112 protein-coding genes, 8 tRNA genes and 3 pseudogenes (2 of these 123 only partly in view) are annotated in these 113578 nt (G+C 56.6%); 76 read left to right on the top strand and 47 right to left on the bottom strand.

Going from position 1 to position 113578, the window contains the following annotated elements:
- Both ybtX and ybtS read left to right on the top strand, forming a co-directional pair.
- Positions 1–1212, top strand: partial view of a yersiniabactin-associated zinc MFS transporter YbtX gene (ybtX, locus tag KB892_RS07795; protein ID WP_001286280.1) — the 3' portion only. It extends 69 nt beyond the left edge of the window; 1212 of the gene's 1281 nt are visible here — the last part of the coding sequence; the start codon falls outside the window, past its left edge; it ends in the stop codon at positions 1210–1212.
- Positions 1213–1239: 27 nt separating this feature from the next.
- Positions 1240–2544 carry a yersiniabactin biosynthesis salicylate synthase Irp9/YbtS gene (ybtS, locus tag KB892_RS07800; protein WP_000703040.1) on the top strand — a complete coding sequence of 435 codons (1305 nt, stop codon included), beginning with the start codon at positions 1240–1242 and terminating at the stop codon, positions 2542–2544.
- A 193-nt stretch (positions 2545–2737) separates the two neighbouring features.
- On the opposite strand, the gene KB892_RS07805 is transcribed toward ybtS, so the two are convergent.
- Positions 2738–4000 carry a tyrosine-type recombinase/integrase gene (locus KB892_RS07805; protein WP_000059623.1) on the bottom strand — a complete coding sequence of 421 codons (1263 nt, stop codon included), beginning with the start codon at positions 3998–4000 and terminating at the stop codon, positions 2738–2740.
- 161 nt (positions 4001–4161) lie between these two features.
- Positions 4162–4237 (bottom strand) — tRNA-Asn (locus tag KB892_RS07810).
- Positions 4238–4242: 5 nt separating this feature from the next.
- Here KB892_RS07810 and KB892_RS31650 point away from each other — a divergent pair.
- From KB892_RS31650 to KB892_RS07820, 3 genes are all read left to right on the top strand, one after another.
- On the top strand, positions 4243–4395 hold the full coding sequence (locus KB892_RS31650) for a DUF5951 family protein (protein WP_004225945.1): 153 nt from the start codon (positions 4243–4245) through the stop codon (positions 4393–4395).
- A gap of 34 nt (positions 4396–4429) precedes the next feature.
- The gene (locus tag KB892_RS07815; RefSeq protein WP_004151469.1) at positions 4430–5866 is read left to right on the top strand and encodes an EmmdR/YeeO family multidrug/toxin efflux MATE transporter; all 1437 of its coding nucleotides are present in this window, start codon (positions 4430–4432) and stop codon (positions 5864–5866) included.
- A 128-nt stretch (positions 5867–5994) separates the two neighbouring features.
- Positions 5995–6070, top strand: a tRNA-Asn gene (locus tag KB892_RS07820).
- 161 nt (positions 6071–6231) lie between these two features.
- Here the strand turns inward: KB892_RS07820 and KB892_RS07825 are convergent.
- Together KB892_RS07825 and pmrD are read right to left on the bottom strand one after the other, a co-directional pair.
- A complete protein-coding gene (locus KB892_RS07825; protein WP_004148975.1) occupies positions 6232–7686 on the bottom strand; it encodes an AMP nucleosidase in 1455 nt (484 codons plus the stop codon).
- A 129-nt stretch (positions 7687–7815) separates the two neighbouring features.
- Positions 7816–8061 carry a signal transduction protein PmrD gene (gene pmrD / locus KB892_RS07830; protein WP_004141189.1) on the bottom strand — a complete coding sequence of 82 codons (246 nt, stop codon included), beginning with the start codon at positions 8059–8061 and terminating at the stop codon, positions 7816–7818.
- Positions 8062–8333: 272 nt separating this feature from the next.
- Here pmrD and KB892_RS07835 point away from each other — a divergent pair, with 272 nt between their 5' ends.
- A complete protein-coding gene (locus KB892_RS07835; RefSeq protein WP_023278836.1) occupies positions 8334–9956 on the top strand; it encodes an alpha/beta hydrolase in 1623 nt (540 codons plus the stop codon).
- On the opposite strand, the gene KB892_RS07840 is transcribed toward KB892_RS07835, so the two are convergent.
- The 3 genes and pseudogenes from KB892_RS07840 to KB892_RS07850 form a co-directional block, all read right to left on the bottom strand.
- The gene (locus tag KB892_RS07840) at positions 9867–10799 is read right to left on the bottom strand and encodes a nucleoside recognition domain-containing protein (RefSeq protein ID WP_020723560.1); all 933 of its coding nucleotides are present in this window, start codon (positions 10797–10799) and stop codon (positions 9867–9869) included. The genes KB892_RS07835 and KB892_RS07840 overlap by 90 nt on opposite strands.
- Before the next feature lie 120 nt (positions 10800–10919).
- Positions 10920–11897 carry an acrylyl-CoA reductase (NADPH) gene (locus KB892_RS07845; RefSeq protein ID WP_004151466.1) on the bottom strand — a complete coding sequence of 326 codons (978 nt, stop codon included), beginning with the start codon at positions 11895–11897 and terminating at the stop codon, positions 10920–10922.
- Positions 11812–12598 (bottom strand): annotated as a pseudogene (locus KB892_RS07850) (TetR/AcrR family transcriptional regulator). The gene KB892_RS07845 and the pseudogene KB892_RS07850 overlap by 86 nt, the downstream one beginning before the upstream one ends.
- A 591-nt stretch (positions 12599–13189) precedes the next feature.
- Between KB892_RS07850 and KB892_RS07855 the strand changes: the two are divergent.
- The gene (locus KB892_RS07855) at positions 13190–14824 is read left to right on the top strand and encodes a Na+/H+ antiporter (RefSeq protein WP_004148971.1); all 1635 of its coding nucleotides are present in this window, start codon (positions 13190–13192) and stop codon (positions 14822–14824) included.
- A 94-nt stretch (positions 14825–14918) separates the two neighbouring features.
- Here KB892_RS07855 and KB892_RS07860 read toward each other — a convergent pair.
- Positions 14919–14994 (bottom strand) — tRNA-Asn (locus tag KB892_RS07860).
- Between the two features lie 330 nt (positions 14995–15324).
- On the opposite strand from KB892_RS07860, the gene nac reads away from it, so the two are divergent.
- From nac to ldtA, 3 genes are all read left to right on the top strand, one after another.
- Positions 15325–16242, top strand: a complete 918-nt coding sequence (gene nac, locus KB892_RS07865) for a nitrogen assimilation transcriptional regulator NAC (RefSeq protein WP_002911729.1) — start codon at positions 15325–15327, stop codon at positions 16240–16242.
- Between the two features lie 106 nt (positions 16243–16348).
- On the top strand, positions 16349–17299 hold the full coding sequence (gene cbl, locus KB892_RS07870; RefSeq protein ID WP_004175385.1) for an HTH-type transcriptional regulator Cbl: 951 nt from the start codon (positions 16349–16351) through the stop codon (positions 17297–17299).
- A gap of 78 nt (positions 17300–17377) precedes the next feature.
- Positions 17378–18319: a L,D-transpeptidase gene (gene ldtA / locus KB892_RS07875; protein WP_004227147.1), complete on the top strand. Its 942-nt coding sequence runs from the start codon at positions 17378–17380 to the stop codon at positions 18317–18319.
- Between the two features lie 378 nt (positions 18320–18697).
- Here ldtA and KB892_RS07880 read toward each other — a convergent pair whose 3' ends face one another.
- The 3 genes from KB892_RS07880 to mtfA form a co-directional block, all read right to left on the bottom strand.
- Positions 18698–19450: a LysR substrate-binding domain-containing protein gene (locus tag KB892_RS07880; RefSeq protein WP_223174602.1), complete on the bottom strand. Its 753-nt coding sequence runs from the start codon at positions 19448–19450 to the stop codon at positions 18698–18700.
- A 352-nt stretch (positions 19451–19802) separates the two neighbouring features.
- Positions 19803–19878: transfer RNA gene (locus tag KB892_RS07885), tRNA-Asn, on the bottom strand.
- Between the two features lie 100 nt (positions 19879–19978).
- Complete coding sequence (gene mtfA, locus KB892_RS07890) at positions 19979–20779, bottom strand: DgsA anti-repressor MtfA (protein ID WP_004227143.1); 801 nt, start codon at positions 20777–20779, stop codon at positions 19979–19981.
- A 90-nt stretch (positions 20780–20869) separates the two neighbouring features.
- Between mtfA and KB892_RS07895 the strand changes: the two genes are divergently transcribed.
- Positions 20870–20959: transfer RNA gene (locus KB892_RS07895), tRNA-Ser, on the top strand.
- 272 nt (positions 20960–21231) lie between these two features.
- Here the strand turns inward: KB892_RS07895 and ompC are convergent.
- Complete coding sequence (ompC, locus tag KB892_RS07900; RefSeq protein WP_002911596.1) at positions 21232–22377, bottom strand: porin OmpC; 1146 nt, start codon at positions 22375–22377, stop codon at positions 21232–21234.
- A 538-nt stretch (positions 22378–22915) separates the two neighbouring features.
- On the opposite strand from ompC, the gene drpB reads away from it, so the two are divergent.
- The 4 genes from drpB to KB892_RS07920 all read left to right on the top strand — a co-directional run bounded on the left by drpB (position 22916) and on the right by KB892_RS07920 (position 25899).
- Positions 22916–23197 carry a cell division protein DrpB gene (gene drpB, locus KB892_RS07905; protein WP_004151461.1) on the top strand — a complete coding sequence of 94 codons (282 nt, stop codon included), beginning with the start codon at positions 22916–22918 and terminating at the stop codon, positions 23195–23197.
- A gap of 42 nt (positions 23198–23239) precedes the next feature.
- Positions 23240–23947 (top strand): phosphohydrolase, encoded by a 708-nt coding sequence (locus tag KB892_RS07910; RefSeq protein WP_002911594.1) that lies wholly within the window; start codon positions 23240–23242, stop codon positions 23945–23947.
- 76 nt (positions 23948–24023) lie between these two features.
- Complete coding sequence (locus tag KB892_RS07915; RefSeq protein WP_072353978.1) at positions 24024–25424, top strand: DNA cytosine methyltransferase; 1401 nt, start codon at positions 24024–24026, stop codon at positions 25422–25424.
- Entirely contained in the window at positions 25405–25899 is a 495-nt protein-coding gene (locus KB892_RS07920; RefSeq protein WP_004200342.1) for a very short patch repair endonuclease, read from the top strand. The genes KB892_RS07915 and KB892_RS07920 overlap by 20 nt, the downstream gene beginning before the upstream one ends.
- On the opposite strand, the gene yedA is transcribed toward KB892_RS07920, so the two are convergent.
- Entirely contained in the window at positions 25874–26785 is a 912-nt protein-coding gene (gene yedA / locus KB892_RS07925) for a drug/metabolite exporter YedA (RefSeq protein ID WP_016529443.1), read from the bottom strand. The genes KB892_RS07920 and yedA overlap by 26 nt on opposite strands.
- A gap of 183 nt (positions 26786–26968) precedes the next feature.
- Between yedA and KB892_RS07930 the strand changes: the two genes are divergently transcribed.
- The 3 genes from KB892_RS07930 to KB892_RS07940 all read left to right on the top strand — a co-directional run bounded on the left by KB892_RS07930 (position 26969) and on the right by KB892_RS07940 (position 30961).
- The gene (locus tag KB892_RS07930; RefSeq protein WP_002911591.1) at positions 26969–27880 is read left to right on the top strand and encodes a DUF808 domain-containing protein; all 912 of its coding nucleotides are present in this window, start codon (positions 26969–26971) and stop codon (positions 27878–27880) included.
- A gap of 115 nt (positions 27881–27995) precedes the next feature.
- The gene (gene dgcQ, locus KB892_RS07935) at positions 27996–29675 is read left to right on the top strand and encodes a cellulose biosynthesis regulator diguanylate cyclase DgcQ (RefSeq protein ID WP_024622768.1); all 1680 of its coding nucleotides are present in this window, start codon (positions 27996–27998) and stop codon (positions 29673–29675) included.
- 227 nt (positions 29676–29902) lie between these two features.
- Positions 29903–30961, top strand: coding sequence for an IS481-like element ISKpn28 family transposase (locus KB892_RS07940; protein WP_143922954.1), 1059 nt, complete (start codon positions 29903–29905; stop codon positions 30959–30961).
- Between the two features lie 114 nt (positions 30962–31075).
- Here KB892_RS07940 and KB892_RS07945 read toward each other — a convergent pair whose 3' ends face one another.
- Positions 31076–31297, bottom strand: coding sequence for a YodD family protein (locus KB892_RS07945; RefSeq protein WP_002911589.1), 222 nt, complete (start codon positions 31295–31297; stop codon positions 31076–31078).
- Between the two features lie 133 nt (positions 31298–31430).
- Between KB892_RS07945 and dsrB the strand changes: the two genes are divergently transcribed.
- On the top strand, positions 31431–31622 hold the full coding sequence (gene dsrB, locus KB892_RS07950; RefSeq protein WP_002911586.1) for a protein DsrB: 192 nt from the start codon (positions 31431–31433) through the stop codon (positions 31620–31622).
- Positions 31623–31654: 32 nt separating this feature from the next.
- On the opposite strand, the gene rcsA is transcribed toward dsrB, so the two are convergent.
- Positions 31655–32278, bottom strand: a complete 624-nt coding sequence (gene rcsA, locus KB892_RS07955; RefSeq protein ID WP_004180447.1) for a transcriptional regulator RcsA — start codon at positions 32276–32278, stop codon at positions 31655–31657.
- Between the two features lie 372 nt (positions 32279–32650).
- Here rcsA and yedD point away from each other — a divergent pair, with 372 nt between their 5' ends.
- Positions 32651–33085 carry a lipoprotein YedD gene (gene yedD, locus KB892_RS07960; RefSeq protein WP_004189223.1) on the top strand — a complete coding sequence of 145 codons (435 nt, stop codon included), beginning with the start codon at positions 32651–32653 and terminating at the stop codon, positions 33083–33085.
- 41 nt (positions 33086–33126) lie between these two features.
- Here yedD and amyA read toward each other — a convergent pair whose 3' ends face one another.
- The gene (gene amyA / locus KB892_RS07965) at positions 33127–34614 is read right to left on the bottom strand and encodes an alpha-amylase (protein WP_004899206.1); all 1488 of its coding nucleotides are present in this window, start codon (positions 34612–34614) and stop codon (positions 33127–33129) included.
- 200 nt (positions 34615–34814) lie between these two features.
- Between amyA and tcyJ the strand changes: the two genes are divergently transcribed.
- The 5 genes from tcyJ (at position 34815) to sdiA (ending at position 39170) form a co-directional block, all read left to right on the top strand.
- Positions 34815–35615: a cystine ABC transporter substrate-binding protein gene (gene tcyJ / locus KB892_RS07970; RefSeq protein WP_004141135.1), complete on the top strand. Its 801-nt coding sequence runs from the start codon at positions 34815–34817 to the stop codon at positions 35613–35615.
- Positions 35616–35710: 95 nt separating this feature from the next.
- A complete protein-coding gene (dcyD, locus tag KB892_RS07975) occupies positions 35711–36697 on the top strand; it encodes a D-cysteine desulfhydrase (protein WP_021313403.1) in 987 nt (328 codons plus the stop codon).
- Positions 36698–36712: 15 nt separating this feature from the next.
- Positions 36713–37381, top strand: a complete 669-nt coding sequence (tcyL, locus tag KB892_RS07980) for a cystine ABC transporter permease (protein ID WP_002911547.1) — start codon at positions 36713–36715, stop codon at positions 37379–37381.
- Positions 37378–38130: an L-cystine ABC transporter ATP-binding protein TcyN gene (tcyN, locus tag KB892_RS07985; RefSeq protein WP_004151455.1), complete on the top strand. Its 753-nt coding sequence runs from the start codon at positions 37378–37380 to the stop codon at positions 38128–38130. Before tcyL ends, tcyN begins: the two co-directional genes overlap by 4 nt.
- 317 nt (positions 38131–38447) lie before the next feature.
- Positions 38448–39170, top strand: coding sequence for a transcriptional regulator SdiA (gene sdiA / locus KB892_RS07990; protein WP_002911542.1), 723 nt, complete (start codon positions 38448–38450; stop codon positions 39168–39170).
- Positions 39171–39237: 67 nt separating this feature from the next.
- On the opposite strand, the gene KB892_RS07995 is transcribed toward sdiA, so the two are convergent.
- On the bottom strand, positions 39238–39462 hold the full coding sequence (locus tag KB892_RS07995; RefSeq protein ID WP_019705174.1) for a DUF2594 family protein: 225 nt from the start codon (positions 39460–39462) through the stop codon (positions 39238–39240).
- A 461-nt stretch (positions 39463–39923) separates the two neighbouring features.
- Between KB892_RS07995 and uvrY the strand changes: the two genes are divergently transcribed.
- The 8 genes from uvrY (at position 39924) to KB892_RS08035 (ending at position 45331) form a co-directional block, all read left to right on the top strand.
- Positions 39924–40580, top strand: a complete 657-nt coding sequence (gene uvrY / locus KB892_RS08000) for a UvrY/SirA/GacA family response regulator transcription factor (RefSeq protein ID WP_002911539.1) — start codon at positions 39924–39926, stop codon at positions 40578–40580.
- The gene (uvrC, locus tag KB892_RS08005) at positions 40577–42409 is read left to right on the top strand and encodes an excinuclease ABC subunit UvrC (RefSeq protein WP_004214380.1); all 1833 of its coding nucleotides are present in this window, start codon (positions 40577–40579) and stop codon (positions 42407–42409) included. The genes uvrY and uvrC overlap by 4 nt, the downstream gene beginning before the upstream one ends.
- A 57-nt stretch (positions 42410–42466) precedes the next feature.
- Positions 42467–43015, top strand: coding sequence for a CDP-diacylglycerol--glycerol-3-phosphate 3-phosphatidyltransferase (gene pgsA / locus KB892_RS08010; protein WP_004141115.1), 549 nt, complete (start codon positions 42467–42469; stop codon positions 43013–43015).
- A 150-nt stretch (positions 43016–43165) separates the two neighbouring features.
- A tRNA-Gly gene (locus KB892_RS08015) sits at positions 43166–43241 on the top strand.
- Between the two features lie 40 nt (positions 43242–43281).
- Positions 43282–43355, top strand: a tRNA-Cys gene (locus tag KB892_RS08020).
- A gap of 13 nt (positions 43356–43368) precedes the next feature.
- A tRNA-Leu gene (locus KB892_RS08025) sits at positions 43369–43455 on the top strand.
- A 227-nt stretch (positions 43456–43682) separates the two neighbouring features.
- The gene (locus tag KB892_RS08030; protein WP_004180444.1) at positions 43683–44564 is read left to right on the top strand and encodes a dihydrodipicolinate synthase family protein; all 882 of its coding nucleotides are present in this window, start codon (positions 43683–43685) and stop codon (positions 44562–44564) included.
- Positions 44565–44662: 98 nt separating this feature from the next.
- On the top strand, positions 44663–45331 hold the full coding sequence (locus tag KB892_RS08035) for a YecA/YgfB family protein (RefSeq protein WP_004141106.1): 669 nt from the start codon (positions 44663–44665) through the stop codon (positions 45329–45331).
- A gap of 24 nt (positions 45332–45355) precedes the next feature.
- Here KB892_RS08035 and tyrP read toward each other — a convergent pair whose 3' ends face one another.
- Positions 45356–46567 (bottom strand): tyrosine transporter TyrP, encoded by a 1212-nt coding sequence (gene tyrP, locus KB892_RS08040; RefSeq protein ID WP_004891013.1) that lies wholly within the window; start codon positions 46565–46567, stop codon positions 45356–45358.
- Between the two features lie 191 nt (positions 46568–46758).
- Between tyrP and KB892_RS08045 the strand changes: the two genes are divergently transcribed.
- Positions 46759–46998: a YecH family metal-binding protein gene (locus KB892_RS08045; protein WP_004175410.1), complete on the top strand. Its 240-nt coding sequence runs from the start codon at positions 46759–46761 to the stop codon at positions 46996–46998.
- A gap of 35 nt (positions 46999–47033) precedes the next feature.
- Here the strand turns inward: KB892_RS08045 and ftnA are convergent, their stop codons facing one another.
- Both ftnA and KB892_RS08055 read right to left on the bottom strand, forming a co-directional pair.
- Positions 47034–47531: a non-heme ferritin gene (ftnA, locus tag KB892_RS08050; RefSeq protein WP_004141101.1), complete on the bottom strand. Its 498-nt coding sequence runs from the start codon at positions 47529–47531 to the stop codon at positions 47034–47036.
- Positions 47532–47588: 57 nt separating this feature from the next.
- Entirely contained in the window at positions 47589–47768 is a 180-nt protein-coding gene (locus KB892_RS08055) for a hypothetical protein (RefSeq protein ID WP_020801895.1), read from the bottom strand.
- Between the two features lie 170 nt (positions 47769–47938).
- Here KB892_RS08055 and KB892_RS08060 point away from each other — a divergent pair, with 170 nt between their 5' ends.
- On the top strand, positions 47939–48577 hold the full coding sequence (locus KB892_RS08060; protein ID WP_002911528.1) for an RpiB/LacA/LacB family sugar-phosphate isomerase: 639 nt from the start codon (positions 47939–47941) through the stop codon (positions 48575–48577).
- A gap of 49 nt (positions 48578–48626) precedes the next feature.
- Here the strand turns inward: KB892_RS08060 and KB892_RS08065 are convergent, their stop codons facing one another.
- On the bottom strand, positions 48627–50048 hold the full coding sequence (locus KB892_RS08065; protein WP_004148871.1) for an MFS transporter: 1422 nt from the start codon (positions 50046–50048) through the stop codon (positions 48627–48629).
- 150 nt (positions 50049–50198) lie between these two features.
- On the opposite strand from KB892_RS08065, the gene KB892_RS08070 reads away from it, so the two are divergent.
- Positions 50199–50450, top strand: coding sequence for a DUF2766 family protein (locus tag KB892_RS08070; RefSeq protein ID WP_002911524.1), 252 nt, complete (start codon positions 50199–50201; stop codon positions 50448–50450).
- Positions 50451–50487: 37 nt separating this feature from the next.
- Here the strand turns inward: KB892_RS08070 and KB892_RS08075 are convergent, their stop codons facing one another.
- Entirely contained in the window at positions 50488–51999 is a 1512-nt protein-coding gene (locus KB892_RS08075; protein ID WP_002911522.1) for an MFS transporter, read from the bottom strand.
- Between the two features lie 65 nt (positions 52000–52064).
- On the opposite strand from KB892_RS08075, the gene KB892_RS08080 reads away from it, so the two are divergent.
- Positions 52065–52223: a hypothetical protein gene (locus KB892_RS08080; protein WP_009484442.1), complete on the top strand. Its 159-nt coding sequence runs from the start codon at positions 52065–52067 to the stop codon at positions 52221–52223.
- A gap of 70 nt (positions 52224–52293) precedes the next feature.
- Here KB892_RS08080 and KB892_RS08085 read toward each other — a convergent pair whose 3' ends face one another.
- Entirely contained in the window at positions 52294–52803 is a 510-nt protein-coding gene (locus KB892_RS08085; protein ID WP_004175413.1) for a non-heme ferritin-like protein, read from the bottom strand.
- 386 nt (positions 52804–53189) lie between these two features.
- A complete protein-coding gene (locus KB892_RS08090) occupies positions 53190–53333 on the bottom strand; it encodes a hypothetical protein (RefSeq protein ID WP_020956669.1) in 144 nt (47 codons plus the stop codon).
- 361 nt (positions 53334–53694) lie between these two features.
- Here KB892_RS08090 and KB892_RS08095 point away from each other — a divergent pair, with 361 nt between their 5' ends.
- From KB892_RS08095 to otsA, 5 genes are all read left to right on the top strand, one after another.
- Positions 53695–54675, top strand: coding sequence for an arabinose ABC transporter substrate-binding protein (locus KB892_RS08095; RefSeq protein WP_002911518.1), 981 nt, complete (start codon positions 53695–53697; stop codon positions 54673–54675).
- 62 nt (positions 54676–54737) lie between these two features.
- Positions 54738–56252, top strand: a complete 1515-nt coding sequence (gene araG / locus KB892_RS08100) for an L-arabinose ABC transporter ATP-binding protein AraG (RefSeq protein ID WP_002911516.1) — start codon at positions 54738–54740, stop codon at positions 56250–56252.
- A gap of 14 nt (positions 56253–56266) precedes the next feature.
- Positions 56267–57247 (top strand): L-arabinose ABC transporter permease AraH, encoded by a 981-nt coding sequence (gene araH / locus KB892_RS08105; RefSeq protein WP_002911507.1) that lies wholly within the window; start codon positions 56267–56269, stop codon positions 57245–57247.
- Between the two features lie 161 nt (positions 57248–57408).
- Complete coding sequence (otsB, locus tag KB892_RS08110) at positions 57409–58197, top strand: trehalose-phosphatase (protein WP_002911505.1); 789 nt, start codon at positions 57409–57411, stop codon at positions 58195–58197.
- A complete protein-coding gene (gene otsA / locus KB892_RS08115) occupies positions 58172–59596 on the top strand; it encodes an alpha,alpha-trehalose-phosphate synthase (protein ID WP_004175414.1) in 1425 nt (474 codons plus the stop codon). The genes otsB and otsA overlap by 26 nt, the downstream gene beginning before the upstream one ends.
- A gap of 23 nt (positions 59597–59619) precedes the next feature.
- Here otsA and uspC read toward each other — a convergent pair whose 3' ends face one another.
- The gene (uspC, locus tag KB892_RS08120) at positions 59620–60048 is read right to left on the bottom strand and encodes a universal stress protein UspC (protein WP_002911500.1); all 429 of its coding nucleotides are present in this window, start codon (positions 60046–60048) and stop codon (positions 59620–59622) included.
- Between the two features lie 353 nt (positions 60049–60401).
- On the opposite strand from uspC, the gene KB892_RS08125 reads away from it, so the two are divergent.
- Positions 60402–61985 (top strand): MFS transporter, encoded by a 1584-nt coding sequence (locus KB892_RS08125; RefSeq protein WP_002911499.1) that lies wholly within the window; start codon positions 60402–60404, stop codon positions 61983–61985.
- Positions 61986–61989: 4 nt separating this feature from the next.
- Positions 61990–63129 carry a beta-galactosidase BglB gene (locus tag KB892_RS08130; protein ID WP_040026743.1) on the top strand — a complete coding sequence of 380 codons (1140 nt, stop codon included), beginning with the start codon at positions 61990–61992 and terminating at the stop codon, positions 63127–63129.
- Between the two features lie 61 nt (positions 63130–63190).
- Here KB892_RS08130 and argS read toward each other — a convergent pair whose 3' ends face one another.
- Complete coding sequence (gene argS / locus KB892_RS08135) at positions 63191–64924, bottom strand: arginine--tRNA ligase (protein ID WP_004151452.1); 1734 nt, start codon at positions 64922–64924, stop codon at positions 63191–63193.
- 235 nt (positions 64925–65159) lie between these two features.
- Between argS and KB892_RS08140 the strand changes: the two genes are divergently transcribed.
- Positions 65160–65729: a VOC family protein gene (locus tag KB892_RS08140; RefSeq protein WP_002911491.1), complete on the top strand. Its 570-nt coding sequence runs from the start codon at positions 65160–65162 to the stop codon at positions 65727–65729.
- A 76-nt stretch (positions 65730–65805) separates the two neighbouring features.
- Complete coding sequence (gene cutC / locus KB892_RS08145) at positions 65806–66549, top strand: copper homeostasis protein CutC (RefSeq protein WP_032438218.1); 744 nt, start codon at positions 65806–65808, stop codon at positions 66547–66549.
- An 81-nt stretch (positions 66550–66630) separates the two neighbouring features.
- Here the strand turns inward: cutC and cmoB are convergent, their stop codons facing one another.
- Genes cmoB through KB892_RS08170 form a run of 5 tightly spaced genes read right to left on the bottom strand, consistent with a single transcriptional unit; the run spans position 66631 to position 70244 of the window.
- Complete coding sequence (gene cmoB, locus KB892_RS08150; protein ID WP_004151451.1) at positions 66631–67635, bottom strand: tRNA 5-methoxyuridine(34)/uridine 5-oxyacetic acid(34) synthase CmoB; 1005 nt, start codon at positions 67633–67635, stop codon at positions 66631–66633.
- Entirely contained in the window at positions 67632–68375 is a 744-nt protein-coding gene (gene cmoA, locus KB892_RS08155; protein ID WP_002911486.1) for a carboxy-S-adenosyl-L-methionine synthase CmoA, read from the bottom strand. Before cmoA ends, cmoB begins: the two co-directional genes overlap by 4 nt.
- Positions 68376–68414: 39 nt before the next feature.
- Positions 68415–68810 carry an MAPEG family protein gene (locus tag KB892_RS08160; protein WP_002911484.1) on the bottom strand — a complete coding sequence of 132 codons (396 nt, stop codon included), beginning with the start codon at positions 68808–68810 and terminating at the stop codon, positions 68415–68417.
- Between the two features lie 52 nt (positions 68811–68862).
- Positions 68863–69681 (bottom strand): DUF72 domain-containing protein, encoded by an 819-nt coding sequence (locus KB892_RS08165; protein WP_002911483.1) that lies wholly within the window; start codon positions 69679–69681, stop codon positions 68863–68865.
- Complete coding sequence (locus KB892_RS08170; protein ID WP_004145564.1) at positions 69678–70244, bottom strand: hydrolase; 567 nt, start codon at positions 70242–70244, stop codon at positions 69678–69680. Before KB892_RS08170 ends, KB892_RS08165 begins: the two co-directional genes overlap by 4 nt.
- Before the next feature lie 267 nt (positions 70245–70511).
- Here KB892_RS08170 and aspS point away from each other — a divergent pair, with 267 nt between their 5' ends.
- The 6 genes from aspS (at position 70512) to ruvB (ending at position 75778) form a co-directional block, all read left to right on the top strand.
- Complete coding sequence (aspS, locus tag KB892_RS08175) at positions 70512–72299, top strand: aspartate--tRNA ligase (RefSeq protein ID WP_002911479.1); 1788 nt, start codon at positions 70512–70514, stop codon at positions 72297–72299.
- Between the two features lies 1 nt (position 72300).
- Positions 72301–72744: a dihydroneopterin triphosphate diphosphatase gene (gene nudB / locus KB892_RS08180; protein ID WP_002911477.1), complete on the top strand. Its 444-nt coding sequence runs from the start codon at positions 72301–72303 to the stop codon at positions 72742–72744.
- 27 nt (positions 72745–72771) lie between these two features.
- Positions 72772–73512, top strand: a complete 741-nt coding sequence (locus tag KB892_RS08185; RefSeq protein WP_002911459.1) for a YebC/PmpR family DNA-binding transcriptional regulator — start codon at positions 72772–72774, stop codon at positions 73510–73512.
- A gap of 34 nt (positions 73513–73546) precedes the next feature.
- Positions 73547–74068 carry a crossover junction endodeoxyribonuclease RuvC gene (ruvC, locus tag KB892_RS08190; protein ID WP_002911456.1) on the top strand — a complete coding sequence of 174 codons (522 nt, stop codon included), beginning with the start codon at positions 73547–73549 and terminating at the stop codon, positions 74066–74068.
- A gap of 79 nt (positions 74069–74147) precedes the next feature.
- Positions 74148–74759, top strand: a complete 612-nt coding sequence (ruvA, locus tag KB892_RS08195; protein WP_002911454.1) for a Holliday junction branch migration protein RuvA — start codon at positions 74148–74150, stop codon at positions 74757–74759.
- Positions 74760–74767: 8 nt separating this feature from the next.
- A complete protein-coding gene (ruvB, locus tag KB892_RS08200) occupies positions 74768–75778 on the top strand; it encodes a Holliday junction branch migration DNA helicase RuvB (protein WP_004148860.1) in 1011 nt (336 codons plus the stop codon).
- 63 nt (positions 75779–75841) lie between these two features.
- On the opposite strand, the gene znuB is transcribed toward ruvB, so the two are convergent.
- Entirely contained in the window at positions 75842–76627 is a 786-nt protein-coding gene (gene znuB, locus KB892_RS08205; RefSeq protein ID WP_004212745.1) for a zinc ABC transporter permease subunit ZnuB, read from the bottom strand.
- On the bottom strand, positions 76627–77346 hold the full coding sequence (gene znuC, locus KB892_RS08210) for a zinc ABC transporter ATP-binding protein ZnuC (RefSeq protein WP_004197828.1): 720 nt from the start codon (positions 77344–77346) through the stop codon (positions 76627–76629). Before znuC ends, znuB begins: the two co-directional genes overlap by 1 nt.
- A 111-nt stretch (positions 77347–77457) precedes the next feature.
- Between znuC and znuA the strand changes: the two genes are divergently transcribed.
- From znuA to lpxM, 3 genes are all read left to right on the top strand, one after another.
- Positions 77458–78402, top strand: a complete 945-nt coding sequence (gene znuA, locus KB892_RS08215; protein WP_004180437.1) for a zinc ABC transporter substrate-binding protein ZnuA — start codon at positions 77458–77460, stop codon at positions 78400–78402.
- A gap of 15 nt (positions 78403–78417) precedes the next feature.
- On the top strand, positions 78418–79737 hold the full coding sequence (gene mepM, locus KB892_RS08220; protein WP_062955024.1) for a murein DD-endopeptidase MepM: 1320 nt from the start codon (positions 78418–78420) through the stop codon (positions 79735–79737).
- 117 nt (positions 79738–79854) lie between these two features.
- Positions 79855–80829, top strand: a complete 975-nt coding sequence (gene lpxM, locus KB892_RS08225) for a lauroyl-Kdo(2)-lipid IV(A) myristoyltransferase (RefSeq protein ID WP_072353980.1) — start codon at positions 79855–79857, stop codon at positions 80827–80829.
- 40 nt (positions 80830–80869) lie between these two features.
- Here the strand turns inward: lpxM and pyk are convergent, their stop codons facing one another.
- The gene (gene pyk / locus KB892_RS08230; RefSeq protein ID WP_002911440.1) at positions 80870–82312 is read right to left on the bottom strand and encodes a pyruvate kinase; all 1443 of its coding nucleotides are present in this window, start codon (positions 82310–82312) and stop codon (positions 80870–80872) included.
- Positions 82313–82437: 125 nt separating this feature from the next.
- On the bottom strand, positions 82438–83343 hold the full coding sequence (locus KB892_RS08235; RefSeq protein ID WP_004145555.1) for a MurR/RpiR family transcriptional regulator: 906 nt from the start codon (positions 83341–83343) through the stop codon (positions 82438–82440).
- 159 nt (positions 83344–83502) lie between these two features.
- Between KB892_RS08235 and KB892_RS08240 the strand changes: the two genes are divergently transcribed.
- The 4 genes from KB892_RS08240 to KB892_RS08255 all read left to right on the top strand — a co-directional run bounded on the left by KB892_RS08240 (position 83503) and on the right by KB892_RS08255 (position 87852).
- Positions 83503–83652 carry a hypothetical protein gene (locus tag KB892_RS08240; protein WP_004145554.1) on the top strand — a complete coding sequence of 50 codons (150 nt, stop codon included), beginning with the start codon at positions 83503–83505 and terminating at the stop codon, positions 83650–83652.
- Between the two features lie 10 nt (positions 83653–83662).
- A complete protein-coding gene (gene zwf / locus KB892_RS08245) occupies positions 83663–85138 on the top strand; it encodes a glucose-6-phosphate dehydrogenase (protein ID WP_002911427.1) in 1476 nt (491 codons plus the stop codon).
- Between the two features lie 222 nt (positions 85139–85360).
- Positions 85361–87172, top strand: coding sequence for a phosphogluconate dehydratase (gene edd, locus KB892_RS08250; protein ID WP_062955022.1), 1812 nt, complete (start codon positions 85361–85363; stop codon positions 87170–87172).
- 38 nt (positions 87173–87210) lie between these two features.
- The gene (locus KB892_RS08255; RefSeq protein WP_002911423.1) at positions 87211–87852 is read left to right on the top strand and encodes a bifunctional 4-hydroxy-2-oxoglutarate aldolase/2-dehydro-3-deoxy-phosphogluconate aldolase; all 642 of its coding nucleotides are present in this window, start codon (positions 87211–87213) and stop codon (positions 87850–87852) included.
- Positions 87853–87909: 57 nt separating this feature from the next.
- On the opposite strand, the gene purT is transcribed toward KB892_RS08255, so the two are convergent.
- On the bottom strand, positions 87910–89088 hold the full coding sequence (gene purT / locus KB892_RS08260) for a formate-dependent phosphoribosylglycinamide formyltransferase (RefSeq protein WP_062955021.1): 1179 nt from the start codon (positions 89086–89088) through the stop codon (positions 87910–87912).
- A gap of 144 nt (positions 89089–89232) precedes the next feature.
- Between purT and KB892_RS08265 the strand changes: the two genes are divergently transcribed.
- From KB892_RS08265 to ptrB, 3 genes are all read left to right on the top strand, one after another.
- Positions 89233–89580 carry a YebG family protein gene (locus tag KB892_RS08265; RefSeq protein ID WP_062955020.1) on the top strand — a complete coding sequence of 116 codons (348 nt, stop codon included), beginning with the start codon at positions 89233–89235 and terminating at the stop codon, positions 89578–89580.
- A 139-nt stretch (positions 89581–89719) separates the two neighbouring features.
- Positions 89720–90379, top strand: a complete 660-nt coding sequence (locus KB892_RS08270; protein ID WP_048978169.1) for a tellurite resistance TerB family protein — start codon at positions 89720–89722, stop codon at positions 90377–90379.
- Positions 90380–90499: 120 nt separating this feature from the next.
- A complete protein-coding gene (ptrB, locus tag KB892_RS08275; protein ID WP_004151449.1) occupies positions 90500–92560 on the top strand; it encodes an oligopeptidase B in 2061 nt (686 codons plus the stop codon).
- Between the two features lie 3 nt (positions 92561–92563).
- Here the strand turns inward: ptrB and exoX are convergent, their stop codons facing one another.
- Together exoX and KB892_RS08285 are read right to left on the bottom strand one after the other, a co-directional pair.
- Positions 92564–93223 carry an exodeoxyribonuclease X gene (gene exoX, locus KB892_RS08280; protein WP_002911407.1) on the bottom strand — a complete coding sequence of 220 codons (660 nt, stop codon included), beginning with the start codon at positions 93221–93223 and terminating at the stop codon, positions 92564–92566.
- A gap of 78 nt (positions 93224–93301) precedes the next feature.
- The gene (locus KB892_RS08285; protein ID WP_002911406.1) at positions 93302–93532 is read right to left on the bottom strand and encodes a DNA polymerase III subunit theta; all 231 of its coding nucleotides are present in this window, start codon (positions 93530–93532) and stop codon (positions 93302–93304) included.
- A 112-nt stretch (positions 93533–93644) separates the two neighbouring features.
- On the opposite strand from KB892_RS08285, the gene yobA reads away from it, so the two are divergent.
- The 3 genes from yobA to KB892_RS08300 are packed head-to-tail and all read left to right on the top strand — an operon-like array spanning position 93645 to position 95247.
- Positions 93645–94019: a CopC domain-containing protein YobA gene (gene yobA, locus KB892_RS08290; RefSeq protein ID WP_004151448.1), complete on the top strand. Its 375-nt coding sequence runs from the start codon at positions 93645–93647 to the stop codon at positions 94017–94019.
- A 3-nt stretch (positions 94020–94022) separates the two neighbouring features.
- Positions 94023–94892 (top strand): copper homeostasis membrane protein CopD, encoded by an 870-nt coding sequence (gene copD, locus KB892_RS08295; RefSeq protein WP_062955019.1) that lies wholly within the window; start codon positions 94023–94025, stop codon positions 94890–94892.
- A gap of 16 nt (positions 94893–94908) precedes the next feature.
- A complete protein-coding gene (locus KB892_RS08300) occupies positions 94909–95247 on the top strand; it encodes a YebY family protein (protein WP_002911404.1) in 339 nt (112 codons plus the stop codon).
- A 635-nt stretch (positions 95248–95882) separates the two neighbouring features.
- Here KB892_RS08300 and KB892_RS08305 read toward each other — a convergent pair.
- Positions 95883–96026: an Ecr family regulatory small membrane protein gene (locus tag KB892_RS08305; protein WP_002911398.1), complete on the bottom strand. Its 144-nt coding sequence runs from the start codon at positions 96024–96026 to the stop codon at positions 95883–95885.
- Positions 96027–96130: 104 nt separating this feature from the next.
- A complete protein-coding gene (locus KB892_RS08310) occupies positions 96131–97099 on the bottom strand; it encodes a VirK/YbjX family protein (protein WP_004151446.1) in 969 nt (322 codons plus the stop codon).
- A 156-nt stretch (positions 97100–97255) separates the two neighbouring features.
- Between KB892_RS08310 and pphA the strand changes: the two genes are divergently transcribed.
- Positions 97256–97909 carry a protein-serine/threonine phosphatase gene (gene pphA / locus KB892_RS08315; RefSeq protein ID WP_004180432.1) on the top strand — a complete coding sequence of 218 codons (654 nt, stop codon included), beginning with the start codon at positions 97256–97258 and terminating at the stop codon, positions 97907–97909.
- Here the strand turns inward: pphA and KB892_RS08320 are convergent.
- The 5 genes from KB892_RS08320 to yebS all read right to left on the bottom strand — a co-directional run bounded on the left by KB892_RS08320 (position 97906) and on the right by yebS (position 103992).
- On the bottom strand, positions 97906–98097 hold the full coding sequence (locus KB892_RS08320; protein ID WP_002911395.1) for a YdfD/YebW family protein: 192 nt from the start codon (positions 98095–98097) through the stop codon (positions 97906–97908). The genes pphA and KB892_RS08320 overlap by 4 nt on opposite strands.
- Before the next feature lie 97 nt (positions 98098–98194).
- Complete coding sequence (locus KB892_RS08325; protein ID WP_002911393.1) at positions 98195–98434, bottom strand: YebV family protein; 240 nt, start codon at positions 98432–98434, stop codon at positions 98195–98197.
- Positions 98435–98549: 115 nt separating this feature from the next.
- On the bottom strand, positions 98550–99983 hold the full coding sequence (rsmF, locus tag KB892_RS08330) for a 16S rRNA (cytosine(1407)-C(5))-methyltransferase RsmF (RefSeq protein WP_004148845.1): 1434 nt from the start codon (positions 99981–99983) through the stop codon (positions 98550–98552).
- A gap of 123 nt (positions 99984–100106) precedes the next feature.
- Entirely contained in the window at positions 100107–102740 is a 2634-nt protein-coding gene (locus KB892_RS08335) for a PqiB family protein (protein WP_002911388.1), read from the bottom strand.
- Complete coding sequence (gene yebS / locus KB892_RS08340; RefSeq protein WP_002911387.1) at positions 102709–103992, bottom strand: membrane integrity lipid transport subunit YebS; 1284 nt, start codon at positions 103990–103992, stop codon at positions 102709–102711. Before yebS ends, KB892_RS08335 begins: the two co-directional genes overlap by 32 nt.
- Before the next feature lie 132 nt (positions 103993–104124).
- On the opposite strand from yebS, the pseudogene KB892_RS08345 reads away from it, so the two are divergent.
- From KB892_RS08345 to htpX, 4 genes and pseudogenes are all read left to right on the top strand, one after another.
- Positions 104125–104638 (top strand): annotated as a pseudogene (locus KB892_RS08345) (GAF domain-containing protein).
- Positions 104639–104719: 81 nt separating this feature from the next.
- Positions 104720–105397, top strand: a complete 678-nt coding sequence (proQ, locus tag KB892_RS08350; protein WP_002911385.1) for an RNA chaperone ProQ — start codon at positions 104720–104722, stop codon at positions 105395–105397.
- Positions 105398–105416: 19 nt separating this feature from the next.
- The gene (gene prc, locus KB892_RS08355; protein WP_004145536.1) at positions 105417–107465 is read left to right on the top strand and encodes a carboxy terminal-processing peptidase; all 2049 of its coding nucleotides are present in this window, start codon (positions 105417–105419) and stop codon (positions 107463–107465) included.
- 235 nt (positions 107466–107700) lie between these two features.
- Positions 107701–108585, top strand: coding sequence for a protease HtpX (htpX, locus tag KB892_RS08360; RefSeq protein WP_002911381.1), 885 nt, complete (start codon positions 107701–107703; stop codon positions 108583–108585).
- A 65-nt stretch (positions 108586–108650) separates the two neighbouring features.
- Here htpX and KB892_RS08365 read toward each other — a convergent pair whose 3' ends face one another.
- Positions 108651–110021: an MFS transporter gene (locus KB892_RS08365; protein WP_002911379.1), complete on the bottom strand. Its 1371-nt coding sequence runs from the start codon at positions 110019–110021 to the stop codon at positions 108651–108653.
- A gap of 177 nt (positions 110022–110198) precedes the next feature.
- On the opposite strand from KB892_RS08365, the gene kdgR reads away from it, so the two are divergent.
- On the top strand, positions 110199–110990 hold the full coding sequence (kdgR, locus tag KB892_RS08370) for a DNA-binding transcriptional regulator KdgR (protein ID WP_002911378.1): 792 nt from the start codon (positions 110199–110201) through the stop codon (positions 110988–110990).
- Between the two features lie 56 nt (positions 110991–111046).
- On the opposite strand, the gene KB892_RS08375 is transcribed toward kdgR, so the two are convergent.
- Positions 111047–111286 (bottom strand): YobH family protein, encoded by a 240-nt coding sequence (locus KB892_RS08375; RefSeq protein ID WP_004145533.1) that lies wholly within the window; start codon positions 111284–111286, stop codon positions 111047–111049.
- A gap of 159 nt (positions 111287–111445) precedes the next feature.
- Between KB892_RS08375 and mgrB the strand changes: the two genes are divergently transcribed.
- From mgrB to ftsI, 5 genes and pseudogenes are all read left to right on the top strand, one after another.
- The gene (mgrB, locus tag KB892_RS08380; protein WP_002911375.1) at positions 111446–111589 is read left to right on the top strand and encodes a PhoP/PhoQ regulatory lipoprotein MgrB; all 144 of its coding nucleotides are present in this window, start codon (positions 111446–111448) and stop codon (positions 111587–111589) included.
- 74 nt (positions 111590–111663) lie between these two features.
- A complete protein-coding gene (locus KB892_RS08385; protein ID WP_002911374.1) occupies positions 111664–111954 on the top strand; it encodes a YebO family protein in 291 nt (96 codons plus the stop codon).
- Positions 111955–112544: 590 nt separating this feature from the next.
- Positions 112545–112616 (top strand): annotated as a pseudogene (locus KB892_RS08390) (DUF2627 domain-containing protein); the annotation flags it as partial.
- 85 nt (positions 112617–112701) lie between these two features.
- A complete protein-coding gene (cspE, locus tag KB892_RS08395; RefSeq protein ID WP_001062678.1) occupies positions 112702–112911 on the top strand; it encodes a transcription antiterminator/RNA stability regulator CspE in 210 nt (69 codons plus the stop codon).
- Between the two features lie 187 nt (positions 112912–113098).
- A protein-coding gene (ftsI, locus tag KB892_RS08400; RefSeq protein WP_002910924.1) for a peptidoglycan glycosyltransferase FtsI crosses the window boundary here: on the top strand, positions 113099–113578 show its beginning. The gene runs 1269 nt beyond the window's last position; the window shows 480 of its 1749 coding nt (coding positions 1–480); it begins with the start codon at positions 113099–113101; its stop codon lies off the right edge, out of view.

The raw sequence follows: 113578 nt of genomic DNA on the forward strand, positions 1-113578 counted from the left end.
GGCGTCTATGTGACGCAGAGTCTGGTATCGGCGCTGTCTATGCAGTCCTTACCCGCGCTGGTGCGCGCTGCTGGCGGTTCGCTGGCGCTTGCCGGTGCGACAACCCTGTTTATGCTGCCCTGGGCGCTGAAGTTTATTTGGGCGCCATGGATCGAGCGCTGGCGGCTTCCGCCCGGTAGCCAGGAACGCCGTTCCCGCATGTTAATCCTGCGTGGTCAGGTCGCGCTAGCGGCGATCCTGACTATTGCCGCAGCGATTGGCTGGTTTGGGCGAGAAGGGGGATTCCCCGATACGCAAATCGTCGCGTTATTTGTTCTGTTTATGGTGGCAGGCACGGTCGCCTCCACCATTGATATCGCCAGCGACGGCTTTTGCGTCGATCAACTGACCCGCACGGGTTACGGCTGGGGAAACAGCGTGCAGGTCGGCGGCAGCTATCTGGGAATGATGTGCGGCGGCGGGGTGTTCCTGATGCTGTCGGCGGCATCCGGCTGGCCTGTCGCCATGCTGATGATGGCGGTGCTGATTATGGCGCTGTCACTCCCGCTGTGGCGCATTACGGAGCCGACGCGAACAGCGACTATCCCGCATGTTCCGGCGTTAGGTTATGCGCTAAGGAGGAAGCAGGCGCGCCTGGGCTTACTGCTGGTATTGATGCTGAATTCAGGCATGCGGTTTGTGCTGCCTCTTCTGGCACCGCTGTTGTTGGATCATGGGTTGAGCATGTCCGCATTGGGCGCGCTGTTCAGCGGCGGCAATATTGCAGCGGGCATAGCAGGAACGCTGGCCGGCGGATTGCTGATGAAATACACCTCACCCGGCAGAGCGCTGTTGACGGCTTATGGCGTCCAGGGGATCGCGCTGCTGGCGGTGGTGATGACGCTCATGATGGCGCCGGGTCATCTGCTGCTGCCGATTCTCCAGTGTCTGGTCATTGTCCAGTCCATTTCGCTGGCCTGCGCGCTGGTCTGTCTTTACGCCACGCTGATGTCGCTTTCATCGCCTTTGCAGGCCGGTGTCGACTTCACCCTCTTTCAATGTACTGACGCGGCAATCGCCATTCTGGCAGGCGTTATCGGTGGCGTTGTTGCTCAACATTTTGGCTATGCGGCCTGCTTCCTGTTTGCCGGGGCATTCACGTTGCTGGCGGCGTGGGTTGCTTATATCCGGCTGCATTCGGCAAGAGAACTGATGACAAGCGCAATTGATTGATCCGGGAATAACACAGAGAGGTAAGGGATGAAAATCAGTGAATTTCTACATCTGGCGTTACCAGAGGAACAATGGCTACCGACGATTTCTGGCGTTTTACGCCAGTTCGCAGAAGAAGAGTGTTATGTCTATGAGCGTCAACCCTGTTGGTATTTAGGCAAAGGGTGCCAGGCACGGCTGCACATTAATGCCGACGGAACGCAGGCGACATTTATTGATGATGCCGGGGAGCAAAAATGGGCGGTGGATTCCATTGCCGACTGCGCGCGTCGTTTTATGGCGCATCCTCAGGTGAAAGGACGTCGGGTATATGGACAGGTTGGGTTCAACTTTGCGGCGCATGCGCGGGGGATTGCCTTTAACGCCGGGGAGTGGCCGCTGCTGACGTTAACCGTTCCCCGTGAAGAACTTATTTTTGAAAAGGGAAATGTCACCGTTTATGCGGACTCCGCCGACGGGTGCCGACGTTTGTGCGAGTGGGTAAAAGAGGCCGGTACAACGACGCAGAACGCACCACTGGCGGTGGATACCGCCCTCAATGGTGAGGCATATAAACAACAGGTTGCGCGCGCCGTTGCGGAGATCCGCCGTGGCGAGTATGTCAAAGTGATTGTCTCGCGCGCCATTCCCCTGCCATCGCGGATTGATATGCCCGCCACGCTGTTATACGGGCGGCAGGCAAACACACCTGTGCGCTCGTTTATGTTCCGTCAGGAAGGACGCGAAGCGCTGGGCTTTAGCCCGGAACTGGTGATGTCAGTGACGGGCAATAAAGTGGTCACTGAACCGCTTGCGGGCACCCGCGATCGCATGGGAAACCCGGAGCATAATAAGGCGAAAGAGGCAGAACTGCTGCACGACAGTAAAGAGGTGCTTGAGCATATCCTTTCTGTCAAAGAAGCTATTGCTGAACTGGAGGCCGTTTGCCAGCCGGGCAGCGTAGTGGTTGAAGATTTAATGTCGGTTCGCCAGCGCGGCAGCGTTCAGCATCTGGGGTCTGGCGTGAGCGGTCAGCTTGCGGAAAACAAGGATGCCTGGGATGCGTTTACCGTGCTGTTTCCGTCGATTACCGCCTCAGGTATCCCTAAAAATGCTGCTCTGAACGCGATTATGCAAATTGAGAAGACGCCGCGAGAGCTTTATTCCGGCGCAATCCTGCTGCTGGACGATACGCGCTTTGATGCAGCGCTAGTTCTGCGTTCCGTATTTCAGGATAGCCAGCGCTGCTGGATACAGGCGGGGGCGGGAATCATCGCGCAATCTACGCCGGAACGCGAACTGACAGAAACCCGGGAGAAATTAGCGAGCATTGCGCCCTATTTAATGGTGTAGGAGTAACTGTTTTCTAACCTCACAACCAGACTGTCCAAAGACAATTGAGTCGCTCTTTGATTCCTCTGTGACTCTATTGTCTTCTTTTGGGATAAAATAGGTGTTTTTCGTCATGAAGTTGATAAAAGTCTATATAGAACCACCTCCTGTGGAGGTGGTGGTAATTTGCCAGAGTGTGGGATTCGTTAGTATATTATGGGATAAACTTATTTTTACCAATTGTATAAGGCGGTGCATAAGATTCTCGGCATGCTTCCAGATAATCCGACCACCACTGCATCATCGCTTTGCGGGCTTCTAGGTGCTCTGCCTTATGAATATAAGCCATGCGCACGGTATTGCGCTCCTGATGACTCATCTGGCGTTCTACTGCGTCCTTTGCCCATAAACCCGATTCCATCAGCGCACTGCATGCCATTGCCCGGAAGCCGTGACCGCAGATATCCTTTTTCGTGTCGTAACCCATCACCCGCAGTGCCTTATTGACCGTGTTTTCAGACATTGGCTTATACGGGTTATGGTCGCCGGGGAAGATCAGTTCATTATTACCGGTGATATCCTTAATCTGTTTCAGAATGGCGATGGACTGTTCTGAGAGGGGGACGATATGCGGCATTCGCATTTTTGCCCCGCGGCCGGAATAACGCACGCCAATAATGGGTTCTCGCGTCGCGGGTATCGTCCAGACTCGGTTTGTGAAATCAATCTCTGACCAGCGGGCGAAACGCAGTTCACTGGAGCGAATGAACACATGCAGCATCAGCAGAACGGCATGCCGGGTCAGTTCACGGCCCTGATGATATGCCCCAATACGTTCAAGCAGTTCAGGCAGCCGCTCCAGCGGCAGGGCAGGATAGTGCCGTCTGACAGGAGGTGTGGTCACGCCGCCAAGGTTTGCTGCAGGGTTCGTATCGATTAACTCCTGATGGACCGCATGGCGCATTATGTTACTCAGGTGCTGCCGTGTGCGGGACGCAACCTCCAGCAGACCTTTTTCCTCGATCCCTTTCAGCAGGTCAATGAAATGACGGGGTTTAAGTTCTGATACAGGTAGGTTCCCGATGACCGGAAAGATGTGATTGTTCAGGCTGGCAAGCAGACGGTCGGCGGTGTTCTGCGACCATTTCCTGTTACTTTTATGCCACGCCAGCGCCACGTTTTTAAAAACTTTCTCCGGTGTTCGTGAGCCACGTTCAGCAGCCCGCTGCTGTACCGGGTTGATATTCAGCGCCAGCATTTTACGGATACCTTCACGTTGCTGTCGCGCATCAGACAGGGAGATGGCTGGATAGGCACCCAGCGCAATGCGGGATTCTTTACCGCTAATACGGTATTTGAGATACCAGTGGCGGGAGCCACCCGGCTTAACCAGCAGATACAGACCGTGAGAATCGGAGACTTTAAAGGGTTTATCAGAAGGCTTGAGGGTGCGGATTTTTGCGTCGGTAAGGGACATATGGGGGTCACTCCATTATCGAACTAACCTGACCCCAGATTTGACCACCAATTTTTCCCGATGCGTAGGGTAAAATCAAAATGCACCGAGAAGAGTTTTCACACTAACCTGTTGAATCAACATCAGATAAAGATTCGCAAGGATGCATGAAAACAGAAAATTGGCTCCTCTGACTGGACTCGAACCAGTGACATACGGATTAACAGTCCGCCGTTCTACCGACTGAACTACAGAGGAATCGTGTGGAGTCGTATCTTAGCGGCGAAAAAACTTTTGTCAAACATCAATTCGCCTGTTCAGGTGCAACTGCCGCTTCCATCGACAATTTGTTGTCATTTCCGACAATTATTACGGAAAATACTTTGCAGGATATCCATTTCTCAATCATCATTTGAAATGTTGTTTCAACATTTCTCACTAAGGTCTCTCTTGAACGTCACCTCCGCCGTACGCCAGGCCGTCGAACGGACATCCTGGTTTAAAAAACGTCAGCGTTATCGTGTGCTGTACTGGCGCGAAATCAGCCCTCTCGCTGTGCCCATTCTGCTGGAAAATGCCTGTGTGCTGCTGATGGGGGTGTTGAGCACCTTCCTTGTCAGCTGGCTGGGAAAAGAGGCCATGGCCGGGGTGGGGCTGGCCGATAGCTTTAACATGGTCATCATGTCCTTCTTTGCCGCCATCGATTTGGGCACCACGGTGGTGGTGGCCTTTAGCCTCGGCAAGCGCGATCGGCGGCGGGCGAGGGCGGCCGCGCGCCAGTCGCTGGCCATTATGACCCTGTTTTCCATTTTGCTGGCGGGGGTGATCCATGCCTTTGGCCAGGAGATTATTGATTTTGTCGCCGGCGATGCCACCGCCCAGGTCAAGGACCTGGCGCTGACCTATCTGGAACTGACGGCGCTGAGCTACCCGGCAGCGGCGATTGCGCTGATCGGCAGCGGGGCGCTGCGCGGCGCCGGCACCACCAAAATCCCGCTGCTGATCAACGGCGGGATGAATATCCTCAATATCTTAATCAGCAGCGTGCTCATCTACGGCATCTTCTCCTGGCCGGGGCTGGGGTTTGTCGGCGCCGGGCTTGGGCTGACCATTGCCCGCTATATTGGCGCGATAGCCACGATCTGGGTGCTGATGGTGGGCCTCAATCCGGCGCTGCGGCTGTCGCTGAAGGGTTACTTCAAACCCTTTAACTTCGCCATTATCTGGGAGGTGATGGGGATCGGCATCCCGGCCAGTATCGAATCTGTCCTCTTCAATGGCGGCAAGCTGCTGACCCAGATGTTTGTCGCCGGGATGGGCACCAACGTTATCGCCGGCAACTTTATCGCCTTTTCGGTGGCCTCGCTAATTAACCTGCCGGGCAACGCCCTCGGCTCCGCCTCGACGATCATTACCGGCAAGCGGCTGGGAAAAGGGCAGATTGGTCAGGCTGAATTCCAGGCCTGGCACGTATTTTGGCTGTCGACGATTATTCTGACGCTGATCGCCTGGGGCAGCGCCCCCTTCGCCGGCTTTATCGCCTCGTTCTACACCCATGAAGAAGATGTAAAAGAAGTGGTTAAACAGCTGCTGTGGCTCAACGCCCTGTTTATGCCGATCTGGTCGCTGTCGTGGACTTTACCCTGCGCTTTTAAAGGCGCCCGTGACGTACGCTACACCATGTGGGTGTCGATGCTCGGCATGTGGGGCTGCCGGGTGGTGGCGGGCTATACCCTGGGCATCGTGCTGGGGATGGGGGTGATTGGCGTCTGGTTAGGGATGGTGCTCGACTGGGCGGTGCGCGGCGTGCTGTTTTATTTCCGCATGGTGAGCGGCCGCTGGCTGTGGAAATATCCGCGCGTGAAGGCTTCATCGGAGGAAAGCTGAGCCGTTTGCGAGGCTAATCGCCATTTTTTGCGCAAAGTGAAGAATAATTCGGCAAACGATTCATTTTATTGAAAACAGGCTTTGACAGCGCCGGGCGTCATCGATAATATGCGCCCCGTTCACACGATTCCTCTGTAGTTCAGTCGGTAGAACGGCGGACTGTTAATCCGTATGTCACTGGTTCGAGTCCAGTCAGAGGAGCCAAATTTAAGAAGCCTGCTTTCGAGCAGGCTTTTTGCTTTTCTGTCTACCGCCTTTCTTCCGTGGACAAACACCGCCGGGTCGTTTGTTTCGCTTATCCGGACGCTGACGCTCCCTGGCGGGTAACGTCAGCGTTTATCTCACGATTCCCACGTCATCGACGATTAACGGAACGGCGGCTCGTTGAAGGTGCGCAGCTTACGCGAGTGCATGTGATCTCCCTCGGCGCGCAGCAGGTCAATCGCCCGGATGCCTATCTGCAGATGCTCGGAGATAGCGCCCTCGTAAAAGCGGTTAGCCTGGCCGGGGAGCTTGATTTCACCGTGCAGCGGCTTGTCCGAGACGCAGAGCAGCGTGCCGTAGGGGACGCGGAAGCGATAGCCCTGGGCGGCGATGGTCGCGCTCTCCATATCGATAGCTACCGCCCGGCTGAGATTAAAGCGCAGCGCCGAAGCGGAATAGCGCAACTCCCAGTTACGGTCGTCGGTGGTGACCACCGTCCCGGTACGCAGCCGCTGCTTAACCTCTTCGCCGGGCATCCCGCTCACCTGCTTGGTGGCGTCGTAGAGGGCGCGCTGCACTTCGGCAATGCTGGGGATCGGAATATCTGGCGGCAGCACCGCATCCAGTACATGATCGTCACGCAGATAGGCGTGGGCCAGCACATAGTCGCCGATGGCCTGGCTTTCGCGCAGGCCGCCGCAGTGGCCGATCATTAACCAGACGTCCGGCCGCAGTACCGCGAGATGATCGCAGATGGTTTTGGCGTTGGCCGGGCCGACGCCAATGTTAATCAGGGTGATCCCTTTGCCGTCGTGGGTGATCAGATGCCAGGCCGGCATCTGGTGCTTCTTCCACGCCAGATCGGAAATGGCCTGTTCCGGCGCTTCGGTCTCGGCGGTGATCCAGATCCCGCCGGCGCAGGAGAGAGCGATATAGGGGCTGTCGGGATCGAGGATCTGGCTGCAGCCCCAGCTGACGAACTCATCCACGTAGCGGGTATAGTTGGTGAACAGCACGTAGGGCTGGAAGTGTTCCGCCGGCGTGCCGGTGTAGTGTCGCAGACGCGCCAGCGAAAAATCGACGCGGCGGGCGTCAAAGTGCGACAGCGGATAGAACTCGGTGGGATGGAACAGGCCATCCGCGGTCTCATCGCCAATTTGTGACAGCTCGGTGGTAGGGAAATAGCGCGTCAGACCGGCGCTCATCGAGCGGTCGAGTGTCAGGGTGGAACCATCTATCACGTAAGGATAGGGGATCTCATGCTGCGACAGCTCGACGCTGATATGCGCGCCATAGTCCTGATACAGCAGGGTCAGCTGTTCCAGCAAATAGTTGCGGAACAGTTTCGGATTCGTAATGGTGGTGGTATAGCAACCGGCATGGGTGAAACGTCCCCAGGCGCGCGTTTTGAGGGCTTTATGATCGGCGCCGTCCCAGGAGACCGACAGCTGCGGATAGACAAAAAGACCTTCCGCGCGGGCTTCGGTATCGGGGAGCGTATTATGGTCGATATAGTCGCCGATGGCTTTGCGTAACGCCGTGACCGAGGCTTCATAGCGTGCTTCCAGCTCGGCAAGCGCTTGTTCCGGGGTCAGACTGGCGGCCTTGATATTCATGATTCGCTCCTTGTTTCAGGTCTGCTGACATTCCCGATAGTATGTCACAGCGGGAAAAGGGCGAAGGAGAATTTATCTGTCAAATGCGACGATACTCAGACCATAACCAGTAAAGGGAGCGGGCTCGTGTTATTTGCCGGCGTTTGTCCAACGCTCGCTGCTATAATGAGTGGCGTTGCGGATCTTCAAAGTTTGCGTCGGATTATTATTCAGACAATAGCGCGCATCGGCCAGCGGAGTGAGTTTATCCCCTTCCCGCAGGCGGAGGCGACAGGCTTCAATCTCTGCGATCATCTCTAGCGCACCGCTCTGAAGCACGACGCGGCAGAGGCTGGCCGAAGCGTTGTCCTGTACTTTTTTTACCCACCACTCCATCTGTTTTTTATCCTCTCATAGCGACATGTGCGTCGATAATTCATGTTTCTTAAAAATCTGACAATAAGATTATCCCCTTGGTTTATGCAGTGTTTAAAAATACGCAACCGATTGTTGATCTGTGCGCTAGGTTTTTTTATGCCGGGGGGCAATGATCTGCCGGGTTTAATTTGCAGGAAGCGATGACTATGCTGAAAAGCAGACCGTGAGAATAGCCTGTCAGGAAGAGGGCTGATAAGTCCGGCTACGCAATAAATATAAGAGAGAGCGTCATGAAGCATCTATTTCGACACTGGCGAACGTCCGGCGCCGTTATCGGCTCACTGCTGAAAAAAGGGAGCATTGCGGTACTGGCGCTGCTGGTGGTCTTTCTCGCCGGGCGGATCTATGAGTCCCAACGCGGCCCGTCCCTGCATCGCTGGCATACCTGGAGTGGCAACGAGATGTCGGCCGAAGAGATCGACCAGGCGACCTTTGCCCAGTATCTGGCGCGGGAGAAGACGATTTTCGCCGATCTCCAGCGTGAGGTGACAGAGGCTTTGCCGGAGGAAGATAAAACCCCGGTCAACCGCTTTTATCGTCACAGCCGGGTCTGGCCGGGGCAGTTTAAGCAGGACTGGAACCGTTCTTTTGTGCTGATGCCGCTGGGCAAGCCGCGCGGCGGCGTGGTGCTCCTCCATGGCCTGACCGATTCGCCCTACAGCGTGCGCTATCTGGCGCAACTCTGGCAGCAGCGGGGTTATGTGGCGGTGGCGCCGCGTTTGCCGGGACACGGCACCGCGCCGGGGGCGTTAACGGCGGTTGACTGGGAGACCTGGCTGGCGGCGACGCGTCTGGCGGTACGCGAAGCGACCCGCCTTGCCGGGGCGGACGTGCCGCTGCATCTGGTCGGCTACTCTAACGGCGGCGCGCTGGCGCTCAAGTATGCCCTCGATAGCCTGGAAGACAATCACTTGCGCCAGCCGCAGCAGATCATTCTGCTGTCGCCGATGATCGGCGTGACCGCGTTTGCCCGTTTCGCCGGCCTCGCCGGGCTACCGTCCGTCTTCCCGGCGTTCGCCCGCGCGGCCTGGCTGAACGTGGCGCCTGAGTTTAATCCGTTCAAGTACAACTCCTTTCCGGTCAAGGCGGCGAGACAATCGTGGTTATTGAGCCAGGCGCTGCAGCAGCAGATTATCCGTGCGGCCCGGCAGGGCGAGCTGAAAGCGCTGCCGCCGATCCTCACCTTTCAGTCGGTGATGGATTCCACGGTCAGCACCCGCGCGGTGGTGGAGTCCCTGTATCGTTATCTGCCGGATAACGGCAGCGAGCTGGTGGTGTTCGATATTAACCAGGCGGCGGATCTCCGGGTCCTGTTTCGCCCTGCGCTCTATGCGGCGGTGAATACGCTGCTGCCCCCGGCGCCGCGGGCCTATACCACCACGGTGGTGACCAACGCGACGGCACACACGCTGCAGACCGTCGCCCGGACCACGCTGGCCCAGGATCGGGAAGAGCATCGTTATCCTTTACATCTGGCCTGGCCGGTGGATATGTACTCTTTGTCGCATGTGGCGGTGCCGTTTCCCCTGAGCGACTCGCTGTATGGTCGCGAGCCGGACGAGAAGAACCGCTACGGCATTAGCCTGGGCACCATTTCACTGCGCGGAGAGACCGGGACGCTGAGCGTGGGGCTGGAGACGTTAATGCGCGTCACCTCCAATCCATTCTTTCCATGGATGATGACGCGCGTCGATGAGCGCATCGCCTGCGGCGAACAGGCGGCGGTGGCGGCCTGCCTGAAAGCGCAGGCCAGAGCAGAGGCGTTAAAACAGGATCAGGTGCAGAACGGTACGCAGCAGGATACCGACGATCGCCGCGGGAGCCACGAAGCGGAACAGGCGGACAAACCGTGAGCTGATGCCAAGAAAAATGCCGATACCGGGAAGATCAAAGGTCTGGATCAGTAGACCTGCCGAGGCGTTGACCTGGCCCACGGTGACTTTGCCCTGCTGGATCAGCTCGGAAATGACGCCAAAGTAGGCGGTGCCCCCGGCAACGCACTTCACCAGCGCCGGTAGCACAAAGTTCTGGGGGATGTGCAGCCAGCTGAGAAGCGGCTTCAGCAGCTGCTGCAGCAGGTCGATAGCCCCGGCGCCCTGCAGCAGCCCGACGATGGTTAACGACAGGATCAGCATTGGCACCGCGCCGAGCGCCAGGCGGATGGCGTCGGAGCCGGCGCTGTTAATCACGGCCAGAATTCCCTGGCTGTTCTGCTCGGCGTTCGGCAGCGCTTCCGCGCGGGGGTTCTCGGCGACCGATAAGCGCCGTCCGGTGACGTGCCAGGCGACGGCGGCCGCGCACAGGCCGCCGACCACCGAGATAACGATCGAGGCCAGCCAGTGCAGACCAAAAGGGGTAAGAGGATAGAAGACGTTGCCTTGCCCCATGGCGAACACCATGGCCAGCGTGGCGGCCATTTGTCGGTCCGAGACGCCGCGTTTATCCATAATCGACAGCGTGGCGAGCGGGGCGGCAAAGCTGACAAAATTAATCTGGATCAGGGCGAAGGCGCTCATCCCGGTTAAGCCGAAGGGCTTCAGCAGCGGGGCCACCCAGCGAACAATCACATCGAGGATACCGCGGACCTCAAGGTATTTCATGATGATCAGCATGATCACCATGATCGGCAACAGCGTATACAGCGCGACGTCAACGGACGACTTGCCCGCCGCCATAATGATGCTTATGACATCCATTTACTTTTTTTACCACTCGCAGAGCTATTCGTTCGCGTCATCATAATCCCGTGGGGAAGGAAATGATATGCCTTGATCCCTCTCGGGATCCGGCGCCGCACGGGCGCCGGGAGAAGAGGATTACTGACCGATATTGACCAGCGTCCGACCATGAATATTATTGCTGAGGAAATCTGCGGCATACGCTGGCGCCTGCTCCAGCGTGATTTCAGTGGCCGCCTGCTGGTAGTAGCTCTCCGGCAGAAGCTGGGCCAGACGCTGCCAGACAGCGTCGCGTTCAGCGGTCGGCACCATCACCGAATCCACCCCCTGCAGACGCACATTGCGCAGAATAAACGGCATCACGGTGGTCGGCAGATCGAAACCCCCGGCCAGACCGCAGGCGGCGACGCAGCCGCGATATTGCGTTTGCGCCAGCACTTTGGCCAACACCGGGCCGCCAACGGTATCCACCGCGCCCGCCCACAGCTGTTTCTCCAGCGGACGGGTCTCCGCGAAGTCGCTGCGCGGCAGGATCGTATCGGCGCCCAGCTGGCGAAGGTAATCGTGTGTCGATTCCCGGCCCGATACGGCCGTCACCCGGTAGCCAAGGGCTTTCAGCAACACCACGGCGGTGCTGCCGACCCCGCCGCTGGCGCCGGTGACCAGGATATCCCCGCTATCAGGGGTGACACCCGCACTAACGAGAGCATCAACGCATAGCATCGCGGTAAAGCCGGCGGTGCCGATGATCATTGCCTGGCGCGCGCTGAGCGTCTCCGGCAGAGCAACCAGCCAGTCGCCTTTAACGCAGGCTTCGGTGGCCAGACCACCCCAGTGGTTTTCGCCCACGCCCCAGCCGGTGAGGATCACGGCCTGGCCGGGAACAAAGCGCGGATCGCGGCTTTCTTTCACCTGACCGGCAAAATCAATGCCCGGCACCATCGGAAACTGACGGATAATTTTGCCTTTGCCGGTGATCGCCAGGGCGTCTTTATAATTGAGACTCGACCAGTCGATGGCGACCCGGACGTCACCTTCGGCAAGAGCGGGCAGGTCGATATCTTTGACGGTGGCGACGGTGCGGTTGTCGATCTGGTCCAGAACTAATGCTTTCATGACAGAGTATTCCTCGTCGGAAGGGGGTTATCGGCGCTAGCGCCGTCCTGTGCAGGTGTTTTTGTTGTCATACTGTGCGCAAAAAAATCCCAGTACTGGTTAAGCGGTGCGGCAGACTGGACCAGCCTGGCGCGCATCACCGCGCCTTCCCAGCCGATCCAGAACACCTGGGCCAGCGCCTGCGGTGAGGCGTCGCTGGCGATGGCCCCGGCTGCCTGCGCTTCGCGCAGGCAGCGCGCCACGCGCGACTCCCATGCCGCCAGGATAGCCATCAACCGTTGGGGAAACGTCTCGGGTAACAACGGGGCTTCCTGCAGCAGGTTGCCCACCAGGCAGCCGCGGCGAAACTGGAATTTCTCCATTCCCTGACCGGCATGACGCACAAAGGCCGCCATTCGTTCCAGCGGCGGCACGGCGTCGTCCAGCAGGAATTTATCTAATTTATGCGCAAAGAAGTCGCCATAGGCGGCAAGCACGGCGAGGCCAAAAGCCTCTTTGCTTTTAAAGCAATGATAAAACGACCCCTTTGGCACGGCGATATTCTTGATCACCGCATCAATACCCGCCGCGAGATAGCCCGTTTCGGTCAGCACTTCAAGGCCTGAGCGAATCAGCGCCTGACGCGTATCGTCAAACTGGCGATCGACCTTGGGTGGACGGCCGCGGCGGGGCTTCAGGACGGTGGAGGTATTGGGATTCATGATTTAGACCGTGTGGTTTAATTGTTTGTCAGGGTACGCCCAATTCAGGGGGAGGGCAAGCATTGCGCGTAGCGTAAGGCTGGCTGTCCAATCATCCTGAAATGGGGGGGCGTTAAGAATTATTTATCGCAAATACGTGGTTCGCACTGCCAGCGGGGGCACGAAATATAACTCTGCCGGGTATATTAGACTGGTCATTAATATCCATATTCACAATGCATAATACGAATTAATAATATTGGGAATATATAAACAGCGGAGGGCTGGAGCGGTTGAGTGGTTTTGTCCATGTGAAGAGGCTAATTTGCGAAGTCCCCGATCGACAGTCCTGTGAGGACTTCTCCCCGGAATGCCGGCCGGCGATGATTTGCAGACGATAGCGGATTGACAAACGCGGCTTGATAAAAGACATTGTCACCCCTGAACCGGCACCGGTTGCCACCTCAGTTTAAATATTATCGCCGGCAGACAATGACGTCTGTCTTAAATTATCGGTGACTGGGTAAATAATCTGTTACCGAAACAACACCTGCGAAAAAGGATTAACAGCCTGATGTACAGAATGAATATTGCCGTCAGAGGAGGGGATGAATGTCGCTAATTGCTATCGTGCTGGTCTTTATCATGGCCATCGTGGTGACCGTGTTCCTGTCCCATCTTCTGCCCGTTAAAGTGCCGCTACCGCTGATCCAAATCGCCGCGGGCGCCGCGCTGGCCGCCAGTGGCTTTCAGGTCGATTTTGACCCGCATATTTTTTTACTGCTGTTTATCCCGCCGCTGCTGTTCCTCGATGGCTGGCGCATCCCCAAAGACGCTTTTTTCCGCGATATGAAGCCGATTTTATCGCTGGCGATAGGCCTGGTGATGGTGACTATTCTCGGTATTGGCCTGTTTATTCACTGGCTGATCCCGGCTATCACCGTGGCGGCAGGGTTCGCCCTCGCGGCTATTCTGTCGCCTACCGATCCGGTGGCGGTATCGGCAATGACCGCCAGCTCGCCGCTTCCCTCAAGGATGGCGCATATTCTCGAAGGGGAGTCGTTGTTAAACGATGCTTCAGGGCTCGTTGCCTTTAACTTCGCCATCGCCGCGGTGCTGACCGGCAGCTTCTCCCCGGGAGACGCGGTGGTGAAATTTTTCCTGATGGCCTTCGGGGGCATCCTCAGTGGCCTCGTGGTGGTGTGGGTCACCGGCAAATGTAATAACTTTCTGGTTCGGCGCACCCGCGAGGAGCCAGCCATCCAGATCCTGATCAGCCTGCTTATCCCTTTCGCCGCCTACCTGCTGGCCGAGGCGTTCCATGTCTCGGGCATTCTTGCCGCCGTCGCCGCCGGCATTGCGATGCATTATGAGCAGCTGTCGGGGCCCCGGCTTCCGGCGACGCGCATGAAAAGCAGCGCGGTATGGTCCATGCTGCAGACCACCCTCAACGGGATGATCTTTCTGATGCTGGGCGAGCAGCTGCCGCGCATGCTCAGGACGCTGCCGGCGGTAGCCAGCCAGGCCGGCGTCTCTTCGCCCTGGTATCTGCTGCTGTACGCCGTGGCCATCACCCTGGCGCTCGGTCTGATGCGCTTCGCCTGGGTATGGCTGTCGATGAAGCTGACAATTTTTCGCCGCAAACGTCGAGGCAAGGCCATCACCGTCCGTCCACGCTTCAGTATCCTCGCCGTCATGGCGCTGGCGGGAGTGAAGGGCTCTGTGACCCTCGCCGGTATTCTGACGCTGCCGGTGGTGCTGGCAGATGGTTCGCCGTTCCCGGGCCGTGAACTACTGATCTTTCTTTCGATGGCGGTGATCCTGATGTCGCTGGTGGTGGCGGCTATCGGTTTGCCGTTTATGACTCGTTATCTTGCCGATGATCTACCGCATGACACCGGTAAGGACGACATTGGCGCCGTGATGACCGAGGTGGCCATTAACCGTCTTAACGCGCTACTGGACGAGCCGGTGGAGGATCCCAGTGAGCAGGCCCTGCGGGCCGATGCCGGCAATATGCTGCTCGAAACCTATCAGCGGCGGCTTCACTATAACGACAATGACGAGGGGCAGGATGTCGGGCTGGAGCTGGCTAAGCGCGCCAGGCTGGAGAAATATATGCAACGAGAGGTCATTATCGCCCAGCGTCAGGAACTGTTCCGGCTGCGCCGCGCCCATAACATCAGCGATATCACTTTTTATGAGGTGCTGCGGGAGATAGATCTGAAGGAAGAGAGTTTACGCTAAAGCCGCAACCGCCGGAGGGTGGCCATTCGCCTTCCGGCAGAAGTACCGGCGCTGAAAAGCAAAAAGCCTGCTCGAAAGCAGGCTTTTTTAAATTTGGCTCCTCTGACTGGACTCGAACCAGTGACATACGGATTAACAGTCCGCCGTTCTACCGACTGAACTACAGAGGAATCGTGTGAACGGGGCGCATATTAACGATGCCATCCGGCCTTGTCAAAGCCTGATTCAAAGAATTGCGTTCGACTGCTGACAATTTCAGCAATCGCCACCCACGCGCTGTTTTTTTCACCATGTTGCACCGTTGTAGTGCGAATGTACCCCTAATGGGGCATACCACAATCTGCTTACCGGGCAAATAAAAACCGAATTGCTATCACTATCCCTTATAACACTGCCTGCGGCGGGCGACAGCCGAGGAAATGCAAAGCTGGCAAGCAAATTGCAAAAGCCAGTGCATCATACTCCCAGCGTTGACGCTGGCGTTCCTTACAGGAGGCAAAATGAACTTAAGACGACTGAAATATTTTGTGAAAATCGTCGATATCGGCAGTCTGACCCAGGCCGCTGAAGTCTTGCATATCGCCCAACCGGCCCTCAGCCAACAGGTCGCGACCCTGGAAGGTGAAATGGACCAGCAGTTGCTGATACGCACCAAGCGAGGGGTCACGCCAACGGAAGCCGGTAAAATTCTCTACACCCATGCGCGCACTATCCTGCGCCAGTGCGAGCAGGCGCAGCTGGCGGTCAATAACGTCGGCCAGACGCTGCGTGGTCAGGTGTCGATCGGCCTGGCGCCAGGCACCGCGGCCTCCGCCATTACCATGCCGTTGCTGCAAACGGTGCGCAATGAGTTGCCTGAGGTGATGGTCTATCTGCAGGAGAGCAGCGGCACAGCGCTGAATGACAAGCTGCTGGCGGGCCAGCTGGATATGGCGGTGCTCTATGAGCGTTCGCCGGTGGCAGGCATCGTCAGCCAGCCGCTGCTGAAAGAAGACCTTTACCTGGTCGGCACCCGCGACTGCCCGGGGCAGAGCGTGGATCTCACGGCGGTGGCGGAGATGAACCTGTTCCTGCCGCGCGATTACAGCGCAGTGCGGGCGCGGGTCACTGAGGCATTCACCCTGCGTCGTCTATCGGCGAAAATTATCGGCGAGATCGAATCCATTACCACCCTGACCGCGGCCATCGCCAGCGGCATGGGGGCGACGGTGTTACCGGAATCCGCTGCCCGTTCCCTGTGCGGGGCGGCGAACGGCTGGATGGCGCGGATCAGCACGCCTTCAATGAGCCTGTCGCTGTCGCTGAACATGTCGGCTCGCGGCAGTCTGTCGCCGCAGGCGCAGGCGGTGAAAGAGATCCTGCTGTCTCTGGTGAGCCGCCCATCGCTGGAAAACCGTGAACTGCAGCTGGTCAGTTAGGGTATATTCTCTTAAGGAATAAGTTGCTGGTTTTTATTATTTGTTACCTGGGACAACAGACTTTAACAATAGCAGATACGTTAAGTCCATTGGCCCGGAGGAAAGGGTGAACTTCCAGCAGCTGAAAATTATCCGTGAGGCGGCCCGTCAGGATTACAACCTGACGGAAGTCGCGAATATGCTCTATACCTCGCAGTCAGGCGTCAGTCGCCATATCCGGGAACTGGAAGAGGAGCTGGGGATTGAGATCTTTATCCGCCGCGGCAAACGCCTGTTAGGCATGACCGAGCCGGGTAAAGCGCTGTTATCGATTGCCGAGCGGATCCTCAATGAAGCCAGTAACGTTCGGCGGCTGGCGGATCTCTTCACTAACGATGCGTCAGGCGTCTTAACTATCGCCACCACCCATACTCAGGCGCGCTACAGCCTGCCGCCGGTCATTAAAGCTTTCCGCGAGCTGTTCTCAGATGTTCGCGTCGAGCTGGTGCAGGGTACCCCGCAGGAAATCGAAGCGCTGCTGCATAACGGCGGAGCGGATATCGGCATCGCCAGCGAGCGCCTGAGCAACGATCCGACGCTGGCGGCTTTCCCCTGGTTCCGCTGGCATCACAGCCTGCTGGTGCCGAAGGATCATCCTTTGACGCAGGTTTCTCCCCTGACGCTGGAGGCGATCGCCCGCTGGCCGTTAATCACCTACCGCCAGGGGATCACTGGCCGTTCGCGCATTGATGAGGCGTTCAACCGCAAGGGGTTGATGCCGGATATCGTGCTGAGCGCGCAGGATTCCGATGTGATCAAGACCTACGTGGAGCTGGGGCTGGGCGTCGGGCTGGTCGCCGAGCAGTCCGGTGATGCCCGGGAAGCGGACACCTTTACGCGTCTTGATACCCGCCATCTGTTCGATGCCAATACCGTGTGGTTGGGACTGAAGCGGGGCCAGCTGCAGCGGAATTACGTTTGGCGCTTTATCGAATTGTGCAATGCCGGACTGTCGCTGGATGAGATTAAGCGTCAGGCGATGGAGCCGGAAGAGGTCGCAATCGACTATCAGATTTAAGGAAATGCTGGCCAGCGGGTCGGGGAGTGGAAATAACGCTATAATTCACACACGTGAGTCGCGACTGAGGAAGGGAAAATGACGATGCGGCGTGTGAAATTACTCTGTACGGCGCTGATGCTGCTTGCCAGCCACGGCGCGCTGGCCGTCAGCTATCCGCTGCCGCCGGAGGGGAGCCGTTTGGTGGGCAGCGCATTTACCATTGCCGTTCCGGACAATAACACCCAGCCGCTGGAAAGTTTTGCCGCCCAGTACGGCCAGGGGTTAAGCAATATGCTGGAAGCCAACCCCGGGGTCGATGTCTATTTGCCACGCTCCGGTTCGACGCTGACTATTCCGCAACAGCTGATCCTGCCCGATACCGTGCGCGAAGGGATCGTGATCAACGTTGCCGAAATGCGTCTCTATTATTACCCGCCGCTGGGCAATAGCGTCGAAGTCCTGCCAATCGGCATTGGTCAGGCCGGACGCGAAACCCCGCGTAACTGGGTGACGGCAGTAGAGCGTAAGCAGGAAGGCCCCACCTGGGTGCCAACCGCCAATACCCGCCGCGAGTATGCGAAAGAGGGCAAAACCCTGCCGGCGCTGGTGCCCCCCGGGCCCGATAATCCGATGGGGCTGTATGCGATCTACATCGGCAGGCTCTACGCCATCCACGGCACCAATGCCAACTTTGGTATCGGGCTGCGCGTCAGCCAGGGATGCATCCGCCTGCGCAATGACGATATTAAATTCCTGTTTGATAACGTGCCGGTTGGGACGCGGGTTCAGCTGATCGATCAGCCGGTGAAGTACAGCGTGGAGCCGGACGGCAGTCACTGGCTGGAGGTGCACGAGCCGCTGTCGCGCAACCGCGCGGAGTTTGAATCCGACAGAAAAGTCCCCTTGCCGATGACCTCGGCGCTGCGCGACTTTACCCAGGGGCCGGGAGTGAGCCCTGCCCAGGTCGAGCAGACCCTGCAGCGCCGCTCCGGCATGCCGGTGAATATCAGCGCCACAGCGGCGCAGGGAAGTTTGTAGCGGGTCGTTTAGTCTGATTAACGGCTATTGTCAGAAGGCTCTTTTGCTGTCGATGCATTCAACGTTGTTGGGAATAAGGATCGGGAAACCGATCCTTAACTTATCAGCAGTGGCGGTGATGGCGTTTTAATGAGGGCGCCAGGAGATGCTCAGGAGGGGATGATAAAGTCTGCAAATATGCCTATGGACTTAATCTTGTTACTGAGGATTTTTTTTTGGGCTGCCATTGTCCATGAAAGCGAAGATACCGCTTATGATAGCCAATATCCAGAATATAATACTAATGAATTTTGCAGAATCCATATTATCAAAACACTCCTGACCACAGCCACTACCGCTGACCCCCATCGCCGCTGATAAGCGAATCAGGGGATGGCGTCACTGATTGTTGGCAATGGGGACATGCTGCAGCATCACTTCAACGATCCAGTCAATAAAAACGCGCAGCTTGGCGTTGACATGGCGGTTCGGTGGAAACGCCAGGTACAGAGGCATTGGGCTAATCCGCCATTGTGTAAATAATGGAATCAAAGCGCCAACGGCCTGATGCGCTGCCGCCATATAGTTGGGCAGCGCAATCACGCCTAAGCCAACTAACCCAGCTTCGAGGTAAGCATTGCCATCATCCACGGCAAGTACGTAGTTGCCCGTGATTTCAATACGTTCATTCTCACTGCACAGTACCAAAGGATCAATCTTACTGGTGCGTGAGGACAAGAATCCCACTATGCAATGGTCAGTATTTTGCAGCTCGCGCGGGTGTGCGGGAGCGCCAAGGCGTTCCACATAGCTGGGGGCGACGTAGACGCCGATTTGCAAATCGCCGACATGGCGTGCGATTAGGGACTGGTCGGTGATTTGACCTCCGCGCAGAACGCAATCCACGTTGTCGCCGATCAGATCCACTACCCGGTCGCTCACACCCATGTCGATCTGGATATCAGGGTAGCGGGCGTGGAAAGCCGGTAGCGCCGGCACCAGAATAAGGCGGGCCAGCGGACTCGGTACATCCACCCGTAGCCGTCCCCTGGGCGTCATCGCCGCACTGGACAGGCTGTTTTCAGCATCCTCCATGTCTGCTACGCAGCGGCAGACCCAGCGGTTACCGCCGGATCGAAAGTCTGTAGCCATAAGGTTGGGAGCAGCATCGCTGATTTTCACCTGCGGGGATCACATACGGAACCTTGGACGGTACCTACGGTACGATGCTGCTTATACCCGCTGGCGGAGAGATATCAGAAGCGGCGGTGTTGCCAATCTTTTTTGGAACCGCGCATTATCGCCTTACACCCAGGTATGGTCCGGCACGGTTAAACCGCCTTTATTTAAGCCTTTGCGGGAGCGTGGGGCTCACGGCCGTTCAGCTTGCCTCATAGCAAGAAAATAGCACCTACACCAGGATAAGATTGCATGCTTGGGGAGCGGAGAGGATCACGGAAAGCAAAAATCCCGCTCAGGTTTCCCTGAGCGGGATTTTTAAATTTGGCTCCTCTGACTGGACTCGAACCAGTGACATACGGATTAACAGTCCGCCGTTCTACCGACTGAACTACAGAGGAATCGTGTGAACGAGGCGCATACTACTGGCCTCGCATTTTTGTGTCAACACTAAAATTAACCTGCTGATTCAAATGGCTAAATTTAGCTCAACACGTTGTTTTAGTGAACAATGCGCCGATCGCCTTCGTCCTGCAGGCCATTCTCACGTCTACGCGCCAGCGGATCCTGGCGGTAAAAGTGGCAAAAACGCTGCCACAGGGCCGGGAAGCGAGGCGCGAACAGTTCAGGCGCACTGAAAAAATATTCCGAGAGGACAGCAAAGCACTCTGCGGGATCGGTGGCGGCATAGGCGTCAATACTGGCGGCGCTTTCGCCGACCAGATCTATCTCATCCTGAATGTTGTTCATCGCGGCGTGGAGATCATGCTCCCAGCCGGCAACTTCACGCAACGGGATAAGCGGCACGCCGCTGGCCCGGTCGCCGTTCCGCGTATCAAGCTTATGCGCCACTTCATGCACCACAAGGTTAAAGCCTGACGCATCAAAAGAGTCTTGAATATCCAGCCAGTTCAGCACTACAGGACCCTGTTGCCAGCTTTGTCCCGACTGTACCACCCGCTGGTTGTGGACCAGACCAATATCATCCTCCCATTCATCATCGACGATGAAAGGGGCAGGGTAGATCAGCACTTCATGGAAGCCATCCAGCCACTCAATGCCCAGCTCAAGCACCGGCAGACAAAAGAGCATAGCAATGCGCGCCTGATGCAGCGGGGTCAGCTCCAGCCCCTGCAATGCCACCAGCCGCTTTTGCTGTAAAAAACGGGCAGCCATCTGCGTGAGCTTGTGCTGCTCAGTGGACGAAAGATGGGCTAAAACCGGAATGGCAAGCGCTTGCTCCCAGGGCATCTCTGCGTTGCCGGACTCATCATCTGCTTTCCAGGGCCATTTAAACATCATATTGCTCGCAAAGTCGTCACTTGAACACAATTACCGAAACGGGAGCTATTAAAATGCCAAAGATCCTGGCATTATAGCAACCATCACAGCGGAGAGATGCCGGAGCGGCTGAACGGACCGGTCTCGAAAACCGGAGTAGGGGCAACTCTACCGGGGGTTCAAATCCCCCTCTCTCCGCCACTTTTCTTGCTCTAACCTTCCCTTCAATAACACCGTTAGCTTCAGGTATAACGCCTGCGCTGGGGTATCACCATCATCATCGTCCTGGTTTCAGCGTAGAGTCGCGGTAGCGCGCTTTATCCTTTTGGCACCTTATCGCCGCTTTTAGCCCGAACGAGCTTAAACGCATCATAAAGAGGGAAGGTACGCCTGGAAAGCGGCAATGTCGAAAAGAGTGATCTCAACGGAGCGGGAACATAAAAAAGCCCGCTGAACGCGGGCTTTGACGGGGATCAGAACTGATAGACCAGGCCGAGGGCGACGATATCATCGGTCGCGATACCGCTGTTTTTGTAGAAGCGGTCGTCTTCATCCAGCAGGTTGATTTTATAATCCACATAGGTGGACATATTTTTGTTGAAGTAGTAGGTCATGCCCACGTCGACATACTTGACCAGATCCTTGTCGCCGTAGCGAGAATAGGCGTAGAGATCTTTACCCTTCGACTGCAGATAGGCCACCGACGGACGCAGCGGTAAATTAAAGTCGTCGAACTGATACTGCGCGACCACTTCGAAGTTCTGCGTTTTGTTGGCAATTCCGCCAAAACTATCGTTGCCATAGAAGGTCATGTTGCGGGTCTCAGCATACATGGCGGCCAGATAGATGTTATTGGCGTCATATTTCGCGCCGACGGTCCAGGCATCGGCTTTATCGCCGTTGGCATAACGCTGGCTGCTACGCGCGGCCGCCAGCTGGTTATGGGTACGGTCAGAAGACGAATACGCTGCCCCGAAGCTGATGCCCATATCGAGATCGTAGTAGCTGGAGATACCAAAACCGTCGCCATTTTCCCGCGCCAGCTTACGTTTCCCACCGTTATTAGTGCCTTCGCCAGAACCGGCGTTTTCATTATTACCCTGATACTGCAGGGCGAAATGCAGGCCGTCGACGAGGCCGAAGAAATCGCTGTTACGGTAGGTGGCCACGCCGTTAGTACGACCGGTCATGTAAACGTCGGTCTGGGTGTAGGTATCGCCGCCGAATTCCGGCAGCATATCGGTCCAGGATTCAATGTCGTAGACCACGCCGTAGTTACGGCCATAGTCCAGCGACCCGCAGTCGGCAAACTTCAGGCCGGCAAAGCCGAGACGGGTCCAGGAATTCGCGCCTTCTTTTTCGCTGGTGTTCGCCTGAATGTTGTATTCCCACTGACCGTAGCCGGTTAACTCGGAAGTAATCTGCGTTTCGCCTTTCAGACCAAAGCGAACATAGGTCTGGTCGCCGTCCTCTGAAGCGTCGTCAGAGAAGTAATGCAGGCCGTCAACTTTCCCGTAGAGGTCCAGTTTATTACCGTTTTTGTTATAGATTTCGGCGGCATTAGCGGCGCTAGCCATTAATAATGCCGGAACCATGAGTGCCAGTACTTTTCTTTTCATTATATATTCCCTTTTAATAATAATTTCTATGAATTATGACAATCCCTCCGGAATGACTATCCGATACTAACGACTAAGTTCATCTTTATTTAAAATAAAATATGTAAATAAATAATGTTAAACATTTCAAAATATTTCTAAGTGGTTCTTTATATTAAATTTTGATGCTTGTGTAAAATCCATTATTTTCTTATATAGCAATGCTTTATTATGTCTTTGGTTGGTTGTTGTTAATTTTATGAAATAAATTGCACAAATAACAATCAAGCTCATTATTCATTATGGAAATTTATTTTGTGTGAATGTAAATATCCAGGGAATTATCAACCCAGCTTGCGATAATTAAGGAATGAATAGCTTTAAGCGTACGGGAGATAATAAGGACATCTCTTCAGCCTGTGCGCATTGGCAGCATAAGTCGCGAGAAGGCGCAGAAGACGAAGATGAAACTGCTGCCTGTGACGCAGGTTAGCGGTATAATGTGATGCGTATCACGTTTTGAGTGACAATAGTCTGTTGTGTCACGGAGAGGAATGAGATGGAAGAGCAGGCAAAACGCAGCCCGGGAGGGAAACTTGCGCTCTGGGCGTTGTATGCTTTTTGCGGATATTGTGTCTGGGTCATTGTGCGTTACTGGTGGGTAGTGGGAAAAATTCACAGCGTTCCCGGCGCCAGCGTGGAGGGTGATTTTGGAACAACGGCCGGGAAATGGCTTGGCGCCCTGTTGGGCATGCTGGTCCTCGGCGGCATTGGCTCTATTCTCGGCGCGGTCGTCTGGTATACGCGTCCATCCCGCGGCGAGCAGGATCATCAGCGCTAAAATTGCTATGCTCGAGGCTGACCCTCAGATAAAGGAAAGCCTATGGACCTGGTTGACTGGCAGCAACGATTTGAGCGCTGGATACTGACGCACCATGCGCAGGATGACGCCGCACACGATCTGTCCCATTTTCGTCGCGTCTGGGCGACCGCCACTCAGCTGGCCGCGGGGGAGGAAGTCGACCGGCTGGTACTCCTCACGGCCTGCTATTTTCATGACATCGTCAGCTTGCCAAAAAATCATCCGGAGCGAAGTCGATCCTCGATGATGGCCGCCGAGAAAACCCTCGCCATTCTGCAGTCGGCCTTTGCTGATTTTCCTGCGGATCGTTACCCGGCGGTCAGCCATGCCATCGAGGCGCACAGCTTCAGCGCGGCGATCCCACCGCGCACGCTGGAGGCGAAAATAGTTCAGGATGCCGATCGACTCGAGTCGCTGGGAGCCATTGGTCTGGCGAGGGTCTTCGCTGTCGCCGGCGCCCTGAATACCATCTTGTTTGATGCCGAAGATCCTTTTGCTGATCGGCGGGCGCTGGATGACCGCAAATATGCCCTCGACCATTTCCAGTGCAAACTTCTGCGCCTGCCGGAAACCATGCAAACTGACAAGGGGAAAGCGATGGCGCAGCATAATGCCCGTTTTCTCGTCGAATTTATGGCTAAGCTCAGCGCGGAGCTGCAGGGGGAGCCGCTGGCGCTGGATGAAGCGGTTTTGCGCCGCTTTGCACCGCAGGCGTCAACCGACCGGTGATTTATGGTACTCTCTGCCAAAATCGTCCGCGTTGGTTGAGGATATGCCGCAAAAGTTAAGCAAGGAACACAGGTCGTTGTCGTTGGCTGAACAGGCCGGGGAAGACGCTGAGGCGCTGCTGCGTCAGCTGATGACGATCTACGATGTAAAAACGCTGGTTGCCGAACTGGTGAGCGTCGGCGAACAGCACTGGAGCGCGGCGATCCTCAAGCGCGTGGCGGCGCTTGGCCGCGCGGCGGAGCGTTTGCGCCCGCAGGAAGTTGCTCATCTGGCGACGCTCCTGCCTTCGCCGCCGGCCCATCATCCGCACTATGGGTTCCGTTTTATCGATCTGTTTGCCGGTATTGGTGGGATCCGCAGTGGTTTTGAAGCCATCGGCGGACAGTGCGTTTTCACCAGCGAGTGGAACAAGCACGCGGTACGCACCTATAAGGCCAACTGGTACTGTGATCCGCAGCAGCACCGTTTTAATGAAGATATCCGCGATATTACCCTCAGCCAACGCTCTGACGTTAGCGACGAGGAGGCGGCGCGGCATATTCGTGAATCTATCCCTCAGCATGATGTGCTGCTGGCTGGCTTCCCCTGCCAGCCTTTCTCGCTTGCCGGCGTCTCTAAGAAAAATGCGATGGGCCGTGCGCATGGCTTTGCCTGCGAAACCCAGGGAACGCTGTTTTTTGACGTGGTGAGAATTATCGCGGCTCGTCAGCCAGCGATTTTTGTGCTGGAGAATGTCAAAAACCTCAAAAGCCACGATCAGGGGCGCACCTTCCGTATCATCATGCAGACGCTGGATGAGCTGGGATATAAAGTAGCTGACGCGGGGCATACCGGGCCGGATGACCCGAAGGTGATTGACGGGCGCCATTTCTTGCCTCAACACCGGGAGCGCATCGTGCTGGTGGGTTTCCGTCGCGATCTGCAGCTGCATGCTGGATTTACGCTGCGCGACATCGCGGCGCAGTACCCGGCGGTGCGGCCAACATTTGGCGAGCTACTGGAGCCGACGGTCGATGCGAAATTTATTCTTACGCCGGTGCTGTGGAAATATCTTTATCGTTATGCCCGCAAGCATCAGGCGCGGGGCAATGGCTTTGGTTATGGCCTGGTTGACCCCGCCAATCCCCACAGCGTGGCCCGGACGCTTTCTGCCCGCTACTATAAAGATGGTGCCGAAATTCTCGTCGATCGCGGCTGGGACCGGCCGCTCGGTGAGAAGCATTTTGACGATCCGCTGAATCAACAGCGGCGGCCTCGCCGGTTGACGCCGCGCGAATGCGCCCGGCTGATGGGCTTTGAATCCCCGCAGGGGGCGCGTTTTCGCATCCCGGTATCGGATACGCAGGCCTATCGTCAGTTTGGCAACTCGGTGGTGGTTCCGGTCTTCGCCGCGGTGGCGAAACTCCTGGCGCCGCGCATCGCTCAGGCGGTGGCGCGCCGCGAAGCGGATGATAATGATGGCGGATGTTCACGATAAAGCGACGCGCAGTAAAAATATGCGGGCGATCGCCACGCGCGATACGGCGATTGAAAAGCGGATAGCGGCGCTGCTGACCGGGGCGGGATTCACCTTTGTCGCCCAGGATCGCGCGCTGCCGGGACGTCCCGATTTCACTTTACCCGACTACCGCTGCGTTATCTTTACTCACGGCTGTTTCTGGCATCACCATGACTGCTATCTGTTTAAGGTGCCGGCCACCCGCACGGCATTCTGGCTGGACAAAATCGCCGGTAACGTGGCGCGCGACGCCCGCGACCGGCAAAAGCTGGCCGAAGAGGGCTGGCGGGTATTAATCATCTGGGAATGCGCCCTGCGCGGGCGCCTTAGGCTGAGTGATGCGGCGCTCACCGAGCGTCTGGAAGAGTGGATCTGCGGCGCCGGACACGACGCGCAGATCGATACGCAGGGGATCCGCGAACTGACGACTACTTCGACGCCTTACAAGGAGTAGCCTCGCTGCGGACGGGGAAGAGATATTTCCCCAGCGTCACCAGCACTACGGCGAAAATAATCACCGCCAGCGCCAGCCACTCAATGAGCGACAGGCTCTCGCCGCCGAACCCAGTACCGAGGAGCACCGCGACCACCGGATTAACATAGGCGTAGCTGGTGGCGACCGCCGGGGTGACATTGCGGATTAAAAACATGTAGGCGTTAATGGCGATCAGCGAGCCAAAGATGGCCAGATAGGCCAGGGCAGCGATCCCGGACCAGGAAGGGACGCGGGTTAAGGTTTCACCGCTCAGCCATGAGGCCACCAGCAGGACGATCCCGGCGGCGAGCATCTCGATTGCCCCCGCCATCATGCCGGTCGGCAGTACGATTCGCGAACCGTAAACCGAGCCGAAGGCCCAGCTTAGGGAACCAATCAGGATCAGCAGTGCGCCCCAGGGGTTGCCGTTCAGGTTGCCTCCGCTGTTGAGCATCACGATACCCGCAAGGCCAATGGCAATGCCCAGCCACTCCAGTTTACGGGTGGCGATGCCGAAAAAGCGGCTGAAGCATAAGGTGAACAGCGGTACGGTGGCGACCATCACCGCCGCGATGCCGGAGGGGACGTGCTGATGTTCAGCCAGCGTCACGAAGCCGTTGCCAACCGCAAGCAGCAACACGCCGATCAGCGCAGCGTTAAGCAGCGGACGACGCGCCGGTAGCTTATGGCCGGTGGCCAGTAGCCACCCCAGCAACAGCACGCCGGCAGCGAGAAAACGAATGCCGGCCATCATTAGCGGCGGCCAGCTGGCGACCCCGACGGCGATAGCGAAATAGGTAGAGCCCCAGATGATATACAGCGCAAACAGCGCCCCGATGAGCGGTAAAAGCTGACGGGTAGACATACTTCCTCACGACGGTGCAGAGATAGAAAGGGGACATATAGTAAACGTGAAAACTATCGTGCTGGCGAGTGGTTAATTTGCGTCAGGTTGTTAAATTTATATTGACTAATTGTACCTTGGGCACCGGCCGTTTTTTAACGCATACTCGAGGGAGACATTGATGAAAAGAGAAGGAAAATCATTTTGGCAGGAAGTAGTCTTTTAACATTACTTGATGATATCGCCACGCTGCTGGACGATATTTCCGTGATGGGCAAGGTAGCGGCGAAAAAAACGGCGGGGGTGCTGGGCGACGATTTGTCTCTCAATGCCCAACAGGTTACCGGCGTGCGGGCGAATCGCGAGTTGCCCGTGGTCTGGGGAGTGGCGAAAGGGTCGTTCGTTAACAAAGTGATCCTCGTGCCACTGGCTTTGTTGATCAGCGCCTTCATCCCCTGGGCGATTACGCCATTGTTGATGCTGGGCGGCGCGTTTCTCTGTTTCGAAGGGGTGGAGAAGGTACTGCACAGTCTGGAAGCGCGGAAACACAAAGAGGATCCTGAACGGCGGCAGCAGCGTCTCGCCGCGCTGGCGGAGCGCGATCCGCTGGCCTTTGAGCGTGACAAAGTAAAAGGCGCGATTCGCACCGATTTTATTTTGTCCGCGGAAATTGTCGCCATTACCCTCGGCATCGTGGCGGAAGCTCCGCTGCTTAACCAAATCCTTATTCTTTCGGGGATTGCGATTCTGGTCACTATCGGGGTGTATGGCCTGGTGGGGGTGATCGTCAAGCTGGACGACATGGGTTACTGGCTGGCGGAAAAACGTAGTGCGCTGGCGCAGTGGCTGGGTAAAGGGCTCCTGGCCGTCGCTCCCCGCCTGATGAAGGTGTTGTCCATCGTCGGGACGCTGGCCATGTTCCTCGTCGGCGGGGGGATAGTCGTTCACGGTATTGCGCCGCTGCATCATGCCATCGAGCACTGGAGCGCGGGGTTGGGTGGGGTGATGGCCTCCACGCTGCCGGTCGTCGCCAACCTGGTGCTGGGTTTTATCATCGGCGCGGTGGTGCTGGCGGGCGTTAAGGCGGTGAGCAGCCTGCGTGGCGCTGGAAAGTAGCATGGCGAAACGCAGCGTAACGGCGCCGCGTGTTCTACCCTGAAAACGCCCCGGGTATCGACAGAGACCGGGGCGCTGACGCCGCGAGGTTTGCGCAACGTATTGCGAGAGAAAGATGGATAAGCCACTGCGGTTGAAGTTAAAAAAGTGCTACCACCTGGCTCGCCCGGCGCATGTGGTTAACGCTTGTTTTATCGCAGTGGTGTTTTTCTCCACGCTGCTGATCTGGCGTGAAATCAATGACCTGGAAGAGGCCTACGTGGCCAACCAGCGTAACAATCTGTCTAACGTCGCTCATGAAATGGATGGACTGTTGCAGTTCAACATCGACAGAATGATGTTTTTTCGCCATGGGATGCAGGCGGCGCTCGAACAGCCGCTTGATATCGATGTATTGCGTAAGGCCAGCCAACGCTATCTGAGCCAGCGCCATCAGCAGGCCTGGCGGGTGGCGCTACCGAATCGGCGTACGCTGCCGGTGTTTGGCATCTCAGGCAGCGTCGCTGGCCACAACCCTATCCTGCTGGTGGACGATCCGCTGGCGGCTGATGAACTAATGGCGACGCTCGAGCTGGGTTATCTGCTAAATCTGACGCAGCACGATCGCGATTTCGCCGAGCGGATGCAGTATATCTCTCGTAGCGGCTTTTTTACCTCGACCCTGCCGCTGCGGGATGAGTCGCAGGTGATTACGCACTATTCCCAAGCCCTCGGCGCTCCGTGGTTTACCCGCCAGACCCAACGAAATAATCCGGGGCGAGGCGTTATCTGGCAAACCTTTCCTGACGATGACCCGCAGCTGGAAGAGCAGGTGGTCACCGCTTCGATACCGTTGGATTTTGCCGGTTACTGGCGCGGCGTGCTGGCGATGGATTTCTCAGTCAGTGAAATCAAAGCGTTTTTGGTTAGCGCCATGCAGGGGGGACAAGAGGGAGAGTACCAACTTTATGATAGCCATTTGAACCTGCTGGCTTCTTCCGCGCCGGGGAATGTCCTGACCCTGCTGTCCCCGCGCGAGCAGGAGCTGCTGAGCCGCGCGTTTGTCCATGATAACCAGGGAGGGCTGCGTCTGCTGACGCGCTATATCAGCTGGGCCAAACTGCGCAATTTTGACGGCGTGCTGCTGCGGATCCACACTCTGCGGGAAGGCGTCCGCGGGAACTTTGGCACCATCACCATCGCCCTGACCCTGATGTGGGTCCTCTTCACCTTGATGCTGTTGCTCTCCTGGCTGGTGATCCGCCGCATGGTCCGCAACATGAGCGTTCTGCAAACCTCGCTGGAGTGGCAGGCATGGCACGATGCCTTGACTCGCCTGCTCAATCGCGGGGCTCTGTTTGAACAGGCGATGGCGGTAGCCAGCGACTGCCAGCGCAGCGGACGGCCGCTGGCGGTGATCCAGCTCGATCTGGATCATTTTAAGCACATCAACGATCGCTATGGTCATCAGGCGGGGGACAGGGTGCTGTCGATGGTGGCCAGTACGCTGTCCAGCGCGGTTCGGCAGGGCGATCTGCTGGGCAGAGTGGGCGGAGAAGAGTTTTGTATCGTGATGCCGAATACCACCCTGCAGGAAGCGGCGGCGGTGGCGGAGCGATTGCGCCAGCGTATCCAGGGACGGGAAGTCTTTTTGCATAACAACGTGACGCTGCGGGTTAGCGCCTCGTTAGGGGTGAGCGCCAGCGAAGAGCGGGGGGAGTATCAGTTTGAAGCGCTGCAGTCGGTGGCCGATGGGCGACTCTATCTGGCCAAGCAAAATGGGCGTAACCAGGTCTGTTTTCGCAGCGCAGCGTGAGTAAAACGTTTCGATGCCGATTGGCAAAATGAGAATTATCTTAAAGTGATCGCAGGCGATCGCGCTATCGAATGAAACCGGTTTGCGGCTAAGCCTTCTCACATCAGCCTTGCAGCCCGGTCAGTCACCAGGCGCCAACATTCTCAATATTTTGCGTCATGAATATCTCTGTGTAAGTTCACACAGATATTGCAATTGCCTCAGAACACTAAAGGAGGGATTGCCAGATGTTGATGCAGCATATCGGTGTCGGCTATTTTGGGTATTACCGAGCAACTGCTTATGCGATGAAACACTCTCTTATGCCCGAGATTGCGAAGTTAAGAATGAAGGCTCTGAACTTCTGGGATAAGCACGGGATCCGTGCCGCAGCTGATGCTTTTGACGTATCAACGCGAACACTCTACTGGTGGCGCCGGTTACTGCGCACCGGTGGTCCAGAAGCACTAATTCCAAGAAGCAAAGCCCCTCTGGTTCGCCGTTCAAGGCACTGGCATCCTGATGTACTCAAGGAGATCAGGCGTCTGAGAACTGAGTTACCCAATCTCGGCAAAGAGCAGATTTTTGTCAGGCTGAAACCATGGTGTGAAGCGCGGCATTTTACCTGTCCCAGCACGTCAACCATTGGAAGAATCATTGCTGGTGCTCACGATAAAATGCGGATGATCCCCGTACGCCTCAGCGCCAGGGGCAAAGCCCGGTTGATAAAAAAACGCTCAGTGAAGCCCAGAAGACCAAAACAATACCGCCCGGTAAAAACAGGCGAACTCATAGGGATGGACGCGATTGAACTCAGGATGGGGGACCTACGCCGCTATATCATTACCATGATCGACGAGCACAGCGACTATGCGCTGGCCCTGGCGGTCCCTTCACTCAACAGCGATATTACCAGCCATTTCTTCAGCAAGGCCACAAAGCTCTTTCCTGTCGCTATCAGACAAGTTGTCACTGACAACGGTAAGGAGTTCCTCGGTAACTTTGATAAAACGCTACAGGAAGCCTCGATTAAACACATCTGGACCTATCCGTACACACCGAAAATGAATGCGACCTGTGAGCGATTTAACCGGACACTTAGAGAACAATTTATTGAATTCAATGAATTGTTGCTTTTTGAGGACCTGAATTTGTTTAATCAAAGAATGGCTGAATATCTGGTGCTGTATAACAGCAAAAGGCCACATAAATCACTCGAACTGATGACGCCAGTGGACTATATTTTACGTGAGAGTAAAAATTGCAATATGTGGTGGACCCATACAATCTCTTGTCATGCAAAATAATTGAGGATAATGTTTCAACGCATCGGATTTCCCGGTGTAACGAATTTTCAAGTGCTTCTTGCATTAGCAAGTTTGATCCCGACTCCTGCGAGTCGGGATTTTTTTCGCCTGCCGCTAACGGTTGGCTTCACTGGCGCTGAAATCGTGAATATCGAGTTCGAATGCCTCCGCCAGCTCACGCCAGGTATGTGACCCGCGGCCATCGATGCTGGCGCGCTGCGGGTCGTCCAGCGTGCGATGGACTTCGCTTTCGCTGATCTCATTTATCGCCGCCAGCAGGGCATCTACGTTGACGTCAAGGTCGTCCCCGGTCTGGCCTGTTAATTGGTGCTTCATCATTACCCCCTCGCTGAGCGTTGCTCAAGCCTCTCTAAGTATAGCCGGTCTAAAAAAGCGCCAGTCACGTGCCGCGACGCTGCGAGTTGCGTGGTTTTGTTCTACACTGGCTGAAAATATAGAGGAGATGATTATGCAGGTGAACGATCGTGTCACGGTGAAGACCGACGGTGGCCCACGTCGATCGGGGGTAGTGCTGGCGATTGAGTCGTTTAGTGAAGGAACGATGTATCTGGTTTCACTGGAAGACTATCCTCTGGGGATCTGGTTTTTTAATGAAATAGGCCACCCGGATGGGATTTTCGTGGAAAAAGAGGTCTCGTAAAACTGAACTGGCGGGAGCGCCGCCAGTTTGTTTCAGCGCATATTTACCTGAATACCGGAGGTGATGTTTTCGGTCAGCCGAACGATATGATAAATCACCTGCTTATTATGCGTTTGTATTTTCTTTTTAATATTGCCTTTATGCGACGATACCGTCTTCGCTTTGATGTTCATTTGCGTTGAGATTTGCGAAGTACCATGCCCGGCCATCCACATTTGCAGCATATTTGATTCTGTTTTACTCAGTGACAATGTCGGTAAAGTTAACTGCCCTACACTGGTGTTTTTGTATTTAAGATAATTAACCAGAATAACATCAAGGTCTTTTGGGGTTATCGATTTTGAACTGATTAGCAGATTCTTCCGTACCCGCAAATAGCGGTCAAAATGGATGTTCGCCAGCGACATAAAGATAACAAACAGCGTCGCCGGGTTTTGCGTAATGATCTGGCGAATAATGCCATTACTTTCATCATCATGCACGAAACAGTCTTCATTCAGAAACACCACCGCCGGGCAACACGACGTACAGTGTTTCTGCAGATCCGCAGCATTGTTGACCTCAACGATTTCCTGTTTTTTAATTCCCCGACTGGTCAGATATCCCGTCAATCCCAACCGGGTATAGCTGCACAAATCCATAATCATCGTTGACATGACCCATCCTCAATCAACACGTAACGATATACACTTCGCACTGGCTGTGCGAAGCAGTCCTTGCGGGCGATAATAATAGTAGGTTTAGAAAGAACCCATTAGCTCCATTAAACTATTCCGCATCTATGCATATAATTTGCCAGGAAAACTCTTAAAGTAAAGTCAAGAACCGGTAGTGTGACCGAATTAAAAACAAAAAGTGCCCATAGATGCTATGGTTACGCGCCCAGTATTATTTTACTTTCAGAATTTCCTTACTTCAAATGAAACCCACGTTAGCGGTTGCTAGCTTGCTCGCTTGTCCCTTTGCGGTGGGGGTGGAAGGCTTAACGCTTTAATGCCACAATACTTTTTTATCGGCTTGTGGGATGAATGATGAAAAAGTTATTTTTTGCTGGCATGGTGGTGGCGCTGGCCGGTTGCGTACAGGTTGATCGTTATGAGGACGTGGTTAAAGCGCCGGCGCCGGCTGGCCTTGCAGGTTTCTGGCAAACGAAAGGGCCGCAGAGCGCGATGATGAGTCCTGACGCCATTGCCAGCCTGATTGTCACCAAAGAAGGGGACACCTTCGACTGCCGCCAGTGGCAGCGCGTGATTGCGCAGCCGGGGAAACTGATGAATCGTGACAGTGAGATCTACAACGTGACCGCTTCCCTGGACATCTATCCTGTCGAGCGCGAGGGCAACACGATCTCCTACGATCGGATGACGTTGTCCCGTGTTGAACGTCTCACTCCGGAGTGCGAGAAGGCGTGGGCCAAAGCGCGAGCGACGGGGCCCGTCAGCGCGCCGGCCTCCACGCGCTGAGATTTTGGCGGGCCATAGCTGGCCCGCCCGGCGTCAGGGAACTACAGCACCTCCTCTAATACCCACACGCTCACGCTCCCCCCGTTACAAGTAAAGGTCGCGCAGCCTTCGCCATCGGTTTCGACAATCTCTTCCCGGTTACCGAGAAAATCCCGCCAGCGTTTGTAGCCATAGTTTTCGCCCAGCGTCAGCGTCTTTTCGCCCTCATCGCCATTGGACATGATCACCACGCAGCCTGGATCGTCGTCAGTACCGCTACGACTAAAGGCGATGCAGTTAGGATGATCGAACCAAAGGGTTTGCACGCCATGGGCAAAACGCTGACGGGCGTCGATCAGCTCGTGGAGTTGTTCGATAACGGGCATCTCAATGGCATAGGTCTCTCCGTCGCCGCCGGTATCCTCATAGGAAGCGCCGAAGAGATCGGCATAAAAGACCGAGGGCACGCCATTCTCCCGCAGCAGGATCAGCGCATAGGCGAGGGGCTTGAACCAGGGTTCAACCGGCGCCTCGAGGGCCTGCAGCGGCTGCGTATCATGATTGGTGACCAGAGTGACGGCATGGAAAGGGTCGGCTTCGACCAGCGTCCCGCTGAAAATCTGGCTCATGTCATAATCGCGGCCCTGGCGCGACGCTTCATGAAATTTCATCTGCAGTGGGGCATCAAACAGCATCGTTTTGCCCTCGACCAGGTCGATATACTGCTGGAGCTTCTCCACTTCATGGGACCAGTATTCCGCTACAATAAACAGCGGCTGCGGGGCCACCTCCTGAACATGCTCGATCCACGCTTTATAAAACCAGGCGGGGATATGCTTGACCGCGTCAAGACGAAAACCGTCGCAGCCGGTCTGCTCCATTACCCAGCGCGCCCAGTATTTGATCTCCTCGGTCACTGCATGATTGCGGAAATCGATATTGGCGCCCATCAGATAGTCAAAGTTGCCGAGCTCATCATCGACCTGTTCATTCCAGCCTTCGCCGGTGTAATCGTTGACGATTTTAAACACACCGTCTTCCGTCGGGTTCTCGATGTGGTCAATGCCGCTAAAACATTTGTAGTCCCAGACAAACTGCGAATACTGTCCGGCGCGCACCGGGAAGGTGTAGCGCGTCCATGCCTCGCACTCAATGATCTCCTCGTCAATTTGCGTACGATCCTGCTCATCGACGCGCTGAACGCGCAGAGCCTCTTTTTCATCAGCGCCCATTTTATGGTTGACCACCACATCCAGCAGCACGGCGATATTGTGCTCCTTCAGGGCGTTGATCGCCGCCAGCAACTGCGCTTTGTCGCCATATTTGGTGGCGACAGACCCTTTTTGATCAAACTCGCCGAGGTCAAAGAGATCGTAGGTATCATAGCCGACGGAGTAACCGCCCGAGGCGCCTTTGTAGGCGGGTGGCAACCAGACCATATTGATGCCGATTTCATTCAGGCTGGGCGCCAGCGCTTCGACCTCAGGCCACAGCTCGCCGCCGGTGGGGTAGTACCAGTGAAAACATTGCAATAAGGTGGGGTTTTTCATCTTCCATGCTCCAGACGTCAACAGGCTGACCTTAGCAGTATGGGAGATATCCAGCAAAAAGGGTGAGGAAAGCCCTGATTTTCGCTATACCCTAAAGCGGATCATATATAATAAATTTGCATAAGATGTAGCGTAACGATGTTGGTGTCAGGGCGTTAAGCGCCTTACACTACAGGAAAATCCTAACCTTCGGGGTATCTATGAAATTAGCACTTCTGGGTCGTCAGGCGATGATGGGCGCGATGGCCGTTGTTTTGATGGCTGGCGTCAGCGTGAAAACTTTTGCGGCGGAAAACCTGCTCAATCAGATTAAAGAGCGCGGCACCCTACGCGTGGGCCTCGAAGGCACCTACCCTCCCTTTAGTTTTCAGGGGGATGACGGCAAGCTGACCGGGTTTGAAGTGGAATTCGCTAACGAACTGGCGAAACATCTTGGCGTGAAGGCCGATCTCAAACCGACCAAGTGGGACGGTATGCTGGCCTCGTTGGACTCCAAGCGTATCGACGTGGTGATTAACCAGGTCACTATCTCTGACGAACGTAAGAAGAAATACGATTTCTCCACCCCATATACCGTCTCCGGCGTGCAGGCGCTGGTGAAGAAGGGTAACGAAGGCGTAATTAAAACCGCGGCGGATCTGAAAGGCAAGAAAGTGGGCGTCGGACTGGGCACTAACTATGAAGAGTGGCTGCGTCAGAATGTCCAGGGCGTGGACGTCCGTACCTATGATGACGATCCCACCAAATACCAGGATCTGCGTGTAGGCCGTATTGACGCCATTCTGGTAGACCGTCTGGCGGCGTTGGATCTGGTGAAGAAAACCAACAATACGCTGGCGGTAACCGGCGAAGCCTTCTCTCGTCAGGAAGCTGGCGTTGCGCTGCGTAAAGGCAACGACGACCTGCTGAAAGCGGTAGATGGCGCGATTGCAGACATGCAGAAAGATGGCAGCCTGAAGGCGCTGTCCGAGAAATGGTTTGGCGCTGACGTGACGAAATAACGGACAGCGGTGAAAAAAGGCGCTCCTGGAAGCGCCTTTTTTTATTTAGCGCGTAACTGTGTGCATAATGAAGCATAACTGAGTCAGGAGGGGCCATGTCACTGCAAAACTTAACCCGCTTTCCGCGCCTGGAATTGATCGGCGCGCCGACGCCGCTGGAGTATCTCCCGCGTCTGTCCGATCACCTTGGGCGCGAAATTTTTATTAAACGTGATGATACGACGCCGCTGGCGATGGGGGGCAACAAACTGCGTAAGCTGGAGTTTCTCGCCGCCGATGCGCTGCGCGAGGGCGCGGATACCTTAATCACCGCCGGCGCGATCCAGTCTAACCATGTGCGTCAGACGGCGGCAGTCGCTGCGAAACTGGGACTGCATTGCGTGGCGCTACTGGAAAATCCCATCGGCACCCGGGCGGAGAACTATCTGAGCAATGGCAACCGTCTGCTGCTGGATCTCTTTAACACCCAGGTTGAGATGTGTGATGCCCTGACCGATCCCGCCGCCCAGCTCGATGAGCTGGCGACCCGCATTGAGGCGCAGGGGTATCGTCCGTATGTTATTCCGGTCGGCGGCTCCAATGCCCTCGGCGCGTTAGGCTATGTGGAAAGCGCACTGGAAATCAGCCAGCAGTGCGAAGACGCGGTGGCGATCTCGTCAGTCGTGGTCGCCTCCGGCAGCGCCGGCACCCATGCCGGATTGGCGGTCGGCCTTGAACAGCTGATGCCGCAGGCGGAACTGATTGGGGTGACCGTGTCGCGCTCGGTCGCTGACCAGTTGCCGAAAGTGGAGGCGCTGCAGCGGGCCGTGGCCAACAGTCTCGAGCTACAGGCGAAGGCTGAAATTATACTGTGGGATGACTACTTTGCCCCAGGATACGGTACGCCAAACGAAGATGGGATGGCCGCAGTGAAGCTGCTGGCGCAGCTGGAAGGTATTTTGCTCGACCCGGTCTATACCGGCAAAGCGATGGCCGGGCTTATCGACGGCATCACGCAGAAGCGCTTTAAGGATGAAGGGCCGATACTGTTCGTCCACACCGGCGGAGCGCCGGCGCTGTTTGCCTATCATCCTCACCTCTAATACAGAAACGACAGCATGCAAGAAAGTATCCAACTGGTCATTGATTCCGCCCCTTTTCTGCTGAAAGGGGCCGTCTTTACGCTGCAGCTGAGCATTGGCGGGATGTTTTTCGGCCTGGTGCTGGGCTTTATCCTGGCGCTGATGCGCATGTCGCCAGTCTGGCCGGTAAAATGGCTGGCGCGCATGTATATCTCCATTTTCCGCGGCACGCCGCTTATCGCCCAGCTGTTTATGATCTACTACGGCTTGCCGCAGTTCGGCATTGAGCTTGACCCGATCCCGGCGGCGATGATCGGCCTGTCGTTGAATACTGCGGCCTATGCGGCGGAAACGCTGCGCGCGGCCATCGCCTCGATTGATAAAGGGCAATGGGAAGCGGCGGCCAGTATCGGTATGACGCCCTGGCAGACGATGCGTCGGGCCATTTTACCCCAGGCGGCGCGGGTCGCTTTGCCGCCGCTGTCGAACAGTTTTATCAGCCTGGTAAAAGATACCTCGCTGGCGGCAACGATCCAGGTGCCGGAGCTGTTTCGTCAGGCGCAGCTAATCACCTCGCGAACCCTGGAGGTCTTCACCATGTATCTGGCGGCCTCCCTGATCTACTGGGTAATGGCGACAGTGCTCTCCTCGCTGCAGAATTATTTTGAAAACCAGCTGAACCGCCAGGAGCGTGATCCGAAATGAGTGCGATAGAAGTGAAAAGCCTGGTAAAAAAATTCCATGGCCAGACGGTGCTCCATGGTATCGACCTGGAGGTACAGAAAGGGGAAGTGGTGGCGATCATCGGCCCCAGCGGCTCGGGCAAAACCACCCTGCTGCGTAGCATCAACCTGCTGGAGCAACCGGAGAGCGGCACTATCCGCGTCGGCGATGTGACGATCGACGCCGGTCGCAGCCTCGGGCCGCAGAAAGGGCTCATTCGCCAGCTGCGCCAGCACGTCGGCTTTGTCTTCCAGAACTTTAATCTGTTTCCCCACCGTACGGTGCTGGAGAACATTATTGAAGGGCCGGTCATCGTAAAAGGTGAAGATAAGCAGGAGTCCATGGCGCGGGCGCGCGAACTGCTGGCGAAGGTGGGGCTCAGCGGAAAAGAGAATAGCTATCCGCGCCGTCTCTCCGGCGGGCAGCAGCAGCGAGTGGCTATTGCCCGCGCGCTGGCTATGCGTCCGGACGTGATCCTGTTTGATGAACCCACCTCGGCTCTCGATCCTGAGTTGGTGGGGGAGGTGCTCAACACCATCCGTCAGCTGGCGCAGGAAAAACGCACCATGGTGATCGTGACCCATGAAATGAGTTTCGCCCGCGACGTTGCCGATCGGGCGATATTTATGGATCAGGGACGCATTGTCGAACAAGGCGAGGCAAAAGCGTTGTTCGCTTCGCCCCAGCAGCCGCGTACCCGTCAGTTCCTTGAAAAATTCCTGATGCAGTAAAGCATGGGCTGGCGCGGCGGCTCAGCTTCGCGGGAGCCGCCGCGTTTAGCCCACTCTCGCGGCGGGGTAACGCCCCCGCGACACGTCTTTGCGCTATTGACTCCCACGGCCGTATACACCGCTTCCCATCGCCCTTGGCAGGGTGTAGAACATGATGGGAGAAAAACGCTATGTTTCTGTGCGGCGAGCGGGAAAATGGCAAGCCTTCAGACTAATAAATGCGACAGCTACGATATTTTATACATATAAATAAGATTTATGTGTTAGTTTTCTGTATTTATAATAATGATTATCAATCAGGAGTTATTTGCACAGCTATGAGGGACAATGATTTTTTCAGCTGGCGGCGGGATATGCTGCACCAATTTCAGTCCATGGCCACCGGCGAGGAGGTTTATAATCTCCTGCAACGTGAAACCGAAGCGCTGGAATATGATTACTACACGCTTTGTGTGCGCCACCCGGTGCCTTTCACCCGCCCCCGCGTTACGTTCCAGTCGACTTACCCCCGCGCATGGATGTCGCACTATCAGGCAGAAAATTATTTCGCGATAGATCCTGTGTTACGGCCGGAGAATTTTATGCGTGGCCATCTGCCATGGAACGACAGCCTGTTTCGTGATGCGCCGGCACTGTGGGACGGGGCGCGTGACCATGGTCTGCAAAAGGGCGTGACGCAGTGCCTGACGTTGCCAAACCATGCTCAGGGATTTCTCTCTGTCTCCGCGAACAATCGTCTGCCGGGCGGTTACCCTGAAGATGAGCTTGAGCTGCGTCTGCGAACGCTGACTGAACTAAGCTTGCTGACGCTGCTGCGTCTGGAAGATGAGATGGTGATGCCGCCGGAGATGAAGTTCAGCCGCCGCGAACTGGAAATCCTCAAATGGACGGCGGAAGGAAAGACTTCGGCGGAGGTGGCGATGATTCTCTCGATTTCGGAAAATACGGTGAATTTCCATCAGAAGAATATGCAGCGGAAATTTAATGCGCCGAATAAAACGCAAATTGCCTGCTACGCCGTGGCGACTGGGCTAATCTGAATGCGCCTGCCGTTCTGCGTGTCAGACGTGATACCGGCTGTCAGTGATACTTTCAGCCGGCACAGGATTACTGCCGATAGGCTTGTTTAATCTGCTTAACGGTGCTGGAGAATACGGCGGCCTGAGCCTCATCTTCCATCTGTGCAATCTGCTTTTCCATTTTAATAATCACGCGCCCCGCATCCGCCTGGCCCATCGCCTGCAGCATCAGCGTAATCATCGCTTTCAGGCAGGAGACTTCCTGCGCCAGTTCCTGCTTATTTTCTGCAGTGGAAAAATCTGGTGTGCTCATCGATATCCTCGTTTACTCGCTGCGCTATTGCGCTCTAGTCAATGTGAAGGCCGCGCAGTATACCACAAGCGACAGAAAAAAAAGGTGTGCTTAATTTCTGTTCTCTCATCTGAGCTGTGAATGTTTTGATGCTTCGGATAATACGTAATAGCCGTCGGCAAGCCAATAATTTCCCCCATCTATTTAGCTCGTTAATAATTGTTACATATTTTGCTTCGTATTTATGCGCTACGTAATCTGTTGTGTTTTTTGTGCCTTCTGTATGAGTATTGTTAAAAAATAAGAGCCGGGCAACTGACTGTTCTCAATGACTTTCCACTTAGTGTGCACAGACATTGCCATAAATGAGAGCCAAATCGAGGCGAGGGCATTTTTTTGCCTTTTAAAATAGCAATAAAACCCGGTAATATGTGGGAGATAAAGTATCAGTAGCGTTATCCCTCATTCTGGAGATTATTCCTTTGATCAACGTTCTTCTTGTTGATGACCACGAACTGGTGCGCGCAGGGATACGACGCATTCTGGAAGATATAAAAGGGATTAAAGTCGCTGGCGAAGCCTGCTGCGGCGAGGACGCCGTCAAGTGGTGCCGGGCTAATTCCGCAGATGTCGTCCTGATGGACATGAACATGCCTGGGATCGGTGGTCTTGAAGCGACGCGCAAAATCGCGCGCTCCGTGGCGGGCACCAAAGTGATCATGTTGACCGTGCATACCGAGAATCCTTTACCTGCCAAGGTCATGCAGGCGGGCGCGGCAGGCTATCTCAGTAAAGGCGCCGCGCCGCAGGAAGTGGTGAATGCCATCCGCTGCGTCGCGTCCGGGCAGCGCTATATTGCCTCCGATATTGCCCAGCAAATGGCGTTAAGTCAGATTGAACCCGAAAAGACAGAATCGCCGTTTGCCAGTTTGTCTGAACGCGAATTGCAGATTATGCTGATGATCACCAAAGGTCAGAAGGTGAATGAGATCTCAGAGCAGCTAAATCTGAGTCCTAAAACGGTTAACAGCTACCGCTATCGGATGTTCAGTAAATTAAACATTCATGGCGATGTCGAGCTGACCCACCTGGCAATTCGCCATGGCCTGTGTAATGCGGAGTCGTTAGCAAGCCAGTGAGTGATGTTTTTGACGCAAAAGCTTTCCTGAAAACGGTGACCAGCCAGCCCGGTGTGTATCGGATGTATGATGCTGGCGGAACCGTCATCTATGTTGGCAAAGCCAAAGATCTGAAAAAGCGGCTCAGTAGCTACTTCCGCAGCAACCTTGCGTCGCGTAAAACGGAAGCGCTGGTAGCGCTGATCGCGCAAATCGACGTGACCGTCACCCACACCGAGACGGAAGCGCTGCTGCTTGAGCACAACTATATTAAGCTGTACCAGCCACGTTACAACGTGCTGTTACGCGACGATAAATCGTATCCTTTTATTTTTCTCAGCGGCGATACTCATCCGCGTCTGGCGATGCATCGCGGCGCCAAACATGCGAAGGGCGAATATTTTGGTCCTTTTCCCAACGGCTATGCCGTGCGCGAGACCCTGGCGCTGCTGCAGAAAATCTTTCCCATCCGTCAGTGTGAAAACAGCGTCTACCGCAATCGCTCCCGCCCCTGTCTGCAGTATCAGATTGGTCGCTGCCTGGGGCCGTGCGTGGCCGGGCTGGTCAGCGAAGAAGAGTATGCTCAGCAGGTAGAGTATGTGCGGCTGTTTCTCGCCGGCAAGGATGACCAGGTGCTGACCCAGCTCATCGCGCGGATGGAGAAGGCGAGCCAGAACCTGGAGTTCGAAGAGGCCGCGCGCATCCGCGACCAGATTCAGGCCGTCCGCCGCGTGACGGAGAAACAGTTTGTCTCCAACACCGGTGACGACCTCGACGTGATCGGCGTCGCCTTCGATGCCGGCATGGCCTGCGTGCATGTGCTGTTTATCCGTCAGGGCAAAGTGCTGGGCAGCCGAAGCTACTTCCCGAAAGTGCCGGGCGGCACCGAGCTGGGAGAGGTCGTGGAGACCTTTGTCGGCCAGTTCTACCTGCAGGGCAGCCAAATGCGCACGCTGCCGGGGGAGATTTTGCTCGACTTTAACCTTGGGGATAAGACGCTGCTGGCCGACTCGCTGTCGGAGCTGGCGGGTCGTCGAATCAATGTGCAGACTAAGCCGCGCGGCGACAGAGCGCGTTATCTTAAGCTGGCGCGGACCAACGCCGCGACAGCGTTAACGACCAAATTGTCTCAGCAATCGACCATTCATCAGCGTTTGCAGGCGCTGGCCGGCGTACTGGAGCTGCCGGCCGTCAAGCGAATGGAGTGTTTTGACATCAGCCACACCATGGGCGAACAGACCGTAGCATCCTGTGTGGTGTTTGACAGCAATGGCCCACTGCGCGCGGAGTATCGGCGCTACAACATCACCGGCATTACCCCTGGCGATGACTATGCGGCGATGAATCAGGTCCTGCGCCGTCGCTATGGTAAAGCGATTGATGACAACAAGATCCCGGATGTGATCCTGATAGACGGCGGCAAGGGACAGCTGGCCCAGGCGAAAGCCGTGTTTGCTGAACTGGACGTCCCCTGGGATAAACATCATCCGCTGCTGCTGGGCGTGGCGAAAGGTAGCGATCGAAAAGCGGGTCTGGAAACGTTATTCTTTGAGCCGGAAGGGGAAGGGTTTAGCCTGCCGCCGGATTCGCCGGCCCTGCATGTGATCCAGCATATTCGCGATGAATCGCACGATCATGCGATCTCCGGGCATCGCAAAAAACGGGCGAAAGTGAAGAGCACCAGCTCGCTTGAGACTATCGAGGGGGTGGGGCCGAAGCGTCGTCAGATGCTGCTGAAGTATATGGGTGGGCTGCAGGGGCTACAGCAGGCCAGCGTCGAAGAAATTGCTAAAGTACCGGGCATCTCTCACGCTCTGGCAGAAAAGATCTTCTACTCGTTGAAACATTAGGGGCTCTGTAGCAACATAGGGCTAATTTTTACTTACAACAGATAGTTACCCGTCACTATGCAATTTAATATCCCTACGTTGCTTACTCTGTTTCGCGTCATCCTGATCCCGTTTTTTGTGCTGGCGTTTTATCTGCCCTTTAGCTGGGCGCCGTTTGCCTGCGCGCTGATCTTCTTTGTTGCCGCGGTAACCGACTGGTTTGATGGTTTCCTCGCTCGTCGCTGGAATCAGAGCACCCGTTTTGGCGCCTTCCTCGACCCGGTTGCCGATAAAGTCATGGTGGCTATCGCCATGGTGCTGGTTGCCGAACACTATCACACCTGGTGGGTCACGCTACCGGCGGCGACCATGATTGCCCGTGAGATCATTATCTCCGCGCTGCGTGAGTGGATGGCGGAGCTGGGGAAACGCAGCAGCGTGGCGGTCTCGTGGATTGGCAAAGTGAAAACGACCGCCCAGATGACCGCCCTGGTATGGATGCTGTGGCGTCCTTATCCGTGGGTGGAGTGGGCCGGGATCGCGCTTTTCCTCGTGGCGGCGGTGCTGACGCTGTGGTCGATGCTGCAGTATTTGAACGCGGCGCGCGGCGATTTGCTTGATCAGTGATCGTTTCGCCGTTATTTTCAGCAAACGATACAAAGTTGCGAAAAATACCGTTGACTCACCGCGAGAGATAAGTAGAATGCAACGCATCGAACGGCGGCACAGTCTTCCAGACGATAACAAAATCAAGTGATTAGCAAATAACTTGATGATGCGGGAATAGCTCAGTTGGTAGAGCACGACCTTGCCAAGGTCGGGGTCGCGAGTTCGAGTCTCGTTTCCCGCTCCAGATTAACAGCATCGGCAGTTGCGGGTGCTTCAGTATTAAAGGCGCGTTAGCAAAGCGGTTATGTAGCGGATTGCAAATCCGTCTAGTCCGGTTCGACTCCGGAACGCGCCTCCACTTTATATCCCGAGCCCGGATGGTGGAATCGGTAGACACAAGGGATTTAAAATCCCTCGGCGTTCGCGCTGTGCGGGTTCAAGTCCCGCTCCGGGTACCATTGGGAAATACAGAATAATCAAAGCAATAAGCAGTGTCGTGAAACCACCTACGGGTGGTTTTTTTGTTTCTGTACTTTCGCTTTCTGATACCTTTCCCGCCAGCCTGACGCCACGGCGTTTTTCGGTTAACTCTTGCCTTAAAGTCAATTTCTCATTTGTCCCAGGACAAAACGATCGCGCCTTGCTACTATCAAACGGACTCTCAGCCCAGCCTACCGGAGGCAGCATGTTCAGTGGACTTTGCGCATTTCCTTTGACACCTTTGCATCAGCAAGATTTTGATGAAAAAGCGTTTATTCGTATTCTCGCCCGTCTTACCGATGCCGGAGTCGACTCTCTGGGCATCTTAGGTTCAACCGGTAGCTACGCTTATCTCAGCCGTGAGCAGCGCAGACGAGTGGTGCAGGTGGCGAAGGCGCATGCGGGGTCGATCCCGATGATGGTCGGCGTCGGCGCCATTGCGACTAACGAGGTGCTACGCCTGGTGGAGGATGCTCAGGAGGCAGGGGCGGATGCGTTATTACTGCCGATGATGTCCTATCAGCCGCTTTCCGCGGAGGAGATCTTTGCCTTTTACGAAGAAGTCTGTCGGCATGTCTCGGTGCCGGTTTGCCTGTATGACAATCCCCGCACTACCCACGTAATGCTGGCGGATGAGCTGCAGGGGCGCATCGCCGCCTTGCCGGCCATTGCCTCGATTAAAATTCCCGGCCTGCCCGCGCCACAGGCGAGCGAACGTGTAGCGGCCCTGCGTCAGCATCTTCCCTCTCGCGTTACGCTTGGCGTCAGCGGCGATGCGTGGGCCACTGCCGGGTTGCAGGCCGGCTGCGAAGCCTGGTATTCGGTCTGCGGCGGACTCTTTCCCCGCTGCTCACTGGCGCTGGTAAGAGCGATACGTAGCGGCGATGTGGCGCAGACTGCGGCACTGAATGAGCAGCTGGCCCCCCTATGGCGATGCTTTGATCGCTATGGTGGTAGCCTGCGAGTGATAGCCAGCGCCGCAGCGATGCTCGGACTCTGCGATCCAGACTCGCTTCCCCGTCCTTTGCTTTCGTTAGGGGAGGAGGCCTGTCGTGAGGTGGCGTCGGCGCTGCGCGGCCTGGCCTGATCGCGTATCGTTGACACCGGCGCAATAGGTATCGCCGGGTGGCTTTCTGTCGGCAATTCGGCTACTGTAGGCCCGATTTTTACCATGCGAGCCTGTGAATGAATACCGGACCTTTGAACGAAAACGAACTGGAATGGCTGGATGACACTCTGGCGAAATACGCCGCCGAAGGCGCCATTCTGGATGTCTCTGAACTGGATGGCCTGCTGACGGCGATCCTCTCTGCGCCGACCGACATCGAACCCGCTCAGTGGCTGCTGGCGATTTGGGGCGGGGCGGATAATGTCCCGCGCTGGGCCAACGATCGCGAGCGCGATCGCTTTGTCAATCTGACGCTGCAGCATATGAGCGATATCGCCGAACGGCTGGAGTCTTATCCCGATCAGTTCGAACCGCTGTTCGGCACCCGCGAAGCGGAAGGTCAGGAGCTGACCATAGTCGAGGAGTGGTGCTTTGGCTATCTGCGCGGCGTGGCGCTGAGCGACTGGTCGACGTTGCCCGCTGAACTCCAGCCGGAGCTGGACGCTATCGCGCTCCACGGCAGCGAAGAACAGTTTAGCGCGCTGGATAATCTGACGGCGGATGAATTTATCGCCAGCATCGAGCGTATCACGCCGGCGGCGCTGGCGCTTTACCAGTACTGGATAGCGAATCCGCAGCCGGTGGAGGCCCCGCAGCCAATAAGAAATGAAGCGAAAGTCGGACGCAACGATCCCTGCCCATGCGGCAGCGGTAAAAAGTATAAGCAGTGTTGCTTAGCGAAATGAACAAGGGGCCAGCAGGCCCCTTTTTTATCCCACCGCGGGCAACAACCCGGCAGCGATGCTGAACTGAATAGCCACGATGCCGATCCCGCACAGCAGAACCAGCCATAGCGTCGGTGCGCCGCCGGCGACCCGCCAGGTAGCCTGCGGATGCTCTCGGCGACTCTTCATGACCAGCAGAGCCGGCATTATCAGCGCCAGCACGGCTAATGCCACCCCGGCGTAGCCGAGGGCCATGACGAAACCGCGGGGATAGAACAGGGCGAACGCCAGCGGCGGCAGGAAGGTGATTATCCCGCTCTGCAGACGCCCGCCGACGCTGTTTTTACGCTGAAACATATCCGCCAGATAATCAAACAGGCCGAGCGAGACGCCGAGGAATGACGTCGCCAGCGCAAGGTCGGCAAACAGGTGAACGGCCAGCTCCACATGCGGTGACGCCACCACTTCGCGGATCGCCTCCAGCAGGCCGTTCAGACCAGCGTTATTTGCCAGCATGGCGGTAAAGGCCGGGGCGTCGATACTGCCCAGCGTCGCCAGCTGCCAGAAAATATAGGCCACCAGAGGAATAAAGCTGCCGATGATAAATACCCGGCGCAATTTGCGAATATCCCCCCCCAGATAGCTGACGATGCTCGGGACGCTGCCGTGAAAACCAAAGGAGGTGAAAATCACCGGAATGGCCGAGAGGGCCAGGCCTTGCTCAACCGGCAGCGTCAGCAGGTTCACCTGATGAATGTGCGGCATCAGCAGGGCCAGCATAATCACCAGGAAGACGATTTTGGCGCTAAACAGGAAGCGATTGAACAGATCCACCAGCGCGGTGCCAATGCACACTACCGCCCCGCCGAGGAGGGTGAAGATCAGTACGCCTGCGGCCGGCGGTAGCTGCCAGTCCAGCCACTGGTTGAGGCTGGAAGCGAGTAATTCACCGGCGCCACTGATATAGGCTGCCGTGAGGGCGTACAGCAGAAACAGCATACAGAATCCGGTAACCCACTGCCCATAACGGCCCAGATAGCGCGCCGCCAGAGAACCGAGCCCCATATCGGCAGGGACATGCTGGTAGACTTCCAGCAGCAAAAGGGCGGTATAGCACATCAATGCCCACAGGGTGAAAAGTAAACCCAACGTGACGGTAAAGCCGACGCCTGCGGCGGCCAATGGCATTGCCAACATTCCTGCACCGATGGTGGTGCCAGCTACGATTAAAATACTGCCCAGAGTGCGGTTTTTCACGCTTTTCGCTATCCCTACAGCAAATAACAATAAATTATGCCGCGCAGATTAGGGGATATTACGGCTTTCGTCAAATCGGGATTACAAGTTGTGTAATGAAATGTTTACATAATAAGAGGGCGAAAGCCTGCGCTGGCGCAAGGCGCGGGTTGACGGTCTGGCCTAAGCTGGCGGTTTTTGCAGGAGGGGTTATGTCTTCTATTCATGGTCATGAAGTTTTACAGATGATGCTCGCCTCGGGTGAGTCCTGGACGGTCGCCTCGCTGGAGGCCGCCATTCGCCGCCGCTTTGGCGAAGAGGCGCGGTTTCACACCTGTTCAGCAGAGAATCTAAGCGCCGCACAGTTGGTGGCGTTTTTAGAGAAAAAAGGCAAATTTATTGCCAGAGAGGAAGGTTTTACTACCGCAGAAAATAAGATCTGCCGACATTAAGAGGGCCGCGACACGGACTGTCGCGGCGCGGGGGATTAATTCTGCGCGTCGAGGGTAGCCAGCTCTTTATCGATAAAGTACAGACCTTCGCCGCTTTTCCCAGCGAGGGTCAGTTTATCGATCACCGATTTAAATAATTTCTCTTCTTCATGCTGTTCAGCAACATACCACTGCAGGAAATTAAAGGTCGGGTAATCCTGGCTGGTCATGGCCGCGTGCGCCAGTTCATTTATTTTTTGCGTGATCAGCTGCTCATGCTCGTAGGTCTGGCGGAACAGCTCGTCGAGTGAGGCATATTCGGCAAACGGGGAGGCGATAGCGTTGATCCGCGGCAGGCTGCCGGTGTCGGTTAGATAGTCGAACAGGCGCTGCATATGGGTCATCTCTTCCTGAGCATGGCGACGCAGGAAGGCCGCGGCGCCTTCAAAACTGTGGTAACTGCACCAGGCGCTCATCTGCTGATAAAGAAGAGAAGAATAGAGTTCAAGATTCATCTGTTCATTGAGTTTGTCAATCATGTCCGTTTTCAGCATCGTTGCACTCCTGGAATTAAATAATAGATGTTATTGGCTGCCACTATAATTTGTTATTTAATTATTTGCAAAAAGTAAATTTAAAAATGTTTTATTTAAAATGCTAATGGGAATAACACGCATTGGCAGTTTAATAATAAATGAGAATGCTTTTAATTTATTATTCATTATTGCCTGGGCGGTCAGGACTTTGTCGCCGGCGGGTGGTAAGGGAGGACGAAGCGGATGCGCCAGCATGCAGAGGGCTGAGGTCAACAGACAGGGGGAGCTTGCGAAAGTGTGAAGCACTGCGTAAATTTTAAAACAACTTTTCATAAAATTTGAAAGTTTGTTTTCAAGGTAGTAGAGTGCAGTCAACGCCAATGACATTCTGCGGGCAGGCCCGCACAGCATTCAGGAGAATAACCATGAAGATTGCACTGATGATGGAGAACAGCCAGGCGAACAAAAACGCCATCATCCTCAAGGAGCTTAACGCGGTTGCCGACGAAAAAGGATTCCCGGTCTATAACGTCGGCATGAGCGATGAGAACGATCATCATCTGACCTACATCCATCTTGGGATCATGGCCAGTATTCTGCTGAATTCGAAAGCAGTTGACTTCGTGGTCACCGGCTGCGGTACCGGTCAGGGGGCGCTGATGTCGCTGAACATCCATCCGGGCGTGGTCTGCGGCTACTGTATCGATCCGGCGGATGCGTTCCTGTTTGCCCAGATCAACAACGGTAATGCGCTGTCGCTGCCGTTTGCCAAAGGCTTCGGCTGGGGCGCCGAACTGAATGTGCGGTTTATCTTTGAAAAAGCCTTTACCGGCCGCAACGGCGAAGGCTATCCGCCGGAGCGCAAAGAACCGCAGGTGCGCAATGCCGGGATCCTCAACCAGGTCAAAGCAGCAGTAGTAAAAGAGAACTACCTCGATACCCTGCGCGCCATCGATCCGCAGCTGGTGAAAACCGCAGTCTCCGGCCCACGCTTCCAGCAGTGCTTCTTCGAAAACTGCCAGGATAAAGCAATCGAAGACTTTGTTCGCCAGATCGTCGCTTAACCGTCATCAGGGCCAGCGCCGCTGGCCCTTCCGTCGTTTATTTTTTCTTCTATTTCTTCTTCTCCGACACGCTGCTGCCGGCCGTTTTGGCCAGATGCAGGCTGTCGATCATCCCTACCAGACAGATCAAGGCGATAAACACAAACGACAGGCGGAAGCTGATCCCCGGTAGTTCAGTAAGATGCAGCCAGTCGCCGACCTGCTCGCCCAGGCGAATGCCAATCGCCCCGAGCGTGATCCCCAGCCCTACCGCCAGCTGCGACGCGGTACTGAACAGCGTATTAGCATCACTCATCTGCGCGGCGGGGACATCGGCGAAGGCCAGCGTGCTTACACCGGTAAACTGGATTGAGCGAAACACCCCGCCGAGATAAAGGATCAGCATGATGGCCCAGACCGGCGTCTGCGGCGTAAGCAGCGCGCAAGCCAGCAGCGAACAGACGTTCAACGCGCCATTGATCAGCAGTAGCCGACGAAAGCCCAGCCAGCGAATGAGCGGTGTGGTGGCGGGTTTAATGGTTAAATTACCGACAAACACCGCCAGCACCAGCAGGCCGGAATGAAAAGGATCCATACCGAATCCCACCTGGAACAGCAGGGGGAGCAGAAAAGGCACCGCGCTGATGGAGGCCCGGAACAACGAGCCGCCGTACATTGTCACCCGGAACGTCGGCACCTGCAGGGCGTCGAGACGAACCATAGGCGCCGCCGCCCGGCGGAAATGACGAATGGAATATAACAGACAGCCGAAGCCAAGCGCGGCGAGAGCCAGCGTCGGCCAGATCTGCGGCTGGCGATCGCCGAGCCGCTCCATCGCGGTCACCAGACTGACCATCGCGACCGAGGTAGTGATAAATCCGCTGAGATCGAAGGAGCGCCGTTCCGTTTCGCGAATATCAGGGATAATGCGCAGCGAAAGGATGATGGCGGCAAGGCCCAGCGGGACATTGATAAAGAAGATCCAGTGCCAGCTGGCGTAGCGGGTTATAAAGCCGCCCAAAGGCGGGCCGATAATGGGGGCCACCAGCGCCGGCCAGGTCAGGGTGGCGATGGCCTTGATCAGCTGGTGTTTCGGCGTGGTGCGTAGCACCGCAAGGCGACCAACGGGGACCATCAGCGCGCCGCCGACTCCCTGAAGGATACGCATGGCGACAAAGATATGCACCTCGGTGGAGAGGCCGCAGAAGACCGAGGCAAGGGTAAAGATCGCCAGGGCGAGAGTAAAAATAGCCCGGGCGCCGAAGCGATCGGCGATCCAGCCGCTGGCCGGGATCAGGACCGCAAGGGTAATCAGATAGGCGCTGATGCCGATATTCAGTTCGACCGCGGTGACGCCAAAATCCCTCGCCATATCGGGCAGGGCGGTGGCGATCACCGTCCCGTCGAGAAACTCCATAAAAAAGGCACCGGCCACCAGCAGCGCCGGCGCTGAAAAAGCACGTTCATCGCGGGAAGAGATCGCGGTATTCATGTTGTCACTGCCATCAAGAGTGTGATCCTGTGCAAAGCGGCTGGAGACGACCCGCCAGCCAGTAAGGTAGATAAAAAAACCTGCGACGGCAGGTTTTATTATCGTTAACGATTTAGGGTACTATTACGCTCCTGAAAAAAGGAGTAATTAATGTCTCAACATCTTACCGAACACGACGAGCTGGTTTCCGATGTGGTTGCCTGCCAGCTGGTTATCAAACAGATCCTCGATGTCATTGACGTCATTGCGCCGGTGGAAGTGCGTGAAAAAATGACCACTCAGCTGAAAGCTATCGACTTCGCCAGCCATCCGGCCTCTGCCGATCCGGTGACCCTTCGCGCGGTGCAAAAAGCGATCGCGTTGATTGAGCTGAAGTTTACTCCACAGGAAGAAACGCATTAATACCAGGCCTCGCCGGATACCGGCGGGGCCTTCTTCTTTAATGGGAAACGACGGTCTGCGCAGGCGCAGGGGCAGCATCTTTGAACAATTTGCTGTTGCCCCAGCACTCTTCGTAGCGATGGCCGACCAGATCCTCCACGATAACCCGCACGTCCGGCGCAATATCGCTAATTTTGCCGCCCGCTTTTATCCGCGCGACTTCCTGCAGCACCACCAGATGGGCCTTCCGGTCCAGCTTCATCTGCTTGCTGAAGACGATGGCGGCCAGGGCTAATGCGATCACCCCGACGCAGAATACCACTGCGATAGCGGTCACCGCGCTTTCCGGTTGGCTGTGCGCTTTTGACTGGAAACCGTAGAAGCTCAGGATCGCCCCCATCGAGAACACCACAATCGAGCGCAGAATTTTTCCTGAGAAGGTCATGGCGCCGGCATAGATCCCTTCCCGCCGGCGTCCGGTGTAGATCTCATCGACATCGGCCAGGAAGGTGTAAACGGTCCAGGGTATATAGTAAACCCCGCCGGTACCCAGGCCGAACAGCACGGTAATGCCGAACATCAGCACTGTCGCCAGGCCGGACGGTAGATGGAAAAACCACAGCGAGGTATACAGCAGAACCGCGAAAATCACGATCCCCAGCGCCAGGATATAGGGTTTGCTGAAGCCCTTTTTCACGCACAGGCCGATAAACAGCGCCGTAGAGATCAGCTGCAGAATCGAGTTCAGGCTGTTCAGCCCGGCCACCATCGCTGGATCGTGTTGTAGAACGAAGATCACGAAATAGGTGAAGATGGAGGCAAACAGCCATTCCGCGCCAAAGCCGCACAGGTACATACCAAGATGTTTGCGGAATACGCGTAGATAAAAAGTCGAACGCATATCTTTCGCCAGCGACAGCAGGGTGCTCAGCAGTCCTTTTTTCGCGCTGGTTTCCACCTCTTCCCCGCGCTCACGCTCCCAGCTGCACAACCACAGGCAGGAAATAGCGACGATCAGGATCGCGCCATAGGTCAGACCGGTGAGGAAGAAAGGGGTGGCAGAATCTTTGCCATACAGCAAAATGAACTGGCCGGGAATAAACGCCGCGAGGAAGTTGGCCAGCTTACCAAAGATAGCTTTATAGCCGGTCAGTTTTGAACGCAGTGAGAAATCATCGGTCATCTCTGTCGCCAGCGTTTCATAAGGCACCATGATAGAGGTGTAGATGATCTCAAACACCACATAGGTGCTAAGGTAGTACCAGAAACTCAGGCCTTCCACCCACAGCAGCGGGTAGAACATCATCAGCGGAATACCGATTAGCAGAAAGAAACGCCGGCGGCCGAAGCGCTTGCCCAAGCGCGTTTTGCCAAAATTATCCGTCAGATAGCCCATCAGCGGGTTGCTGATAGCGTCAATGATGCTGGCGACGGAGAAGATAAATGAGGCCTCGATCAGCGTCAGGCCGCAAAAGGTCGTATAAAAATAGAGTAGCCATGCGCCGCTTATCGCCAGTGCGCCGCTCCCTAACAGATTTCCGCCGCCGTAGGCTAACTGATGGCGTAACAAGATCGGTCTTCCCTGCAGCCCTTCAGAGGCTGAAGCCGTGTATCTAGCCATAAAAAATAAACCTCGTGTTTTATATTTTTGAAACGCTGTTTTTATATTTCTTTATGGTTCGTCAAAAAGTGACCGCGCTCACTAATCCCCCTTATGGGGTAACGGTGATGAGGGAATGGGATCGAGTTAAAACTTTTTTATTCTTGAAAGGAATAATAGGGAAGAAAAAATAGACGTAATGGATTAATAAACCGGGCGGGGCAGCGCAGACGCGCTCCCCCTGGCAGAGCGATAACGGCTTGATTAATGCGCTTTCTGCGCTTCTCCAACGATAGCCATCAGACGCCGATCGGTCTGCTCCATCCCGAGACCGGCTTTATCGGCATTACGAATTTCCTCAAGCACGCTTTGCAATAGCAGGCCATCCTGCTGCTGCTCTTCCGCCAACAGCGTGAGAAACCGCCAGGTGCTGTCATCGCTTTGCGCTTTGGCTTCCTGAGCGAGACCGCTCAGCAGACGACTGCGCTGTTGGTAATCGCTCAGGGTTTGGGTAAACAGATCTTCCAGCGAGGTGCACTCAGGGTTACAGGCGTGGTCGGGATTGACGATCGGCCAGCTGCCGGCTTTTTTCAGGTAGTCAAATACGCGCATGGTGAGGGTGATGCTGCTTTGCGCGCGGGTGCGCAGAAACGTCGCGGCGCCGTCGAAGCGATGCCGGGCGCACCACTCGCTTAAGTTCAGGTAAACGTTAGAGGCGTGAAACTCAAGATTCATTTGGGTGTTTAGCTTTTGTGCCATTCCTGGAACTGCCATAAAAAATATCCTTATTAACCGGGAAGGGGTTACTGGTGCGCGTCAGCGGATCCTGCGGATAACTACAAGATAAAATAGTGACACGCGGCACTGTTGCAGAATAATAAAACTCTACACATTCCGTATGAGTCGGGTATTTTTTCCATTTGCCGACGATTTAAGAATACTCGCTCAACGAAATTAAGAAAACTCTCAAGCGCGGTAATTTACGTTTTGTTACACCATTATTTGTGCAAACTACCAGGGCTGAGATTGTGCGCCGTTGGCAGGGGCTCGCTGGTTTCAGATTGTTTATAAGATATAAGTATTTGACTACGAGATTCGTCGTAGAAGAGAACGGAATAAGTTATTTCATTAGTAATGTTTCAGGTTGATGATCATTATTTTTATTTTTTGTTGCAGGCGCTTTTATCAAGAGGAATATATTTTTTCTTTTCGGAATAAATTACGCCAAAGATCCGTTTTTTCGCGATATTAAGCGGGCCATGTGGCTCAGCGGTGCGAGGTGGGTTGCCATTTGAGTGGCGCACAGGCGATCGCCCGTAGCAGCGCCGTCAATCGCTGATGATAACAGTGCTTTAACCCACCGTTAAACATCCTCTGACAACACAAGGATAAGCCTGCTGATGGTATAGATGATCCTGCTATGCCCCGGTAAAATTGTATGACAATTGTGTCATTTTTTATGTCATTTTTTGCTAAATGTATGTACGCAATTACTGTAATTCCGCGATGTGATAATGCTCTCGTATGGAGAAATAATTTCCGGGTATTACTACTCTAACAACGGCAGTGGGGAATGCGATTTTTCTAATGCCTTGTTTTGATGCCGATTAAATTGTTAATTCCGATTTTTCCCTACATGAAAGCGAATTAAAGCTGGAGTTTACCATGCACAAATTTACTAAAGCGCTGGCGGCCATTGGTCTCGCTGCGGTTATGTCACAATCAGCTATGGCGGAAAATCTTAAACTGGGTTTTCTGGTGAAACAGCCGGAAGAGCCATGGTTTCAGACTGAGTGGAAATTTGCTGATAAAGCAGGAAAAGATTTAGGCTTTGACGTTATTAAAATTGCGGTCCCGGATGGAGAGAAAACCCTGAATGCCATTGACAGCCTGGCGGCCAGCGGCGCGAAGGGCTTTGTCATCTGTACCCCCGATCCCAAGCTCGGGTCGGCGATTGTCGCCAAAGCGCGTGGCTATGACATGAAGGTGATTACCGTCGATGACCAGTTCGTCAATGCGAAGGGCAAACCGATGGAGAGCGTACCGCTGGTGATGATGGCGGCGAGCGAAATTGGCGCCCGTCAGGGGCAGGAACTCTATAAAGAGATGCAAAAGCGCGGCTGGGATGTCAAAGACACCGCCGTAATGGCGATCACCGCCGATGAGCTGGATACCGCGCGCCGTCGCACCACCGGCTCCATCGATGCCCTGAAGGCGGCCGGCTTCCCGGACGCGCAAATCTACCGCGTGCCGACAAAATCCAACGATATCCCGGGAGCGTTCGACGCCGGTAACTCGATGCTGGTCCAACATCCGCAGGTTAAACACTGGCTGATCGTCGGGATGAACGACAACACCGTCCTCGGCGGCGTGCGCGCGACCGAAGGTCAGGGCTTTAAAGCTCCCGATGTGATTGGCATCGGCATCAACGGCGTGGATGCCGTCAACGAACTGTCGAAGGCGCAGCCGACCGGCTTCTATGGTTCTCTGCTGCCAAGCCCGGATATCCACGGCTACAAAACCAGCGAAATGCTATACAACTGGGTCACCAAGGGCGTCGAGCCGCCGAAGTTCACGGCGGTGACCGATGTGGTGCTGATTACCCGCGATAACTTCAAAGAAGAGCTGGCGAAAAAAGGGCTGTAACAGCCTGATTAAACTGGCCCCCGCCGCGGCGCGGGGGCTGAGTGCAGAAGAGCGGAGTCGTTATGCAACAGTCTACCCCTTATCTCTCATTTCGCGGCATCACCATGACGTTCCCTGGCGTAAAGGCCTTGTCCGATATCAGTTTTGACTGCTACCCAGGACAGATCCACGCGCTGATGGGCGAAAATGGCGCAGGCAAATCGACGCTGTTGAAAATTCTCAGCGGCAACTATATCCCGACCGCGGGCCATCTGCAGATCGGCGGCCAGCAGATGGCATTCGCCAATACCATGGAGGCGCTGAATGCCGGCGTGGCAATCATCTACCAGGAGCTGCATCTGATCCCGGAGATGACCGTCGCCGAAAATATCTATCTCGGTCAGTTGCCGCACAGAGGCGGCATCGTCAATCGCTCGCTGCTCAACTATGAGGCCCGCCTGCAGCTGGAGCATCTGGGTCTGGATATCGACCCGGAGACGCCGCTGAAATATCTCTCCATTGGTCAATGGCAGATGGTGGAGATTGCCAAAGCGCTGGCGCGTAACGCCAAGATTATCGCGTTCGATGAGCCGACCAGCTCGCTCTCCGCCAGAGAGATCGACAACCTGTTTCGCGTCATCCGCGAGTTGCGGGAGGAGGGAAGGGTCATCATCTATGTTTCACACCGGATGGAAGAGATTTTTGCCCTCAGCGATGCCATCACCGTCTTTAAAGATGGCCGCTACGTTTGCACCTTTGACGATATGCCGAGCGTCAGCCACGACGCCCTGGTCCAGGCAATGGTAGGCCGCAATCTGGGCGATATTTATGGCTGGAAGCCTCGCCCCTATGGCGAGGAGCGGCTGCGCCTGGAGGAGGTCAAAGCGCCGGGCGTGCGCACGCCGGTTAGTCTCTCGGTGCGCAGCGGTGAAATTGTCGGTTTGTTCGGACTGGTGGGTGCCGGGCGCAGCGAACTAATGAAAGGCCTGTTTGGCGGCACGCAGATAACCGGCGGTCAGGTGTATATCGATGGCCAGCCCGTCTCCATTCGCAAACCGGCCCAGGCCATCCAGGCCGGGATGATGCTGTGCCCGGAGGATCGTAAAGCGGAGGGGATTATTCCGGTGCATTCCGTGCGCGATAACATCAATATCAGCGCCCGGCGCAAGCATATTCACGCTGGCTGCCTGATCAACAACGCCTGGGAGGCGGACAACGCCGATCAACATATCCAGTCGCTGAATATTAAAACGCCGGGCCCGGAACAGCTGATTATGAACCTGTCGGGCGGCAACCAGCAGAAAGCGATCCTTGGCCGCTGGCTGTCGGAAGAGATGAAGGTGATCCTGCTTGATGAGCCAACCCGCGGCATCGACGTCGGCGCCAAACATGAAATTTACAATGTGATCTATGGCCTCGCCGCCTCCGGTGTCGCCGTGGTGTTTGCCTCCAGCGACCTGCCGGAAGTGCTGGGCGTCGCTGACCGCATCGTGGTGATGCGCGAAGGACAAATCGCCGGCGAACTGCTGCATGAAGAAGCCAATGAACAGCAGGCGTTAAGCCTTGCGATGCCAACAGTGAGCCAGGCTGTCGCCTGAGTAAGGAGTAAATGATGTCATCAGTGACTACGTCCGGGGCTACCCGCTCAACCTTTAGCTTTGCCCGCATCTGGGATCAGTTTGGCATGCTGGTGGTGTTTGCGGTGCTGTTTATCGGCTGTGTGATTTTTGTGCCCAACTTTGCTTCATTCGTCAATATGAAAGGGCTGGGGCTGGCGATCTCGATGTCCGGGATGGTGGCCTGCGGCATGCTGTTTTGCCTGGCCTCCGGCGATTTTGACCTGTCGGTGGCGTCGGTTATCGCCTGCGCCGGGGTCACCACCGCGGTGGTGATTAATCTCAGCGAAAGCCTGTGGCTGGGGATCGCCGCAGGCCTGTTGCTGGGGGCGCTTAGTGGCCTGGTTAACGGCTTTGTCATTGCGCGCCTTAAGATCAACGCGCTGATCACCACGCTGGCCACCATGCAGATTGTCCGCGGCCTGGCCTATATTATCTCCGACGGCAAAGCGGTGGGGATCGAAGATGAACGTTTCTTCACCCTCGGCTATGCCAACTGGTTTGGTTTGCCGGCGCCGATCTGGCTGACCGTCGCCTGCCTGGTGGTTTTCGGATTATTACTAAACAAAACCACCTTTGGCCGTAATACGCTGGCTATTGGCGGCAATGAAGAGGCGGCGCGCCTGGCCGGCGTCCCGGTGGTGCGCACCAAGATTATTATCTTTGTGCTCTCCGGTCTGGTATCGGCCGCAGCGGGGATCATTCTGGCGTCGCGCATGACCAGCGGCCAGCCGATGACCTCGATTGGCTATGAGCTGATTGTTATTTCGGCCTGCGTGCTGGGCGGGGTGTCGCTGAAGGGCGGGATCGGCAAGATCTCCTACGTGGTGGCCGGGATCCTGATCCTCGGAACCGTGGAAAATGCGATGAACCTGCTGAATATCTCGCCATTCTCACAATACGTCGTGCGCGGGGTGATCCTGCTGGCGGCGGTGATCTTCGACCGCTACAAACAAAAAGCCAAACGTGCGGCCTGAATTTTAACCCAACTTTTTAGTTTACAGAGTAATTGCCGCCAGCGCCCGTTTCGCTGGCGGTAACTATCAAAAATGGCGAGGTTGGTCACACTGTCTATACTTACATGGCTCACATATAATTAACAACCAGCTTCGGCTGGCCATGATAAGGAGGAAACAGGGTGGATAACCAGATATCTGTACCGCCTGCGCTAACCGGAAACTACGCTTTTTTCTTTGACCTCGACGGTACTCTTGCCGATATCCAGCCGCACCCCGATCAGGTGGTGATACCCGACAGCACGCTGCAGGCGCTCAATGCGCTGGCCCAGCAGCAGGGGGGCGCGGTGGCATTGATTTCAGGGCGCTCAATGGCTGAACTTGACGCGCTAACCCATCCCTGGCGGCTACCGCTGGCCGGCGTTCACGGGGCCGAGCGCCGTGATATCAATGGTAAAACCTACATCGTCTCTCTGCCGACAGCGCTGCGCGATGAGATCGCGGCTGAGCTGACGTCGGCGCTGGAAGCGCTCCCGGGATGTGAGCTGGAGAGTAAAGAGATGGCTTTCGCGCTCCACTATCGCCAGGCCCCGCAGCAGCAGAGCGCCGTGCTGGAGCTGGCGCAGCGGATTGTTCAGCGCTATCCGCTGCTGGCGTTACAGCTTGGCAAGTGCGTGGTGGAGATTAAACCCCGCGGCGTCAACAAAGGGGAGGCGATTACCGCGTTCATGCAGGAGGCGCCATTCGCCGGCCGCGAACCGGTTTTTGTCGGCGATGATTTGACCGACGAGGCGGGATTCAGCGTCGTTAATCAACTGCAGGGAATGTCGGTAAAAGTTGGCGCCGGGGAAACTCAGGCGCATTGGCGGTTGGCGGATGCCGCCGCTGTAAGGACGTGGTTGCAACATCTGGCGTATGACGCGCAAACCGAAAGGAGGGATGACCATGAGTCGTTTAGTCGTAGTCTCTAACCGTATCGCCTTACCGGACGATAAAAAATCGAGCGCTGGCGGTCTGGCCGTCGGCATCCTGGGGGCACTGAGAGCGGCGGGGGGTCTGTGGTTTGGCTGGAGCGGCGAGATTGGCGATGACCAGCAGCCGCTCAAGCAGGTCTCCCGCGGGAATATTTCATGGGCGTCGTTCAACCTTAATGAACGGGACCATGATGAATACTACAACCAGTTCTCTAACGCCGTGCTGTGGCCGGCTTTCCACTATCGCCTTGATCTGGTCAGCTTTCAGCGCGAAGCCTGGGAGGGATATCTGCGGGTTAACGCCATGCTGGCGGACAAGCTTCTGCCGCTGATTGAGCCAGACGATACGCTGTGGATCCATGATTACCATCTTCTGCCCTTCGCCAGCGAGCTGCGCAAGCGCGGGGTGAACAATCGCATCGGTTTTTTCTTACATATTCCGTTCCCGACGCCGGAGATTTTTAACGCTCTGCCGCCGCACGCTGAGCTGCTGGAGCAACTGTGCGATTACGATCTGCTGGGCTTCCAGACCGAAAGCGACAGAACCGCTTTTCTCGACAGCATTGCTATGCAGACTCGCCTATCCGACCTCGGCGATAAACGCTATCAGGCATGGGGTAAGGCGTTCAGTACCGAGGTTTATCCGATAGGGATCGATCCGGACGAAATTACGCGCAACGCTAAAGGTCCGCTGCCGCCGAAGCTGGCCCAGCTGAAGAACGAGCTGAAAAATGTGAAGAATATCTTCTCCGTGGAGCGTCTTGACTATTCGAAAGGGTTGCCGGAGCGATTCCTCGCCTACGAGACGCTGCTCGAGAAGTACCCTCAGCACCACGGCAAAATCCGTTATACCCAGATCGCACCGACCTCCCGTGGCGATGTGCAGGCCTATCAGGATATCCGCCACCAGCTGGAAACCGCAGCCGGACGCATCAACGGACAGTTTGGTCAGCTTGGCTGGACACCGCTCTACTATCTGAACCAGCATTTTGATCGTAAGCTGCTGATGAAGGTCTTCCGCTATTCTGACGTCGGGCTGGTGACGCCGCTACGCGATGGTATGAACCTGGTGGCGAAGGAGTACGTCGCGGCGCAGGATCCGGATAACCCTGGCGTACTGGTCCTGTCGCAGTTTGCCGGGGCGGCGCAGGAGCTGACCAGCGCCCTGATCGTCAATCCTTACGATCGCGACGAGGTTGCCGCCGCGCTGGATCGCGCGCTCAGCATGCCGCTGGCGGAACGTATCGCCCGTCATTCAGCGATGCTGGACGTGATCAGAGAAAATGATATTCATAACTGGCAGGCGCGCTTTGTCGAGGATCTGCAGCATATTTCACCGCGCAGCGAGGAGAGCCGTCTGCGGGGGAAGATAGCCACCTTCCCTAAACTGGCCTAGTTCAGGAAAAGGGCTAACCGGCGTTAGCCCTTTTCAAGGGAAACCAACAGCACATCAACGCCGCAGCTGCCGACGATACTTTTCGCCGAGCAGGTGGCGCGTGAGAAGAGGGAATGGTTGTGATTGCCACAGATCACCAGATCAACACGGTGCGACCGGCAGAAGTCCTTAATATGATGGCCTAGCTCGCCGCAGGCGATGGTCATTCTTTCTATTGGGTAGTCCGCGTGGCGAGCCAGCTCATTGAGAAACTCCCGCGTCTCTTCCTGCATCACTTCACGCAGATTTTCCATCATCGGTGCGGCGAACTGGTTATACAGCTCCGGATCCGTAGCGAGAGTGATTAAGCTCACTTTCGCGTTAACGGGGCGGGCTATCGACACCGCTTTTTTAATTAATACCTGACTCTCCGGCGTTGGCGCGACGGCAACCAGCAGATGGGTATAAGGCATCTGGCCTCCTTGAGATACGCGGAATAACCCTTTCTTCCATTCTTTACTCCTGTTTCCTCGACTGCGCAAGGGCCGATCCCGGGATTTGCGAGCCTGTTCGTCAGTCGGCGACCTTCCAGCCAGATCACATCAATGAACCTGCCTTTTGATTAAAAAGAAATGCTGTTTTATAAATGAGTGAAGTGGCGACGTCATCTCTTTGTCATTTTGCCACCGGCGACTGTTCCGTGGCAAAAGTACAAAGGTAACCTCCTTTCACAGCTTTTAGTGTAGCCAGGTACCCACTCCCTTCCGGTGGCAAATCCGGAACGATTGTCGGCGTTCTTTTAAAAAAAAGACACAGGATCACGGCGATGAAAACACGAAAAATTGGACTGGCTAACTATCTGGCCTACGGCGCGGGCGATTTTCTCGGCGCCGGCACGACGGCGTTAACCGCCGCATGGCTGCTCTACTTTTACACGACCTTTTGCGGACTGACCCCGATTGAGGCCACGCTTATTTTTGCTGCCGCCCGCGTGCTGGACGCGGTGGTAAGCCCGCTGATGGGCTTTCTCACCGATAACTTTGGCACCACCTGGCTTGGTAAGCGCTTCGGCCGCAGAAAATTCTTTATTCTGCTCGGCATCCCCTGCGTATTCAGCTATTCAGCGATGTGGGTCGGCGAGATGGGCTTCTGGTACTACCTGGCGACCTATCTGCTGTTTGATATGGTCTATACCATGATTCTGGTGCCCTATGAGACGCTGGTGCCGGAGATGACCGATGACTTTAAACAGAAAACCAAATTCTCCGGCGCGCGCATTTCGATGGCGCAGATGTCGGCGATTTTAGCCTCCTTCCTGCCGGGGATCCTTCTCTCCTGGCTCGGCAAAGATAATGCCAGCTCGTTCTTCTATGCCAGTCTGGTGTTCTCGGTGCTGTGCGCGGTGATGCTGACTCTGGTCTGGTGTTTCACCTGGGAACGACCGCGGGAGGCGTGGTCGGAAGCGGCCCTGCGGGCGGAAGCGGAAAAACAAAACTTAACCCTTGCTCAGAGCCTCAATCGCCTGGTGATTGAGCTGAGTTCTACGCTGCGGATAAAAATTTTCCGCCAGCACCTCGGCATGTATCTGGGGGGCTATATCGCCCAGGACGTCTTCAATGCCGTGTTTACCTATTACGTGGTCTTTGTTCTGATGCAGGAAGCCGCCGTCGCCTCGAACCTGCTGGGGACGATGGCCATCTTCCAGTTTATTGCAGTAATCGCCATGATCCCGCTGTGCATTCGTTTTGGCCCCGCGCCGTCGTACCGCATGGTGGTGGTCCTGTTTGGCCTGAGCTCACTCTCCTACGCGCTGCTCTATTACGCCGGACTGAGCGACGTCTATTCCTTATTGCTGCTCATCTCTGCTGTCGCCGGACTGGGACGCGGCGGGATAAATTACGTACCGTGGAATACCTACACCTATATTGCCGACGTCGACGAAGCGATCACCGGCCAGCGCCGGGAGGGGATTTTTGCCGGCATCATGACCCTGACCCGCAAAGCCTCGCAGGCGGGGGCGGTGATGCTGGTGGGGATCATTATGCAGTTGTCGGGGTTTGTTTCCGGGCAAAAAATACAGCCTGAAGGGGTCAGCCATACCATTCTGCTGATCCTCAGCGTCGGCACTCTGGTGGTGTTAGCCTGCGGCTTCCTCGTCTCGCTGCGCTTCAAGCTCAACCTGCACACCCACAGCGTCCTGCGCAGCGAGACCCTCAGAATGCGCGAGCTCGGCTACGCTCAGTCGGAACAGACCAGTGCGGAACACCGTGCGGTGGTCGAGCTGCTGGCGGGGATGCCTTACGACTGTCTGTGGGGCAATAACAATATTGGCTATCTGAATCGTCATAAACCTGCTGCCCCGGCGCTCATTAAGGGCGGCGCTTTGAATTCGACATATACCCGAGGTTAACAACATGAAAGTTTGGCCGGTCAAACATAGCCCATTACTGCGTCAGCCTGAGCGTTTTATCGCCCGCAGCGAACTGAAGGCGCTGATCCGCAACGTGACGCAAAACCTGGTGAATATTAAGGATGAGAGCGGGCAATTTTTACTACGCCTGGATGACGGGCGCGTGATCGATACCAAAGGCTGGGCCGGCTGGGAGTGGACCCACGGCGTTGGGCTGTACGGCATCTATCAGTATTACCAGCAAACCGGCGATATCGAGATGCGTGATATCATCGATCGCTGGTTTGCCGACCGCTTCGCCGAGGGAGCAACGACCAAAAACGTCAATACTATGGCCCCGTTTCTGACCCTGGCTTACCGCTTTGAAGAGACCGGCCGTATGGCGTATCTGCCGTGGCTGGAGAGCTGGGCGGAGTGGGCGATGCACGAGATGCCGCGCACCGAGCAGGGCGGTATGCAGCACATGACTCTGGCGGAGGAGAACCATCAGCAAATGTGGGATGACACGCTGATGATGACCGTGTTGCCGTTAGCCAAAATTGGCAAGCTGCTTAACCGCCCCCAGTATGTGGAGGAGGCAACCTACCAGTTCCTGCTCCATGTGCAGAACCTGATGGACCGGGAGACCGGGCTGTGGTTTCACGGCTGGAACTATGAGGGGCGGCATAACTTTGCCCGGGCGCGTTGGGCGCGGGGCAACAGCTGGCTCACCATGGTGATCCCGGATTTTCTGGAACTGGTGGATCTCCCCGAGGGGAATGCGGTACGGCGCTATCTGATTACAGTCCTCGACGCACAGATTGCCGCCTTAGCAGAATGCCAGGACGACAGCGGCCTGTGGCATACCTTGCTGGACGACCCGCACTCTTATCTTGAGGCCTCGGCGACCGCCGGCTTTGCCTACGGGATTCTCAAAGCGGTGCGCAAGCGTTACGTCGGGCAGCACTACGCCGGGGTGGCTGAAAAAGCGATTCGCGGGATTGTGCAGAATATTTCGCCGCAGGGGGAGCTGCTGCAGACCTCATTTGGCACCGGGATGGGGTCAGACCTCGACTTTTATCGCCAGATCCCGCTTACCTCGATGCCCTACGGTCAGGCGATGGCGATCCTTTGTCTGACGGAGTATCTACGCAAGTACTTCTGAGCAGGGCGCCCCGCTGGCGAGGCGCCGAATAAAACTAACCCGGCTTTCGCCGGGTTGCTTGTTACATACGCTCGACGGTTTCGATACCGAGGGTATCGAGACCCAGCTTGAGGGTTTTCGCCGTGAGCAGCGCCAGCTTCAGACGGCTGTTGCGGGTCTCTTCGCTTTCCGCGCTGAGGATCGGGCAGTGCTCGTAGAAGCCGGAGAACAGGCCCGCCAGATCGTAGAGGTAGGCGCACATCACGTGCGGCGTCCCTTCGCGAGCGACCACGGAGAGGGTCTCTTCAAACTGCAGCAGGCGCGCGGCCAGCTGAGCTTCGCGATCTTCGGCGATGACCACCGGCGCGTCGATCATCGCGTTTTCGTCGATGCCGGCTTTGCGGAACACGGATAGCACGCGGGTATAGGCATACTGCATATACGGCGCGGTGTTGCCTTCGAACGCCAGCATATTATCCCAGTCGAAGACGTAGTCGGTGGTGCGGTTTTTCGACAGGTCGGCATATTTAACCGCGCCGATACCCACCACTTTCGCCAGATTTTCCAGCTCGTCAGCCGACATATCCGGGTTCTTCTCGGCCACCAGGCGACGGGCGCGCTCCAGCGCTTCGTCCAGCAGATCCGCCAGCTTCACGGTACCGCCGGCGCGGGTTTTAAACGGCTTACCGTCTTTCCCCAGCATCATACCGAACATATGGTGCTCCAGTGGCACGGAGTCCGGCACGTAGCCTGCCTTGCGCACGATGGTCCACGCCTGCATCAGGTGCTGGTGCTGACGAGAGTCGATGTAGTAGAGCACGCGGTCGGCGTGCAGCGTTTCATAGCGATACTTCGCACAGGCGATATCGGTGGTGGTATAGAGGTAGCCGCCATCCTTTTTCTGGATGATGACGCCCATCGGTTCGCCTTCCTTGTTTTTGTACTCATCAAGGAAGACCACGGTAGCGCCTTCGCTCTCAACCGCCAGCCCTTTGGCTTTCAGATCGGCGACGATCCCCGGCAGCATCGGGTTGTACAGGCTCTCACCCATCACGTCATCGCGGGTCAGGGTCACATTCAGGCGATCGTAGGTGATCTGGTTTTGCGACATGGTGATGTCGACCAGCTTACGCCACATCTGCAGGAAATACTCATCACCGCCCTGCAGCTTAACCACGTAGCTGCGCGCGCGCTCGGCGAAGGCTTCGTCTTCGTCATAGTGCTTTTTCGCTTCGCGATAGAAACCTTCGAGGTCGGCCAGGGCCATCTCGCCGGCGTTTTCCTGCTGCTGTTTTTCCAGATACGCGATCAGCATCCCGAACTGGGTGCCCCAGTCGCCGACGTGGTTGGCGCGGATCACCTTATGACCCAGGAACTCCAGGGTACGGACTGAAGCATCGCCAATGATGGTCGAACGCAGATGGCCGACGTGCATCTCTTTCGCTACGTTGGGTGCCGAGTAGTCGACGACGATAGTCTGCGCCTGCGGTTTCGTGACGCCCAGGCGCTCAGACTGCAGCGCGCGGTTGACGTTGTCCGCCAGAAACGCGGGGTCGAGGAAAATATTGATAAAGCCCGGCCCGGCGATTTCAACCTTGTTGGCAATGCCGTTGAGGTCAAGATGAGACAGTACCTGCTCTGCAAGTTGTCGCGGCGCCATACCCAGCTTTTTGGCGACAGCCATCACGCCGTTGGCCTGATAGTCGCCGAACTGAACTTTTGCTGACTGGCGGACCTGGGGTTCGCAATCGGCAGGCGCGCCTGCCGCGATCAGGGCCTGGCTGACTTTTTCTGAGAGAAGAGCCTGAATATTCACCGGAATACCTTACGTGTAATGCGCCTGCCCCCGAGGGAGGCTGCGCCATAATGTGGACAAATTAGGGCGGGAGTATACTGCATTTGTCCCCGTCCGTCAGCATTGCGCGCGGCGCGCCGGCGTGCGCAATCCATCGTCGGTCAGTTGCCCATCAGCGGGGCGGCGGTTGGTCCGCAGGCCGAAACACGGTAAATTACCTTTTCATTACTGACGAGCATTATTGACGAGCAAACCCATGGCAAACTGGCAGCAAAATGAACAACTGGCCGATATTACGGCGGATCTCCCGCGATTTTCCGATGCGCTTCAGCGCTTCACTGCGCGACTGGGACTGGAGATCGCCGGGCTCGACGCCGACCATATCTCCCTGCGCTGTCATCAGAATACCACTGCGGAACGCTGGCGCCGCGGTCTGGAGCAGTGCGGCACCCTGCTGTCGGAGAATATGATCAACGGCCGGCCCATTTGCCTGTTCAAACTGGCGGAGCCGGTCTGCGTGGCGCACTGGCGCTTCCATATCGTTGAGCTGCCGTGGCCGGGTGAAAAGCGTTATCCCCATGAAGGCTGGGAGCATATCGAAATCGTCCTGCCCGGCGATCCGGCAACCTTAAATGCCCGCGCTCTGGCGCTGCTGGCCGATGACGGACTCAGCCAGCCGGGGATCGTGGTCAAAACCAGCTCGCCGAAAGGGGAGCATGAGCGCCTGCCGAATCCTACCCTGGCGGTGACCGACGGCAGCGTGACGGTCAAATTTCATCCATGGTCTATTGAACAAATCGTCGCCAGCGAGCAAGCCGATACGTAACAGTGTGAAGCCGCGCGGCGTCTGCCGCGTGAAATTGTGACATGCTGCAAAGGTTGTCTGGATCAGGGAGAGAGGAATGGCGGTACTGGAAGTGTGTTGCTACAGCGTGGCGTGCGCCCGGGAGGCTGAGCGCTACGGCGCCGATCGTATTGAGCTCTGCGCCGCGCCGCAGGAAGGGGGATTAACCCCCTCTTATGGGGTGCTGGTCTCGGCCCGCGAGGCGATTACTCTCCCGGTGCATCCGATCGTTCGCCCGCGCGGCGGCGATTTCTGCTACACCGAGGAAGAGTTCGCCGCGATGCTTAACGATATTCGCATGGTGCGGGATCTGGGCTTTCCCGGGCTGGTGACCGGCGTGCTGGATGCTGATGGCCAGGTCGATATCCCGCGGATGAAAAAAATAATGGCCGCGGCGGGGCCGCTGGCGGTGACCTTTCATCGCGCGTTCGATCTGTGCGCTGACCCGCGTCAGGCCTGGAAAACGCTGGGTGAGCTGGGGGTCAAACGTATCCTGACTTCCGGTCAGCAATCCTCGGCGGAGAAAGGTATTTCATTAATTACGGAACTTATTGCCGCAGGGGATACTCCAATCATTATGGCCGGTGCGGGAGTCCGCGCCGCGAACCTGCCGCTGTTTCTGCAGGCGGGGGTGAAAGAGGTCCATAGCTCTGCTGGCCACTGGTTGCCGTCGGAAATGCGCTTTCGTCATCCGGGCGTTTCGATGTCAGCCGATCCCGATGCCGATGAATACAGACGCTACGCCGTGAATGGCGCAGCGGTGGCGGAGATGAAAAGGATTATCTCCGCCTGGAGAAGTTAAACGGTTTTTTGCTGCACATCATGTCGCCCAATATGATGATTGCCCGTACCAGGCCCCTGCCCATTAAACAGGGGCCTTTTTTTATCTCGCTTTTTTCGCCAGCGACTGCTGGGTTTCCGGTTTGGTGGCAATGATCACAGCTCGTAATGGCGCCGGATAGCCTTCCACCGTTTTGCGCTGATCCTGTGGGTCGAGGAAATCGGCCAGCGATTCGGTCGTCATCCATTCGGTGCGTCGCTGCTCCTCTGTCGAGGTGACGCAGGCGTCGACGATACGCACGTCAATAAACCCGCACTTCTCCAGCCACATTTTCAGGGCCGCCGCTGAGGGGATAAAATAGACGTTGCGCATTTGCGCATAGCGGTCGCCCGGAACCAGCACCGTATTTTCATCTCCTTCAACCACCAGCGTCTCCAGCACCAGCTCGCCCCCTGGCGCCAGCTGATCTTTCAGCTGCCACAGATGGTCCAGCGGCGAGCGGCGGTGGTAGAGCACGCCCATCGAGAACACGGTGTCGAAGGCCTCCAGCGCCGGCAGCTGCTCAATGCCCAGCGGCAGCAAATGCGCCCGCTGGTCGTTACCGAGCAGCTTACGCACCGCTTCAAACTGGCACAGGAACAGCTGGGTGGGATCGATACCGACCGCCAGATGTGCGCCGGCGCCGATCATCCGCCACATGTGATAGCCGCTGCCGCAGCCCACGTCGAGGATAGTCCGGCCAGTGAGATCGGACAGGTGCGGCAGAACGCGCTCCCATTTCCAGTCGGATCGCCATTCGGTATCGATATTGATGCCGTACAGCGAATAAGGGCCTTTGCGCCACGGCATCAGGTTTTTAAGCAGATTTTCGATCCGCCGCTGATGGCCTTCGCTGAGCGGCGTTTCGCTCTCGGCGGTGACGCTGTGCAGAAGATCCAGACGCCAGGGCGTTAGCTCCGGCAGAAATTCTACGGCGCGCTCCCATTCACGAAACTTGCCGTGCAGGGCATCGCGCTGCCAGGCGGCTACCTGGGCAGGCAGCGTCTCCAGCCAGTGAGACAGCGGGCTTTTGGCGATCAGCTGATAGAAGTTACTGAAGTCGATCATGCCTGCTCCCCGGCTTTCACGGCCACTAGCGAGCCAAAGTTAAAGCACTGGAACCACAGTTCGGCATGTTCAAACCCAGCCTGACGCAGTCGGGCTTTATGGGTTTCGACGGAGTCCGTCAGCATCACATTTTCCAGCATGCTGCGTTTCTGGCTGATCTCCAGTTCGCTGTAGCCGTTGGCGCGCTTAAAGTCATGATGCATATTGAACAACAGTTCGCCAACGTGGGCGTCTTCGAAGCTGAATTTTTCCGAGAGCACCAGCGCGCCGCCCGGATTCAGCCCCTGATAGACTTTGTTGAGGATCGCCTGGCGATCGCCCGGCTCAAGGAACTGAATAGTAAAGTTCAGGATCACCAGCGAGGCGTTTTCAATGGTCACGTCGCGGATATCCCCTTCAATCACTTCGACCGGCGTCGGCGCTTTATAAGCGTCAATATGGCGACGGCAGCGCTCCACCATCGCGGGCGAGTTATCGATAGCGATAATGCGACAGCCCGGATGGCTAATATTGCGGCGCACGGAGAGGGTGGCGGCGCCCAGCGAACAGCCAAGATCGTAAACCTGAGTGTTGGGCTGAACGAAGCGCTCGGCCAGCATGCCGATCATCGAGATGATATTGGAGTAGCCGGGCACAGAACGCTGGATCATATCGGGGAAGACTTCAGCAACCCGTTCATCAAAGGTCCAGTCGCCGAGGCTGGCAATCGGCGCGGAAAAAAGCGTATCGCGGTGAGACATAACGTTAAACCCGAAAAAACGAAAACGGCGTATTGTGCGCTAACGGAGGGAGAAAACCAACTCCCAGGGCATATACCAAAGATTGGCCAGCACCATTAGCAACAACGCGCACCAGGTGGCGCTCATGCCGGAGCGGCGCCAGTAGTAGACGCGGTGATGAAAGCCCCAGGAGTGCATCAGTCGCCCGACAATCAATAAAATCCCGCAAACGTGCACCATCCAGGTCTGAGCGCCGTTCATCTCCATAAATAACAGCAAAATGAGGCCAATCGGCACATATTCGACGGCATTGCCGTGAACGCGGATGGCAACCTGCAGCTCGCTAAAGCCGCCGTCACCGTAGCCTACATGGTATTGGGTGCGCAGACGCACCACGTCAAATGAGAACTTCACTAACAATAACGCACCTAAAACGGCATACAGCGCGCTGACCATACGAAAACTCCCTTTAACTCTGGCAGATGGCTCCGGATATGATAGCAGGATATCAGAAAAGAGAAGATTGCTGCGGAATCGACGGCGCATTTCCTGCCGCCGGCAGGGCAGCGCGCAGGTCACCCCACAGGGTATCCACCAGCGCCGGGGCGAAAGCAATGTCCGGGGTATGCAGGAACAACCACGGGGTCCCCGACTGATGCCACTTCGCCAGGGTCTGAAGCCAGACGCGAAACAGTTCCCGGTTATGGGCCATATCGTCACCGCCGATAAAGCGCACCATTGGCTGCCGGGCGGTCATCACCGCATGTACCGGCACCTTCGGTTTCTTTTGTTGGGCATCGATCATCGCCGGACTGGTGGCCGCAGCGCTATGGACCGGGCGGCTGTCGAGGATCACGCGGTTGACGTTACGCTCGTGCAGCCCGCGGTTGAGCTGCTGTTCCGCTTCCCCTTTGGCGAAAAACTCGGGATGACGAACTTCGACGCCGTAGGTGAAATCCTTCGGCAGTCCGTCGAGAAAATGCCATAGCGCGGGGAGATCGCGAGGACCGAACGTCGCCGGCAGCTGCAGCCAGTACTGGCCGATGCGCGAGGCCAGCGGCGCCAGGCGGGCAAAAAATTCACTGCTTAACTCGTCGCAATGGCGCAGGGCGGCCTGGTGCGAGATGGTGGCCGGAAATTTGAAGCAGAAGCGGAAGTCATCGTGAGTCTGTTCGTACCAGCGGGCGACAATCTCCGGCTTTGGTAGCGCATACAGGGTGGTGTTGCCCTCCACACAGTTAAAGTGGCGGGCGTACTCTTCAAGGCTGGTGATGCCAAGGCGCACCCATTTCGGGTGCGACCACTGGGGAAGCCCAATATAAATCATAGCGCCGTGAGGATCTCCTCGGTACTGCGCACCCGGCCGATGCGCGGGAAAATATGCGTCATACTGCCCTGATGCTGCTCGGCGGAGGCGGCGCTGCAGGCATCTTCGGCGATGACCAGGTTAAAACCCAGCTCCCAGGCATTGCGGGCGGTGGATTCGACGCCGATGTTGGTGGAGATGCCGCAGAGAATAATGGTGTCGATCCCGCGGCGGCGCAGCTGAAGCTCAAGGTCGGTGCCATAGAACGCGCCCCACTGGCGTTTGGTCACTTCGATATCGCTCTCCTGCTTACCCAGCGTGGCCGGGTAGGTCCACCAGTTTTCGGGCAGCGTATGCGCCCCGGCCTGAGCGTCGACAGGCTGTTTCAGCGCTTCGGCGAAATCGGCCGACCAGCCAACGCGGACCATGATGACCGGCGAACCCTGTTGCCGGCACTTGTCTGCCAGGCGAGCGGCGCGCGCCACCACCTCGTCAGCCCGATGCGGGCCGCCGGCGAAAGGCAGAATGCCTTCCTGCAGATCGATTACCACCAGCGCCGTGTTTTTTGCATTGAGTTCTAACATGGTATCCCCGTATCTTCATCTGTTGTCAGGCGGCTACAATACCTTTGCGGCTTCAGCAAAAGAGTAACAAATTTTGTTAATTTATGTGAGTGTGGACGTTAAGCGCGCAGCAAAGCAGCGTACATCGTGCGTCGGACTTATCGAACGACAGAATTTCCAGTATAATAGCCGCCTTTTTTCATTCAGTTGTGACATCAGCTAAAGCTGCGACCTCGTCGCCTGCAGGGCAGACGACAATCCGCCGACGGCTAAGTTAAGGGATATCTCATGCGTACAGAATATTGCGGACAGCTTCGACAGTCCCACGTTGGGCAGCAGGTGACTCTGTGTGGTTGGGTCAACCGCCGTCGCGATCTCGGTAGCCTCATTTTTATCGATATGCGCGACCGCGAAGGCATCGTTCAGGTGTTTTTCGATCCGGATCGTGCGGATGCGTTGAAGTTAGCCTCTGAACTGCGTAATGAGTTCTGCATTCAGGTCACTGGCACCGTTCGCGCGCGTGAAGAGAAAAACATCAACGCGGACATGGCCACCGGCGCTATCGAAGTGCTGGCTTCCGATCTGACGATCATTAACCGCTCAGAATCGCTGCCGCTGGACTCCAATCACGTCAACACCGAAGAAGCGCGTCTGAAATACCGCTACCTCGACCTGCGTCGTCCGGAGATGGCGCAGCGCCTGAAAACCCGCGCGAAAATTACCAGCTTTGTGCGCCGCTTTATGGACGACCATGGCTTCCTCGACATCGAAACCCCGATGCTGACTAAAGCCACCCCGGAAGGCGCCCGCGATTACCTCGTGCCTTCCCGCGTGCACAAAGGCAAATTCTACGCGTTGCCGCAGTCGCCGCAGCTGTTCAAACAGCTGCTGATGATGTCCGGCTTCGATCGCTACTATCAGATCGTCAAATGCTTCCGCGATGAAGACCTGCGTGCCGACCGTCAGCCTGAATTCACCCAGATCGACGTGGAAACCTCCTTTATGACCGCGCCGCAGGTGCGTGAGATCATGGAGGCGATGGTGCGTCAGCTGTGGCTGGAAGTGAAAGGCGTCGACCTGGGCGAGTTCCCGATCATGACCTTCGCCGAAGCCGAACGTCGCTATGGCTCCGATAAACCGGATCTGCGTAACCCGATGGAGCTGGTGGACGTCGCCGACCTGCTGAAGTCTGTGGAATTCGCGGTCTTTGCCGGCCCGGCCAACGATCCGAAAGGGCGCGTGGCGGCCCTGCGCGTCCCGGGCGGGGCCTCTCTGACCCGCAAGCTGATTGACGAATACGGCAACTTTGTGAAGATCTACGGCGCGAAAGGGCTGGCCTATATTAAAGTGACCGAGCGTGCCAAAGGCATGGACGGGATCAACAGCCCGGTGGCCAAATTCCTGACCGCTGAAATCGTGGAAGCGATCCTTGACCGCACCGGCGCGCAGGATGGAGACATGATCTTCTTCGGCGCCGACAACAAGAAAGTAGTGGCCGACGCGCTGGGCGCGCTGCGTCTGAAGCTGGGTAAAGACCTGAGCCTGACTGACGAGAGCAAATGGGCGCCGCTGTGGGTGATCGACTTCCCGATGTTCGAAGACGACGGCGAAGGCGGCCTGACGGCGATGCACCATCCGTTCACCTCGCCGAAAGATATGACCGCGGATGAGCTGAAAGCCGCCCCGGAAGAGGCCGTGGCCAACGCCTACGATATGGTCATTAACGGTTATGAAGTCGGCGGCGGTTCGGTGCGTATCCACCGCGGCGAGATGCAGCAGACCGTATTTGGTATTCTGGGCATTAACGAACAGGAACAGCGTGAGAAATTCGGCTTCCTGCTGGATGCGCTGAAGTACGGTACGCCGCCGCATGCAGGTCTGGCCTTCGGTCTTGACCGTCTGACCATGCTGCTGACCGGTACCGATAACATCCGCGACGTTATCGCTTTCCCGAAAACCACCGCGGCCGCCTGCCTGATGACCGAAGCGCCAAGCTTCGCCAATCCTGCGGCGCTCGGTGAACTGGGTATTCAGGTTGTGGAGAAAGAGGCAAAAGCGTCTCTGGAGAACAAGTAATATGTCATTTAAGCTGCCCGTTTCGGTGCTGGTGGTGATTTACGCCGAAGATACGAAACGGGTGCTGATGTTGCAGCGGCGCGACGATCCCGCGTTCTGGCAGTCGGTCACCGGCAGCCTGGAAGCTGGAGAGACCGCGCTGCAGGCCGCCGCGCGTGAAGTAAAGGAAGAGGTCGCCATTGACGTTGCCTGCGAGCAACTGACCTTAATCGACTGTCAGCGCACGGTGGAGTTCGAGATATTTTCTCATTTGCGTCATCGCTATGCGCCGGGTGTAGAGCGCAATACGGAATTCTGGTTCTGTCTTGCGCTGCCTCATGAGCGGGAGATTACTTTCACCGAACATCTGGCCTATCGCTGGGTCAGCGCGACGGAAGCCGCTGCGCTGACCAAGTCGTGGAGCAACCGGCAGGCGATTGAAGAATTTGTAATTAACGCCGCCTGAAAGGGCGCGCTTTTTGGAGAGTTTTTTATGGCAGGTCATAGTAAATGGGCCAACACCAAACACCGCAAAGCGGCACAGGATGCCAAACGCGGTAAAATCTTTACGAAAATCATTCGCGAGCTGGTCACCGCCGCGCGTCTGGGCGGCGGCGATCCGGCTTCCAACCCGCGTCTGCGTGCGGCCGTTGATAAAGCGCTGTCTAACAACATGACTCGCGACACCCTGAACCGCGCCATCGCGCGCGGCGTCGGCGGCGATGAAGACGCGAACATGGAAACCATCATTTATGAAGGCTACGGTCCTGGCGGCACCGCGGTGATGGTGGAATGTCTGTCCGACAACCGTAACCGTACCGTTGCGGAAGTGCGTCACGCCTTCACCAAAACCGGGGGTAACCTCGGCACCGATGGTTCCGTCTCCTACCTGTTCAGCAAGAAAGGCGTTATCTCCTTCGAGAAAGGCGATGAAGACACTATCATGGAAGCGGCGCTGGAAGCAGGCGCAGAAGACGTGGTGACCTATGACGACGGCGCCATCGACGTCTACACCGCCTGGGAAGAGATGGGCGCTGTGCGCGACGCGCTGGAAGCCGCCGGCCTGAAAGCCGACGCTGCCGAAGTCTCAATGATTCCGTCCACCAAAGCGGATATGGATGCCGAGACGGCGCCGAAGCTGCTGCGTCTGATCGATATGCTCGAAGACTGCGACGACGTGCAGGAAGTGTACCATAACGGCGAGATCTCCGACGAGGTCGCAGCCACCCTGTGATGCAGCCGCATCCACGGTTAACCGGAGGCGCGTGATGGCTATTATTCTCGGCATTGACCCGGGGTCGCGCGTTACCGGTTATGGCGTGATCCGCCAGGTTGGGCGGCAGCTGAGCTACCTGGGCAGCGGATGCATCCGCACCAAAGTGGACGATCTGCCGTCGCGGCTGAAGCTGATCTACGCCGGGGTGACGGAGATCATCACCCAGTTCCAGCCCGACTATTTCGCCATTGAGCAGGTCTTTATGGCCAAGAATGCCGACTCGGCGTTAAAGCTCGGGCAGGCGCGCGGGGTGGCGATCGTCGCAGCGACCAATCAGGCGCTGCCGGTGTTTGAATACGCCGCCCGTCAGGTCAAGCAGACCGTGGTCGGGATTGGCAGCGCCGAAAAGAGCCAGGTCCAGCATATGGTGCGCACCTTGCTCAAGCTGCCCGCCAATCCGCAGGCGGATGCGGCGGATGCGCTGGCGATTGCCATCACCCATTGCCATGTCAGCCAGAATGCCGCTCAGATCAGCGAGACCCGGCTCAATCTGGCGCGGGGGCGCTTACGATAATCGCAAATCAGGCTGGATATCTATCCAGCCTTTTTTTATGATACCGCCAGATACTTAGACCATAACGCAGGAGCCCCACGTGATAGGCAGACTCAGAGGCATCATTCTCGAAAAACAACCCCCGCTGGTGTTGCTGGAAACGGCGGGCGTCGGCTATGAAGTGCATATGCCAATGACCTGCTTCTATGAGCTGCCGGAGGCCGGGCAGGAGGCGATCGTCTTCACCCACTTTGTGGTGCGTGAAGATGCCCAGCTGCTGTATGGGTTTAACAACAAACAGGAACGTACCCTGTTTAAAGAGTTGATTAAAACCAACGGCGTGGGGCCCAAGCTGGCGCTGGCGATCCTCTCCGGCATGTCGGCGCAGCAGTTCGTCAACGCCGTTGAACGGGAAGAGGTCGCCTCGCTGGTGAAGCTGCCGGGGATTGGCAAAAAAACCGCTGAACGTCTGATCGTTGAGATGAAAGATCGCTTCAAAGGGCTGCACGGCGACCTGTTCACCCCGGCGGCCGATCTGGTGCTGACCTCGCCGGCAGGCCCAACGGCGGACGATGCCGAGCAGGAAGCGGTTGCCGCGCTGGTCGCGCTGGGCTATAAACCGCAGGAGGCCAGCCGGATGGTCAGCAAGATCGCGCGTCCGGACGCCAACAGTGAAACGCTAATTCGCGAAGCGCTGCGCGCTGCGTTGTGAGGTAAAGGATGATTGAAGCAGACCGGCTGGTATCGGCAGACAGCAGCGGCTTTGAAGAGGCCGCTGACCGCGCCATCCGCCCAAAATTGCTGGCAGAGTATGTCGGCCAGCCGCAGGTGCGTTCGCAGATGGAGATCTTTATCCAGGCGGCGAAGCTGCGCGGCGACGCCCTCGATCACCTGCTGATTTTTGGCCCGCCAGGGTTGGGGAAAACCACCCTGGCCAATATCGTCGCCAATGAAATGGGGGTGAATCTGCGTACCACCTCCGGCCCGGTGCTGGAGAAGGCGGGCGATCTCGCCGCGATGCTCACCAACCTCGAACCGCACGATGTTCTGTTTATCGATGAGATCCATCGCCTCTCGCCGGTGGTGGAAGAGGTGCTCTATCCGGCAATGGAAGACTACCAGCTGGATATTATGATTGGCGAAGGTCCCGCGGCGCGTTCCATCAAGATCGATCTGCCGCCGTTTACCCTGATCGGCGCCACCACCCGCGCCGGTTCGTTGACCTCGCCGCTGCGCGACCGCTTTGGCATCGTGCAGCGTCTGGAGTTCTATCAGATCCCCGATCTGCAGCATATTGTCAGCCGCAGCGCCCGCCATATGGGGCTGGAGATGAGCGACGAGGGCGCGCTGGAAGTAGCCCGCCGTTCACGCGGCACGCCGCGCATTGCCAACCGTCTGCTGCGCCGGGTGCGTGACTTTGCTGAAGTGCGCCACGACGGCACCATCTCCGCCGATATTGCCGCCCAGGCGCTGGATATGCTTAACGTCGATGCGGAAGGGTTCGACTATATGGACCGTAAGCTGCTGCTGGCGGTGATAGATAAGTTCTTTGGCGGTCCGGTGGGGCTGGATAACCTCGCCGCCGCGATTGGCGAAGAGCGGGAAACCATTGAAGATGTACTGGAGCCCTACTTAATTCAGCAGGGCTTTCTGCAGCGTACGCCGCGGGGAAGAATGGCGACGGTGCGCGCCTGGAATCATTTCGGGATTACGCCGCCGGAAATGCCGTAGCGCGTTGCGGTTGAGCAGTTCATGGTGAAGCCCGGTCAGCAGCGTGACCGGGCTTTTTCATTTTCAGCTGGCGGCTTTTTTCGTCATGCTGAGAATAAACAGCACCGCGGCGCAGAGCACCACCGACGGCCCGGCCGGGGTATCATAGAAAGCCGAGAAGGTTAACCCGCCGGTAACGGCCAGCATGCCCACGCCCACCGCCACGGCGGCCATCTGCTCCGGCGTACGGGCAAAACGGCGGGCGGTGGCGGCCGGGATAATCAGCAGGGAAGTAATGATCAGCGCCCCGACGAACTTCATCGCCACGCCGATAGTCAGGGCGGTGACCAGCATCAACAGCAGCTTGACCCGCTGCAGCTTCACGCCGTCGACAAACGCCAGGTCCGGACTGATGGTCATCGCCAACAGATTCCGCCACTGCCAGAGCAGAATGCCAATCACAATCACCACGCCAATGGCAATGGCGATCAGGTCCTGCGGCGTAACCGCCAGCAGATCGCCGAACAGGTACGCCATCAGATCGACGCGGACGTTAGACATCAGACTGACCACCACCAGCCCCAGGGACAGCGCGCTGTGCGCCATGATGCCCAGCAGGGTATCGATCGCCAGATGCGGTCGTTTTTCCAGCCACACCAGCCCGCCAGCCAGCAGCAGGGTCACGGCGATAACCGCATAGAACGGATTGACGTTAAGCAATAAACCGAAAGCGACGCCGAGCAGAGACGCATGCGCCAGCGTGTCGCCGAAATAAGACATGCGGCGCCAGACCACAAAGGAGCCCAGCGGACCAGCGGCGCAGGCCAGCATCATCCCGGCAAGCCAGCCAGGTAACAGAAGTTCAATCATTAGCGGCTGTTTCCCCGACGCAGTACAATTCGCCCCTGAAGGTCGTGGCGGTGATTATGGTGGTGGCGGTATATCCCCAGCTGTTCCGCGCCGCGCGGGCCGAACATGGAGATAAACTCCGGGTGCATGGAGACCACCTCCGGTGCGCCAGAGCAGCAGATATGCTGGTTCAGGCACAAAACTTCGTCGGTTTTGGCCATCACCAGATGCAGATCGTGGGATACCATTAGCACCGCGCAGTCCAGTTCATGGCGCAGCTGGTTGATAAGATCGTAGAGCGCCACCTGGCCGTTGACGTCAACACCCTGGGTCGGTTCATCCAGCACCAGCAGCTGCGGACGGTTGAGCAGGGCGCGGGCCAGCAGTACGCGCTGCGTTTCACCGCCGGAGAGCTTTTGCATCGGCGCATCGATCAGATGCCCCGCCTGCACGCGCTTCAGCGCCGGCAGGATGTCGTCTTTACGGGTGCCCGGGCGCAAACGCAGGAAGCGGCTAACGGTCAGCGGCAGCGTGGCGTCCAGATGCAGTTTCTGCGGCACATAGCCGATGCGCAGGCGTGCGTCACGCTTGATAACACCCTCTGTCGGTGCTACCAGCCCGAGAACCACCCGCACAAGGGTCGATTTGCCGGCGCCGTTGGGGCCCAGCAGGGTTAAGATTTTGCCTGGCGTGAGAGCCAGCGAGATGTCAGACAACACGCGGCGTTGGCCAAAGGCCACCGAGACATTTTCCAGCGTTACAAGGTTTGTCATAGTAATTTAGGGGTTGCACAAGCTAGTGAATGTTATAATATCACATCACACTCACTTATTTCGATGACTAGACGCATTATGTTACATAAAAATACGCTTCTTTGCGCTGGACTTGGCGCTGTTTTTTTGTTCGCGCAGGTACCGCTGGCCAGCGCCGCCGTGGTGACTTCTATGAAACCGCTGGGCTTTATCGCGGCGGCCATCGCCGATGGGGTGACCGAGACCCAGGTGCTGCTGCCCGATGGCGCCTCCGAGCATGATTATTCCCTCCGTCCTTCTGATGTAAAACGCTTACAGAACGCAGACTTAGTGGTGTGGATTGGTCCGGAAATGGAAGCCTTTATGGATAAGTCGACGCAAAGCATTGCGGCGAATAAAAAGGTGACGATTGCCGAGCTGGATGGGGTCAAACCGCTGCTCATCACCGGGGCGGACGACGATGACGATCACCATGGTCATGACCATGGCGCAGCAGAAAAAGGTGACGGCGATCACCATCACGGTATTTACAATATGCATCTGTGGTTATCCCCAGAGATAGCGCGGCTTTCGGCGGTTGCAATCCACGATAAATTATTGGAACTTATGCCGCAGAGTCGAGCCAAACTCGACAGCAACCTGCAGCAGTTCGAGACCGCGCTGGCGGCGACCGACAAGCAGGTGAGCAATGAGCTGGCACCGCTGAAAGGGAAGGGCTATTTCGTTTTTCATGACGCCTACGGTTACTTTGAAAAACACTACGGTTTGACCTCGCTGGGGCACTTTACCGTCAACCCTGAAATACAGCCCGGTGCGCAGCGTTTACACGAAATCAGAACACAACTGGTTGAGCAGAAAGCCACTTGCGTTTTTGCTGAGCCACAGTTCAGGCCAGCGGTTATCGAAGCTGTTGCCCGGGGCACGTCTGTGCGCATGGGGACCCTGGATCCACTGGGGACAGGAATTACGCTGGGTAAAACGAGTTACCCGCAATTCCTCACCCAACTGGCGAATCAGTATTCGAGCTGCCTGAAAGGAGATTAACGAGGAAGTGAATACGTGCAACAGATAGCCCGCGCTGTCACTCAGGCATTCAACAATCTGCCACGACCTCATCGCGTTATGCTGGGGTCGCTTAGCGTTCTTACCTTAGCGGTCGCCGTCTGGCGACCCTACATTTACCACCCGGAATCCGCCCCCATCGTCAGAACCATTGAACTGGAAAAAAGCGAGATCCGCTCCCTGCTGCCGGAAGCCTCCGAGCCGATCGACCAGGCCCCGCAGGAAGAAGAAGTCATTCCTCAGGATGAGCTCGACGAAAAAGCCGATAGCGATGCCGGCGGGCACGAATACGTGGTGTCGACCGGCGATACGCTCAGCAGTATTCTGAACCAGTACGGTATCGATATGGGCGATATCGCCCAGCTTTCCTCCGCCGATAAAGAGCTGCGCAACCTGAAGATTGGCCAGCAGCTCTCCTGGACCCTGACCGCCGACGGCGATCTGCAGAGCTTGACCTGGGAGATGTCCCGCCGCGAGACCCGCACCTATACCCGTGTGGATAACGGTTTTAAAATGAGCAGCGAGCTGCAGAAAGGCGATTGGGTCAACAGCGTGCTGAAGGGCACCGTCGGCGCCAGCTTTGTCTCCAGCGCGCGTGATGCCGGGCTGACCAGCACGGAAATCAACGCGGTGATCAAGGCCATGCAGTGGCAGATGGATTTCCGTAAGCTGAAGAAAGGCGACGAATTCTCGGTATTGATGTCGCGCGAAATGCTCGACGGCAAACGTGAGCAAAGCCAGTTACTCGGCGTGCGTCTTCGCTCTGACGGTAAGGATTACTATGCCATTCGCGCCGAAGACGGCAAATTCTACGACCGCAACGGGACGGGTCTGGCGAAGGGCTTTATGCGCTTCCCAACGGCGCGTCAGTTCCGCGTCTCCTCTAACTTTAATCCGCGTCGTCTGAACCCAGTCACCGGCCGCGTCGCGCCGCACCGTGGCGTCGATTTCGCGATGCCGCAGGGAACGCCAGTGCTGGCGGTGGGCGATGGTGAAGTAGTCGTGGCCAAACGCAGCGGCGCTGCCGGGTATTACGTCGCGATCCGCCACGGTCGCACCTATACCACTCGCTACATGCACCTGCGTAAGCTGTTAGTGAAGCCGGGGCAGAAAGTGAAGCGCGGGGATCGCATTGCGCTGTCGGGGAATACCGGACGCTCTACCGGGCCACACCTGCACTACGAAGTGTGGATCAACCAGCAGGCGGTCAACCCGCTGACGGCTAAGCTGCCGCGTACCGAAGGGCTGAGCGGTTCCGACCGGACCGACTATCTGGCGCAGGTCAAAGAGGTCGTTCCGCAGCTGCGGTTTGACTAACCACCGGTCAGTGGAAAGCCGGTGCCCCAGGGCGCCGGCTTTTTCTTTTGTAGGATACCCGACGTCTCGCTACACTATCCCATTATCTTGATTAAGCAGTCGATCTGCGGATTGGGCATGGAAACGAAAAAAAATATTATTGAGTTTATCCCTAAGTTTGAAAAATCCTTTTTACTGCCGCGCTACTGGGGCGCCTGGCTGGGGGTCTTTGCCTTCGCCGGTATTGCGCTGACGCCGCCATCCTTTCGCGATCCGCTCCTCGGCAAACTCGGTCGTCTGGTGGGGCGTCTGGCGAAAAGCTCGCGCCGCCGGGCGCAGATTAATTTGCTGTACTGCTTCCCGGAAAAAAGCGAGTACGAGCGGGAAGCGATTATCGACGCCATGTATGCCTCGGCGCCGCAGGCGATGGTGATGATGGCCGAGCTGGGCCTGCGCGATCCGCAGAAAATCCTTGCCCGCGTTGACTGGCAGGGGAAAGCGATCATCGACGAGATGCAGCGCAATAATGAGAAGGTGATTTTTCTCGTTCCGCATGCATGGGGTGTGGATATCCCGGCGATGCTGATGGCCTCCGGCGGGCAGAAGATGGCGGCGATGTTCCATAACCAGGGTAACCCGGTGTTCGATTACGTGTGGAATACCGTGCGTCGTCGTTTTGGCGGGCGTATGCACGCGCGCAACGATGGGATCAAACCGTTTATTCAGTCGGTGCGCCAGGGCTACTGGGGCTACTATCTGCCCGATCAGGATCACGGCGCCGAACACAGCGAGTTTGTGGATTTCTTTGCTACCTACAAGGCCTCGCTGCCGGCGATTGGCCGCTTAATGAAAGTGTGCCGCGCCCGCGTCGTACCGCTGTTCCCGGTCTACGATGGCAAGACGCACCGCCTGACGGTGCTGGTGCGCCCGCCGATGGACGATCTGCTGGACGCTGACGATACGACCATCGCCCGGCGGATGAACGAAGAAGTGGAAGTGTTTGTTAAGCCGCACACCGAGCAGTATACCTGGATCCTGAAGCTGCTGAAAACGCGCAAGCCGGGTGAAATCGAGCCCTATAAACGCAAAGAGCTGTTCCCGAAAAAGAAATAAAAAAAGCCTCCGTCAGGAGGCTTTTTTATCTCTACCGTGCTTACTCGACGGTGAGGATACGGGTGGTGTTGGTGCTGCCGATGGTGCTCATCACGTCACCCTGGGTCACGACCACGAGGTCGCCGGAGACCAGATAGCCTTTGTCCCGCAGCAGATTGACGGCGTCGTGCGCGGCGGCCACCCCGTCATTCTGGCTGTCGAAGAACACCGGCGTCACCCCGCGGTAGAGGGCGGTCAGGTTCAGGGTGCGCTCGTGGCGGGAGAGGGCGAAAATCGGCAGACCGGAGCTAATGCGCGAAGTCATCAGCGCGGTACGGCCCGATTCGGTCATGGTGATGATGGCGGTGATGCCTTTCAGGTGGTTGGCGGCATACATCGCCGACATGGCAATCGCTTCTTCCACGTTGTCGAACTGGACGTCCAGACGGTGTTTGGAGACGTTGAGGCTAGGGATTTTTTCCGCGCCCAGACACACGCGCGCCATCGCGGCCACGGTTTCCGAAGGATACTGACCGGCAGCGGTCTCCGCGGAGAGCATCACCGCATCGGTACCATCCAGCACGGCGTTGGCCACGTCCATCACTTCCGCGCGAGTCGGCATCGGGTTGGTGATCATCGACTCCATCATCTGGGTGGCGGTAATGACGGAACGGTTCAGCTGACGGGCACGACGGATCAGCGCTTTCTGGATGCCCACCAGCTCAGGATCGCCGATCTCGACGCCGAGGTCGCCACGGGCAACCATTACCACATCGGAGGCGAGGATCACGTCGTCCATCGCATCCTGATCGCAAACCGCTTCGGCACGCTCAACTTTGGCGACGATTTTCGCATCGCAGCCGGCATCGCGCGCCAGGCGACGGGCGTAGTTCAGGTCTTCGCCGCAGCGCGGGAAAGAGACGGCCAGGTAGTCGACGCCGATTTTAGCGGCGGTGACGATATCAGCTTTATCTTTGTCGGTCAGCGCTTCGGCAGACAGGCCGCCGCCCAGCTTGTTGATCCCTTTGTTGTTGGACAACGGGCCGCCGACGGTCACTTCAGTGAACACTTTCATCCCCTGAACTTCGAGGACTTTCAGCTGCACGCGACCATCGTCGAGCAATAAGATATCGCCCGGCACGACGTCCGCCGGCAGGCCTTTATAGTCGATCCCGACTTTCTCTTTGTCGCCTTCGCCTTTGCCAAGGTTTGCGTCGAGCAGGAATTTATCGCCGACGTTGAGGAAAATTTTGCCTTCTTTGAAGGTCGATACGCGAATTTTTGGTCCCTGGAGGTCGCCGAGGATGGCCACATGACGGCCCAGTTTTGCCGCAATCTCACGCACTTTGTCGGCACGGAGCTGATGATCTTCCGGGGTGCCGTGAGAGAAGTTCATACGTACTACGTTTGCGCCCGCGGCGATAACCTTTTCCAGGTTGTTATCGCGGTCAGTTGCCGGGCCTAAGGTAGTAACGATTTTGGTTCTGCGAAGCCTTCTGGACATGTAATACTCCGTTGACTGATACAACTTTGGTGTTGCGTGAACATGGATTCGGTAGCGCCAGCCTGCAACGTCGCACAGCCGGATCGTTATCGAAGGTGTAATGGGGTACTGCTTGTTATCAACTTTTATTGATTATCACTGGGTACGAATGGTTCTTTATCAAAACGCGATTCCTTCAGCGCTTCCTTGACCCTCTTCAAGTTATCTCTGAATTTTGCCCCCCGACGCAAGGTAAAGCCAGTCGCCAACACGTCAATGACGGTCAACTGGGCCAAGCGGGAGACCATCGGCATATAGATGTCGGTATCTTCCGGCACATCAAGGGTAATGGCGAGCGTGGCTTCCCTGGCTAGCGGCGTACCGGCGGAGGTGAGCGCGATCACCATGGCATCGTTTTCACGAGCCAGCTGCGCCAGCTCCACCAGGCTCTTGGTTCTTCCGGTATGCGAGATAATCACCACCACATCATCGTCATCGCAATTCATACAGCTCATGCGTTGCAGGACAATGTCGTCGGAATAGATGACCGGCACGTTAAAGCGGAAAAATTTGTTCATCGCGTCGTGAGCGACCGCCGCTGAGGAGCCGAGGCCGAAAAAGGCGATTTTTTTGGCCTGAGTCAGCAGATCCACCGCGCGATTTACCGCCGACATGTCGAGAGAATGGTGCACCTGATCTAAACTCGCCATGGCCGATTCGAATATTTTTCCCGTGTATGACTCAACGCTGTCGTCTTCATCGACATTCCGGTTAACATAGAGCGTGCCGTGCGCGAGGCTCTGGGCCAGATGCAGTTTGAAGTCAGGGAATCCGCGGGTTTCGAGACTACGGCAGAAGCGATTGACGGTCGGTTCGCTAACGCCGGCCTCAAGGGCGAGGGCGGCGATGCTCGAATGAATGGCCTGCTCGGGGGTGGCGAGGATCACTTCCGCCACTTTGCGTTCAGATTTGCTAAGGTGTTCCAGTCGGGACTGGATTTTTTCCAGCATGTTCATTAGTAACAGGGCGCTCATCAATGGAAACGATTTCATTAATGGGTGAAATCATTGGGCGTTTTAGCAAGAATATACCCCTCCGCAAGCGCAAGCGGTGAGGAATGACGTGAAATGATGTTGTTTTTTTTCATTACATGATCAGGGTCGTATTTTACTGACCTGAACCAGGTACAAACAACGAACAATAACGGCCGAATGCCCAAATCATCGCCGAATGTTTTCACCCTGTGCGGTTTTACCGCCGCAAACGAAGGGGAAGGCTTTCGGGAAATACGTAAACACAGTACAGTGCAGTGTAAGAAAATTACAAATATAGCCTGGCAAAAGCACCAGACTATCAACTGAGGAGAATGACATGGCGGTAACGCAAACGGCCCAGGCATGCGACCTGGTCATTTTCGGCGCGAAGGGCGACCTGGCGCGGCGTAAATTGTTGCCTTCCCTGTATCAGCTTGAAAAGGCGGGCCAGATCCACGCTGACACCAGAATCATTGGCGTCGGCCGTGCCGACTGGGATAAAGCGGCTTATACCAAAGTCGTGCGCGAAGCGCTGGAAACCTTCATGAAGGAAAAAATTGATGAAGGTTTGTGGGATACCCTGAGCGGACGCCTGGAGTTCTGTAATCTTGACGTCAATGACACCAGCGGCTTCACCCGCCTGGGTGAGATGCTGGATCAAAAGAACCGTGTCACCATCAACTATTTCGCTATGCCGCCGAGCACCTTTGGCGCGATCTGTAAAGGGCTGGGCGAAGCGAAGCTTAATGCCAAGCCTGCGCGCGTGGTCATGGAAAAACCGCTCGGCACCTCGCTGGAAACCTCCCGTGAAATCAACGACCAGGTCGGCGAGTTTTTTGAAGAGTGTCAGGTCTACCGTATCGACCACTATCTCGGTAAAGAGACGGTCCTCAACCTGCTGGCGCTGCGCTTCGCCAACTCCCTGTTCGTCAATAACTGGGACTGCCGCACCATCGATCACGTCGAAATCACCGTCGCGGAAGAGGTGGGTATTGAAGGGCGCTGGGGTTACTTCGACCAGGCCGGGCAGATGCGCGACATGATCCAGAACCACCTGCTGCAGATCCTGTGCATGATTGCCATGTCGCCGCCGTCCGATCTCAGCGCCGACAGCATCCGTGATGAAAAGGTCAAGGTGCTGAAATCCCTGCGCCGTATTGACCGCTCCAACGTGCGCGAGAAAACCGTTCGCGGCCAGTATACCGCCGGCTTTGCCCAGGGCAAAAAAGTGCCTGGCTATCTCGAAGAGGAGGGGGCCAACAAGACCAGCAACACCGAAACCTTCGTGGCGATCCGCGTCGATATCGATAACTGGCGCTGGGCTGGCGTACCGTTCTATCTGCGCACCGGCAAACGTCTGCCGACCAAATGCTCAGAGGTAGTGGTTTACTTCAAAACCCCGGAACTGAATCTGTTTAAAGAGACCTGGCAGGAGCTGCCGCAGAACAAGCTGACCATTCGCCTGCAGCCGGACGAAGGGGTAGATATCCAGGTACTGAACAAAGTGCCGGGCCTCGATCATAAACATAACCTGCAGATCACTAAACTGGATCTGAGCTACTCCGAAACCTTCAACCAGACGCATCTGGCCGATGCCTATGAACGTCTGCTGCTGGAGACCATGCGTGGCATCCAGGCGCTGTTCGTTCGCCGCGACGAAGTAGAAGAGGCGTGGAAATGGGTTGACTCCATTACCGAAGCCTGGGCAGCCGACCGCGATGCGCCGAAACCGTATCAGGCCGGGACCTGGGGACCGGTTGCGTCGGTGGCCATGATCACTCGCGACGGTCGTTCATGGAACGAGTTCGAGTAAGGCTGGAGGCTAATCCGTCAGGGTTATTTTACCGGTAACATGATCTGACGCAGAAAGTCGCACGCTTTTTAATCTTTTAAGCCCCGTGAGGATTCACCCACGGGGCTTTTTTTATTACACTGCCTGCAGACATTTTGCCCCTGAGCGCTGGTGTTTGTGGCCTTTACCACGTCAACACGTCATCACGCAGCGGCCGGACAGATAAAAATTTGAGGAGCCTTTATGAATTCGACAATGTTACGGGTAACAAATCGCATTATCGAACGGTCGCGTGACACCCGCGCGGCTTACCTCGCAAGGATTAACCAGGCCAAAACCGACACCGTGCATCGTGCGCAACTGGCCTGCGGCAATCTGGCTCACGGATTCGCGGCCTGCCAGGCTGACGACAAAGCCTCCCTGAAGAGCATGTTGCGCAACAACATTGCCATCATCACCTCCTACAACGACATGTTGTCCGCTCACCAGCCCTATGAACACTACCCGGAGATCATCCGCAAAGAGCTGCACAGCGCCAATGCGGTCGGCCAGGTCGCCGGCGGCGTGCCGGCGATGTGCGACGGCGTAACGCAGGGGCAGGACGGGATGGAGCTTTCACTCCTGAGCCGCGAGGTGATCGCTATGTCCGCCGCCATCGGCCTGTCGCATAACATGTTCGACGGGGCCCTGTATCTCGGGGTCTGCGATAAAATTGTTCCCGGTCTGACCATGGCGGCGCTCTCATTTGGCCATCTGCCGTCGGTCTTTATTCCCTCCGGTCCGATGGCCAGCGGCCTGCCGAATAAAGAGAAGGTTCGCATTCGCCAGCTGTATGCAGAAGGGAAAGTTGACCGTATGGCGCTCCTGGAGTCCGAAGCCGCCTCTTATCACGCGCCGGGGACCTGTACTTTCTACGGAACGGCGAACACCAACCAGATGGTGGTCGAATTTATGGGCATGCAGCTGCCGGGCTCGTCCTTTGTCCATCCGGATGCTCCGCTGCGGGAAGCACTGACCGCCGCCGCCGCGCGCCAGGTCACCCGCATGACCGGCAACGGCAATGAGTGGATGCCGCTGGGCAAAATGTTTGACGAAAAAGTGGTGGTCAACGGCATCGTGGCGCTGCTGGCGACCGGTGGCTCCACCAACCACACTATGCACCTGGTGGCGATGGCCCGCGCGGCGGGAATTATCATTAACTGGGACGATTTCTCCGACCTGTCAGACGTGGTGCCGCTGCTGGCGCGCCTCTATCCCAACGGCCCGGCGGATATCAACCACTTCCAGGCGGCAGGCGGCGTTCCGGTACTGGTGCGCGAGCTGCTGAAAGGCGGCCTGCTGCATGAGGATGTTCACACCGTGGCCGGCTTTGGCCTGTCGCGCTACACCCTGGAGCCATGGCTGAATAACGGCGAGCTGGACTGGCGCGAAGGGGCGACAGCGCCATTGGACGACCAGGTCATCGCGACCTTTGAAAAACCATTCTCCCGCCACGGCGGCACCAAGGTGCTGAGCGGCAACCTGGGACGCGCGGTGATGAAAACTTCGGCGGTCCCGGTGGAGAACCAGGTGATTGAAGCGCCGGCGGTGGTATTTGAGAGCCAGCACGACGTGTTGCCGGCCTTTGACGCGGGGCTGCTGGACAAAGACTGCGTGGTGGTGGTCCGTCATCAGGGGCCAAAAGCGAACGGGATGCCAGAATTACATAAACTTATGCCGCCACTTGGTGTATTATTGGACCGCCGTTTCAAAATAGCGCTGGTGACCGATGGCCGACTCTCTGGCGCCTCCGGTAAAGTTCCGTCAGCCATTCACGTCACGCCTGAAGCGTATGATGGCGGCTTGCTGGCGAAAGTGCGCGATGGCGATCTTATTCGCGTGAACGGACAGACGGGGGAACTGACGCTGCTGGTGGATGAGGCCGAACTGGCGGCGCGTCAGCCGCATATCCCTGACCTCAGCGCGTCGCGCGTGGGAACCGGTCGGGAGATGTTTGGGGCGCTGCGTGAGAAGCTCTCTGGCGCGGAGCAGGGCGCAACCTGCATCACTTTTTAAGACGATTTAATTTCTAGATCTGGCGAGAGAAAATCCTGATGAAAAACTGGAAAACAACAGCAGAAGCAATCCTCACCTCCGGTCCGGTTGTCCCGGTTATCGTAGTGAAAAAGCTGGAACACGCGGTACCGATGGCGAAAGCGCTGGTGGCGGGCGGCGTTCGCGTGCTGGAAGTTACCCTGCGCACCGAGTGCGCCCTGGAGGCGATCCGCGCGATTGCCAAAGAAGTTCCGGACGCGATTGTCGGCGCGGGCACGGTTACCAACGTTGAGCAGTTGAAAGCGGTAACGGAAGCCGGCGCGCAGTTCGCTATCAGCCCGGGTCTTACCGAATCCCTGCTGAAAGCGGCGACCGAAGACGGCACCATCCCGCTGATCCCGGGGATCAGCACGGTATCTGAGCTGATGCTGGGTATGCAGTATGGCCTGAAAGAGTTTAAATTCTTCCCGGCGGAAGCCAACGGCGGCGTGAAAGCCCTGCAGGCGATTGCGGGTCCGTTCGGCCACATTCGTTTCTGCCCGACCGGCGGTATCTCTCCGGCCAACTACCGTGACTACCTGGCGCTGAACAGCGTACTGTGCATCGGCGGTTCCTGGCTGGTGCCAGCCGACGCCCTCGAAGCCGGCGACTACGATCGCATCACCACCCTCGCGCGAGAAGCGGTGGAAGGCGCGAAATAAACCACGCCTCCAGGTCAACAACCCGGTCTGCGGCAACGCGACCGGGTTTTTTTGTCTTTACCCTTCGACGATGACCGCCGCGGCGGCGGCTTTAGCCCGCGCCACGGCCTCCTCAACCGAATCGGCGACGGCGAGGGTTACCCCCAGGCGGCGGGTACCGTCAATCTCCGGCTTGCCGAACAGACGCAGCTGCAGGCCAGCCCCGACGGCCGACTGCAGCTGGCCAAAGCTGACGTTCTGGCTGGACAACTGCGGAAGGATCACCGCGGAGGCGGCCGGACCATACTGGCGGATAGCGCCGACGGGTAGCCCGAGGAAGGCGCGAACGTGCAGGGCGAATTCCGAGAGATCCTGGGAGATAAGCGTCACCATCCCGGTGTCGTGTGGTCGCGGGGAGACTTCGCTGAAGATCACCTCGTCGCCGCATACGAACAGCTCCACGCCAAACAGACCATAACCTCCCAGCGCCAGCACCACCTCGCGGGCGATGGCCTGGGCACGCTCGAGGGCCAGGTCGCTCATCTGCTGCGGCTGCCAGGACTCGCGGTAATCGCCGTCTTCCTGACGATGGCCAACCGGAGCGCAGAAATGCACGCCATCGACAGCGCTGACGGTGAGCAGGGTGATTTCGAAATCGAAGTTCACCACCCCCTCGACGATCAACCGTCCGGCGCCAGCGCGGCCGCCCTGCTGCGCATAGCGCCAGGCTTCGCTGAGCTGGTCAGCCGAGCGGATAAAGCTCTGGCCTTTGCCGGAGGAGCTCATCACCGGTTTAACGATGCATGGCAAACCGATCTCGGTAACCGCCGCGCGGAAGCCTTCTTCGCTGTCGGCAAAACGATAGCGGGAGGTGGGAAGCTGCAGCTCTTCCGCCGCCAGACGGCGAATGCCTTCGCGGTTCATGGTGAGCTTTGCCGCCCGCGCCGTGGGGACCACTTTCTGCCCGGCCTGTTCCAGTTCGACCAGGGTGTCGGTAGCGATAGCTTCGATCTCCGGCACGATATAATCAGGTTTTTCCTGTTCAATCAGGGCGCGCAGGCTCTCGCCGTGCAGCATATTGATGACGTGGGCGCGGTGGGCGACCTGCATCGCCGGGGCATCGGGGTAGCGGTCTACGGCGATGGTTTCAATGCCCAGACGCTGACATTCAATAGCGACTTCTTTACCCAACTCGCCGGAACCTAACAGCATAACTTTGGTGGCTGCCGGGCGCAGCGCGGTGCCTAATACAGTCATAACTCTCATCCGCAGTAAAAAAAGATGGCAGCGATTATAAACGAAAACGTTTGCGTATGTCTTTACGCGCGTAACGCGCGTGAGTTGAGTCCGGGAGGGAAATTTGCTATACTGTATAAAAATACAGTATTGAGAGGCTGCAGTATGGCGGTTGAAATTAAATATGTGGTGATCCGCGAAGGTGAGGAAAAAATGTCTTTTGCCAGCAAAAAAGAGGCCGACGCTTACGACAAAATGCTCGATCTGGCAGAGGTGCTGAATGACTGGCTGGTGGCATCGCCGCTGGAGATGGATGACGTCCAGTGCGATACCATGGCGATGTGGCTGGCGGAGCGTAAAGAAGCGCTGCAGCATATCCTGCGAGTTGGCCGACTGCCGGAGCAAGAGACGCCCGCACAGGACGCCTCCGCGCCGTCGGCTACCGCCGAGACTTCTCCGGCGGGTGATGACGCCGTGCCGGCGGCCAAAGCGCGCAAAGCCAGGGCAGCCTGAACGCTGGCGGTCAGTCACTGGTCGGTCGGCTCCGATGCTGCCGTCGCACGTACCTTTGCGCATCTTTAGCCATATCTAACATTTCCTGACATCGCGTCGTTTAGGCTGATAACAGTGTTTGTCACCTGAGAGGAAAACCATGGCTAACTGGCTACATCAACTGCAGTCGCTGCTCGGGCAGCAGGGTGCGTCACCGTCCGGCGAGTCGTCAAAAGGGAGCGGCCTGCTGCCCGGCGCCATCGGTGGGCTGGCCGGATTGCTGGTGGCCAGCAAATCGTCACGCAAATTGTTGGCGAAATATGGCACTAGCGCGCTGCTGGCAGGCGGCGGGGCGGTGGCGGGCACGGTGTTATGGAACAAGTATCAGCAGAAAATGCGCGCGCAGAATACGTCCGCCCAGGCGCCTGAGACGGCAGCGGCGCCGACGGATGTCGATCCGCGCAGCGTGCGGCTGATCACGGCCCTGGTATTTGCCGCGAAAAGCGACGGTCATATTGATGACCACGAGCGGGCGAATATTGAAACTCAGCTGCGGGCGGCCAATATTGACGTTCAGGCCCGGGTGCTAATTGACCAGGCGCTGGCCCAGCCGCTGGATCCGCAGCGTCTCTCCGAGGGCATCATCGACCCGCAGGAGGCGCTGGAGATCTACTACGTCAGCTGCGCGGTGATTGATATCGACCATTTTATGGAGCGTAGCTACCTTAATGCGCTGGGAGACGCCCTGGCGCTGCCGAAAGATGTCCGGGCCGATATAGAACAGGATATCCAGTCACAAAAACAAGCGCTAAGCGTCTAAATCATCACGTTTCGCTTGCATCGCTCGCGTCTTTTGCCACCCTTATAGACACGTCATCATTCAGGCGCCACCCTGCGGCCTGAATGCTCTTGTGTCACGATAAAGCAGCAGAAGAATAACATGCCACCTAAAGCTAAACGGATCCCTCACGCCATGACCTTGCATGGCGATACACGCATCGATAATTATTACTGGCTGCGCGACGATGAGCGCGCGCGACCTGACGTGCTGGAGTATCTGCACGCGGAGAACGCTTACGGCAAGCAAGTGATGGATTCGCAGCTCAGCCTGCAGGAGCGTCTGCTGAAGGAGATTATCGACCGCATTCCGCAGCGGGAAGTCTCTGCCCCCTACAGTAAAAACGGCTTTCGCTACCGTCAGGTGTATGAGCCGGGCTGCGAATACGCTATCTACCAGCGGCAGTCGGTGCTGAAAGAAGAGTGGGATGAGTGGGAGATCCTGCTCGATGCCAACCAGCGGGCGGCGAAGAGCGAGTTCTACACCCTGGGCGGACTGGGCATTGCGCCCAACAACCAGCTAATGGCGGTGGCGGAAGATTACCTTTCCCGCCGCCAGTACGGCCTGCGCTTTTGCGACCTCAGCAACGGCGAGTGGTACCCGGAAATCCTCGAAAATGTCACCTCCGGCTTTGCCTGGAGCAACGATTCACGCTTTGTTTGGTATGTGCGTAAACATCCCACCACGCTGCTCCCTTATCAGGTCTGGCGCCACACCGTCGGGACACCGGCGCAGAGCGACGCGCTGGTCTACGAGGAAAAAGATGAGACCTTCTACGTCAGCGTGCATAAAACCACCTCCCAGCAGTTCGTGGTAATTTATCTCTCCAGCGCCACCACCAGCGAAGTGCTGCTGCTCAACGCCGAACTGCCAGACGCCGAGCCGGTCTGCTTTCTGCCACGGCGTAAAGATCATGAATACAGTCTTGATCACTATCAGCACGCTTTCTATCTTCGTTCCAACCGGGAGGGGAAGAATTTCGGCCTCTACCGTACCGTGCTGCGTGATGAAGAACAGTGGACCACGCTGATCCCCCCGCGTCACGACGTGATGCTCGAAGGATTTACCCTGTTTACCGACTGGCTGGTTGTGGAAGAGCGTCAGCGTGGCCTGACCAGTCTGCGGCAAATTAACCGCAAGACCCGGGAGGTGGTGGGGATCGCTTTTGACGATCCGGCCTATGTCACCTGGCTTGCCTATAATCCGGAGCCCGAAACGTCGCGACTGCGCTACGGCTATTCCTCCATGACTACGCCGGATACGCTGTTTGAACTGGATATGGATACCGGCGAACGAAGAGTGATCAAACAGCAGGAGGTAAAGGGGCTGGATACGAGCTGCTACCAGAGCGAACACCTGTGGGTGACCGCCCGCGATGGCGTCGAAGTCCCGGTCTCTCTGGTCTACCATCGCGAACATTTTCGCAAAGGGAGCAACCCGCTGCTGGTCTATGGCTATGGCTCATATGGCGAGAGTATCGATGCCGATTTCAGCGCCAGCCGGCTGAGCCTGCTCAACCGCGGCTTTGTCTACGCCATCGCCCACGTCCGCGGCGGCGGCGAGCTGGGTCAGCAATGGTATGAAGACGGTAAATTCCTGTGTAAGAAAAATACCTTCAACGACTATCTGGACGTCTGTGACGCGCTGCTTGCCCAGGGGTACGGCGATCCGCGGCTTTGCTACGGCATGGGGGGCAGCGCCGGCGGAATGCTGATGGGCGTGGCCGTGAATGAACGGCCAGAGCTGTTCCATGGCGTGATAGCCCAGGTGCCGTTCGTCGATGTGGTGACCACCATGCTTGATGAAACTATTCCGCTGACCACCGGTGAATTTGAAGAGTGGGGAAATCCGCAGGATGAAACCTATTATCACTATATGAAAAGCTACAGTCCCTATGACGGCGTGAGGGCGCAGGCCTATCCCCACATGCTGGTGACTACCGGTCTGCATGATTCCCAGGTGCAATACTGGGAGCCGGCTAAATGGGTGGCGAAACTGCGGGAACTGAAAACCGACGATAACCTGCTGCTGCTCTGCACCGATATGGATTCCGGACATGGCGGAAAATCCGGGCGCTTTAAAAGCTATGAAGGGGTGGCGCTGGAGTACGCCTTTTTCATCGCCCTGGCGCAGGGGACACTGCCGGGAAAAGCGGCAGTGTAGGTGCTATTCCCCGAGGTAATGCCTGAGCGTCAGGCGCAGTTCGGGGCTCATGCGGTCGAGATTGTTGAATAACCAGCGCAGATAGCCTGGATCGTTTTCAGCAATCTCGGCGACGGCCTTACCCCGGTATTTGCCGAAGGTAAAAGTAGTCAGCAGCGCCGGCCGACCGGTGATATCGGCCATTTCGTCAGGGGTCCAGCCGGAAACATTGATGATATCCAGCAGCAGCGCGGCGGTGATATAGCAGTCATACAGCGCCCGGTGGTGATGCAGTCCCGGCGGCGTAGTCACGTTCAGCTTACGTGATTTATATAACCCCATATTGCTGTATTTGATTCCCGGCCACAGGCGTCGGGCCAGCTTCATCGTACAGATCCACTCGCCGTGCATCTCCGGCAACACCCGGCGATCGAAGCTGGCGTTATGCGCGACGTACCACGGGCTGCCATGATAGTGCGGAATAATCTCCTCAATCCACGGCTTATCAGCGACCATCTCTTCCGTGATCCGGTGGATAGCCATCGCCTGCGGGCTGATGGGCCGATCGGGACGCACCAGATGGCTCATGGGATTGGTAATTTGCCCGTCGACTATATCGACCGAGGCGATTTCAACGATGCCCCCCTGCAGGCCGCAGGTTTCGGTATCAATGACGCGCAGCATGGCTCGCTCCAGAGCAAAACAAATAGCGTAATGGAATTGGTCGGGCTTGCCAACCGACGGGGAGGAGGCGAGCGCGCATTATTTCTGTTTCGGCTCCCACGGTAGTCGCGAAAGGGAGACGGAGGCCAGCCGATGGGCGATCAGTCGTTCACGGAACCAGTCGCGCAGATGTGCAGGCTGTTCACGCTCGACTAAATCAGCGACCACCGGCATATTGTACCGTTCCTTAAAAGCAACGCCGGCGGCGGCGAGATCGACATTGACTTTATCCATCTCATCTTGCGAAATTTTGGCCAGATTTCTTTCCATCATCCACTCCACTCTGCTTATAAATCCGGTCAGGGCCAGATGCCTGGCTCGACTCTGGCATTATACAGGGTTATTCTCTGTGCTACAGACATAACAAAAGGGAATGACGAATATGCGACTTCTTGCTGGACGCGCGTTGCGCCTCTCCGTTGCGCTTGCCGGGATGTTAACCGCGGCGGGCGCCTTCGCCCACGCTCACCTGCAGCAGCAGATCCCGACCGCCGGGGCGCAGCTTTCAGCTTCCCCACAGACGCTGACGCTCAGTTTTTCCGAAGGTATTGAACCCGCATTCAGCGGCGTGACCGTCACCGGTCCGCAGCAGCATGCGGTGGCTACCGGAAAACTGACCCGCAGCGCCGATAATCCGGCCGAGGTCACGTTACCTTTGGCGGAAGCCTTGCCGCCGGGAGAGTACACCGTGGCATGGCATGTGGTCTCGGTGGATGGTCATAAAACCAAAGGGCAATATACCTTTAGCGTGAAGTAAGCGATGCTGACCGGGCTCTATATTACCCTGCGCTTTGGGCACTTTATCTCCCTGATGCTGGCTTTTGGCTGCGTGCTGTATGGCGCCTGGTGGGCGCCGGTACCGCTGAGACGCGTGCTGATGCTGCGCTTTTATCCACTACTGCGCCCGCTGCTGCTGATCGGCGCGATCTCTACGCTGGCGCTGTATCTCCTGCAGGGAGGAATGATGGGCGAAGGCTGGACGGATGTCTGGCGACCCGCCGTCTGGCAGGCGGTGGCCGGGACCCGCTTTGGTGGAGTGTGGATCTGGCAGATCCTACTGGCGTGGATCGCACTTGCGGTAGTGTGGATCCGTCCCCGTCACGGCGCCCGCCAGCTGGTGGCCCTGCTGGCGGCACAGCTGCTGCTTTCCGCCGGGGTAGGGCACGCCGCTATGCACGATGGTCTCACCGGCGTGCTGCAGCGGACAAACCACGCTGTGCATCTCTTCTGCGTCGCCAGCTGGTTCGGCGGTCTGTTGCCCTTTATCTATTGCCTGCGCCTGGCGCAGGGGCGCTGGCGGCCGGCCGCGGTCTATACCATGGCGCGCTTTTCACGTTACGGGCATCTGGCCGTCACCGGCACGATTGCCAGCGGAGCGCTCAATGCGCTGTTGATCCAGGGAGGATTGATTGGCGCATCGCCGTGGGGACGCATGTTGTTGATCAAATGTGCGCTGGTCGCCGGGATGGTGGTAATTGCGTTAGTGAACAGGTATGTTCTGGTACCGCGCATGTCGGCAAGCGGTTCGCAGGCGGAAAGCCTGATCCTGCGAACCACGCAGGCTGAAATAGGGCTGGGCGCGCTGGCGCTGCTGGCCGTCAGTCTGTTTGCCACCTGGGAACCTTATTGAATTAACTGGCAAAATCATGAAAAAAATTGTTCTGACCATGTTGTTACTGGCAAGCTCCGGGGCTGCTCTGGCAGCGCCACAAATTATCACCGTGAGCCGTTTTGAGGTGGGGAAGGAGAGCTGGGCGTTCAACCGGGAAGAGGTTATGTTGACCTGTCGACCGGGTAACGCGCTTTACGCCATCAACCCGAGCACGCTGGTTCAGTATCCGCTCAATGAGGTGGCTGAGCAGCAGGTCAAAGCCGGCAAAACCACCGCGCAGCCGATCTCAGTGATCCAGATCGACGATCCGCAGCATCCGGGACAAAAAATGAGCCTCGCGCCCTTTATCGAGCGAGCGCAGAAGCTCTGCTAAACTTTCTCGCTATCCTGCTGTAATAACATTAAAAAAACCGCCCTTGCCGGACAACGGCAGTGGCGGTTTTTTCGCTGGCAGGGGCCCCCTTTCCAGGAATTATGCAGCCACTTTGGCCGCGGACTGGAAAAGCTGACGCGTTAAACTATTCTTATAGTGCAAGGCGACTTAGCCTGCATTAATGCCAACTTTTAGCGCACGGCTCTCTCCCAAGAGCCATTTCCCTGGACCGAATACAGGAATCGTATTCGGTCTCTTTTTATCTTTATCTGTCTTCTTTCTCAAGAGCCAGCGACATCCTGTCAGTCAAACACCCGCTGGCCTCTGGATGTCCCGTTATAGCACACCGTTTTTAGCATACACAATTCATTTACACATAAATCGCATCCTGTGGAAGGGGAGGTGGCAACGGTGGAACCGTAAACGAGGGCGGAGAAAAGAAAAAACCTGCACCTAAACAGGCCCGGCGTGCAGGTTAACTGGCGGGCCAACATCGGAAGCCTGCTAGTATACATATTTGTATGATAAATAAAATAAGCAAAATCTAAACGATTTGGCAATTCATGCGATTACACCTCGCCGGCTGACGAGGTGGCATAAATAATAAGCACGAGCACTTTTGCGGGCGGAAAATATTATTGCGGAACGCTGAATGTAGGGTATATCTGACTTTCCAGATAGCAGAGCAATAGCCAAATTTCATCGCTGAAAATAAACCATATGCTCCCGAGCAGAATGACCGCCAGAATAATCAGCAGAAAAATTTCGGTTTTACTCATTATGCAAGCGACTATCCGGTGGCCTTCGGGGACCCTGATAGTAGCGAAATATTGGCATAATAAGCAAACGCCATGTTGTAATTCGGCTTCACCTACAGCGCAATTTAGTCACCGGCATGCCGCTGCGTCAATATTGCCACCTGCTCCGTCAGCTGATCCAGCAGCTGGAATCGCCGCCGATATTCAGCCCGTTTTTTACTGGCGATACTCTCCAGCGATTTTCTTTCCAGACATAGCGGTAGCCGCCAGCGCCAGGGGCTTTCCGGCTGGCCGTCGATAGACTGCCAGAACTCGTCGTAGCTGGCGTGGAAATGGCGGCCTTTGCTCAGGCGATAGCGCAGGGCGCGGAACACGTGACCATTATCGCTGACGCCGTAAATAGCCGCGATTTGGCTGCGCGCGGCCAGCTGCCAGATAAACTCCAGCAGCAGGCGCTTCGGAAACAGGCCGTAGCAGGCGCGAGTCGCCTGCTTAATCACCTCATGAGAAACGTGACGTCGCGGCCCCTGCAGACCGCCGATAACCAGCTGCCAGGCATCGTGATCACGGGTTACGCTGAAGGTGGCGCTGGCCAGCAGGGTGTGGTCGCTGTCGCGCAGCCACAGAGTGGTTTCACCCTCACGTTCGGCTTTGCCTGCCGAGGAGGCATAAAGAGTAAACCGGCGGTCCTCTTTTCCGTTTAACGTCAGCAGCGGGACCTCAGACACCGCGGTCATAGCGTGCGCCAGCCGCGATCCGCGTAGGGTGTCGATATAACGATAATGGTTGATTACCGCCACCGCCCGCTGCCAGGCGTTGAGATCGCGGGTCAGATATTGACGGTGTACTTTGCCCGGCAGCGTAGCCTGCGCGGCCAGCAGCTGATTAAAATCATCCCGAGCGCTGAGCGCTTCCAGCATCGCTCTGGTGGCGTTATAAAATAAGGCCGTGCGCAGCAAAAACTTAAAGCGGTAATTTTTTTGCCGCCAGATAGGGGCAGGTGTCAATCTGCCCATCACCAGATCGGCAATAAGATGCGAGCGCGGCGCTAGCACGCCGGATGAATGCAGGCTATTGTCTGTCACGATAAACACCTCGTTGTGATTTCCCCCTATTTTAAAGCGAGCCACTGACAAGCTTAATCCTCTGGCGGACTATATTTGCCGTCTGTTTAAAATTGATTGAGGTGTAAATTAAATTCCGTGGACCTTTGCTGGAATTACCTATAATTACCGCTGAGAGGTAATTATATGTATCAACGTATTAACGGCAGCGACTGGCGTAATATCTGGCTGATGGGCGATCTGCATGGCTGCTTTGCGCTGCTGATGAATCGCCTGCGTCAGTTGCGTTTTGATCCCTGGGCCGATCTGCTGATCTCGGTGGGCGATCTGATCGATCGCGGGCCGCAGAGCGCCGATTGTCTTGGCCTGTTGCGCTGTCGCTGGTTCAGGGCCGTTCGGGGGAATCATGAGCAGATGGCGCTGGAGGCGCTGGAGAGCGGAGATATGCGGCTCTGGCAGATGAACGGTGGCGACTGGTACGTCAAGGGTGATGCGCGGCAGCGGGCCGACGTCGATCGGCTGCTGGCGCACTGTCGGCGGCTACCGTTGATTATTGAAGTGGAATGCGGGAAAGCGCGGCATGTGATCGCCCACGCCGATTACCCGGCGCCGGTCTATCGCTGGCAGCAGCCGGTGGATCCCCAACGGGTACTATGGAGCCGCCATCGTCTGAGTGAACACCTGGCGGGGCGCCATGGCGCTATTGCCGGCGCGGACCATTTCTGGTTTGGCCATACGCCGCTTCAGGCGCGTTATGACCACGATAATCAACACTATATTGATACGGGCGCTGTGTTTGGTGGGACGCTGACGCTGGTGGCGCTGCAGTCGGCAGGCTAAAAGTCGCTGTATTCGCTGGCGGGTTGCCAGAAGCCATCAATAAAATCTTCTATCGGGTAGCAGCCACCGTGGCGGATCCGCTGATCCTCCATCGCCACTAAGCACTGCGTTTCCTCGCGGTAGACGTCAACCACAATGTCCTCGCAGCCGCCATCCAGATAGCAAATAAACAACACTAAGGCAAACATCCTGGCCTCATGCTCGGGTTCACATACTATTTAGTGTAGGGGATGACGGCGGGACGGGGAAATAAATAACCCGTCTCAGGCGACGGGTTCATTGGTGTCAGGCAAGGCGCATGACCCAGGCATCGGACTGGCGGTCGTAATGTTTACGGTAGAGAACGGAATGTTCGCCATTGAGAATCGCGGGCACGCTGGTGTCGGCATCCCAGGCATCAAGCTGCATACATAAGTCTGGATCGGATTTGCAGGGTATGCTTAACGTTCGCTCACCCTGATGCTCACCGTGCAGTTCGGCATCGTCTATTTCGAACGCGCCGATGCGGACATTGGTTTTACTCATCGCTTCACCCCATTTTTCAGCTGAGTTGTGGTACGACCAGTTATGGCCGTTATTTTTCAGCGTAGTCAATGGGGCGAAAAGCGCCAGTCAAAAAGTGCGCATTTTTTGCTCGGCCTCACACCTTGCCGGCAAAAAGTTTTCCATCGCGCACCAGTTCGCGCGGATAGCTGTTCTTCAGTCGGGAGCCGACGCGCTTCGCCAGGCCCAGCGGAACGCCCTGGAAGGTCACAATGGTTTCATCCTGCCCAGGCGCGGTTTGCGGATAGACGTCGCGCCCGCGATACCATTCCTCCGCTTCCTCCTGCGACAGCTCGAAGGCGCGCTGCGGCGCGGCAAAGGCGATAACCGCCTCATGCTGCCAGCGGTACCCCTTATTGTGCAGTTCCGCCAGGCGCACGCCGATGCGAGAAAAGCGCACCTTGCCGAACAGGGGCTCCAAAGCCAGCGGAAACAGCCACAGCTCTTTATCCCGCTGCCACAGCGTATGGCCTGCGTCCCACTCCAGGCCAACAGCCCTGGCGGCGGCAGTTACCGCGGCGGCCTCCCGGTCCTTCAGCGGCGTAAACGGGAATTTACCGACCTTATAGCCTGGCGCCGGGAGCGGATCGATCGCCGCAGTTTTGCGCAACCTCGCGACAAAGAAGCCTTCGCAATCGTAAATTTGCGGAAAAACGTGCAGAAAACCTTCCGCGGTTAGGGCGTCGGCTGCGCCGGGAAACAACTCTCCCAGCGGCAGGATCTCCACCGCTTGCGGATAGCGGGACAGCAGCCACTCAATGACCGATTGATTTTCTTCACGATTCAGGGTGCAGGTGGAATACACCAGCGTCCCGCCAGGGCGCAGAGCATGGAAGGCGCTGTCGATAAGCTCGCGCTGAGTGGCGGCGATGTCGAGGTTGCTCTCCGGCGACCAGTTTTTCAGCGCGTCGGCGTCTTTACGTACAACCCCTTCGCCGGAGCAGGGGGCGTCAAGCAGGATGGCATCGAAGGTTTCGGGCAAGGCCGCGCCAAAAACCCGGCCGTCGAAGTGGGTCAGAGCGACGTTGCTGATGCCGCAGCGGCTGATGTTGGCATGCAGCACCTTCACCCGGCTGGCGGAGAATTCATTGGCGAGAATGCCGCCCGCGTTGCCCATTCGGGCTGCAATTTGGGTGGTTTTCGATCCCGGGGCGGCGGCAACGTCCATCACCCGTTCGGGCTGCCGGTTATCGGCGAACAGGGCGGCGACCGGCAGCATCGAACTGGCTTCCTGAATATAGAACAGCCCGCTGAGATGTTCGGCGGTACTGCCCAGCGGCAGCGCGTCGTCATCCTCTCGCTCGATCCAGAATCCCTCTGCGCACCAGGGCACCGGCGCGAGCTGCCAGCCGTAGGGGGCAACCAGAGAGAGGAAATCATCGACGCTAATCTTCAGCGTATTGACGCGAATACTGCGGCGTAGCGGGCGCTGACAGGCGGCGATAAAGTCGTCGAAAGAGAGATGCGCTGGCATCGCCGCGCGCATTTGAGCGAGAAACGCTTCAGGGAAATAGACAGTATTTTCAGCCACGGGCAGCGCACCACAGAAAAAAAGGGTGCGCAGTTTAGCACAAACGCCCCGGCGCGTGACACCGGGGCGTGCGGTTTACCCTCTCCCCGCGCCCGGCGTTGCCCGGGGCGGGAGAAGGGGGCATTACTGCGGCAGAGCGGTGCCCCACTCCCGCCACTCTTTCGGCTCGCTCTCCTGCAGCAGGAAGTGCTTGCCATCCTGGGCCTTCGGCGCCAGCGGCGTGCCCGGCGGCGTGGCAAAGGCGATCCCGCCGCGGATAAACTGATTGAAGGTACCGGTTTTCACCACCCCGCCAATCAGGCCGAAGTCGAGGCTGTAACCCGAGGCCAGCCAGAACACCGAGTTATTACGTACCAGGTACTGGTAGCGCTTACTGATGCGCAGCTTAACCATCACCCGGTCAGACATCGACCCCAGCGACAGTCCGGTAACCGTCCCGACTTCCAGTCCGCGGAACAGGACCGGCGTACCGATGCCAAGCGATCCCGCCTCCGGCGCTTCCACCACGATGTTCAGGCCGTCGATATAACGCGAATCGCTGATCGTCGTATCCTGGATCTCAAAATCGCGTCGTGCCGGGCCGCGGCCGGGCTCAACGTTGATGTAGGCCTGGAACAGGGTGTCGAGATGTTCCACGCCCGCGGCGGAGATTTGCGGAGTGATCACCGAGAAGCGGGTCCCGGCGCGGGCGAAGGTGCCGACGTATTCCGGATAGAGCACCGCTTTCGCCTGCACTTCGTTTTTGGCGGTGATTAGCTCCAGCGACTGGATTTGACCGATGTCGATGCCGAGATAACGAATCGGCATCCCGGCCGCCATCTTCCCGGCGTCGTACGCGTGCAGGGTGATTTGGCCGCCCACGGCGCGCGCCGCCGTTTCAGATGCATAAAGGATACGTTTGTTATTCAGCCGTGCTCCGGCGCTGCTGCCATTGAGGTTATCGAAACTGATCGCCCCTTTGATCGCGCGCGCCAGCGGCGAGGCCTGCACGGTGAGTCCGTTACCGTCAAGCTTGACCTTCGCACCGCCTTCCGCCCAGAAGACGCTGTTGTTGGTCAGCAGGTAGCGGTATTCCGGCTTGATATGCAGATCGATATCGAATGCATCCTTGCGCGGTTTGACGGCGATGATCTCGCCGACGGCGAATTTACGATACAGCACCACCGAGCCGGCCTGAACGTCAGGCAGCGTCTCAGCAGACAGGCTCAGGGTAGTGGTCGGCACTTCGCTCAGGCTATTTTCCTGCGCCTTTTCAAGGTTAGCGTACAGCGGATAGCTGCTTTGCATTTTGCCTTTTTCGCCCGGGATCACCCTGATCCCGCCGTTCACCCATTCGCTGGCGCTGGCGCCCAGCACCTGCACGCCGTCGAGCCCCACTTTGACGTCCAGACGACTGTTAACCACAAATTTGCTGTCGCCGTGAATTAGATCGCGGTATTCAGGATCAATGGCAACCTGAAAGGTTACCCCTTTGGCCGTCAGTTTACGCTCCAGCACCTGGCCGACTTTTACTCCGTGCAGCACCAGCGGCTGACCGCCGTCGATGCCGTAGCTCTCCGGCGCCGAGAGGGTAACGGTGGCGACGTTGGGCTCATCCAGCAGCGCTTTATCCGCCGGCATTACCGAGAAGTGATTGCGTGGCTCGCCTTCGCCGGGCACCAGCTCAAAGGTATTGCCGGTGAGCAGGGTGCTAATGCTGGGGTTATCGAGGGAGAGCTTCGGCTTCTTCATCTGAATCAGCGTTTTCTCCCGCAGCAGCGTCACCACGCTCGGGTCGACGGTCATCTCGCCAGTAACTTTGCCGCCGGGGTTTAGATTCAGTTTGCTTAACTGGCCCACCTCCAGCCCCTGATACATGAGCGGCGTCGAGCCCGCTTTCAGTCCATCGCCATCAGGCAGATCGAGGGTCACCACCACGCCGCGCTGGCTATGCGCCAGATCTTCATACAGGTGATATTCATCGTTTTGCGAGGCGACATGCGAATCGGCGGGGGAGTCAAAGGCGATGGCGCCGTTCACCAGCGCGGACAGGTTCTCCAGTTGCACTTTGGCCCCGCTCAGGCCGACGTCGGCCTTGACGCCTGAGACGTTCCAGAAGCGGCTGCCTTTTTTCACCAGATTGGTAAACCGGCGCTCGATTAGCACATCGATGGTCACCCCCTGATTATTGGCATTCAGGGAATAGTCATACACCCGCCCGACCGGGATTTTTCGGAAGTAGACCAGCGAGCCGCTGTTCAGAGAGCCAAGATCCGGCGCCTGCAGGTGGATCATTAGCTCGCCGTTGTTGATGCGGTATTTAGGTTGGGTGTCGAGGGCGACAAAGTGATCTTCGGGTTCACCCTTGCCCGGCATCATGCCGATGTAGTTCCCGCCCACCAGCGCATCGAGGCCCGATACGCCGGCCAGAGAGGCTTTCGGCGTGACCAGCCAGAACTGGGTCTCTTTGCGCAGCGCATCTTTCATATCGCGTTTGATGCTGGCCGAAACCTCAATCTTACTCAGATCTTTACTGAGGCTAATATCCTGGACGGTGCCGACTTCAACCCCCTGATAGCGGATCGGCGTCCGTCCCGGCACGATGCCGTTCGCGGACTGGAAATCAATCGTAATCGTCGATCCGCGATCGTCAAAGCTGGTCCAGATTAGCCAGGCGGCAATCAGCAACGCGATGACCGGCAGCAGCCAGAATGGCGAAATACGGCGTTTGGTTTTTATTCTGGCTTCAGTCTGCGAAGCGGGCGTTTCCTGACTCATGTGCGTCCCAAAGTAAGCGGCTGTCCAGCCATTCAACTGCAAGAATAGTTAAAATTACCGCGCCGCCAAAGTAAACCGCAGCCGGCCCCATGGTGAAGGCGAGGAGCTGATCGCGATTTATTAGCGACATGGTGAGTGAGATAACAAACAGATCCAGCATCGACCAACGGCCAATCCAGGTGATTAGCCGCAGCAGCAGGATGCGGGTGCGCAATCCCTGCTCGCACTTGAATTGTATGCTGAGCAGCAGGGTAAATAACACTATAACTTTGGTGAATGGCACCAAAATACTGGCGATAAACACGACCCCGGCAATGGCGATATTGCTGCTGGCCAGGGAGATGATCCCCGAGAGGATCGTGTCGTCCTGGCGCGCGCCGTTGACGTAGATGATGGAGATTGGCAACAGGTTGGCCGGAAAGAGGAAAACCAGCGAGGCAATCAGCGCCGCCCAGCTGCGCTGCAGGCTCTGCGGTCGGCGATGATGCAGCGGCGTGTGGCAGCGTCGGCAGCGGCCGCGCGCGTCGCGATAGCCGGTGTAATGGCAGCCGGTGCACACCTGCAGATTATTATCGGCGCGGGTCGCCGGACGCTCGGGATAGAAACGCTCCCATAGCTCTTCGACGTTCATATGAATAAGCGTCAGGATGCTCAACAACGTCAGGGAGATAAACGCCACCAGACCGATGCCCGGCTGCAGGAAGGCGTAATCCTGCACCTTGATGGAGGCGACGCCGATGCCCACCAGATAGATATCCAGCATCACCCACTCTTTAAGCTTGCCGAGCATCAGCAGCACCGGCCGCAGGTTCATCCCCAGCACATTGCCCAGCCAGAGATAGCTGATGGAGACCACCAGCAGCACCGGGGCGACCACCGCGCAAAACAGCACCATGGCGGCGGTAATCGGATCGCCCTGCGCGGTCATCTGCCAGATCCCCTGCAGGACGTTGGCGTCGATGCGTACGCCCAACAGATGCAGGCGCAGCAGAGGCTCCGACCAGGCGAAAGGCATGAGCAACAGCATCGCGAGGGCCATGCTGCCCAGGCGGGTCAGCGACCAGTCGCGGCCATCGCGCACCTTCGCGTTACAGCGCGGACACCAGGCGCTTTGGTTGCGTTTGAGCACCGGTAAGCGGAAGAGCATGTCACACTGCGTACAGCGCTGATAATGCGCATAGGGAAGCGGCGTGCTGACAGTATGCACGACCATCTTTTTCGCAGGTTTGAGGGTGGGTGTTTTTATCGGCATTTATTACGTACAGGAATGAATGTATCTCACTATCTTAACCTATGAATGAATTCATCTTGAGCCCAAGCGCATTTAATGCTTATTTTAGTAGGCTGTACGTATCAGGCAGTAAGACAACAAAGTGAAGATATAATGAGCAAAACAGAATTTTACGCGGATCTGAACCGCGATTTCCAGGCATTAATGGCAGGTGAAACCAGTTTTCTGGCGATGATCGCCAATACCAGCGCGCTGCTGTTCGAGCGGCTGAGCGAGGTCAACTGGGCCGGTTTCTACCTTCTGGAAGGCGATACCCTAGTGTTGGGACCGTTCCAGGGCAAACTGGCCTGCGTGCGGATCCCGGTCGGGCGAGGCGTATGCGGCGCGGCGGTGGCGCAGGCTCAGGTCCAGCGCGTCGAGGACGTCCACGCCTTTGACGGCCACATTGCCTGCGATGCCGCCAGTAATTCGGAAATTGTCTTCCCTCTGCGCGTGAATGGCCAGATTATCGGCGTGCTGGATATCGATAGTCCGGCTTACGGGCGCTTCACCGCTGAAGATGAGCAGGGGTTGCGCACGCTGGTCGAGCATCTGGAAAAACTCATTGCGGCCACGGATTATCAAAAAATCTTTACCCGTGTCGTGGGATAATCAACGGATAACGTAGCATTTAGCGAGGACGTCATTATAATGTCGCCTGTTCATGCCTGCGGCTTGTTGGCTACGTCCGTTGTAATCAGGAAATTTCATGGAAAATCAACCTAAGTTGAATAGCAGTAAAGAAGTTATCGCCTTTCTGGCCGAACGTTTCCCGCAGTGCTTTAGCGCTGAAGGTGAAGCGCGCCCCCTGAAAATCGGAATTTTTCAGGATCTCGTTGAGCGAGTGGGTGGTGAGATGAATCTCAGCAAGACCCAGCTTCGCGCTGCATTACGTCTCTACACGTCCAGCTGGCGTTATCTGTACGGCGTAAAAGCCGGCGCTATTCGCGTTGACCTGGATGGCAATCCGTGCGGCGAACTGGAAGAGCAGCACATTGCCCATGCGCGTCAGCAGCTGGAAGAAGCGAAAGCTCGCGTTCAGGCGCAGCGCGCAGCCCAGCAGGCGAAAAAACGCGAAGCCGCTGCGGCCGCAGGCCAGCAGGATGAAGGCGTTCGCCGCGAGCGTAAACCGCGTCCTCAGCAGCCGCGTCGTAAAGAAGGCGCTGAACAGCGTAAACCGCGTCCTGTTGCGGCCAAAGCCCCGCGTGAAGAGCGTCTTACTCCGGTATCGGATGTTTCCGTTCTGACCGTCGGCCAGGCGCTGAAGGTAAAAGCAGGCAATAACGCCATGGACGCCACCGTTCTGGAAATCACCAAAGATGGCGTTCGTGTACAGCTGACTTCTGGTATGTCAATGATTGTACGCGCAGAACACCTGGTGTTCTGAAACGGAGGCCGGGCCAGGCATGAACACATTTTTTAAAATCACCGCGCTTGCGGGCCTGCTGGCAATAGCAGGCCATGCATTCGCTGTTGATGACATAACCCGCGCAGATCAAATCCCCGTGCTGAAAGAAGAGCCGCAGCACGCGACGGTAAGCGAGCGCGTGACGTCGCGCTTTACCCGCTCTCATTACCGTCAGTTTGATCTCGACAACGCCTTCTCGGCAAAGATTTTTGACCGTTACCTGAACCTGCTGGACTACAGCCACAATGTGCTGCTGGCCAGCGATGTGGCGAAGTTTGCGGCTAAAAAAGACCAAATTGGCGATGAGCTGCGCAGCGGGAAACTGGACGTCTTTTACGACCTCTACAACCTGGGGCAACAGCGCCGCTTCGAGCGCTATCAGTATGCGCTGAAGGTGCTTGAACGTCCGATGGACTTTACCGGCAATGATAATTTCAACCTTGACCGCTCCAAAGCGCCGTGGCCAAAAGACGAGGCCGAGCTGAACAAGCTGTGGGACGCTAAGGTTAAGTTTGACCAGTTAAGCCTGAAGCTGGCGGGTAAAGACGATAAAGAGATCCGCGACACCTTAACCCGTCGCTATAAGTTTGCTATACGTCGCCTGGCGCAAACCAACAGCGAAGATGTCTTCTCGCTGGCGATGACCGCCTTCGCTCGCGAAATCGATCCGCACACAAATTATCTGTCGCCGCGTAATACCGAGCAGTTCAATACCGAAATGAGCCTCTCGCTCGAGGGGATCGGCGCCGTGCTGCAGATGGATGATGACTATACCGTCATTAATTCGCTGGTGGCGGGCGGTCCAGCCGCGAAAAGCAAAGCGATCAGCGTCGGCGATCGCATCGTTGGCGTTGGCCAGACCGGGAAGTCGATGGTTGATGTCATCGGCTGGCGTCTGGATGACGTCGTGGCGCTGATTAAAGGGCCGAAGGGCAGCAAGGTTCGTCTTGAAATCCTGCCGGCCGGTAAAGGAGCCAAGACGCGTATTGTAACGCTGACCCGCGAGCGCATTCGTCTGGAAGACCGTGCGGTTAAGATGTCGGTGAAAACCGTCGGGAAAGAAAAAGTCGGCGTGCTGGATATCCCAGGCTTTTACGTTGGCCTGACCGATGACGTGAAAGTGCAGCTGCAGAAGCTGGAAAAACAGAACGTCAGCAGCATCATCATTGACCTGCGCAGCAACGGCGGCGGAGCGCTGACAGAGGCGGTATCGCTCTCGGGTCTGTTTATTCCGTCCGGTCCGGTGGTGCAGGTGCGGGATAATAATGGCAAAGTGCGCGAAGACAGCGACAACGATGGCGTGGTTTATTACAAAGGGCCGCTGGTGGTGCTGGTTGACCGCTTTAGCGCCTCGGCGTCTGAGATCTTCGCCGCAGCGATGCAGGACTATGGCCGCGCGCTGATCGTTGGCGAACCGACCTTCGGTAAAGGGACGGTACAGCAGTATCGCTCGTTGAATCGTATTTACGATCAAATGCTGCGTCCGGAGTGGCCGGCGTTGGGTTCCGTCCAGTACACCATCCAGAAGTTCTATCGTATTAACGGCGGCAGTACGCAGCGCAAAGGCGTGACGCCGGATATCATGATGCCAACCGGCAATGAAGATCGCGAAACCGGCGAGCAGTATGAAGACAACGCGCTGCCGTGGGATAGCATCAACGCGGCCACCTATGTGAAGTCCGGGGATCTGACCCCGTTTGGACCGGAGCTGCTCAAGCGCCACGACGAGCGTATTGCGCAGGATCCTGAATTCCAGTACATCATGAAGGATATTGCCCGTTATAACGCGATGAAGGACAAACGTAACATCGTCTCTCTGAACTACGCCCAGCGTGAGAAAGAGAACGAAGAAGATGATGCGATTCGTCTGGCGCGGATTAACGATCGCCTGAAACGCGAAGGCAAGCCGCCGCTGAAAAAACTGGACGATCTGCCGAAGGATTACCAGGAGCCGGATCCGTATCTTGATGAAACGGTCCATATCGCGGTAGACCTGGCGCATCTGGAAAAAGCGCGCCCGGCGGTGGAACCGCCGGCCAGCAAATAAGTTGCTAACGGGCACCCTGAGAGGTGCCCGTTTTTTTTGTGCGCGTTGTCATCGCCATTCAGCTCATCTAACAAAATGTCAACCTGTGCTGCCGCTGTCAGCAAGATGCTACAAAATGTAAAGTTGTGTTTTTATCGTGACTTAGCGGGGGCTGATGGTTGAAAATTGCAGCCTGACCCATACGATGTGGGTAATCGCATAGTGCGTTTTGTTAAATTGAGGTAAAAAGAAAATTATGATGCGAATCGCGCTTTTCCTGCTGACGAACCTGGCAGTGATGGTCGTGTTCGGGCTGGTGTTAAGCCTCACGGGGATCCAATCCAGCAGCATGACCGGTCTTCTGATTATGGCCCTGCTGTTCGGCTTCGGTGGTTCTATCGTTTCGCTGATGATGTCGAAGTGGATGGCGCTGAAGTCAGTGGGTGGGGAAGTGATCGAGCAGCCGCGCAACGAAACGGAACGCTGGCTGATGAATACCGTTGCGCAGCAGGCGCAGCAGGTAGGTATTGCCATGCCGCAGGTAGCTATCTATCACGCGCCTGACATTAACGCCTTCGCCACCGGCGCGCGTCGTGACGCCTCGCTGGTCGCCGTCAGCACCGGGCTGTTGCAAAACATGAGCCGTGATGAAGCGGAAGCGGTCATTGCCCATGAAATCAGCCACATCGCCAATGGCGATATGGTTACCATGACCCTGATCCAGGGGGTGGTGAACACCTTCGTTATCTTTATCTCCCGCGTTATCGCGCAGATTGCGGCCGGTTTCCTCGGCGGCAACCGGGAAGATGAAGGGGAGAGCAGCAATGGCAACCCGCTGATCTACTTCGCGGTCGCCACGGTGCTTGAGCTGGTGTTCGGTATTCTGGCCAGCATAATCACCATGTGGTTCTCGCGTTACCGTGAGTTCCATGCTGACGCCGGCTCGGCGCGTCTGGTAGGCCGCGAGAAGATGATTGCAGCCCTGCAGCGTCTGAAAACCAGCTATGAGCCGCAGGAAGCCAGCAGCATGATGGCGTTCTGCATTAACGGTAAAGCGAAATCCATGAGCGAACTGTTTATGACTCACCCGCCGCTGGATAAGCGTATTGAAGCCCTGCGTAGCGGTGAATATCTGAAATAATCCATCTTCTGACGCTGAAAACGACAATCCGCAGCCCGCAAGCTGCGGATTTTTTTTACCGTCCGTCAGGCTGCGCGCGGCTGAGTGACCCGCAGACCGCTAATTAGCGCGGCGACGATAGCCAGGGTGCCGGCCAGCAGCAGGGCGGTGTGGGTGCCGTTGTTACCGAGCAAATTGAATAGCAGCGCCACCAGCGCCGCGCCGGTGCTCTGTCCGAGCAGGCGAGCGGTGCCCAGCATGCCGCTGGCGCCGCCGCTACGATGGCTCGGAGCCGAGGCGACGATGGTATGGTTGTTCGGCGACTGAAACAGCCCGAAGCCGGCGCCGCACAGCGCCATGCGCCAGATGATATCCAGATCGGAGGGCGACGAGGGCAGCAGCGCCAGGCCGAACAGGCCGCAGGCCATAATCAGCAAACCGATAGCCCCCAGCAGCCCGGCATGACATTTCTCGATCAAATAGCCGGCCAGCGGCGCCATCACCATGGTCGCTAACGGCCACGGCGTTAGCAGTAGACCGGTCTCCACTTCGCTGCGCCCCATCATCGACTGCAGAAAAAAGGGCAGAGAGACCATCGCCAGCATCTGCGCGCAGAAGGAGCAGATGGAAGTGCAGATAGAGAGAGAAAAGAGTGGGATACGCAGCAGGTCGACCGGCAGCAGGGGGACGGGCATCGTGAGCTGGCGGCGAACGAAGAAGAACCCCACCACCAGCATAGCGGCGACCTCCGCCAGCACCAGCTGAGTGGACTGCCCCTGGGCGAAACCGCTCAGGGCGGTGATCAGCAGCCCGAAGGTAAGGGCGTTCATAATGGCGCTCGGCAGATCGAAGCGGATGATTTTGCTGCGCGCGCTGTTGGGCGGCAGAAAGCGCATGGCCAGAACAAAGGCGACGATGCCGAGAGGCACGTTAATTAAAAACAGCCATTGCCATGAGGCGAGGGAGAGGATCGCTGCGGCGATAGTCGGGCCTGCCGCCGAAGAGACGGCAACGACAAAGGAGTTAATGCCCATGCCGCGACCAAGAAAGCGCTGCGGATAAATCAGACGGATCAGCGCGGTGTTGACGCTCATCAGCGCGGCGCCGCCCAATCCCTGCGCGACGCGGGCGAAGGTTAGCATTTCGAGGCTACGCGACAGCGCGCAGGCCAGCGAGGTAAAGATAAACACCACCAGGCCTATCTTATAGATACGCCGATAGCCGACCATGTCGCCGAGGAAGGAGAGCGGCAGCAGGGCGATGACAATGGCGATTTGGTAGGCGTTAACGATCCAGATTGAAGCCGCCGGTGAGGCGTTGAGATCGCTGGCGATAGTCGGCAGCGCGACGTTGGCGATAGCCCCGTCGAGCACGGCCATGGTCAGCCCAAGCACGATGGTCAGAATGGCGCCATAGCGTTGCGGCAACGGCACGCCATCAGAAGAATTTTTATCCATGGTGAATATGAGTCTTAAATGAAACGGTTTTTTGAATGATGAGTTTAGCATTGATTAATTCGCAGTATGTCGCAGATTTGTAACGAAGTGGCAGAAGAATGATTGCGGCTCAGAGGCGGCGAATTTATAATAAAAACCGGTTCTAATTTTTATAAAACAGTTACGACGAGGTGATAAATGGCAGGTGCAGATTTGGATAAACAGCCAGATTCTGTCTCTTCGGTATTGAAGGTTTTCGGCATCCTACAGGCGCTGGGTGAAGAGCGTGAAATTGGCATTACCGAACTGTCCCAGCGCGTCATGATGTCGAAAAGCACCGTTTATCGCTTTTTACAGACCATGAAATCACTGGGCTATGTGGCACAGGAAGGAGAGTCTGAGAAATACTCTCTCACCCTCAAGCTGTTCGAACTGGGCGCGCGCGCGCTGCAGAACGTCGACCTGGTGCGCAGCGCCGATATTCAGATGCGCGAACTTTCGCGACTGACGAAAGAGACCATCCATCTTGGGGCGCTGGATGAAGACAGTATCGTCTACATCCATAAAATTGACTCGATGTATAACCTGCGGATGTACTCGCGTATTGGCCGCCGCAACCCGCTGTACAGTACCGCGATTGGCAAGGTGCTGCTGGCATGGCGCGATCGCAGCGAAGTGGAGCAGATCCTCGACGGCGTGGAGTATAAGCGCAGCACCGAGCGGACCATTACCAGCACCGAGGAGTTGCTAAAAGTGCTGGATGGCGTTCGCGAGCAGGGCTATGGCGAGGATAATGAGGAACAGGAAGAGGGGCTGCGCTGCATTGGCGTGCCGGTGTTTGACCGTTTCGGCGTGGTCATCGCCGGGCTGAGCATCTCTTTCCCAACGCTACGTTTCTCTGAAGAACGCTTGCATGAATACGTGGCGATGCTCCATCAGGCGGCGCGTAAGATTTCTGAACAAATGGGATACAACGACTATCCGTTCTGAGGCGGCGGATACCGGGTTGGCGACCGCGGCGCTACGTCGCGATCGCCGGTTCGATGTTAGCCGTTATCAACCACGGTTGTGCTTTTACGCAGCAGAGGGCAACTGCTGACGCCGATCACTCCGCTGTCGGAATGAACATAAAGTGCGGTGCTGACTCCGCGGGCGGTGAGGTATTGGCACTTAAGACCCAGACCGCCGACGTTTTCCTCACTGTGGAATAACACCCCATAACCGCTCAATAATACGCCAATCCATAAGATAGCCACCAAGATAATAGTACGAATGATTAATCGCATTGATGCCTCATTATTTGTATGATCCCTGGCGTGATTTTGACACGAACACGTTTTGAAACAAGTCGATGATTCCTAAACTTACCTTTCGTAATACAGTTAGCCGCGGTTTAAGAAGGCCGTGCTATCCTGGCGACATTGCGTACTGATGCGGAGAGTGGAGTGAAAAAATTACGGTGGGTTTTACTGATAGTCATCATAGCAGGCTGCCTGTTGCTGTGGACTCAGATGCTTAACGTAATGTGCGACCAGGATGTTCAGTTTTTCAGCGGCATTTGCACTATTAATAAATTTATTCCGTGGTAAGACATTTTTCTGCCGACTGATTTCCTTCTGCGCCGCGGGTGGTAGAATGAACGCCTTCTCTTTGAGGTGGTGAAATGAGTGAGTTACTAAATCCTGGGATTTTAAATCTGGCATCGCTGGCTGTGTCCGTGGCGCTGCTGCTTGTCGGTCTGTTGTTATGGTTCTTCGTCAACCGCGCCAGTTCGCGGGCGAATGAGCAGATAGAGCTGCTGCAAGCGCTGCTGGATCAGCAAAAGCGGCAGAATGCGCTGTTACGTCGCCTGTGCGAAGCTAATGCGCCAGAGAAAGAGGATGTGGCTGAGCCGACCGTCGCCGGCAAGGCGAAAGGGGAGGATGAGTTTATCCGCCTGGTAGCTGAACGTTAAGGCGCCCGACAGGTGTGCATCATAAGATGCGCACCTGCATGATAGCGGGCGGTAATATCTTATTCTTATTCCATTATTCCTTTCTTAGTGCAATATCCTCTTTATTACACGCTGTAAATAAAGTCATTCTCGCCGCGTTTATTGTTGGGTAACGTGACACTGTCATCTTTTTTTCATTATTAAGGTGCAGAATTAGCACTATTTTTAGCGTGACGACTAACAGGTTTTATTATCACTACACTGGCACGGCTTAGCGATTTTTAGTCTGGAGTTATAACGAATTATGCGCATCAATATTCACCGTTGCCCACCAGACGCTTACATTACAGCAGTTCGTGTACGGACATACCTGGACGAAGCGAAGTTGTTGAGCTATGGTAAAAAAGTTGCAGTAATGAGGCAACGAATGGGCGATATTGGCTGATGCTGTAGCGCCTTGCCAGGGGCGGCAAAGACGCATAAATGTGCAGGCGATCAAATGATTACCTTATAATTTGTGCGAACGATCGAGACACGTTTAAAAATGGCTTGCCATTATTTACGTAGTGTGTGATAACACGTTTCGGGTTAAACGAGGTACAGTTCTGTTTATGTGTGGCATTTTCAGTAAAGAAGTCCTGAGTAAACACGTTGTCGTTGAATACCGCTTCTCTGCCGAACCTTAAATTAGTGCCTCATGCAGTTATGTGTCAGTTTTATCTAGGTAAACGCCAGCAGGCGAAGAAAACAGTCTAAGGAATTTTGCAAATGGCAAAGATTAAAGGTCAAGTTAAGTGGTTCAACGAGTCTAAAGGTTTTGGCTTCATTACTCCGGCTGATGGCAGCAAAGACGTGTTCGTACACTTCTCCGCTATCCAGGGTAACGGCTTCAAAACTCTGGCTGAAGGCCAGAACGTTGAGTTCGAAATTCAGGACGGCCAGAAAGGTCCGGCTGCAGTTAACGTAACTGCTATCTGATACAAGACCACTCTTCTTGTATAAAAGCCTCGCCTGCGCGGGGCTTTTGCATTTTTATTGCAAAGCATGTCATTTTTCCCCCTCCCGTCGCGTCTTGTTGCAAATACTCATCTTTATTAGCATTGTGTAGCAGTCTGTTTTGCTAATTTTCTGTTAAATCAGTTGGTTGCAAAACAATGCCGGAGCTATGGTGCTAAAGAAAAAAACGAAGTCCGCCGCCAGTTTCACCCCGATTCGCTTCGGGTTACTGTGTGTGGCCATTCTCGGTTGTCTGGGGCTGCTGCTGGTCCGCGTGGGCTGGCTACAAATTATCTCCCCCGATAACCTGGTAAAACAAGAAGATATGCGCTCCCTGCGCGAAGAACCCGTAGCGGTTGAGCGGGGGATGATCAGCGACCGGGAAGGACGGCCGCTGGCGGTGAGCGTTCCGGTCAGTGCTATCTGGATCGACCCGCAGACCACTATGGAGAAGGGCGGTGTGGGCTATGGGCCCCGCTGGCAGGCGATGGCCGAAGCGCTGCACCTCAACCTCGGAGAGCTGGCCCAGCGGGTACAGAGTCATCCCCACGCTCGCTTTCTCTATCTGGCGCGTCAGATCAATCCCGAGCAGGCAGAGTGGATTGATAAACTGCATCTGCCGGGCGTCTACCTGCGCGATGAATCGCGA

Origin of the sequence: Klebsiella sp. P1927 (genome assembly GCF_018204675.1) — a bacterium.
Taxonomy (GTDB): Bacteria; Pseudomonadota; Gammaproteobacteria; order Enterobacterales; family Enterobacteriaceae; genus Klebsiella; species Klebsiella pneumoniae.

Coding starts and splice junctions, on each gene's coding strand:
- ybtS (WP_000703040.1), top strand. CDS start 1,240: ATGAAAATCAGTGAATTTCTACATCTGGCGTTACCAGAGGAACAATGG.
- KB892_RS07805 (WP_000059623.1), bottom strand. CDS start 4,000: ATGTCCCTTACCGACGCAAAAATCCGCACCCTCAAGCCTTCTGATAAA.
- KB892_RS07825 (WP_004148975.1), bottom strand. CDS start 7,686: ATGAATATCAAGGCCGCCAGTCTGACCCCGGAACAAGCGCTTGCCGAG.
- pmrD (WP_004141189.1), bottom strand. CDS start 8,061: ATGGAGTGGTGGGTAAAAAAAGTACAGGACAACGCTTCGGCCAGCCTC.
- KB892_RS07835 (WP_023278836.1), top strand. CDS start 8,334: ATGAAGCATCTATTTCGACACTGGCGAACGTCCGGCGCCGTTATCGGC.
- KB892_RS07840 (WP_020723560.1), bottom strand. CDS start 10,799: ATGGATGTCATAAGCATCATTATGGCGGCGGGCAAGTCGTCCGTTGAC.
- KB892_RS07845 (WP_004151466.1), bottom strand. CDS start 11,897: ATGAAAGCATTAGTTCTGGACCAGATCGACAACCGCACCGTCGCCACC.
- KB892_RS07855 (WP_004148971.1), top strand. CDS start 13,190: ATGTCGCTAATTGCTATCGTGCTGGTCTTTATCATGGCCATCGTGGTG.
- nac (WP_002911729.1), top strand. CDS start 15,325: ATGAACTTAAGACGACTGAAATATTTTGTGAAAATCGTCGATATCGGC.
- ldtA (WP_004227147.1), top strand. CDS start 17,378: ATGACGATGCGGCGTGTGAAATTACTCTGTACGGCGCTGATGCTGCTT.
- KB892_RS07880 (WP_223174602.1), bottom strand. CDS start 19,450: ATGGCTACAGACTTTCGATCCGGCGGTAACCGCTGGGTCTGCCGCTGC.
- mtfA (WP_004227143.1), bottom strand. CDS start 20,779: ATGATGTTTAAATGGCCCTGGAAAGCAGATGATGAGTCCGGCAACGCA.
- ompC (WP_002911596.1), bottom strand. CDS start 22,377: ATGAAAAGAAAAGTACTGGCACTCATGGTTCCGGCATTATTAATGGCT.
- drpB (WP_004151461.1), top strand. CDS start 22,916: ATGGAAGAGCAGGCAAAACGCAGCCCGGGAGGGAAACTTGCGCTCTGG.
- KB892_RS07910 (WP_002911594.1), top strand. CDS start 23,240: ATGGACCTGGTTGACTGGCAGCAACGATTTGAGCGCTGGATACTGACG.
- KB892_RS07920 (WP_004200342.1), top strand. CDS start 25,405: ATGGCGGATGTTCACGATAAAGCGACGCGCAGTAAAAATATGCGGGCG.
- yedA (WP_016529443.1), bottom strand. CDS start 26,785: ATGTCTACCCGTCAGCTTTTACCGCTCATCGGGGCGCTGTTTGCGCTG.
- dgcQ (WP_024622768.1), top strand. CDS start 27,996: ATGGATAAGCCACTGCGGTTGAAGTTAAAAAAGTGCTACCACCTGGCT.
- KB892_RS07940 (WP_143922954.1), top strand. CDS start 29,903: ATGTTGATGCAGCATATCGGTGTCGGCTATTTTGGGTATTACCGAGCA.
- KB892_RS07945 (WP_002911589.1), bottom strand. CDS start 31,297: ATGAAGCACCAATTAACAGGCCAGACCGGGGACGACCTTGACGTCAAC.
- dsrB (WP_002911586.1), top strand. CDS start 31,431: ATGCAGGTGAACGATCGTGTCACGGTGAAGACCGACGGTGGCCCACGT.
- rcsA (WP_004180447.1), bottom strand. CDS start 32,278: ATGTCAACGATGATTATGGATTTGTGCAGCTATACCCGGTTGGGATTG.
- yedD (WP_004189223.1), top strand. CDS start 32,651: ATGATGAAAAAGTTATTTTTTGCTGGCATGGTGGTGGCGCTGGCCGGT.
- amyA (WP_004899206.1), bottom strand. CDS start 34,614: ATGAAAAACCCCACCTTATTGCAATGTTTTCACTGGTACTACCCCACC.
- tcyJ (WP_004141135.1), top strand. CDS start 34,815: ATGAAATTAGCACTTCTGGGTCGTCAGGCGATGATGGGCGCGATGGCC.
- dcyD (WP_021313403.1), top strand. CDS start 35,711: ATGTCACTGCAAAACTTAACCCGCTTTCCGCGCCTGGAATTGATCGGC.
- tcyL (WP_002911547.1), top strand. CDS start 36,713: ATGCAAGAAAGTATCCAACTGGTCATTGATTCCGCCCCTTTTCTGCTG.
- tcyN (WP_004151455.1), top strand. CDS start 37,378: ATGAGTGCGATAGAAGTGAAAAGCCTGGTAAAAAAATTCCATGGCCAG.
- sdiA (WP_002911542.1), top strand. CDS start 38,448: ATGAGGGACAATGATTTTTTCAGCTGGCGGCGGGATATGCTGCACCAA.
- KB892_RS07995 (WP_019705174.1), bottom strand. CDS start 39,462: ATGAGCACACCAGATTTTTCCACTGCAGAAAATAAGCAGGAACTGGCG.
- pgsA (WP_004141115.1), top strand. CDS start 42,467: ATGCAATTTAATATCCCTACGTTGCTTACTCTGTTTCGCGTCATCCTG.
- KB892_RS08030 (WP_004180444.1), top strand. CDS start 43,683: ATGTTCAGTGGACTTTGCGCATTTCCTTTGACACCTTTGCATCAGCAA.
- KB892_RS08035 (WP_004141106.1), top strand. CDS start 44,663: ATGAATACCGGACCTTTGAACGAAAACGAACTGGAATGGCTGGATGAC.
- KB892_RS08045 (WP_004175410.1), top strand. CDS start 46,759: ATGTCTTCTATTCATGGTCATGAAGTTTTACAGATGATGCTCGCCTCG.
- ftnA (WP_004141101.1), bottom strand. CDS start 47,531: ATGCTGAAAACGGACATGATTGACAAACTCAATGAACAGATGAATCTT.
- KB892_RS08055 (WP_020801895.1), bottom strand. CDS start 47,768: ATGCTGGCGCATCCGCTTCGTCCTCCCTTACCACCCGCCGGCGACAAA.
- KB892_RS08060 (WP_002911528.1), top strand. CDS start 47,939: ATGAAGATTGCACTGATGATGGAGAACAGCCAGGCGAACAAAAACGCC.
- KB892_RS08065 (WP_004148871.1), bottom strand. CDS start 50,048: ATGAATACCGCGATCTCTTCCCGCGATGAACGTGCTTTTTCAGCGCCG.
- KB892_RS08070 (WP_002911524.1), top strand. CDS start 50,199: ATGTCTCAACATCTTACCGAACACGACGAGCTGGTTTCCGATGTGGTT.
- KB892_RS08085 (WP_004175413.1), bottom strand. CDS start 52,803: ATGGCAGTTCCAGGAATGGCACAAAAGCTAAACACCCAAATGAATCTT.
- KB892_RS08095 (WP_002911518.1), top strand. CDS start 53,695: ATGCACAAATTTACTAAAGCGCTGGCGGCCATTGGTCTCGCTGCGGTT.
- araG (WP_002911516.1), top strand. CDS start 54,738: ATGCAACAGTCTACCCCTTATCTCTCATTTCGCGGCATCACCATGACG.
- araH (WP_002911507.1), top strand. CDS start 56,267: ATGTCATCAGTGACTACGTCCGGGGCTACCCGCTCAACCTTTAGCTTT.
- otsA (WP_004175414.1), top strand. CDS start 58,172: ATGAGTCGTTTAGTCGTAGTCTCTAACCGTATCGCCTTACCGGACGAT.
- uspC (WP_002911500.1), bottom strand. CDS start 60,048: ATGCCTTATACCCATCTGCTGGTTGCCGTCGCGCCAACGCCGGAGAGT.
- KB892_RS08125 (WP_002911499.1), top strand. CDS start 60,402: ATGAAAACACGAAAAATTGGACTGGCTAACTATCTGGCCTACGGCGCG.
- KB892_RS08130 (WP_040026743.1), top strand. CDS start 61,990: ATGAAAGTTTGGCCGGTCAAACATAGCCCATTACTGCGTCAGCCTGAG.
- KB892_RS08140 (WP_002911491.1), top strand. CDS start 65,160: ATGGCAAACTGGCAGCAAAATGAACAACTGGCCGATATTACGGCGGAT.
- cutC (WP_032438218.1), top strand. CDS start 65,806: ATGGCGGTACTGGAAGTGTGTTGCTACAGCGTGGCGTGCGCCCGGGAG.
- cmoB (WP_004151451.1), bottom strand. CDS start 67,635: ATGATCGACTTCAGTAACTTCTATCAGCTGATCGCCAAAAGCCCGCTG.
- cmoA (WP_002911486.1), bottom strand. CDS start 68,375: ATGTCTCACCGCGATACGCTTTTTTCCGCGCCGATTGCCAGCCTCGGC.
- KB892_RS08160 (WP_002911484.1), bottom strand. CDS start 68,810: ATGGTCAGCGCGCTGTATGCCGTTTTAGGTGCGTTATTGTTAGTGAAG.
- KB892_RS08165 (WP_002911483.1), bottom strand. CDS start 69,681: ATGATTTATATTGGGCTTCCCCAGTGGTCGCACCCGAAATGGGTGCGC.
- KB892_RS08170 (WP_004145564.1), bottom strand. CDS start 70,244: ATGTTAGAACTCAATGCAAAAAACACGGCGCTGGTGGTAATCGATCTG.
- aspS (WP_002911479.1), top strand. CDS start 70,512: ATGCGTACAGAATATTGCGGACAGCTTCGACAGTCCCACGTTGGGCAG.
- nudB (WP_002911477.1), top strand. CDS start 72,301: ATGTCATTTAAGCTGCCCGTTTCGGTGCTGGTGGTGATTTACGCCGAA.
- KB892_RS08185 (WP_002911459.1), top strand. CDS start 72,772: ATGGCAGGTCATAGTAAATGGGCCAACACCAAACACCGCAAAGCGGCA.
- ruvC (WP_002911456.1), top strand. CDS start 73,547: ATGGCTATTATTCTCGGCATTGACCCGGGGTCGCGCGTTACCGGTTAT.
- ruvB (WP_004148860.1), top strand. CDS start 74,768: ATGATTGAAGCAGACCGGCTGGTATCGGCAGACAGCAGCGGCTTTGAA.
- znuB (WP_004212745.1), bottom strand. CDS start 76,627: ATGATTGAACTTCTGTTACCTGGCTGGCTTGCCGGGATGATGCTGGCC.
- znuA (WP_004180437.1), top strand. CDS start 77,458: ATGTTACATAAAAATACGCTTCTTTGCGCTGGACTTGGCGCTGTTTTT.
- lpxM (WP_072353980.1), top strand. CDS start 79,855: ATGGAAACGAAAAAAAATATTATTGAGTTTATCCCTAAGTTTGAAAAA.
- pyk (WP_002911440.1), bottom strand. CDS start 82,312: ATGTCCAGAAGGCTTCGCAGAACCAAAATCGTTACTACCTTAGGCCCG.
- KB892_RS08235 (WP_004145555.1), bottom strand. CDS start 83,343: ATGAAATCGTTTCCATTGATGAGCGCCCTGTTACTAATGAACATGCTG.
- KB892_RS08240 (WP_004145554.1), top strand. CDS start 83,503: ATGCCCAAATCATCGCCGAATGTTTTCACCCTGTGCGGTTTTACCGCC.
- zwf (WP_002911427.1), top strand. CDS start 83,663: ATGGCGGTAACGCAAACGGCCCAGGCATGCGACCTGGTCATTTTCGGC.
- edd (WP_062955022.1), top strand. CDS start 85,361: ATGAATTCGACAATGTTACGGGTAACAAATCGCATTATCGAACGGTCG.
- KB892_RS08255 (WP_002911423.1), top strand. CDS start 87,211: ATGAAAAACTGGAAAACAACAGCAGAAGCAATCCTCACCTCCGGTCCG.
- purT (WP_062955021.1), bottom strand. CDS start 89,088: ATGACTGTATTAGGCACCGCGCTGCGCCCGGCAGCCACCAAAGTTATG.
- KB892_RS08265 (WP_062955020.1), top strand. CDS start 89,233: ATGGCGGTTGAAATTAAATATGTGGTGATCCGCGAAGGTGAGGAAAAA.
- KB892_RS08270 (WP_048978169.1), top strand. CDS start 89,720: ATGGCTAACTGGCTACATCAACTGCAGTCGCTGCTCGGGCAGCAGGGT.
- ptrB (WP_004151449.1), top strand. CDS start 90,500: ATGCCACCTAAAGCTAAACGGATCCCTCACGCCATGACCTTGCATGGC.
- exoX (WP_002911407.1), bottom strand. CDS start 93,223: ATGCTGCGCGTCATTGATACCGAAACCTGCGGCCTGCAGGGGGGCATC.
- KB892_RS08285 (WP_002911406.1), bottom strand. CDS start 93,532: ATGGAAAGAAATCTGGCCAAAATTTCGCAAGATGAGATGGATAAAGTC.
- yobA (WP_004151448.1), top strand. CDS start 93,645: ATGCGACTTCTTGCTGGACGCGCGTTGCGCCTCTCCGTTGCGCTTGCC.
- copD (WP_062955019.1), top strand. CDS start 94,023: ATGCTGACCGGGCTCTATATTACCCTGCGCTTTGGGCACTTTATCTCC.
- KB892_RS08300 (WP_002911404.1), top strand. CDS start 94,909: ATGAAAAAAATTGTTCTGACCATGTTGTTACTGGCAAGCTCCGGGGCT.
- KB892_RS08305 (WP_002911398.1), bottom strand. CDS start 96,026: ATGAGTAAAACCGAAATTTTTCTGCTGATTATTCTGGCGGTCATTCTG.
- pphA (WP_004180432.1), top strand. CDS start 97,256: ATGTATCAACGTATTAACGGCAGCGACTGGCGTAATATCTGGCTGATG.
- KB892_RS08320 (WP_002911395.1), bottom strand. CDS start 98,097: ATGTTTGCCTTAGTGTTGTTTATTTGCTATCTGGATGGCGGCTGCGAG.
- KB892_RS08325 (WP_002911393.1), bottom strand. CDS start 98,434: ATGAGTAAAACCAATGTCCGCATCGGCGCGTTCGAAATAGACGATGCC.
- KB892_RS08335 (WP_002911388.1), bottom strand. CDS start 102,740: ATGAGTCAGGAAACGCCCGCTTCGCAGACTGAAGCCAGAATAAAAACC.
- yebS (WP_002911387.1), bottom strand. CDS start 103,992: ATGCCGATAAAAACACCCACCCTCAAACCTGCGAAAAAGATGGTCGTG.
- proQ (WP_002911385.1), top strand. CDS start 104,720: ATGGAAAATCAACCTAAGTTGAATAGCAGTAAAGAAGTTATCGCCTTT.
- prc (WP_004145536.1), top strand. CDS start 105,417: ATGAACACATTTTTTAAAATCACCGCGCTTGCGGGCCTGCTGGCAATA.
- htpX (WP_002911381.1), top strand. CDS start 107,701: ATGATGCGAATCGCGCTTTTCCTGCTGACGAACCTGGCAGTGATGGTC.
- KB892_RS08365 (WP_002911379.1), bottom strand. CDS start 110,021: ATGGATAAAAATTCTTCTGATGGCGTGCCGTTGCCGCAACGCTATGGC.
- kdgR (WP_002911378.1), top strand. CDS start 110,199: ATGGCAGGTGCAGATTTGGATAAACAGCCAGATTCTGTCTCTTCGGTA.
- KB892_RS08375 (WP_004145533.1), bottom strand. CDS start 111,286: ATGCGATTAATCATTCGTACTATTATCTTGGTGGCTATCTTATGGATT.
- KB892_RS08385 (WP_002911374.1), top strand. CDS start 111,664: ATGAGTGAGTTACTAAATCCTGGGATTTTAAATCTGGCATCGCTGGCT.
- cspE (WP_001062678.1), top strand. CDS start 112,702: ATGGCAAAGATTAAAGGTCAAGTTAAGTGGTTCAACGAGTCTAAAGGT.